This is a genomic window from Nonomuraea sp. NPDC050328 (assembly GCF_044459405.1).
Classification (GTDB): Bacteria; Actinomycetota; Actinomycetes; order Streptosporangiales; family Streptosporangiaceae; genus Nonomuraea.
Genome location: NZ_JBITIW010000006.1, coordinates 445,776 through 559,349, shown reverse-complemented (window position 1 = coordinate 559,349; position 113,574 = coordinate 445,776). Strand labels below are relative to the sequence as shown.

The 113,574-nt window shown below is 72.4% G+C and carries 99 protein-coding genes, 1 tRNA gene and 1 pseudogene (2 of these 101 running past the window's edge); 41 read left to right on the top strand and 60 right to left on the bottom strand.

Annotation, left to right across the window (positions count from 1 at the left end; translation table 11 throughout):
* The 8 genes from araA to ACIBG7_RS25195 all read right to left on the bottom strand — a co-directional run.
* On the bottom strand, positions 1-1,372 hold the 5' portion of the coding sequence (gene araA / locus ACIBG7_RS25230; RefSeq protein ID WP_357936325.1) for an L-arabinose isomerase. Its footprint begins 83 nt before the window's first position; the window shows 1,372 of its 1,455 coding nt (coding positions 1-1,372); it begins with the start codon at positions 1,370-1,372; its stop codon lies off the left edge, out of view.
* Positions 1,369-2,016: an L-ribulose-5-phosphate 4-epimerase gene (locus ACIBG7_RS25225; protein WP_357936327.1), complete on the bottom strand. Its 648-nt coding sequence runs from the start codon at positions 2,014-2,016 to the stop codon at positions 1,369-1,371. Before ACIBG7_RS25225 ends, araA begins: the two co-directional genes overlap by 4 nt.
* Complete coding sequence (araB, locus tag ACIBG7_RS25220; RefSeq protein ID WP_397337762.1) at positions 2,013-3,689, bottom strand: ribulokinase; 1,677 nt, start codon at positions 3,687-3,689, stop codon at positions 2,013-2,015. The genes ACIBG7_RS25225 and araB overlap by 4 nt, the downstream gene beginning before the upstream one ends.
* 107 nt (positions 3,690-3,796) lie before the next feature.
* Complete coding sequence (locus ACIBG7_RS25215) at positions 3,797-4,783, bottom strand: LacI family DNA-binding transcriptional regulator (RefSeq protein ID WP_357936357.1); 987 nt, start codon at positions 4,781-4,783, stop codon at positions 3,797-3,799.
* A complete protein-coding gene (gene yjfF / locus ACIBG7_RS25210) occupies positions 4,783-5,805 on the bottom strand; it encodes a galactofuranose ABC transporter, permease protein YjfF (RefSeq protein ID WP_357936329.1) in 1,023 nt (340 codons plus the stop codon). Before yjfF ends, ACIBG7_RS25215 begins: the two co-directional genes overlap by 1 nt.
* Positions 5,802-6,773: an ABC transporter permease gene (locus ACIBG7_RS25205; RefSeq protein WP_397337761.1), complete on the bottom strand. Its 972-nt coding sequence runs from the start codon at positions 6,771-6,773 to the stop codon at positions 5,802-5,804. Before ACIBG7_RS25205 ends, yjfF begins: the two co-directional genes overlap by 4 nt.
* A complete protein-coding gene (locus ACIBG7_RS25200) occupies positions 6,770-8,284 on the bottom strand; it encodes a sugar ABC transporter ATP-binding protein (RefSeq protein ID WP_397337760.1) in 1,515 nt (504 codons plus the stop codon). The genes ACIBG7_RS25205 and ACIBG7_RS25200 overlap by 4 nt, the downstream gene beginning before the upstream one ends.
* A gap of 3 nt (positions 8,285-8,287) precedes the next feature.
* Positions 8,288-9,265, bottom strand: a complete 978-nt coding sequence (locus tag ACIBG7_RS25195) for an ABC transporter substrate-binding protein (protein ID WP_357936335.1) — start codon at positions 9,263-9,265, stop codon at positions 8,288-8,290.
* A gap of 190 nt (positions 9,266-9,455) precedes the next feature.
* On the opposite strand from ACIBG7_RS25195, the gene ACIBG7_RS25190 reads away from it, so the two are divergent.
* Positions 9,456-10,463, top strand: a complete 1,008-nt coding sequence (locus ACIBG7_RS25190; RefSeq protein WP_397337759.1) for an ATP-binding cassette domain-containing protein — start codon at positions 9,456-9,458, stop codon at positions 10,461-10,463.
* Positions 10,460-11,287, top strand: coding sequence for an ABC transporter permease (locus ACIBG7_RS25185; protein ID WP_397337758.1), 828 nt, complete (start codon positions 10,460-10,462; stop codon positions 11,285-11,287). The genes ACIBG7_RS25190 and ACIBG7_RS25185 overlap by 4 nt, the downstream gene beginning before the upstream one ends.
* Here ACIBG7_RS25185 and ACIBG7_RS25180 read toward each other — a convergent pair.
* Positions 11,284-14,442 carry an ATP-binding protein gene (locus ACIBG7_RS25180; RefSeq protein ID WP_397337757.1) on the bottom strand — a complete coding sequence of 1,053 codons (3,159 nt, stop codon included), beginning with the start codon at positions 14,440-14,442 and terminating at the stop codon, positions 11,284-11,286. The two genes, ACIBG7_RS25185 and ACIBG7_RS25180, sit on opposite strands and share 4 nt — an antisense overlap.
* A gap of 152 nt (positions 14,443-14,594) precedes the next feature.
* On the opposite strand from ACIBG7_RS25180, the gene ACIBG7_RS25175 reads away from it, so the two are divergent.
* Entirely contained in the window at positions 14,595-16,910 is a 2,316-nt protein-coding gene (locus tag ACIBG7_RS25175; protein WP_397337756.1) for a polysaccharide lyase 8 family protein, read from the top strand.
* Positions 16,911-16,967: 57 nt separating this feature from the next.
* Here ACIBG7_RS25175 and ACIBG7_RS25170 read toward each other — a convergent pair whose 3' ends face one another.
* Positions 16,968-17,399 carry a peptidase inhibitor family I36 protein gene (locus ACIBG7_RS25170; RefSeq protein ID WP_357936345.1) on the bottom strand — a complete coding sequence of 144 codons (432 nt, stop codon included), beginning with the start codon at positions 17,397-17,399 and terminating at the stop codon, positions 16,968-16,970.
* Positions 17,400-17,524: 125 nt separating this feature from the next.
* Here ACIBG7_RS25170 and ACIBG7_RS25165 point away from each other — a divergent pair, with 125 nt between their 5' ends.
* Positions 17,525-18,700 (top strand): DUF2786 domain-containing protein, encoded by a 1,176-nt coding sequence (locus ACIBG7_RS25165; protein ID WP_397337755.1) that lies wholly within the window; start codon positions 17,525-17,527, stop codon positions 18,698-18,700.
* On the opposite strand, the gene ACIBG7_RS25160 is transcribed toward ACIBG7_RS25165, so the two are convergent.
* Positions 18,690-20,504 carry an ABC transporter ATP-binding protein gene (locus ACIBG7_RS25160; protein WP_397337754.1) on the bottom strand — a complete coding sequence of 605 codons (1,815 nt, stop codon included), beginning with the start codon at positions 20,502-20,504 and terminating at the stop codon, positions 18,690-18,692. The genes ACIBG7_RS25165 and ACIBG7_RS25160 overlap by 11 nt on opposite strands.
* A gap of 254 nt (positions 20,505-20,758) precedes the next feature.
* Here ACIBG7_RS25160 and ACIBG7_RS25155 point away from each other — a divergent pair, with 254 nt between their 5' ends.
* Positions 20,759-21,403: a hypothetical protein gene (locus tag ACIBG7_RS25155; RefSeq protein ID WP_397337753.1), complete on the top strand. Its 645-nt coding sequence runs from the start codon at positions 20,759-20,761 to the stop codon at positions 21,401-21,403.
* A 68-nt stretch (positions 21,404-21,471) separates the two neighbouring features.
* On the opposite strand, the gene ACIBG7_RS25150 is transcribed toward ACIBG7_RS25155, so the two are convergent.
* The 8 genes from ACIBG7_RS25150 to ACIBG7_RS25115 form a co-directional block, all read right to left on the bottom strand.
* Complete coding sequence (locus tag ACIBG7_RS25150) at positions 21,472-23,088, bottom strand: hypothetical protein (RefSeq protein WP_397337752.1); 1,617 nt, start codon at positions 23,086-23,088, stop codon at positions 21,472-21,474.
* A gap of 2 nt (positions 23,089-23,090) precedes the next feature.
* Positions 23,091-25,019, bottom strand: a complete 1,929-nt coding sequence (locus tag ACIBG7_RS25145; RefSeq protein WP_397337751.1) for an RNA polymerase sigma factor — start codon at positions 25,017-25,019, stop codon at positions 23,091-23,093.
* Between the two features lie 37 nt (positions 25,020-25,056).
* On the bottom strand, positions 25,057-26,802 hold the full coding sequence (locus ACIBG7_RS25140) for a thiamine pyrophosphate-binding protein (protein WP_397337750.1): 1,746 nt from the start codon (positions 26,800-26,802) through the stop codon (positions 25,057-25,059).
* Complete coding sequence (locus tag ACIBG7_RS25135) at positions 26,799-28,031, bottom strand: alpha-hydroxy acid oxidase (protein WP_397337749.1); 1,233 nt, start codon at positions 28,029-28,031, stop codon at positions 26,799-26,801. Before ACIBG7_RS25135 ends, ACIBG7_RS25140 begins: the two co-directional genes overlap by 4 nt.
* Positions 28,032-28,094: 63 nt before the next feature.
* Positions 28,095-29,174 (bottom strand): VOC family protein, encoded by a 1,080-nt coding sequence (locus tag ACIBG7_RS25130; protein WP_397337748.1) that lies wholly within the window; start codon positions 29,172-29,174, stop codon positions 28,095-28,097.
* Between the two features lie 36 nt (positions 29,175-29,210).
* Entirely contained in the window at positions 29,211-29,825 is a 615-nt protein-coding gene (locus ACIBG7_RS25125) for a hypothetical protein (protein ID WP_397337747.1), read from the bottom strand.
* 21 nt (positions 29,826-29,846) lie between these two features.
* The gene (locus ACIBG7_RS25120) at positions 29,847-31,829 is read right to left on the bottom strand and encodes an MFS transporter (RefSeq protein WP_397337746.1); all 1,983 of its coding nucleotides are present in this window, start codon (positions 31,827-31,829) and stop codon (positions 29,847-29,849) included.
* The gene (locus ACIBG7_RS25115; protein ID WP_397337745.1) at positions 31,829-32,851 is read right to left on the bottom strand and encodes a hypothetical protein; all 1,023 of its coding nucleotides are present in this window, start codon (positions 32,849-32,851) and stop codon (positions 31,829-31,831) included. Before ACIBG7_RS25115 ends, ACIBG7_RS25120 begins: the two co-directional genes overlap by 1 nt.
* A gap of 717 nt (positions 32,852-33,568) precedes the next feature.
* Between ACIBG7_RS25115 and ACIBG7_RS25110 the strand changes: the two genes are divergently transcribed.
* A complete protein-coding gene (locus ACIBG7_RS25110) occupies positions 33,569-34,552 on the top strand; it encodes a helix-turn-helix domain-containing protein (protein ID WP_397337744.1) in 984 nt (327 codons plus the stop codon).
* A gap of 27 nt (positions 34,553-34,579) precedes the next feature.
* Here the strand turns inward: ACIBG7_RS25110 and ACIBG7_RS25105 are convergent, their stop codons facing one another.
* Positions 34,580-36,727 (bottom strand): tetratricopeptide repeat protein, encoded by a 2,148-nt coding sequence (locus tag ACIBG7_RS25105; RefSeq protein WP_357927553.1) that lies wholly within the window; start codon positions 36,725-36,727, stop codon positions 34,580-34,582.
* Positions 36,728-37,519: 792 nt separating this feature from the next.
* On the opposite strand from ACIBG7_RS25105, the gene ACIBG7_RS25100 reads away from it, so the two are divergent.
* Entirely contained in the window at positions 37,520-38,380 is an 861-nt protein-coding gene (locus tag ACIBG7_RS25100) for a helix-turn-helix domain-containing protein (protein ID WP_357927555.1), read from the top strand.
* 61 nt (positions 38,381-38,441) lie between these two features.
* Here the strand turns inward: ACIBG7_RS25100 and ACIBG7_RS25095 are convergent, their stop codons facing one another.
* The 5 genes from ACIBG7_RS25095 to ACIBG7_RS25075 all read right to left on the bottom strand — a co-directional run bounded on the left by ACIBG7_RS25095 (position 38,442) and on the right by ACIBG7_RS25075 (position 45,838).
* The gene (locus ACIBG7_RS25095; RefSeq protein ID WP_397337743.1) at positions 38,442-41,159 is read right to left on the bottom strand and encodes a LuxR C-terminal-related transcriptional regulator; all 2,718 of its coding nucleotides are present in this window, start codon (positions 41,157-41,159) and stop codon (positions 38,442-38,444) included.
* A gap of 69 nt (positions 41,160-41,228) precedes the next feature.
* Positions 41,229-41,831: a GAF domain-containing protein gene (locus ACIBG7_RS25090; RefSeq protein WP_357927558.1), complete on the bottom strand. Its 603-nt coding sequence runs from the start codon at positions 41,829-41,831 to the stop codon at positions 41,229-41,231.
* On the bottom strand, positions 41,821-42,702 hold the full coding sequence (locus ACIBG7_RS25085) for a S8 family serine peptidase (RefSeq protein WP_357927560.1): 882 nt from the start codon (positions 42,700-42,702) through the stop codon (positions 41,821-41,823). The genes ACIBG7_RS25090 and ACIBG7_RS25085 overlap by 11 nt, the downstream gene beginning before the upstream one ends.
* Positions 42,699-45,641, bottom strand: coding sequence for an AAA family ATPase (locus ACIBG7_RS25080; RefSeq protein WP_397337742.1), 2,943 nt, complete (start codon positions 45,639-45,641; stop codon positions 42,699-42,701). The genes ACIBG7_RS25085 and ACIBG7_RS25080 overlap by 4 nt, the downstream gene beginning before the upstream one ends.
* Complete coding sequence (locus tag ACIBG7_RS25075) at positions 45,638-45,838, bottom strand: aroma-sacti cluster domain-containing protein (RefSeq protein ID WP_357927564.1); 201 nt, start codon at positions 45,836-45,838, stop codon at positions 45,638-45,640. Before ACIBG7_RS25075 ends, ACIBG7_RS25080 begins: the two co-directional genes overlap by 4 nt.
* A 175-nt stretch (positions 45,839-46,013) precedes the next feature.
* Between ACIBG7_RS25075 and ACIBG7_RS25070 the strand changes: the two genes are divergently transcribed.
* From ACIBG7_RS25070 to ACIBG7_RS25055, 4 genes are all read left to right on the top strand, one after another.
* Entirely contained in the window at positions 46,014-46,274 is a 261-nt protein-coding gene (locus tag ACIBG7_RS25070) for a StsA-related sactipeptide RiPP (protein ID WP_357927566.1), read from the top strand.
* Positions 46,275-46,348: 74 nt separating this feature from the next.
* Positions 46,349-47,800: a StsB family radical SAM/SPASM domain sactipeptide maturase gene (gene stsB, locus ACIBG7_RS25065; RefSeq protein ID WP_357927567.1), complete on the top strand. Its 1,452-nt coding sequence runs from the start codon at positions 46,349-46,351 to the stop codon at positions 47,798-47,800.
* 29 nt (positions 47,801-47,829) lie between these two features.
* Complete coding sequence (locus ACIBG7_RS25060) at positions 47,830-48,099, top strand: PqqD family protein (protein ID WP_357927569.1); 270 nt, start codon at positions 47,830-47,832, stop codon at positions 48,097-48,099.
* Positions 48,096-49,418, top strand: a complete 1,323-nt coding sequence (locus tag ACIBG7_RS25055; protein WP_397337741.1) for an FAD-dependent oxidoreductase — start codon at positions 48,096-48,098, stop codon at positions 49,416-49,418. Before ACIBG7_RS25060 ends, ACIBG7_RS25055 begins: the two co-directional genes overlap by 4 nt.
* Here the strand turns inward: ACIBG7_RS25055 and ACIBG7_RS25050 are convergent.
* The 6 genes from ACIBG7_RS25050 to ACIBG7_RS25025 form a co-directional block, all read right to left on the bottom strand.
* Positions 49,354-50,097, bottom strand: coding sequence for a response regulator transcription factor (locus ACIBG7_RS25050; protein WP_357927573.1), 744 nt, complete (start codon positions 50,095-50,097; stop codon positions 49,354-49,356). The two genes, ACIBG7_RS25055 and ACIBG7_RS25050, sit on opposite strands and share 65 nt — an antisense overlap.
* A gap of 77 nt (positions 50,098-50,174) precedes the next feature.
* Positions 50,175-51,368 (bottom strand): cytochrome P450, encoded by a 1,194-nt coding sequence (locus tag ACIBG7_RS25045; protein WP_397337740.1) that lies wholly within the window; start codon positions 51,366-51,368, stop codon positions 50,175-50,177.
* Positions 51,365-52,627 (bottom strand): TfuA-like protein, encoded by a 1,263-nt coding sequence (locus ACIBG7_RS25040; protein WP_397337739.1) that lies wholly within the window; start codon positions 52,625-52,627, stop codon positions 51,365-51,367. The genes ACIBG7_RS25045 and ACIBG7_RS25040 overlap by 4 nt, the downstream gene beginning before the upstream one ends.
* Positions 52,627-53,775, bottom strand: coding sequence for a YcaO-like family protein (locus tag ACIBG7_RS25035; RefSeq protein ID WP_357927579.1), 1,149 nt, complete (start codon positions 53,773-53,775; stop codon positions 52,627-52,629). Before ACIBG7_RS25035 ends, ACIBG7_RS25040 begins: the two co-directional genes overlap by 1 nt.
* 6 nt (positions 53,776-53,781) lie before the next feature.
* Positions 53,782-54,594 (bottom strand): ABC transporter permease, encoded by an 813-nt coding sequence (locus tag ACIBG7_RS25030; protein ID WP_357927581.1) that lies wholly within the window; start codon positions 54,592-54,594, stop codon positions 53,782-53,784.
* 18 nt (positions 54,595-54,612) lie between these two features.
* A complete protein-coding gene (locus tag ACIBG7_RS25025) occupies positions 54,613-55,563 on the bottom strand; it encodes an ABC transporter ATP-binding protein (RefSeq protein ID WP_357927583.1) in 951 nt (316 codons plus the stop codon).
* A 287-nt stretch (positions 55,564-55,850) separates the two neighbouring features.
* On the opposite strand from ACIBG7_RS25025, the gene ACIBG7_RS25020 reads away from it, so the two are divergent.
* Both ACIBG7_RS25020 and ACIBG7_RS25015 read left to right on the top strand, forming a co-directional pair.
* Positions 55,851-57,665 (top strand): BTAD domain-containing putative transcriptional regulator, encoded by a 1,815-nt coding sequence (locus ACIBG7_RS25020; RefSeq protein WP_357927585.1) that lies wholly within the window; start codon positions 55,851-55,853, stop codon positions 57,663-57,665.
* Positions 57,666-57,813: 148 nt separating this feature from the next.
* Positions 57,814-58,062, top strand: coding sequence for a LuxR C-terminal-related transcriptional regulator (locus tag ACIBG7_RS25015; protein ID WP_357927587.1), 249 nt, complete (start codon positions 57,814-57,816; stop codon positions 58,060-58,062).
* Between the two features lie 6 nt (positions 58,063-58,068).
* On the opposite strand, the gene ACIBG7_RS25010 is transcribed toward ACIBG7_RS25015, so the two are convergent.
* From ACIBG7_RS25010 to ureA, 4 genes are all read right to left on the bottom strand, one after another.
* The gene (locus tag ACIBG7_RS25010) at positions 58,069-59,781 is read right to left on the bottom strand and encodes a tetratricopeptide repeat protein (protein ID WP_397337738.1); all 1,713 of its coding nucleotides are present in this window, start codon (positions 59,779-59,781) and stop codon (positions 58,069-58,071) included.
* Positions 59,782-59,978: 197 nt separating this feature from the next.
* Positions 59,979-60,995, bottom strand: a complete 1,017-nt coding sequence (locus tag ACIBG7_RS25005) for an agmatine/peptidylarginine deiminase (RefSeq protein ID WP_397337737.1) — start codon at positions 60,993-60,995, stop codon at positions 59,979-59,981.
* 14 nt (positions 60,996-61,009) lie between these two features.
* On the bottom strand, positions 61,010-62,641 hold the full coding sequence (locus tag ACIBG7_RS25000) for an urease subunit alpha (protein ID WP_397337736.1): 1,632 nt from the start codon (positions 62,639-62,641) through the stop codon (positions 61,010-61,012).
* Positions 62,641-63,312 (bottom strand): urease subunit gamma, encoded by a 672-nt coding sequence (gene ureA / locus ACIBG7_RS24995; protein WP_397337735.1) that lies wholly within the window; start codon positions 63,310-63,312, stop codon positions 62,641-62,643. The genes ACIBG7_RS25000 and ureA overlap by 1 nt, the downstream gene beginning before the upstream one ends.
* Positions 63,313-63,373: 61 nt before the next feature.
* On the opposite strand from ureA, the gene ACIBG7_RS24990 reads away from it, so the two are divergent.
* Complete coding sequence (locus tag ACIBG7_RS24990) at positions 63,374-63,940, top strand: TetR/AcrR family transcriptional regulator (protein ID WP_357927595.1); 567 nt, start codon at positions 63,374-63,376, stop codon at positions 63,938-63,940.
* On the opposite strand, the gene ACIBG7_RS24985 is transcribed toward ACIBG7_RS24990, so the two are convergent.
* The 7 genes from ACIBG7_RS24985 to ACIBG7_RS24955 all read right to left on the bottom strand — a co-directional run bounded on the left by ACIBG7_RS24985 (position 63,933) and on the right by ACIBG7_RS24955 (position 71,662).
* A complete protein-coding gene (locus tag ACIBG7_RS24985; RefSeq protein ID WP_357927597.1) occupies positions 63,933-64,508 on the bottom strand; it encodes a TetR family transcriptional regulator C-terminal domain-containing protein in 576 nt (191 codons plus the stop codon). The genes ACIBG7_RS24990 and ACIBG7_RS24985 overlap by 8 nt on opposite strands.
* A gap of 21 nt (positions 64,509-64,529) precedes the next feature.
* A complete protein-coding gene (locus tag ACIBG7_RS24980) occupies positions 64,530-65,105 on the bottom strand; it encodes a TetR/AcrR family transcriptional regulator (RefSeq protein ID WP_397337734.1) in 576 nt (191 codons plus the stop codon).
* Between the two features lie 58 nt (positions 65,106-65,163).
* Positions 65,164-66,984, bottom strand: a complete 1,821-nt coding sequence (locus ACIBG7_RS24975; RefSeq protein ID WP_397337733.1) for an amidohydrolase — start codon at positions 66,982-66,984, stop codon at positions 65,164-65,166.
* Between the two features lie 195 nt (positions 66,985-67,179).
* On the bottom strand, positions 67,180-68,025 hold the full coding sequence (locus ACIBG7_RS24970) for a macro domain-containing protein (RefSeq protein ID WP_397337732.1): 846 nt from the start codon (positions 68,023-68,025) through the stop codon (positions 67,180-67,182).
* A gap of 11 nt (positions 68,026-68,036) precedes the next feature.
* On the bottom strand, positions 68,037-68,672 hold the full coding sequence (locus tag ACIBG7_RS24965; RefSeq protein WP_397337731.1) for a TIR domain-containing protein: 636 nt from the start codon (positions 68,670-68,672) through the stop codon (positions 68,037-68,039).
* Positions 68,673-68,679: 7 nt separating this feature from the next.
* On the bottom strand, positions 68,680-70,197 hold the full coding sequence (locus ACIBG7_RS24960; protein ID WP_397337730.1) for a hypothetical protein: 1,518 nt from the start codon (positions 70,195-70,197) through the stop codon (positions 68,680-68,682).
* A 286-nt stretch (positions 70,198-70,483) separates the two neighbouring features.
* A complete protein-coding gene (locus ACIBG7_RS24955; protein WP_397337729.1) occupies positions 70,484-71,662 on the bottom strand; it encodes a winged helix DNA-binding domain-containing protein in 1,179 nt (392 codons plus the stop codon).
* 178 nt (positions 71,663-71,840) lie between these two features.
* On the opposite strand from ACIBG7_RS24955, the gene ACIBG7_RS24950 reads away from it, so the two are divergent.
* Together ACIBG7_RS24950 and ACIBG7_RS24945 are read left to right on the top strand one after the other, a co-directional pair.
* Complete coding sequence (locus tag ACIBG7_RS24950; protein WP_397337728.1) at positions 71,841-72,032, top strand: hypothetical protein; 192 nt, start codon at positions 71,841-71,843, stop codon at positions 72,030-72,032.
* A gap of 208 nt (positions 72,033-72,240) precedes the next feature.
* Positions 72,241-72,465, top strand: coding sequence for a hypothetical protein (locus tag ACIBG7_RS24945; RefSeq protein ID WP_397337727.1), 225 nt, complete (start codon positions 72,241-72,243; stop codon positions 72,463-72,465).
* 30 nt (positions 72,466-72,495) lie between these two features.
* Here ACIBG7_RS24945 and ACIBG7_RS24940 read toward each other — a convergent pair whose 3' ends face one another.
* Both ACIBG7_RS24940 and ACIBG7_RS24935 read right to left on the bottom strand, forming a co-directional pair.
* Positions 72,496-73,278, bottom strand: coding sequence for a hypothetical protein (locus ACIBG7_RS24940; protein ID WP_397337726.1), 783 nt, complete (start codon positions 73,276-73,278; stop codon positions 72,496-72,498).
* Positions 73,279-73,484: 206 nt separating this feature from the next.
* A tRNA-Lys gene (locus tag ACIBG7_RS24935) sits at positions 73,485-73,558 on the bottom strand.
* Positions 73,559-73,678: 120 nt separating this feature from the next.
* Here ACIBG7_RS24935 and ACIBG7_RS24930 point away from each other — a divergent pair.
* The 5 genes from ACIBG7_RS24930 to ACIBG7_RS24910 are packed head-to-tail and all read left to right on the top strand — an operon-like array spanning position 73,679 to position 77,502.
* Positions 73,679-74,524 carry an AAA family ATPase gene (locus ACIBG7_RS24930; protein WP_397337725.1) on the top strand — a complete coding sequence of 282 codons (846 nt, stop codon included), beginning with the start codon at positions 73,679-73,681 and terminating at the stop codon, positions 74,522-74,524.
* Positions 74,525-74,577: 53 nt separating this feature from the next.
* Positions 74,578-75,918, top strand: coding sequence for a VWA domain-containing protein (locus tag ACIBG7_RS24925; protein WP_397337724.1), 1,341 nt, complete (start codon positions 74,578-74,580; stop codon positions 75,916-75,918).
* Between the two features lie 60 nt (positions 75,919-75,978).
* A complete protein-coding gene (locus ACIBG7_RS24920; RefSeq protein ID WP_397337723.1) occupies positions 75,979-76,476 on the top strand; it encodes a DUF2975 domain-containing protein in 498 nt (165 codons plus the stop codon).
* Positions 76,476-76,745: a helix-turn-helix transcriptional regulator gene (locus ACIBG7_RS24915; protein WP_357927612.1), complete on the top strand. Its 270-nt coding sequence runs from the start codon at positions 76,476-76,478 to the stop codon at positions 76,743-76,745. Before ACIBG7_RS24920 ends, ACIBG7_RS24915 begins: the two co-directional genes overlap by 1 nt.
* 19 nt (positions 76,746-76,764) lie before the next feature.
* Positions 76,765-77,502 carry an alpha/beta fold hydrolase gene (locus ACIBG7_RS24910; RefSeq protein WP_397337722.1) on the top strand — a complete coding sequence of 246 codons (738 nt, stop codon included), beginning with the start codon at positions 76,765-76,767 and terminating at the stop codon, positions 77,500-77,502.
* On the opposite strand, the gene ACIBG7_RS24905 is transcribed toward ACIBG7_RS24910, so the two are convergent.
* Positions 77,438-78,199: a nuclease-related domain-containing protein gene (locus tag ACIBG7_RS24905; protein WP_397337721.1), complete on the bottom strand. Its 762-nt coding sequence runs from the start codon at positions 78,197-78,199 to the stop codon at positions 77,438-77,440. The two genes, ACIBG7_RS24910 and ACIBG7_RS24905, sit on opposite strands and share 65 nt — an antisense overlap.
* A gap of 169 nt (positions 78,200-78,368) precedes the next feature.
* On the opposite strand from ACIBG7_RS24905, the gene ACIBG7_RS24900 reads away from it, so the two are divergent.
* Complete coding sequence (locus ACIBG7_RS24900; RefSeq protein WP_357927617.1) at positions 78,369-78,950, top strand: TetR/AcrR family transcriptional regulator; 582 nt, start codon at positions 78,369-78,371, stop codon at positions 78,948-78,950.
* Here ACIBG7_RS24900 and ACIBG7_RS24895 read toward each other — a convergent pair.
* The 3 genes from ACIBG7_RS24895 to ACIBG7_RS24885 are packed head-to-tail and all read right to left on the bottom strand — an operon-like array spanning position 78,947 to position 82,331.
* Positions 78,947-79,942 (bottom strand): acyl-CoA dehydrogenase family protein, encoded by a 996-nt coding sequence (locus tag ACIBG7_RS24895; RefSeq protein WP_397337720.1) that lies wholly within the window; start codon positions 79,940-79,942, stop codon positions 78,947-78,949. The genes ACIBG7_RS24900 and ACIBG7_RS24895 overlap by 4 nt on opposite strands.
* A 56-nt stretch (positions 79,943-79,998) precedes the next feature.
* Positions 79,999-81,138: an acyl-CoA dehydrogenase family protein gene (locus tag ACIBG7_RS24890; RefSeq protein WP_357927620.1), complete on the bottom strand. Its 1,140-nt coding sequence runs from the start codon at positions 81,136-81,138 to the stop codon at positions 79,999-80,001.
* On the bottom strand, positions 81,129-82,331 hold the full coding sequence (locus ACIBG7_RS24885) for an acyl-CoA dehydrogenase family protein (RefSeq protein WP_357927621.1): 1,203 nt from the start codon (positions 82,329-82,331) through the stop codon (positions 81,129-81,131). Before ACIBG7_RS24885 ends, ACIBG7_RS24890 begins: the two co-directional genes overlap by 10 nt.
* A 112-nt stretch (positions 82,332-82,443) precedes the next feature.
* On the opposite strand from ACIBG7_RS24885, the gene ACIBG7_RS24880 reads away from it, so the two are divergent.
* Both ACIBG7_RS24880 and ACIBG7_RS24875 read left to right on the top strand, forming a co-directional pair.
* Positions 82,444-83,022, top strand: a complete 579-nt coding sequence (locus ACIBG7_RS24880) for a GNAT family protein (RefSeq protein WP_357927622.1) — start codon at positions 82,444-82,446, stop codon at positions 83,020-83,022.
* 24 nt (positions 83,023-83,046) lie between these two features.
* Positions 83,047-85,362 carry a hypothetical protein gene (locus ACIBG7_RS24875; RefSeq protein WP_397337719.1) on the top strand — a complete coding sequence of 772 codons (2,316 nt, stop codon included), beginning with the start codon at positions 83,047-83,049 and terminating at the stop codon, positions 85,360-85,362.
* Here the strand turns inward: ACIBG7_RS24875 and ACIBG7_RS24870 are convergent.
* On the bottom strand, positions 85,359-85,964 hold the full coding sequence (locus ACIBG7_RS24870; protein WP_397337718.1) for a TetR/AcrR family transcriptional regulator: 606 nt from the start codon (positions 85,962-85,964) through the stop codon (positions 85,359-85,361). The two genes, ACIBG7_RS24875 and ACIBG7_RS24870, sit on opposite strands and share 4 nt — an antisense overlap.
* A 63-nt stretch (positions 85,965-86,027) precedes the next feature.
* Here ACIBG7_RS24870 and ACIBG7_RS24865 point away from each other — a divergent pair, with 63 nt between their 5' ends.
* Positions 86,028-87,254 carry an FAD-dependent monooxygenase gene (locus ACIBG7_RS24865; protein WP_397337717.1) on the top strand — a complete coding sequence of 409 codons (1,227 nt, stop codon included), beginning with the start codon at positions 86,028-86,030 and terminating at the stop codon, positions 87,252-87,254.
* 46 nt (positions 87,255-87,300) lie between these two features.
* On the opposite strand, the pseudogene ACIBG7_RS24860 reads toward ACIBG7_RS24865, so the two are convergent.
* Positions 87,301-88,041: pseudogene (locus tag ACIBG7_RS24860) on the bottom strand (DMT family transporter); the annotation flags it as partial.
* A 70-nt stretch (positions 88,042-88,111) separates the two neighbouring features.
* Positions 88,112-88,489, bottom strand: coding sequence for a VOC family protein (locus ACIBG7_RS24855; RefSeq protein WP_357927629.1), 378 nt, complete (start codon positions 88,487-88,489; stop codon positions 88,112-88,114).
* 392 nt (positions 88,490-88,881) lie between these two features.
* Between ACIBG7_RS24855 and ACIBG7_RS24850 the strand changes: the two genes are divergently transcribed.
* Together ACIBG7_RS24850 and secA2 are read left to right on the top strand one after the other, a co-directional pair.
* The gene (locus ACIBG7_RS24850; RefSeq protein WP_397337716.1) at positions 88,882-89,979 is read left to right on the top strand and encodes an EamA family transporter; all 1,098 of its coding nucleotides are present in this window, start codon (positions 88,882-88,884) and stop codon (positions 89,977-89,979) included.
* Positions 89,980-90,137: 158 nt separating this feature from the next.
* Positions 90,138-92,291: an accessory Sec system translocase SecA2 gene (gene secA2, locus ACIBG7_RS24845; protein ID WP_357927633.1), complete on the top strand. Its 2,154-nt coding sequence runs from the start codon at positions 90,138-90,140 to the stop codon at positions 92,289-92,291.
* Positions 92,292-92,655: 364 nt separating this feature from the next.
* Here secA2 and ACIBG7_RS24840 read toward each other — a convergent pair whose 3' ends face one another.
* Together ACIBG7_RS24840 and ACIBG7_RS24835 are read right to left on the bottom strand one after the other, a co-directional pair.
* Positions 92,656-93,471: an SAM-dependent methyltransferase gene (locus ACIBG7_RS24840; RefSeq protein ID WP_357927635.1), complete on the bottom strand. Its 816-nt coding sequence runs from the start codon at positions 93,469-93,471 to the stop codon at positions 92,656-92,658.
* A gap of 86 nt (positions 93,472-93,557) precedes the next feature.
* A complete protein-coding gene (locus ACIBG7_RS24835) occupies positions 93,558-94,604 on the bottom strand; it encodes an acyltransferase family protein (RefSeq protein WP_397337715.1) in 1,047 nt (348 codons plus the stop codon).
* A 144-nt stretch (positions 94,605-94,748) separates the two neighbouring features.
* Between ACIBG7_RS24835 and ACIBG7_RS24830 the strand changes: the two genes are divergently transcribed.
* On the top strand, positions 94,749-95,111 hold the full coding sequence (locus ACIBG7_RS24830; protein WP_357927639.1) for a PRC-barrel domain-containing protein: 363 nt from the start codon (positions 94,749-94,751) through the stop codon (positions 95,109-95,111).
* 60 nt (positions 95,112-95,171) lie between these two features.
* On the opposite strand, the gene ACIBG7_RS24825 is transcribed toward ACIBG7_RS24830, so the two are convergent.
* Positions 95,172-95,747, bottom strand: coding sequence for a nucleotidyltransferase (locus ACIBG7_RS24825; protein ID WP_357927641.1), 576 nt, complete (start codon positions 95,745-95,747; stop codon positions 95,172-95,174).
* Between the two features lie 81 nt (positions 95,748-95,828).
* Between ACIBG7_RS24825 and ACIBG7_RS24820 the strand changes: the two genes are divergently transcribed.
* Together ACIBG7_RS24820 and ACIBG7_RS24815 are read left to right on the top strand one after the other, a co-directional pair.
* On the top strand, positions 95,829-96,296 hold the full coding sequence (locus ACIBG7_RS24820) for a DUF1360 domain-containing protein (RefSeq protein WP_357927643.1): 468 nt from the start codon (positions 95,829-95,831) through the stop codon (positions 96,294-96,296).
* A complete protein-coding gene (locus ACIBG7_RS24815) occupies positions 96,293-96,823 on the top strand; it encodes a DUF6328 family protein (protein ID WP_357927645.1) in 531 nt (176 codons plus the stop codon). Before ACIBG7_RS24820 ends, ACIBG7_RS24815 begins: the two co-directional genes overlap by 4 nt.
* Here ACIBG7_RS24815 and ACIBG7_RS24810 read toward each other — a convergent pair.
* Positions 96,790-97,734 carry a TIGR03557 family F420-dependent LLM class oxidoreductase gene (locus tag ACIBG7_RS24810; RefSeq protein WP_357927647.1) on the bottom strand — a complete coding sequence of 315 codons (945 nt, stop codon included), beginning with the start codon at positions 97,732-97,734 and terminating at the stop codon, positions 96,790-96,792. The genes ACIBG7_RS24815 and ACIBG7_RS24810 overlap by 34 nt on opposite strands.
* Positions 97,735-97,795: 61 nt before the next feature.
* Between ACIBG7_RS24810 and ACIBG7_RS24805 the strand changes: the two genes are divergently transcribed.
* Positions 97,796-97,945, top strand: a complete 150-nt coding sequence (locus tag ACIBG7_RS24805; protein WP_020543887.1) for a GPGG-motif small membrane protein — start codon at positions 97,796-97,798, stop codon at positions 97,943-97,945.
* Here the strand turns inward: ACIBG7_RS24805 and ACIBG7_RS24800 are convergent.
* The 4 genes from ACIBG7_RS24800 to ACIBG7_RS24785 all read right to left on the bottom strand — a co-directional run bounded on the left by ACIBG7_RS24800 (position 97,935) and on the right by ACIBG7_RS24785 (position 101,549).
* Positions 97,935-99,467, bottom strand: a complete 1,533-nt coding sequence (locus tag ACIBG7_RS24800) for a Coagulation factor 5/8 type domain-containing protein (protein ID WP_397337714.1) — start codon at positions 99,465-99,467, stop codon at positions 97,935-97,937. The two genes, ACIBG7_RS24805 and ACIBG7_RS24800, sit on opposite strands and share 11 nt — an antisense overlap.
* Before the next feature lie 78 nt (positions 99,468-99,545).
* Positions 99,546-100,268: a metallophosphoesterase gene (locus ACIBG7_RS24795; protein ID WP_397337713.1), complete on the bottom strand. Its 723-nt coding sequence runs from the start codon at positions 100,266-100,268 to the stop codon at positions 99,546-99,548.
* Positions 100,261-100,509, bottom strand: coding sequence for a BON domain-containing protein (locus ACIBG7_RS24790; RefSeq protein WP_357927652.1), 249 nt, complete (start codon positions 100,507-100,509; stop codon positions 100,261-100,263). The genes ACIBG7_RS24795 and ACIBG7_RS24790 overlap by 8 nt, the downstream gene beginning before the upstream one ends.
* Before the next feature lie 47 nt (positions 100,510-100,556).
* Positions 100,557-101,549 carry a DNA topoisomerase IB gene (locus tag ACIBG7_RS24785; RefSeq protein ID WP_357927654.1) on the bottom strand — a complete coding sequence of 331 codons (993 nt, stop codon included), beginning with the start codon at positions 101,547-101,549 and terminating at the stop codon, positions 100,557-100,559.
* Positions 101,550-101,631: 82 nt separating this feature from the next.
* Here ACIBG7_RS24785 and ACIBG7_RS24780 point away from each other — a divergent pair, with 82 nt between their 5' ends.
* The 3 genes from ACIBG7_RS24780 (at position 101,632) to ACIBG7_RS24770 (ending at position 104,806) form a co-directional block, all read left to right on the top strand.
* Positions 101,632-101,901, top strand: coding sequence for a hypothetical protein (locus ACIBG7_RS24780; RefSeq protein WP_357927655.1), 270 nt, complete (start codon positions 101,632-101,634; stop codon positions 101,899-101,901).
* Positions 101,898-102,911 (top strand): SDR family oxidoreductase, encoded by a 1,014-nt coding sequence (locus tag ACIBG7_RS24775; RefSeq protein ID WP_397337712.1) that lies wholly within the window; start codon positions 101,898-101,900, stop codon positions 102,909-102,911. The genes ACIBG7_RS24780 and ACIBG7_RS24775 overlap by 4 nt, the downstream gene beginning before the upstream one ends.
* Positions 102,912-102,976: 65 nt before the next feature.
* Positions 102,977-104,806, top strand: coding sequence for a transketolase (locus tag ACIBG7_RS24770; protein WP_397337711.1), 1,830 nt, complete (start codon positions 102,977-102,979; stop codon positions 104,804-104,806).
* 118 nt (positions 104,807-104,924) lie between these two features.
* On the opposite strand, the gene ACIBG7_RS24765 is transcribed toward ACIBG7_RS24770, so the two are convergent.
* Positions 104,925-105,170, bottom strand: coding sequence for a hypothetical protein (locus ACIBG7_RS24765; protein ID WP_357927661.1), 246 nt, complete (start codon positions 105,168-105,170; stop codon positions 104,925-104,927).
* 37 nt (positions 105,171-105,207) lie between these two features.
* On the opposite strand from ACIBG7_RS24765, the gene ACIBG7_RS24760 reads away from it, so the two are divergent.
* The 7 genes from ACIBG7_RS24760 to ACIBG7_RS24730 form a co-directional block, all read left to right on the top strand.
* Positions 105,208-105,729, top strand: coding sequence for a shikimate kinase (locus tag ACIBG7_RS24760; RefSeq protein WP_357927663.1), 522 nt, complete (start codon positions 105,208-105,210; stop codon positions 105,727-105,729).
* A 47-nt stretch (positions 105,730-105,776) separates the two neighbouring features.
* Entirely contained in the window at positions 105,777-109,169 is a 3,393-nt protein-coding gene (locus ACIBG7_RS24755) for a protein kinase (protein ID WP_397337710.1), read from the top strand.
* A gap of 83 nt (positions 109,170-109,252) precedes the next feature.
* Entirely contained in the window at positions 109,253-110,380 is a 1,128-nt protein-coding gene (locus tag ACIBG7_RS24750) for an acetyl-CoA carboxylase biotin carboxylase subunit family protein (RefSeq protein ID WP_397337709.1), read from the top strand.
* Between the two features lie 34 nt (positions 110,381-110,414).
* The gene (locus ACIBG7_RS24745; RefSeq protein ID WP_357927668.1) at positions 110,415-111,515 is read left to right on the top strand and encodes a winged helix DNA-binding domain-containing protein; all 1,101 of its coding nucleotides are present in this window, start codon (positions 110,415-110,417) and stop codon (positions 111,513-111,515) included.
* A 1-nt stretch (position 111,516) separates the two neighbouring features.
* Positions 111,517-112,428 carry a sugar kinase gene (locus ACIBG7_RS24740; RefSeq protein WP_397337708.1) on the top strand — a complete coding sequence of 304 codons (912 nt, stop codon included), beginning with the start codon at positions 111,517-111,519 and terminating at the stop codon, positions 112,426-112,428.
* Between the two features lie 27 nt (positions 112,429-112,455).
* Positions 112,456-113,325, top strand: coding sequence for a DUF4429 domain-containing protein (locus tag ACIBG7_RS24735; RefSeq protein WP_357927670.1), 870 nt, complete (start codon positions 112,456-112,458; stop codon positions 113,323-113,325).
* 85 nt (positions 113,326-113,410) lie between these two features.
* Positions 113,411-113,574: the start of a VIT1/CCC1 transporter family protein gene (locus tag ACIBG7_RS24730; RefSeq protein ID WP_357927671.1), read on the top strand. It continues 526 nt past the right edge of the window; only the first 164 of its 690 coding nucleotides appear in the window; the start codon lies at positions 113,411-113,413; the stop codon falls past the right edge of the window.

Sequence of the window (113,574 nt, the reverse complement as noted above, 5' to 3'; positions counted from 1 at the left end):
CGATGACCACCAGTTCCACGCCCAGCATCGTCGCCAGATCGTCCAGTTCCTCTACACCGACAGCGGTGGAGAGGGCGGTGTGGTGGGGGGCGCCGGCGGTGAGCCAGGCTTCGGCGGAGACGGGGAGGGAGGGGCGGGGGCGCCAGACGGCGCGGGCGACGGGCAGGCGGGGCAGCGGGGCGGGCGGCGGGACGAGGTCGATCTCGTTGGCGACGAGGCGGAAGCGGTCGCCGAGGTCGGCCAGGCCGACGACGACGCCTGGGCCTGGGGCGGCGTCGAAGACGAGGCGGACGGGGTCCTCACGGCCGCCGATGGCGAGGGGGTGGATCTCGCAGGAGGGCGTCCCGGCGGCGATGGTGGGGCAGACCTCCAGCATGTGGGCGCCGAGGATGAGCTGCTCGCCGGGGACGAGGTGGTAGGTGTAGTCCTCCATGAAGGAGGCGCCGCCGTCGGGTGCCATGGCCTTGAGGGTGCGGACGAGGGCGGAGGTCTTCCAGTCGCCCTCGCCGCCGAAGCCGTAGCCGTCGGCCATGAGGCGCTGGACGGCCAGGCCGGGGAGCTGGCGGAGGCCGCCGAGGTCCTCGAAGTTGGTGGTGAAGGCGCGGAAGCCGCCGCTGTCGAGGAAGGCGCGCAGGCCGAGTTCGATGCGCGCGGCGTACCGCAGGGGTTCGGAGCCGAGCAGGCCGGGGGCCATGCGGTACTGCTCGCCGTACTCCTTGACGAGGGCGTCGATGTCGGCGTCGGCGATGGCGTCGACGACGGCGACCAGGTCGTTGACGCCGTAGGTGTTGACCGAGACGCCGAAGCGGAGCTGGGCTTCGACCTTGTCGCCTTCGGTGACGGCGACGTCGCGCATGTTGTCGCCGAAGCGGGCGAGCTTGAGGCTGCGCAGGTCGGCGAGGCCGGTGGCGGCGCGGGCCCAGGCGGCGATGCGGGCGGCGACGGCGGGGTCGCTGACGTGCCCGGCGACGGTCTTGCGCGGGACGCCGAGCCGGGCCTGGATGTGGCCGAACTCGCGGTCGCCGTGCGCGGCCTGGTTGAGGTTCATGAAGTCCATGTCGATGCTCGCCCACGGCAGCTCGACGTTGGCCTGCGTGTGCAGGTGGAGCAGCGGTTTGCGGAGGGCGTCGAGTCCGGCGATCCACATCTTGGCCGGGGAGAAGGTGTGCATCCAGGCGATGACGCCGGTGCAGGCGTCGTCGGCGTTGGCGTCGAGCATGACGCGGCGGATGGCGGCGGCGTCGGTGAGGACGGGCTTCCAGGCGACGGGGACGGGCAGCCGGTCGGCGATCTGCCGGGACTGCTCGGCGACCTGGCGGAGGGTGTCCTCGCCGTACAGTCCCTGGCTGCCGGTCAGAAACCAGATGGTCAACGCGGGCTCCTCTGTCCATAGACGTTCTGGTAGCGGTGGTACAGGTGGTCGATGTCCGGCTGGGCGATCGGCAGGGGTTCGCCGAGCTGCCGGGCGATGTGCACGGTGCGGGCGACGTCCTCGCACATCACGGCGGCCTTGACGGCGGCCGCGGGGGTGCGGCCGACGGTGAAGACGCCGTGGTTGCGCATGAGTACGGCAGGCGAACGGTGCCCCTTGAGGGTCTGGACGATGCCCTGCCCGATGGAGTCGTCGCCGATCAGCGCGAACGGCCCGACCGGGATCTCGCCGCCGAACTCGTCGGCCATCGCGGTGAGCACGCACGGAATGGCCTCGCCGCGGGCCGCCCAGGCGGAGGCGTAGGTGGAGTGGGTGTGCACGACGCCGCCCACCTCGGGCAGGTTGCGGTAGACGTAAGCGTGGGCGGCGGTGTCGCTGGAGGGGGCGTGCTCGCCTTCGACGAGGTTGCCGTCGAGGTCGCAGACGACCATCGCCTCCGGGGTGAGCTCGCGGTAGGAGACGCCGGAGGGTTTGATGACGAACAGGTCGGAGCCCGGGATGCGGCCGGAGACGTTCCCGGCGGTCCAGGCGACGAGGTTGTTGGCGACGAGTTCGGCGTGCAGGTCGCAGACGGTGCGTCTCATGCGGCGGCTCCGTTCCTGATCGCGCGCAGCTCGTGCAGCAGCCGGCCGTCGCCGAAGGCGTCGTGCAGGTCGCGGTAGACGGCGTAGAGCCGGTCGTAGGCGTCGGCGCGGCCGGGGTCGGGCACGTAGGCCTGTTCGTGGCGGCGGCCCATGGCGGCGGCGGCTTCCTGGATGCCGGGGTAGGCGCCGGCGGCGACCGCGGCGTGGATGGCCGAGCCGAGCGCGGGCCCCTGGCCGGAGCCGATGACGGAGACGGGCCGGCGCAGCACGTCGGCGTAGACCTGCATGAGGAAGCGGTTCTGGAGCAGCCCGCCGGCGGCCACGAACTCGGTGACCGGGACGCCCGCGTGCTCGAAGGTCTCGACGATGAGGCGGGCGCCGAAAGCGGTGGCTTCGATGAGCGCGCGGTAGACGTCCTCGGGCCGGGTGGCCAGCGTCTGCCCGATCAGCACGCCGGACAGGTGGTGGTCGACCAGGATGGAGCGGTTGCCGCTGTGCCAGTCGAGGGCGACCAGGCCGTGCTCGCCGACCCGCTGGGCGGCGGCGAGTTCGGTGAGGTGCTCGTGCGGGGTGCGGCCGAGCGCTTCGGCCTCGCGGGCGTGGGCGGCGGGCAGGCCGGTGTCGGCGAACCAGGCGAAGATGTCGCCGACGCCGGACTGGCCGGCCTCGTAGCCCCACAGGCCGGGCACGATGCCGTCGCGCACGACGCCGCACATGCCGGGCACCTCGGCCAGCCGGTCGGAGGGCAGGACGTGGCAGGTGGAGGTGCCCATGATGGCCATCATCTGGCCGGGCCGCACCGCGTCGGCCGCGGCGGCGGTGACGTGCGCGTCCACGTTGCCGACCGCGACGGCTGTGCCCTGCGGCAGGCCGGTCCAGGCGGCGGCCTCGGCGCTCAGCCGGCCGGCCAGGCCGCCGAGCGGGGCGAGCCGTACGCCGCCGGTCTCGGGGCCGACCTGGCCGGTGGCGAGCTTGCCGAGCAGTTCGGGGAAGCGGGGGTGGAGCTTGGCGAGGAACTCCGCCGACGGGTAGGAGTCCTGGAAAATCCCTTTGTATCCGGCGGTGCAGACGTTGCGGCTCTCCACCCCGGTCAGCCGCCAGACGATCCAGTCCGCCGCCTCGATCCAGCGCTCGGCCCGGCCGAACACCTCGGGATCCTCCTCCAGCACCTGCAGCGCCTTGGCGAACTGCCACTCCGAGGAGATCTTGCCGCCGTAGCGCGGCAGCCACGGCTCGCCCAGGTCGGCGGCCAGGGTGTTGATCCGGTCCGCGTACGGCTGGGCCGCGTGGTGCTTCCACAGCTTCGGCCAGGCGTGCGGGCGGGTGGGCAACTCCTCGCACAGGGGCACGCCGTCCGCGGTGGCGGGCAGCACGGTGCAGGCGGTGAAGTCGGTGCCCAGGCCGATCACGTGCTCGGGGGCGATCCCGGCCGCGGCGACCGCGGCGGGGACGGCGGTTCGCAGCACCTCGATCCAGTCGCGTGGGGACTGCAGCGCCCAGTCGGGGGCCAGGCGTTCTCCGGAGGCGGGGAGGGTGTCCTCGATGACGCCGTGTTCGTAGACGTGTACGGCGCTGCCGAGTTCGGCTCCGTCGGCCACGCGGACCACCACCGCGCGGCCGGACAAGGTGCCGAAGTCCACGCCTATCACGTAGCTGTTAGCGTTCACATTCAACTCCACGGAGGTGGCCCCGTCGGGGGGAAGACGGCTCAAAAGGGGTGGCCTGAGGGCCTCAGAGAGGGTTCGTAACCTGGGTCAGGAGCGGGTTCAGGAAGGTGGGGTCAGGGGGCGGTGGCGCTGCTGGCTCTGACGACGAAGTCGGGGCGGACGACCAGCCGCTCGTAGGTGCCGGGCCCGATGGCGTCGATCTGGCGGAGCAGCACCTCGATGCAGTGCCGCCCCACCGCGTCGAAGTCCTGGCGGACCGTGGTGAGCGGAGGCGACAGGTAGGCCGCCTCGGGGATGTCGTCGAAGCCGACCACGCTGATCTGCTCGGGCACCCGCACCCCGGCCTCGGCCAGCGCGCGCAGGACGCCGAGCGCCATCTGGTCGTTGGCGGCGAAGACCGCGGTGACGCCGGGCATGGCGGCCAGCCGCCGCCCGGCCTCGTAGCCGGCCTTCGGGCTCCAGTCGCCGGTCAGCGGTTCGGGCACCGGCCGGCCGGCCTCCTCCAGCGCCGAGCGCCAGCCGTCCAGCCGGCCCTCGGCCTCCAGCCAGTCGGAGGGGCCGCTGACGTGCCAGACCGTCTCGTGCCCGAGGTCGAGCAGGTGCTTGGTGGCCAGCCTGGCGCCTTCGATCTGGTCGATGCAGACCACCGAGACGTTGGCCCGGTGGGTGCCCTCGACCGCGACCGCGGGCATGCCCGGGGGCAGGCTCTCCAGGGCGCGGGCCGCCGAGCGTTGCGGCGCGACCACGACCACCCCGTCCACGCCCTGCTCGGTGAGATAGCCGATCGCCTCGCGCACGCCTTCGGCGTCGATGGAGCGCAGGCTGACGATGCTGACGAAGTAGCCCGCCGCGCGGGCGGCCTGCTCGATGCCGTACATCGTGCTGGCCGGGCCGTACAGGGTGGTGTCGAAGCTGACCACGCCGAGGGTGCGCGAGCGGCTGGTGACCAGGGCGCGGGCGACCAGGTTGCGCCGGTAGCCGAGCTGGTCGATGGCGTCGAGCACGCGTGCGCGGGTGTCGGCCCGGACGTTCGGGTGCTCGTTGAGCACCCGGGAGACCGTCTGGTGCGAGACACCGGCCAGCCTGGCCACGTCCGACATCACCGGCGGGCGAGGCTTGGCGGTCGATCCCACGCTTTTTCCTTTCTCGGGCCTGCCCCATTGTGCCGCAGCGATCCGCGCCGGGCGGTGAACAGCCTTTGGAGCAGGATGAAGACGAAGAGCAGCAGCCCGATGAAGATCTTGGTCCACCAGGAGCTCAGCGTGCCCTCGAAACTGATGATCGTCTGGATCAGGCCGAGCACCATGACGCCCAGCACCGTGCCGAGCAGGAAGCCCGAGCCGCCGGTGAGCAGGGTGCCGCCGATGACGACCGCCGCGATGGCGTCCAGCTCCAGGCCGACGGCGTGCAGGCCGTACCCGGAGAGCATGTAGAAGGAGAGCAGGACCCCGCCCAGGGCCGAGCAGAAGCCGCTGACCCCGTAGACGGTGATCTTCGTCCGGGCCACCGGAAGGCCCATCAGCAGCGCGGACTGCTCGCTGCCGCCGGTGGCGTAGACCGAGCGGCCCGTCCGGGTGTAGTGCAGGACGTACGCGCCCACGGCCACGACCGCCAGTGCGATCAACACGCTCGGCGAGATCCACAGGCCGCCGAACAGGTCGATCCGGGTCTGCGCGAAGGCGGTGAAGGTCGGGTCGTCGATCGGGACGGAGTCGGTGCCGATGGTGTAGCAGAGGCCGCGCGCCAGGAACATCCCGGCCAGCGTGACGATGAACGGCTGGATCTCGAAGGCGTGGATGAGATAGCCCATCACCAGCCCCAGCGTCGTCCCCACCAGCAGGACCAGCGGGATCACCACGTACGGTGGCCATCCCGGCCCCGCCATGAGGCTCGCCGAGATCATCGTGGACAGCGCGACCACTGAGCCCACCGACAGGTCGATGCCGCCGGCGAGGATCACGAAGGTCATGCCGACCGCCACGACCAGCAGGAAGGCGTTGTCGACCAGCACGTTGAGCACGACCTGGCCACTGGCGAACCCCGGGTAGCGGATCCCGCCGGCGACGAACATCGCGACGAACAGGGCGCCGGTCACCAGGACGGGCGCGTATCGGGTCCTCATGCGGTCGCCTCCCGGCGCTGGAGGAGCTTGGCGCGGAAGGCCGGCGACTGGATCAGGCAGACCGCGGTCACCACGAGCGCCTTGAACAGCAGCGTCGTCTCGGGCGGCACGCCGACCGAGTAGACGGTGGTGGTGAGCGTCTGGATCACCAGCGCGCCCACCACCGTGCCGGCCAGCGAGAAGCGCCCGCCGGCCAGGGAGGTGCCGCCGATCACCACGGCGAGGATGGCGTCCAGCTCCACCCACAGGCCGGCGTTGTTGCCGTCGGCGCTGGAGACGTTGGAGCTGATCATCAGTCCGGCGAGGCCGGCGCAGAGCGCGGCGAAGGTGTAGACGACGACGGTGAGGCCGCGCGAGCGGATGCCGGCCAGCCGGCTGGCCTCGGCGTTGCCGCCCACCGACTCGATCAGCAGGCCGAGCGCCAGCCGGCGGGTGAGCAGGGCGGTGACCGCCAGGACTACGGCGACCAGCAGGATGCCGAAGGGCAGGGTGAGCCAGTAGCCGCCGCCGATGAGCTGGTAGGCGTCGCTGGTCACGGTGATGATCTGGCCGTCGGTGATGAGCTGGGCCAGGCCGCGCCCGGCGACCATGAGGATCAGCGTCGCGATGATCGGCTGGATGCCGACCCAGGCGACCAGCACGCCGTTCCACGCGCCGAGCAGGACCGACAGGCCGAGCGCGAGCGCCACGGCGGTGAACACGCTCGCGTCCTGGCTGATCTGCAGGCAGGCCAGGGCGCCGGAGATGGCCACCACCGAGCCGACCGACAGGTCGATGCCGCCGGTGGCGATGACCAGGGTCATCCCGAGCGAGACCAGGATCAGCGGGGCGCCGAAGCGCAGGATGTCGATCAGGCTGCCGTAGAGGTGGCCGTCCTTCAGCTCGATCGACAGGAAGCTGGGCGTGAAGGCCACGTTCACCAGCAGCAGGGCGGCGAGCACCAGCAGGGGCCACAGCAGCCGCCTCATGGCGTCTCCCCGCCGCTCGCGATGGTCTCCATGAGCGTCTCCGTGGTCAGGTTCTCGTCGTTGGGCAGGACGGCGACCAGCCTGCGGTCGCGCAGCACGCCCACCTTGTGGCTGAGCCGCAGCACCTCCTCCAGTTCGGCGGAGATGAACAGCACGGCCATGCCGCCGTCGCTGAGCTCGGCGACCAGGCGCTGGATCTCGGCCTTGGCGCCGACGTCGATGCCGCGGGTGGGCTCGTCGAGGATCAGCAGCCGGGGTTCGAGGATCAGCCAGCGGGCCAGCAGCACCTTCTGCTGGTTGCCGCCGCTGAGGTTGCGCACGAGCTGCTCGGGGTCGGCCGGGCTGATCCTGAGCGCCTTGACGTACTTGGCGACCAGCTCGTCCTGCTTGTCCCTGGAGACCGGGCGGGTCCAGCCGCGGGTGGCCTGGAGGGCGAGCACGATGTTCTCCCGGACGGTGAGGTCGGGGATGAGGCCGTCGCGCTTGCGGTTCTCCGAGCAGAAGGCGATGCGGTGCGCCATCGCCGCGCGCGGGCTGCGCAGGGCGGCGGATGCGCCGCCGACGCTCACCTCGCCCGCGCCGGCGTGGTCGGCCCCGAACAGCAGCCGGGCCGCCTCGGTCCGGCCGGAGCCGAGCAGCCCGGCCAGGCCGACGACCTCGCCCTCGTGGATGGTCAGGTCGAAGGGGGCGATCGCGCCGCCCCGGCCGAGCCCGGCCGCCCGCACGAGCGGCCGGTCGAAGACCTTGGCCTCGCCGTGCAGGCGGTCCAGGACGGCGAGCTCCTGGCCGATCATCTTGCCGACCAGCTCGACCTGGCTGAGCTCGCTGGTCAGGTACTCGCCGATGAGCCGCCCGTTGCGCAGGACGGTCATCCGGTCGGCGATCTCGTAGATCTGGTCCAGGAAGTGGGAGACGAACAGGATCGCGATGCCCTTCGCCTTGAGCGCCCGCATCACCCGGAAGAGCTGCTCCACCTCGCCGGCGTCGAGGCTGGAGGTGGGCTCGTCGAGGATCAGCACGCGGGCGTCGATGTCGATCGCCCGCGCGATGGCCACCATCTGCTGGACGGCCAGCGAGCAGGCCGACAGCGGCGCCGAGACGTCGAGGTCGAGATCGAGCTCGGCGAGCAGTTCGGCGGCCCTGGCCCGCATGCGCTTCCAGTCGATCCGGCCCAGCCGGCGCGGCTCGCGGCCGACGAAGATGTTCTCCGCCACCGACAGGTTGCCGCAGAGGTTGACCTCCTGGTACACCGTGCTGATGCCGCCCTGCTGGGCCTCCAGCGGGCTGCCGAAGGCCACCGGCCGGCCGGCCAGCTCGATCTCGCCGGCGTCGGCGCGGTGCACCCCGGTCAGCACCTTGATCAGCGTCGACTTGCCGGCGCCGTTCTCGCCCATCAGGGCGTGCACCTCGCCGGGCAGGAGCCGGAAGTCCACGTCCTCCAGGGCGGTCACGCCCGGGAACCGCTTGCCGATCCCGCTCATCCGCAGGACGGGCTCGTTCGTCTCCCCCATGGCTCAGTACTGCCGGCTGGACAGGACCGACTTGGCCTGCTCCTGGGTGAAGGTGGTCTCCTCCGTCACCACGCGGGCCGGGACGTTCTCCCCCTTCACCACCTTCTTGGCCAGGTCCATGAGCTGCGGGCCGAGCAGCGGGGAGCACTCGACGATGAAGTTGATCTTTCCGTCGGCCAGGGCCTGCATGCCGTCCTTGACCGCGTCGATCGTGATGATCTTGATGTCCTTGCCGGGCACCTTGCCCGCGCCCTCGATCGCCTCGATGGCGCCCAGGCCCATGTCGTCGTTGTGCGCGTAGAGCACGTCGATGTCCGGGTTGGCCTTGAGGAAGGCCTCCATGACCTCCTTGCCCTTGGCGCGGGTGAAGTCACCGGTCTGCGAGGCGATGACCTTGAACTTGGGGTCGCCCGCGATGACCTCGGCGAAGCCCGCCTTGCGGTCGTTGGCCGGGGCGGAACCGGTCGTGCCCTGGAGCTCGACGATGTTGACCGGCTCGGTGGTCGCCTTGAACTCCTCCAGGAGCCACTTGCCGGCCTTGCGGCCCTCCTCGACGAAGTCTGAGCCGAGGAAGGTCTTGTAGAGGGTGGTGTCCTTGGAGTCGACCGCCCGGTCGGTGAGGATCACCGGGATCTTGGCGTCCTTGGCCTCCTTGAGGACGGTGTCCCAGCCGGACTCGACGACCGGCGAGAAGGCGATGACGTCCACGCGCTGCTGGATGAAGGAGCGCAGGGCCTTGATCTGGTTCTCCTGCTTCTGCTGGGCGTCGGAGAACTTGAGGGTGACGCCGGCGTTCTTGGCCGAGTCCTGGACGGACTTGGTGTTGGCCGTGCGCCAGCCGCTCTCCGCGCCGACCTGGGAGAAGCCCATGGTGAGCGTGCCGTCGTCCGCGCCGCCGCCCGCACCTCCGGAGGAGCCGCAGGAGGTCACGGTCAGCGCTGTCAGGCCCGCGAGCACCAGGGCCGAGATCCGCTTGAACACTGGGGGGTTCCTTTCATGTGAACGCTCACAAAATGTGAACGTTCACACTGGGGACCGTCAAGGGAAGGCTGGATTACAGTTCGATTACGCGGGCGTTCTCCGCGCGTTTCAGCTGCTCGTGATGTTAACGTTCACAATCGTGAAACCACCGTGAGGGCACCGTGAAACCGGAGGCGCCGAGAGTCGGGGCATGACCATCACAGAACTCGACCGTTTCGGAAGCGGGCCGGCGCCCGCCGGGGACGGCCTCGCCGTACGGGCCGAGGGGCTGGTGAAGACCTTCGGCGAGCAACGCGCCGTCGACGGGATCGACCTGGCCGTCCGGCCGGGCGAGATCTTCGGCGTCCTCGGCCCCAACGGGGCCGGCAAGACCACCACGCTGCGCATGCTGGCCACCCTGCTGAAGATCGACGCGGGCCGCGCGGAGATCTTCGGCGTCGACGTGGCCCGCGAACCGCACGTGATCCGGCAACTGGTGGGCGTGACCGGGCAGTACGCCTCGGTCGACGAGAACCTCACCGCCCGCGAGAACCTCTGGCTGTTCGGCCGGCTGCAGGGCATCGCCTCGCCGCGCGCCAAGCGCATCGCCACCGAACTGCTGGGGCAGTTCGCCCTGGAGGAGGCGGCCGACAAGCCGATCGCCCAGTTCTCCGGCGGCATGCGCCGGCGGCTCGACCTGGCCGCCAGCCTGATCACCAGGCCGCCGCTGATCTTCCTCGACGAGCCGACCACCGGCCTGGACCCGCGCACCCGCGGCCAGATGTGGGAGACCATCCGCGCCCTGGTCGCCGGCGGCTGCACCGTCCTGCTGACCACCCAGTACCTCGACGAGGCCGACCAGCTCGCCGACCGCATCGCGGTCATCGACCAGGGCCGCAAGGTGGCCGAGGGCACGCCCGACGAGCTGAAGACCATGGTCGGCAACTCGACCCTGCACCTGCTGCTGGCCGACCCGGCCGTCGTGCCGGACGCGGTGGCCGTGGTGCGCCGCGTGCTGGGCACCGAGCCGGTGCTCAGCCCGGAGCAGGGCCGGCTCAACGTCGCCCTGGACCAGGCCGACCTGGCCGCCGACGTCCTGATCGCCCTGCGCACCACCGGGATCGCCATCGCCTCGGTGAGCGTCGCCAAGCCCAGCCTGGACGAGGTCTTCCTGGCCCTCACCGGCCACGGGACCGAGGAGAAGGAGGAGGACAAGTGAGCACCACCCTCGCACCACCCCGCAGGACGGCCGACCGGGTGGCCTCCGCGCGCCGGCACGTGAGTCTGGGCGAGACCGTCGCCCAGACGCTGACGATGGCCTGGCGGGCGCTCAAGAAGATGCGCCGCAACCCCGAGCAGTTCTTCGACGTGGCCCTGCAGCCCATCCTGTTCACCGCGATGTTCGCCTACATCTTCGGCGGCGCCATCGCCGGGAACGTGGCGAACTACCTGCCGCTGATGATCCCCGGCATCCTCGCCCAGACCGTGCTGACCACCTGCATGGCCACCGGCACCCAGTTGCGGGAGGACATGGAGAAGGGAGTCTTCGACCGGTTCAAGTCGCTGCCGATCGCCCGGATCGCGCCGCTGGCCGGGCCCATGGTGGCCGACCTGCTGCGGTACACGATCGCCGCGGTGCTGACCTTCGGCATGGGACTGGTGATGGGGTACCGGCCCGGTGGCGGCGCGGGCGGGGTGCTGGCCGCGATCCTGTTGTCCATCTTCACCGGCTGGGCGCTGGCGTGGATCTTCACCTGGGTCGGGACCATCGCCCGCAGCGCGCAGGCGGTGCAGGGCATCTCGATGATGATCCTGTTCCCGCTGACCTTCCTGTCCAACGCGTTCGTGCCGGTGGAGACGCTGCCCGGGTGGCTGGCCGCCTTCGTGCGGGTCAACCCGGTCTCGCACCTGGTCACCGCGGCCCGCGACCTGGCCAACCACGGCACCTTCAGCGTGGAGGTCGGCTGGACGCTGCTGGCCGGGCTGATCGTGATCGCGATCTTCGCGCCGCTCTCGGTCCGCAGCTACAAGCGGCACATCTAAGCGGGATGAGAGCGGTGCAGGCGCTCGGCCAGGGCCTGGGCCTCGGCCAGCAGGGCGGGGCCGCGCCGCCGGCCGTACTCCGCCCCGATCCGTTCCCGCACGCCGGGCGCCAGGCGCTCGGCGTGCGGGACGATGCGCTCGAAGGACATGCTCGGCATGCTGCGGTTGTACCCGAACCGCTCGGCCAGCACGATCGCCCGGACCGCGGCCTCCGGCTCCATGCCGCCGCGCAGCAGCCCCCAGACCCCGGCGGCGAACAGCACGGTGCCGCAGACCGGGTAGTCGATGAAGGTGATGCCGGCGTTCAGGACCCCGTGCACCCGCGCCAGCGCGGTGCTCAGGAGCTCCTCCCCGTACGCCAGGTCGTCGGGCGTGCCGTGGTAGGCGTGCGCGGCCAGCGCGAGCGCCTCGGCCACCACCAGCCACGGCTCGAAGCCGGTCTGGGCCATCGCGGGCAGCCGCAGGTCGCGCGCCCGCCCCACGGCCAGCCGGTGCAGGGCCAGGGCGTAGGCCACCTCGCCCTTGGCCAGGGCCACCCCGGCGGCGCAGAACGGCACGATGGCCAGACCGCCGAGCACCGGCTCGTTGTCGTTGAGCCGGCGGATCCGGTCGAGCTCCGCCTCGGCGGTCTCCAGGTCGCCGTCCTCCAGCGCGGCGAACAGCAACAGCGCGCGTAGCTGGGTCTCGTCGTCGGTCGCGCCCAGCCGGCTCAGCACGGGCAGGGCGGTGCGCGCGTGCCGTACCACCCGGTCGCGGTGGCCGAGCTGCATGACCAGGTGGGCGAGCTGGGTGTGCAGGAGCGCCGCGTGCCACGGGCCGTCCTCCGGCCCGGTCAGGGCGAGCGCGCGTTCGGCGGTCTCGATGGCCCGCTCCCACTCGCCGGCGTTCTCCAGGACGTGCACGCTCAGTTGCGCGGCCAGGTGCGCCACGTGCCGGTCGGGGTTGCGGCTGAGCTCGTCGAGCCGGGGCAGCCCGGTGACGCCGTCGGTGTAGTCGTAGGCGAGCATCACCTCGGACATGGCGGCCACGCTCGGATGCGTGGTCTCCTCCGGGGGCAGGGTGCGCAGCAGGGCGCGGAGCTCGTCGTCGGAGCCGTCGGAGGCGACCATGGTGTTCATCAGGGTGATCACCAGGGCCACCCGGGTGGGGTCCTCCAGCTCAGGCGGCGGCTTCCAGCCGGCGAAGGCGTGGCCGATCGCCTCGCGCAGCGAGAGCAGGCGCGGGTGGTCGCCGCGGACCGACCAGAGCGATCCCAGGCCCATCAGCAACTGGACCATCGTCGCGGCGTCGGACTCGGCCAGCGCCTGCCGGAGCAGCTCGGCGAGGTTGCCCTCCTCGGCGCGCAGCGCGTCGCACGCCTCGAACTGGCCGCCGCTGAACAGCTTCGCCGCGTGCTCGCGCGCGTAGGCCGTGGCCCAGGCTCGCTGCGCGGCGCGGGCCTCGGCCTCCTCCCCCGCCTCGGCCAGCCGCATCCGGCCGAACTCGCGGACCGTCTCCAGCATCCGGTAGCGGAGGCCGAGGTCGCTCTCGCGGATGCCGAGCAGCGACTGCTCGGCCAGCGCCCGGACGGCGGGCCACGCCTCGGGCCCGAGCAGTTCCTCGGCCGCCTCCAGGCTGAAGCCGTCGCCGAACAGCGACAACCAGCGCAGCGCCCGGCGCTCGCGCTCCTCCAGCAGGTTCCACGACCAGTCGATCACCGCCAGCAGGGTCCGGTGCCGGTCCGGGGCGCTGCGGTCGCCGCCGCTCAGCAGCGCGAACCGGTCGGCCAGCCGCCGGCTGATCTCCTCCACCGCCATCACCCGCACGGTCGCCGCGGCCAGCTCGATCGCCAGCGGCAGCCCGTCGAGCCGGGTGACGATCTCCTCGATCACGGCGTCGTCCAGCCGGGCGCCGGGCCGCGCCGCCCGCGCGCGCTGCCGGAACAGCTCGACCGCGTCGCCGGTGCTCAGCTCGCCGAGCGGGTAGACCTGCTCGGCGGCGATCATCAGCGGCGCCCGCGAGGTGGTGAGCACCCGCAGGTCGCGGCTGGTCGCGACCAGGAAGGCCACCAGGTCGGCGACGGCCTCCACCACGTGCTCGCAGTTGTCCAGGATCAGCAGCGCGGGGGCCTGCCCGAGCTGCTGGGCGATCCGCCCCCGCACGTCGGCCCGCCGGTCGGGGGTGAGCGAGTGCCGCCCGCTCACCGAGTCGCGCACGCCGAGCGCCGAGCCGACCTCGCCGACCACGTCCTGCGGCGAGGTGACGCCGGCCAGCTCGACGAAGTGCACGATCGGCTGCGTGGCGGTCCGGCCGACCACGTGGGCGAGCCTGGTCTTGCCCAGCCCGCCCGGTCCCACGATCGACACGACCCGGTGCGGGTGCAGCAGGCCCTGCACCGCGCGGATGTCGCCGTCGCGGCCCAGCAGCGAGGAGCCGTCGTAACGCACGCCCTCGCGCACCGGCCGGTCGGCGGCCAGCAACTCGCCGTGCACGCGGGCCAGTTCCGGGCCGGGATCGGCGCCGAGCTGCTCGGCCAGCGCCGCCCGGTGGCGGTCGAACCGCTCCAGCGCCGCCGCCGTCCCGCGCACCGCCGCCTCGCTGCGCAGCAGGCAGACCAGCACTTCCTCGTCGTACGGCTGCGCCGCCGCGGCCTCCTCCAGCAGCGGCAGCGCCTCCTCGTGCGCGCCGCTCCTGCTCCGGGCCAGGCCCAGCAGGCGCCGGATCTCGCCGAGCCGTCCTGCCGTCCACTCCCGCAGCTCGGCCAGCGCGCCCGTGGCCGGTTCGAGCCCAGCGGGGACCAGGGCGAGCGCCTCCCCCGCGTGGGCGGCGGCACCGGTCACGTCGCCCTCGGCCAGGGCGGTCCGGGCGCGGGCGGCGAGCACGCCGACCAGCAGCGCGTCCACCTGCTCGTCCGGCAGGCCCAGCCGGTAGCCGCGCGGCGTCCGCACCACCGCTTCCGGCGAGGTCGCCGCGCGCACCCGGGAGACCACGACCTGCAGCGCCTTGGTGGGGTTGGCGGGGGTCTCCTCGCCCCACAGCTCCTCGATCAGCCGCTCGTCGGGGGCGCCCGCCCTGCCGTACCGGGCGAGGACCGCCAGCAGCGTCTGCGCGCGGTCGCCGACCACGCGCGCGCCCTTCCAGCGAACGCCGTCCAGCAAGGTCAGCAGCGGAGCCATGAAGCCCAGCTTATGGCGATCGGCCCGGCTGGGTTCCCGCCGCATTTCCGGCCTTCCGCTCATCCCGCTCGCCCGGCCCGGCGGCAGGAGCCTCTAAGCTCTGCTGGCGTGGCGGACAAGCGCAGACCCCGGGCCGGCGAGGCCGCCGCTTCATGACCCCGCCCATCCGTGGACCGCTCTCGCGGCGATCCGTCCTGCTGGGCGGCGTGGCGCTGGTCGGCCTCGCGCTGACCGGCCGGCCCGCCGACGCGGCCGGCCTTTCCAGTGCGTTCAGTACGGCTCGCCGCCGCTGGGTCGAGCTGATGGCGGCCGACCCCGAACGGCTCGACGGCTCGGCCGGCGCGGTCTGGCGCAAGATGGATCCCGACCCCCGCCGTCCCAGCCTGTGGCGCGACCTGCCGCTGGGCAACCCGGCGACCGGCGACTTCAACCGCTCCTACACCCGGCTGCGCACCCTAGCCCTGGGCTGGGCGACGCCCGGCACCCGGTTGCACGGCGACCCCGAGGTGGCCAGGGGCGCGGTCGCGGCGCTCGACTTCCTCCACCGGCACGCCTACAACGAGCACCTGCCGCGGCGGGGCAGCAACTGGTACTGGTGGGAGATCGGCGTGCCGCGCGCGCTGACCGACACCTGCGCCCTGCTGTACGACGCGCTGCCGGGCGAGCGGCTGGAGCGCTGGCTGCGGCCCCTGCGGCGCTGGTGCCCCGATCCCGACCACCGCGTCAGCATGCCGTCGGTGGTCGAGACCGGCGCCAACCGGGCGGGCAAGGCCATGGCGGTGGCAATGCACGGCGTGCTCACCCGTGACCCGCGGCTGATCAAGCTGGCCCGCGACGGCGTCTCCGACCGGCGCGGCGGCGGGCGCTGGAGCCTGCTGCGCTACACGCGCGGCCCCGGCGACGGGTTCTACCGGGACGGCTCGTTCATCCAGCACGACCTGTTCCCCTACACCGGCAGCTACGGCGTGGACCTGCTGGACGGGGTGGCCCGGCTGATCACGCTGCTGGCCGGCTCGCCGTGGGAGATCACCGACCCTGACCTGGTCAACGTCTTCGACATCGTGGACCGCTCCTTCGTCCCGGTGATCTTCGACGGGCTCATGATGGACGGCCTGCGCGGGCGGCAGATCAGCGTCCAGGGGCATCGCGACCACACCTCGGGCCAGCGGGCGATGGAGGCGGTCCTGCACCTGCTGCCCGCCGCCCCGGCCCGGCACGCCGAGCGCTGGCGTCCCATGATCAAGGGCTGGCTGGCCCGCAATCCGGCGCTCGTCGCGCCGCCCGCCGCCGCCGGGCTCCTGGCCGACCCCGCGGTGCCCGAGGGCCGGCGGACCGTCGGCACCTGGGTCTTCGCCGACATGGACCGGGTCGTGCACCGCCGGCCGACCTGGGCCTACGCCATCTCCATGTCGTCCGCGCGCATCGCCGCGGTCGAGGGCATGAACCGGGAGAACCTGCACGGCTGGTACACCGGCGACGGCATGACCTACCTCTACACCGAGGACCTCACGCACTGGAACGACGAGCTCTGGCCGACCATCGACCCCTACCGGCTGCCCGGCACCACCGTCGATCGCCGCAAGCGCGCCGCCCTGCCGCACGGCGCGCGGTACCGTCCGAGCGCCCGCTTCGCGGGCGGCGTCGCCCTCGACGGCCGGTACGGCGTGGCCGCCATGCAGCTCGACGCCCAGGGCTCCTCGCTCCGGGCCCGCAAGTCGTGGTTCCTGCTCGACGACGCGGTGATCGCGCTGGGCGCCGGGATCACCGCCTCGGACGGCCGCCGCGTCGAGACCGTCGTCGAGAACCGCAACACCCACACCTCGCACCCCGAGCTGGCCCGGGGCGAGTCGTGGGCTCATCTCGCCGGGGTCGCCGGCTACGTCTCGCTCGACGACGCCGAGCTCAAGGTCGTGCGGGAGAAGCGCACCGGCCGCTGGCGCGACATCGACCGCGGCGCGACCACCGGCGGCGACCGCGAGCGGCACACCCGGCACTACACGACCCTCCTGCTCGACCACGGCGTCGATCCCGACCGCGCGCGGTACGCCTACGCCGTGCTGCCCGGCTTCTCGGCCGACGCCACCGGAGCCTTCGCCGCCCGGCCGCCGGTCGAGGTGCTGGCCAACAGCAGCAGGGTGCAGGCGATCCGGGCCGGCGAGCTCACCGCGGCGGTCTTCTGGCGGGCCGGTTCGGTGGCGGGGCTGTCCGCCGACGGGCCGTGCACGCTGCTGCTGGCCCGCTGGGGCACCTATGTCCGGCTGGCCGTCGCCGACCCGTCCAGGACCGCCGAGAAGATCCGCCTCACGCTGCCGTGGCCGGTCGCGTGGATGGAGGACGCCGGCCGCCGCGTACGGCTCCGCGAGCGCACCCTGACCGTCGAGGTCGGCGGCAGCCGGGGACACGCGCACACCGCCACCCTCTGGCTGCCGGTGCCGCCGGCGCCGCGCGTGCGGATGCGGGCGGACTGAAACCGGCCGGCCCCCCGTGGATCGGCACAGGAGACCGGCCGGTGGCCGTGGGGCTGATCAGCCGTGGGAGTCGGTCACGCCCGCGCGCTTGAGCGAGTACTCGTCGTCCCAGATGGAGCAGGAGGGCCCGCCTGGGCCGCCGAAGCGGACGGAGTCGAAGAAGTCGCGGAAGTCGATGTAGAAGTTGCCCTTGCCGCGCGGGCCGGTGACGGCGGTGCAGCCACCGTAGGCGGCCTCGGAGTAGAGGTGGATGAGGGTGTCGGTGCGGTTCCAGTCGGACTTGGCGCGATCGCCCATGCCGAGCGCGGCCAGGTCGGCGGTGTCGGCCTTGAGCTGGACGATGTCCCCGGTGCCGTTGAGGCCGGAGAACAGGCAGTAGTTGCCTTCCTGACAGCGGTCGTACCCGTCGGCCGCCTGCGCCGGTGTCGCCAGGACGGCCAGGGTCGCGGCCGCGATCGGCAATGCCAGAGCATGAAACTTCTTGCCCACCAGACCTCCATGGAAGAAGCTTTCTTTCCGTCCGAGCGTACCCAGGGAGATCAACTTTCGCCAGACAGTCCGTTGAACGCAGGTCCGGATACCCTTGACCGGACATGCACCCAGGAAAGGAACCCGTGGACCGGCCCGCAGACCTGATCACCGCCGCCGTCGAGCTGCTCCGCCACGACGACCAGGACGGCTTCGATCGGTGCGTCGCCAAGCTGGCCGCGCAGGACGGCGACGACCAGGGCTGGGCCCGGCGCGTCGACCGCGAGCTGACCGGCATGCTCACTCGCCTGCTCGGCACGCTCTGGCGCAACGGCTGGCAGCCGGCCGACGTGGTGCGCCTGGTCGAACGGCGGCGCGACCGGACCCACGCCGAGGTGGTGAGCGAGCTGATCGCCCGGGAACTGCGCGGCTACGCGTCGGTGCCCGACCGCTGGGCCCCGTACCTGGAGAGCGCCCCACCGGCGCCGCTCCGCGAACCCCGGCTGCTCACCCTCACCCGCAGCCTCGAACTGCTCCAGACGCTGACCGCCTTCCCCCGGCTGGACCGGCTCGGCCCCCTCCCCGGCGAGAACCGGCCGGCCCGCCCGGCCCGCCGCTCCACCGCGGACGGCAAGACGCTGAGCCGGGTCCGCGCCCTGCTGGCCAAGGCGGAGTCCACCTCGTTCGAGGCCGAGGCCGAGACCTTCACCGCGGCGGCGCAACGGCTGATGGCCAAGCACAGCATCGACCGGGCCCTCCTCGACGCCCACGCCGGCACGGCCCACGACGGGCCGAGCGGCATCCGGATCGGCCTCGACGCCCCCTACGAGCAGGCCAAGGCGACCCTGCTGTCGGTGGTCGCCGACGCCAACCGGTGCCGGGCCGTGTGGCACGACGACCTCGGCTTCGTCACCGTGCTGGGGTTCGAGACCGACCTCGACGCGGTGGAACTGCTGTTCACCTCGCTGCTGGTCCAGGCGGACACGGCCATCGTGCGGGCGGGCACCAAGAAGCACGGCTCCGGGCAGTCACGCCGGCGCTCCTTCCGCGAGTCGTTCCTCCAGGCCTTCACCGGGCGGATCGGCGAGCGGCTGGAGGCGGCCGCCGCCGAGACGGTCGAGGCCGAGGCCGCCGCGCGCGGCACCGACCTGGTCCCGGTGCTGGCCGCGCGGACGGCCGAGGTGGACCAGGCCGTGGCGGCGATGTTCCCCGAGCTCACCCGCAGCCGGGTGCGTGGCGCCTACGACAGCGAGGGCTGGGCCGCGGGACGCGCCGCGGCCGACCAGGCTCGGCTTGCCGTACGGGATCAGGTCAGATCCTGACCCCGGCGCTGCCCTCCGGCACCGGGTCGGCCTCCTCGCCGGTTTCCTCGTCGCCGTCCTCGTCGGCCTCCTGGAGGAAGCCGCCCGACTGGTGGTGCCACAGCCGCGCGTAGGAGCCCCGGGCCTCCAGCAGCTCGGCGTGGCTGCCCTGCTCCACGATGCGGCCGTGGTCGAGCACGACGAGCCGGTCCATGCTGACCACCGTGCTCAGCCGGTGCGCCACCACGAGCGCGGTGCGGTCGCGCATCAGGCTCCACAACGCCTCCTGCACCAGCACCTCGCTCTCGGAGTCGAGGGCGCTGGTCGCCTCGTCCAGCAGCAGGATGGGCGCGTCCCGCAGGATCGCCCGGGCCAGGGCGACCCGCTGCCGCTGGCCGCCGGAGAGCTTGACGCCGCGCTCGCCCACCAGCGTGTCGAAGCCCTCGGGCAACGCCCGCGCGAACTCGGTGACGTGCGCCGCCTCGGCGGCCCGCAGGATCTCCGCCTCGCTCGCCTCGGGCCGGGCGAAGGCGATGTTGTCGCGCAGCGTCCGGTGGAACATGGCCGGGTCCTGCGGCACGTAGGCGATCAGGCTGCGCAGGTCGGCCTGGCGGAGCTGCGCGATGTCCTGGCCGCCGACCAGGATCCGGCCGCCCTGGATGTCCATGAGCCGCAGCAGCAGCCGGGTCAGCGTGGTCTTGCCGCCGCCGGAGCGGCCGACCAGGCCGATCTTCGTGCCGCTGGCGACGTCCAGGTCGAGGCCGTCGAAGAGCGGCTCCTTGCCCGGGTGCGCGAAGACCACCCGCTCGAAGCGCACGCTCGCGTCGGCCGGGCGCAGCGGCTGCGGCTCGGCCGTGTCGACCACCCGCGGCGGGGTGAGCAGCAGCTCGGTGAACTGCGCGGCCTCCGACAGCACGCTCTCCAGCCGGCGGTAGATCTGGTTGAACTCGAACATCACCGTGGTCGCGCTGGTGTAGTAGGCGAAGGTGACCACGATCGCCTCCACGCCCAGGCCGCCGCGCAACGCCACCGCCAGCAGCAGTCCCAGCGTGCTGGTGATGATGGACAGCGGGGCGACGAGCATGTCCACGCGCAGGTTGTTGTAGTCCCACGAGCGCAGCGTGAGGCTGCGCTGCTCGACCAGGCGGACCCGGTGCTCGGCCGCCTCGCGCTCCTCGGCGGCGAAGGCGCGCACGGACTCCATGTTCGTCAGCACGTCCGCGACGTGCCCGGACACCCGGACCTTGGCCGCCTCACGCTGGTCGACCAGCCGCCGCCGGCGCCGGATGAGCGGCGCCACCACCAGGCCGGTGAAGGCGATGAGCCCCAGCAGGACCAGCACCAGAACCGGGTGGTACTGCCAGAGCACCACCGAGGCGAACCCCAGCGGCACCAGCTTGGCGACCACGGCGAAGGCCATCAGGTCGCCGAACTCCTCGAAGCCGGAGGAGAAGTTCAGCACCCGCTTGGTCAGCGAGCCGGCGAAGTTGTCGTGGAAGAAGGCCGAGTCCCTGGCCATCAGCTCGTCCATGCCGACCGCGCCGAGCCGCTCGATGCCGCGCGCGTCGGTGCGGTTGAGGAAGTGCAGGCCGACCCGCCACCACACCTCGCCGAGCAGCAGCATCGCGCCGAAGGCCAGCACGTACGGCAGGAGCGTCCCGAGCGTGCCGTCGCCGCCTCCGGCCAGGTGCCCGACCAGCGCGCCCACCGCCAGCGGCGCCAGGTAGTGCAGGCAGATGTTGCCCAGCGCGGGCGAGATCAACGCCGGGGTCGCCACCGGCCACTGCCTGCGCAACTCGCGCCCGTAGTAGCCGAGCGCCAGCATGACCGCCGACTTTCTCCCGGCTCCGTCAGCCGTCGCTTGACCGTCGTCGGCACCCGTCTCCGTCGCCACCGCCGTTACCTCCCCGTCATCGGCACCCTCGCCCATGGTGACGGCCCGGCTACGGATCAAGCCACCGGTTTTCCGCCCGCCCGGGATGCCCCGGTCTGGGGGCGAATGGAGGCTGGGCGGCCGCGACGTCCCGGCATAGGCTGGGACGGAAGAGACAGTGGCCGCCCAACGTGACGGGATGTCCTATGCCGGACCGTGACGACCCCTCCCCGCTGGAGCCGGGCTTACCGGAGGACGGGCCCGGCCGGAAGGTCTGGCCGCCAAGGGGCCGGACGGGCGACGGGCCCGCGCCGCCGCTGCCCATGAGCGGGCGCGAATGGTACAACTCCCTGCCCGACGGCACCGGCCGGCGCGGCGACGAGGACTGGGACGGCCGGTCCGGACCGGCCCTGCTGCCCTGGGCGCCGGTGATCGGCGTCGCCGCCGCACTGGCGGTGGTGGCGGGCGGCTGGCTCTGGATCACGCACGAGCCGGCCGAACCGGCCCGGCCCGCGGCGGTGTCGCAATCGCCCACGCCGTCCCAGCCGGGGACGCTCAGCTTCTACGTGACCCCCTCCCCCCGGACGAGCCGCAGCGCCAGGCCCACGCGGAAGCCCAGGCCCTCGGCTTCGGCCACTCCGCCCGCCGCGAAGCCGGACCCGGCCAGGCCCCGGCCCGCCAAGCCCCGGCCGACCAAGCCCGCGCAGGCCGACCCGGTGCCCGCCGACAAGCCGGCCGCGCCCGTGCCCACCGGGGGGCCGCAGCAGCCGCCGCCCCCGTGCGAGCCCGGCGCCGGACTCGACCCGGTGACCGGCGCCTGCGTGCTCCAGGAACCCCCGATCGGCGGGTAGCCGCGCACGCGAGCGGGCCCCGAACCGATGCCGCCGGTTCGGGGCCCGTCCGCGGGCGGCTCGGCCGATCAGCCCAGGATGAAGATCTCCTGGAAGCCCTGGCCGAGCTGGTCGAGATCGGTGATCGCCCCGGCGGGGCCGGGGCTGACCACGACGGACAGGGTACGGCGGGCGTTCTGCGCGAGCAGGGCCTGCCAGAGCGGACCGGCGTCGAGCAACTGGTAGCCGGTCTTGCCGGAGGTCAGGTGGTGACCCCAGAGCGTGATCGACTGGATGCCCCGTTGCCGGACCGGCTTGGTGATCTGCTCGGCGATCAGCTTGGCGATCGTCTTGCGGTCACGGGCCGCCGAGCCGGACGGCTGCGCCAGGCTGTACTCGCGGGAGGCGATCTGGCCGTAGGAGCCCCAGCCGCGGGCGTGCACGCCCAGCCACTGCGCCTCCGAGGGGGTCACGACCTTCCCGCCGTAGGTGATCTTGTGCTTGCCGTACTCGGCGGTGAACAGGCCGGAGGCGACGTAGATGCGGTCCACGCCGCGCACGGCCTGCAGGTAGCGGGTCACCTCAGCCGCGGTGACCAGCGGGTAGGCGGCGCGCATCGCCCGGACGCAGGCGGTGTTCTGGCCGCAGCCGAGCTCGGGCGCGACCACCTCGACGGCGAGCCGGTGCCAGGGCAACCGGGTCCGCAGCACGCGGTGGGTCCGGGTCAGGAAGTCACGCGCCTGGTCGGCGGTCGAGAACCCCGAGAACCCGACCGACGCGGCGTACTTGACCCCGACCACCCCGGGCAGCGCCGCCTCGGCGACGACCTGCTCGATCGCGTTTTCGTAGGCCGTCTTGCCCTGGAGGTAGGCGCCGGACAGGTCGACGTCGAGCCACGGCTCCATGCCGGCCGCCCGCGCGCTCGCGACGGCCTGCCGGATCGCCGGCCGGGCCGGCTTCGCCGCCGGATTGGCGGTGGGCGAAACAGAGGGCGAAACCGTGGGCGAAACCGTGGGCGAGACGGCGGTAGACGGGACGGGAGAGGCCGCGGGTGAGCCGCCGGGCGCGGGCACGCCCGGCGGCGGCGAGGCGACCGGCGGGACCGCCGGATCGACCGGCGGCTGCGCCGCGACCGCCGGCGCACCCGCGCTGGGCGTCACCGCGACCGCGACGATCGGCTGGTTGGCGTGCCCGGTCGAGGCGGACCCGCACGGCCACAACCCCGGCTGGGCCTGGCAGAACGACGCGGGCGCCTGCACCGGCCAGCCGACCGCGTTCACGCAGGTCCACTTGCCGGACCCGGCGTCCCACTGGCAGGTGACGACCTTGTCGGGGGCGCAACTGCCCGCGGTCTGGATCTGCGACCAGCCGCCGCCCCCGGCCGTGGTCTCGCAGAACTGCGTGGTACTGCCGGCGGGCGTGGACTGCGGCTTGGCGTAGGGCTGGTTCGGCGGCGGCGCCTTGGGCCCGCCGCCGGTGCCGGTCTTGGGCGGCGCGGGCGGCTTGCCGGGGGGCGGGGTGTTCTTGCCCTTGGCCGCGGCGGCCTCGTAGTGCCCCTCGACCAGGGCGTTGTTCTCGTAGGCGCCCTCGATGGAGTCCGCTCCGGTGGCGGCCGCGACGACCGGCACCCCGCCCAGGCAGAGCAGCACGGTGGCGCTCAGGGCGGCGATCTTCTGCCGTCTCGACAGGTTTGCGATCTTCCTCATGCTCAGCCTCTCGTGCCGAGTTGGTAGCCGGAACCGCCGGCCTCAGGAGCCGGCGTGCCACAGTTGGACCAGTAGGTGACGCCGTTGATGGTCGTCGCGCGTCCCCGGTCGATCTCGACCGACCACGTGATCGAGACGGTGAGCGTGCCCTCGGCGGTGGTCGTGCCCTCCGTGGTGACGCCGTCGCCCGTCGCGGTGCCGGTCCAGGAGACGGTGATGCTGCCGCTGCCGCGCCGGGGACCGGCCTCGCAGCCCTTCTCGGTCGAGGGCTCGGAGATGCTGAAGCTCGCGCCGCTGGCCGACAGCGGCCCGGAGGCCACAGAGGAGGAGACGACCTGGCACGAGGCCTTGGGGCAGGACACCTGCAGGGAGCCGTGCCGCGAGGTGCCCATGTCCATGCCGGCGATGCTGGCCACCGGGGCCGGCGGCTTGGGCAGGGGCGCCTTCGGCTGCGACTTCTGTTGCTGCTGCGAGTCTCCGCCGCCCGCCGGCGGGGTCTTCGGTCCGCCCTTCTGCTGCTGGCCGCTCCCCGGGCCCTGGAGGGTCTGGGGAGGGGCGTCGGGGCCGGCGCCGCCGGCGGACTTGTCGTTCTTGTCAGCCTTGCCGGTTTTATCGGTGTTGCCGGTGGTGTCGGCCGGGCGGGTGGGTGGCGGGGCACTGGGGGACGGCTGCTGCTGGCCGTTGTGCACCACCGGCACCGTGGCGACCGGGGCCGCGGTGGGCACCGTGTGCGGCGTCACCGTCGGCACCGGTGGGGGTTGCTGGACGCCGGTTTCCGCCGCCGGGTCCTGCCCCCCGTCGGCGGCGGTCCGGTCGGGGACGGCGGCGGGGGTGTTGACCAGGGCCGGCTCCACCTGGCCTGCGCCGGGCCCGGCGGCGGCCGTGGACCTGACGGCCGGGGCCTGCACCCCGCGGAAGACGAAGAACCCGATGACCGCCACGACGGCGACCACCAGCACCGCCTTCCCCTTGGTGAGCAGGGTCCGGCCGAGGTCGAGCCAGTGGTCGCCGTCGGTGTGCTCGTCGAGGTCCATGTCCATCTCCAGCTCCCGGTAGCGGCTCTCCGGTGTGCTGTAGTTGGCCAGGAAGTGCTCGCCCAGGGAGGACGGCTCCGCGGACGGGTCCTCGTCGCCGGTGAAGATCGGTCCCGCCGGGGGCGGGATGCGTTCCAGGGCCTCCATGAGGGTGTGCTGCTGGACGGGGTAGCCGTCGGCGCGCCAGCCGGCGTCGTGTCCCGGCAGCGGTTCGGCGACGGCCAGCAGGTCCTCCAGCGGGCCGACGTAGTCCAGGAGCGGCAGGTGCGCCAGCAGTTCCGCCGCGCCGACCTCGCCGCGGGTGGCGGCGCAGCGGCGGCAGTCCTCGATGTGCCGGGTGATCTGGGTACGGGTGCGGCGCATCGGCGCGGCCTGCCAGTCGGCCAGCCGGAGCGCCAGTTGCCGGCACCCGTCCTCGCCCTGGGCCCCGGCTGCTGCCGCGACCCACTGGCCCAGCCGCCGTTCGGCCTCGGCGACCAGCCGTTCCACCTCCAGGACGCCGAGGTCGAAGATCGCGCCGATCTCGGCGTCGGTGAGGCCGTGCCGGGCCGACAGGTCCAGCACCTCGCGCAGGTCGGTCTCCAGCGCGGCCAGCGCGCCGTCCACCAGGTCGGGGGCGCTGTCACCGGCGGCGCGCCGCCAGGAACCGGTGGAGGCCGGGTGGGCGTGGGCCAGGTCGGCCCGGTGCGCCCGGGCCAGCGCGTACAGCCAGCCCCTGGTGGCCGGTCCTGACAGCCGGTGGAGGTGGGTGCGCGCGGACAGCAGCACGCAGGCCAGCGCCCGCAGCGCGTCCTCGCGGCTGAGCTCCGCGCTCAGGTAGTCGAGCAGGCCCGGGCCGTAGCGATCGGCGATCAGGCCGATCTCCCCCCGGTCCCTGGGGGATAAGGCATCCCACATCAGTTGATCTCTCCTCCTTCGGTGTGCCCCCCATGGATCAGGGGGCGTGGCCCGCCGCCGTACCGGCGGCGGGAGCGGGGGGAGCCGAGTGGCCGACGAAGGCGTCCTCCAGCCACCACGGCGTCAGCTCGCGGGAGACCTTGGCGTCGACCAGCAGGGGCCGGGTCGGCTCCCGCAACCAGTCGGTGACCGCCGCGAGGCCGGCCAGGTCGCGGACGGTGGCCGCGGCGCAGCCGTACCCGGCCGCGATGGCGGCCAGGTCGACCTCGGGGAAGGTGACGGCGTCCAGGGGGTGCCCGGTGAAGTGGTGGACCTCGGCCCCGTAGGCGTCGTCGTTGAAGACCACCACCAGCAGGGGCAGGCGGAGCCGTACGGCGGTCTCCAGGTCGGCCATGCCCATCAGCGCGCCGCCGTCGCCGAGCGCGGCCACGGTGAGCCGGTCGGGGCGGGCCAGCGCGGCGCCGATGCCGGTGGCCAGCCCGAGCCCGATGGATTGGAAGGCCTGCGTGAAGCAGAACCCGGCCTCGTCCGGCACGTCGAGGTAGGCGATGGGGTAGCCCATGAACGCGCCGGAGTCGGTGACCAGCGTGCGCTCCTCCGGCAGCAGCCGGTCCAGGCGCGCGGCCAGTGCTCGTGGATCGACGCGGCCCGCCTCCGTCGCCGGATCGGCGATCGGCAGCCGGTTCCACCGGCGGCCGGCGCGCAGCCGCTCGCGCACCGCCGGGGTGCGATACCCCTCCCGCGCGTACGGCAGGCGTCCCCCGAGGGCGTCGAGAACGGCGACCGCCGTGCGGGCGCAGTCGCCGCCGATGACCTCGGCCCCGGCCCCGGTGCGCGGATGGGTCGCCGCCAGCCCCTCGGGCCGGTGGTCGACGTGGATCACCCGCGCCGCCGGGTGGATCAGCCGCCCGTGCCGGGTGGTCCACCCGGTCAGCGAGCAGCCCCACGCCACCACCAGGTCCGCCTCGGCGGCCAGGTCCGCCACCGCCGGCGTGCTGAAGCCGCCCAGCAGCCCCAGGTCGAAGTCGTGCCCGGCGAACAGGCCGTGCGCCGCCGCCGAGGTGGCCGGCAGCGCGCCCACCCGGTCGGCCAGCCGTTCGAGGTACGGCTGAGCGTCCCGTGCCCCGCGCCCGGCGACGATCACCGGACGCTCGGCCGTCGCCAGCGCCTCGGCCAGGGTGGCGACGTCGCGCTCGGAAGCCGGTTCCGCCGGCGCCGCGAGCGGCATCGGGACCGAGCGCGGCTCACCGGTCGCCGGGGCGGCGAGCACGTGCAGCGGCAGCCCGACCACCACGGTGCCCCGGCCGGCGCGCGCTTGCCGTACCGCGGAGACCAGGACGTCGGCGGCCGACTCCGGGCGGGAGACCCGCAGGTAGAGCGCGCCCGTCGCGCGGACGATCGCCTCCTGGTCGACGGCGAAGTTGGAGCGCGGGTTGGCCGTCTCGGGCGCGAGCACGAGCAGCGGCGTCCGGCTCTTGGCCGCCTCGGTCAGCCCGGTGAGCGCGTTGGTGAACCCGGGCCCCTGGTGCACCGAGACCGCGACCAGCGCGCCGCTGGTGCGGGCGTAGGCGTCGGCCATGGTGACCGCGCCGCCCTCGTGCCGCGCGGCCACGAACGGCACCCCGGCCGCGATCAGCGCGTTGGTGAGGTGGAAGTTGCCGCTGCCGACCACACCGAAGCACGTCGTGACGCCGAGGGTGGCCAGCAGCCGCCCCGCGACCTCGGCCACCGTCCGGGTCGGGACCGAGGTCGCGGGGGCGGGGTGGTGCCGCGTCATCGTCATGACGCCGCTCCGAGCGTGGCCGCGGAGGGGGCCGGGAGGGTGAGTTCGGGCGGGAAGGTGAGCTCGATCGGCAGCGAGGCGGGCTGCCCGCACCCGGCCGTCTTGGCGGCGTACGGCGGAGCGGGCGAGACCAGGTCCCGGCCGATGTCGGCCAGGGTCGGGCGGCCGGTCTGCCCCATCGCGTCCAGGAGCTCCTCGACCAGCGCCCGCATGACGTACCCCACGCCGTTGGCCGCGCCGCCCAGCACCGGGTAGGCGGCGCCCGCGGCCAGCCCCGCCAGGACCGGCCGGCCGACCATGACCGCGCGGGCGCCCAGCGCCAGCGCGACGAGCACGTCGAGGCCGGAGCGGATGCCGCCGTCGAGGATGACCGGGCACTTCTCGCCCACGGCGGCGACCACCTCGGGCAGCACCTCCAGCGTGGCGCGGCACTGGTCGAGCTGGCGGCCGCCGTGGTTGCTGACGAACACCGCCCCGGCGCCCGCCGCGACCGCCGCCTCGGCGTCCCGGGCGTGCTGGATGCCCTTCACCACCACCGGCAGGTCGGTGATGGTCGTCAGCCAGGTGATGTCCGCCCAGGTGAGCGAGGGGTCCATGCTCTGCGCGCTGTGCTCGGCCGGGGAGGCGATGTCGGGGTCGTGGCCGACGCTGGCGGCCAGGTTGCGCGCGACCACCTGGGGCGGGATGACCTTCCCGCCCCGGCGCAGGTCGCGGTGGCGGCGCCCGAGCCAGGGCGAGTCCACCGTGACCACGATGGCCCTGGCTCCCGCCGCCTGGGCCCGTTCCACCAGGGAGGCGGTGACCTTGCGGTCCTTGAAGACGTAGACCTGCTGCCACACCTGCGCGTCGGGCCGCCAGGCCGTCACCTCCTCGACGGTACGGCTGGCGAACGTGGACAAGGTCAGCGGCACCCCGACCCGCGCCGCCGCGGTGACGGAGGCCAGCTCGCCCTCGTCGCAGCAGAGCTGGTGCAGCGCGGTCGGCGACATGCCGATCGGCACCGCCCACCGGTCGCCCAGCACGGTCGTGCCCAGGTCGGCGCCGGACACGTCCACCGCGACCCGCGGCTCCAGGCGCCAGGCGTTGAAGGCGGCGCGGTTCTCCTCCAGCGTGCGTTCCGCGCCGGCGCCGCCGGCGATGAAGTCCCACACCGGCTCTCCACACCAGCGGCGGTCCACGGCGAGCTGCGCGGCCCGCTCGAAGTCGTCGAGCGTCAGAAACATGGTCATCTCCTTCGAGGGTGGAAACCCGGCGGGCCCTCCGGACACGGGCCCGCCGGGCCGGGGTTCTTGCTAGGAGGCGGCGGCCAGCCGGGCCAGGTCCCGCTCGCGCGCCTCGAACAGCGCGACGACGTTGCGCTCGCCGAACCCCGTCGCGCCACGGCGCTCGATGAGCTCGTAGAAGAGCAGCCCCCGCTGGTGCGGGGCGCGGGTGAAGATCTGCAGCAGCGTCCCGCCGTGGTCGACGTCCAGCACGATGCCGGTCGCCTGCAGGTCGGGGAGCTGGGCGGGCAGGCCCGGCGTGCCGGCGAACCGCGCGGCCAGGTCCTCGTAGTAGGTGGCCGGCGGGGCGGGCGGGAACTCCACCCCGCGCCGGGCGAAGCCGGTGACCGCCTCGACCAGGTCGTCCACCCGCCAGGCGATGTGCTGGATCCCGGCCGCGCCGTGCCCCTTCACGAACTCGTCCACCTGTCCGGGCGCGCGCGTGGGGTCGGGCTCGGCCATCACGTACGTCACGCCGAGCGCGTCGCGCAGCACCAGGCTGTCCATCGCGGTCGGGCCGGCCTCGATGCGCTGGCTGTCGACGACCTCCATGTCCCACACCCGCCGGTACAGCTCGGCGGTCGCGGCGAGCTCACCGGGCGGCAGGCACACCGCCAGGTGATCGACCTCACGCAACGGCTCGGCCCTCCCTTCGTCGGAGAGGTCGCGACGACCGCCCTGCACCGGCGACCACGCCCGGCCCGGCACGAGCGGATCTCCCGGATCGACGTCGATCAGGTCGAGCACCGTGTGCCGCAGGGCCCCCAGCCCCTGCACCACCGCGGGCCCGCCGTGCCCAGGCCGGTGGACGCCCAGCCCGGCGGCGCTGGCGCGCTCCAGAACCTGCTCCACGTCGTCGCGGTACAGGGCGATGTCGGCCACGGCGTCACCGTGCCTGGCCAGCCATTCGGAGACCGGCCCGTAGGTGCGGGCGGCCGGGGTGGTGACGATCACCCGCACCGGCCCGGCCTCCAGCAGCGTGCTGTGCTGGTCGGCGCCGGTCGCGGTGGCGACCTCGGTGAAGCCGTAACGGCGGAAGTAGGCGACGGCGGCCGGGCCGTCAGCGGCGTAGATCTCGGTGTAGGCAACGGCGGACGGGTTCTGGTTCATGGTGGGGCCTTGTCGGAGAGCGGGTGGAGCGGGGGTTCAGGAGCCCAGGAGGCGACGGATCTCGGCGATGTTCCGGGTGGCGATCCGGTGCATGCGGTCCAGCCGGTCGGGGACGATCAGTTCGGCCGTCAGCGAGCGCTGCTGCCGTGCGCCGCCTTGCTGCGGTACGGCAGGCGTCCGAACCAACCGGTCCCCGGTCTGCTGGGGCACGGAGGGCAGGGTCGTGTGGTGGTGGATGGAGGAGGACGTGGCGGCCGGGGTGGCCTGCTGCGGGATCGAGACGGGAGCGGCGGCCTGGGTGGCCTGTTCGGGGACAGGGAGGGGTACGGCGGGCGGGACCGGCTGCCGGCGCGGGGGGAGGGGCGCGGCGGGGATGGCGGGGATCTCGGCCGTGGGTTCGTCGGCCGGGACCAGCAGCCGATCTCCGGACCGCTCCAGGGACCGTCCCACCGGCTCAGGCCCGGTCCCGAGGCCCAGCTCGAGCCCGAGACTGCGCTCCCTGCCGAGCCCTCCTGCGGCCCGGTTTTGGCCGGGATCGTGGTCGTCGAAGTCCGGAGCCGGGCGGGCATGGCGGGCGTGCCGTACCCGGGCGGGCCGGTCGAGGGTGGGCCAGGCGGGACCGGGTGGATCCTGTGGCGCGGGGGCGAGCATGGGAACCTCCAGCAGACGTGATCAGCGATGCGGACCGACCGGCCACGCCGGCCTGCCGTACGGATGAGCGCCCCGATCACCGCGATCGGCCTCGGGACCGTGGTGACCGGCCCCGTGGGAATCGGCCCCGTGACCGGGGTTGTGGTGGCCGGGGTTGTGGTGGCCGGTGTTGCGGTTGGTGGCGCGGTCGTGGTCGGCGCGTTGTTGTTCGATGTCGGTGGCGATCTGGGCCCAGTCGGCCTCGGCCTCGGCCAGGTAGCCGCGCAGGACCGCGATCTGCTGCCGGGCCGCCTGCAGTTCCCGCAGGGTCTCCTGCAGGTCCACCGGCCCGGCGTCGTACGGGGTGGGCGCCGACAGCAGCGGAGCCACCTGCCGCGGCACCCGCACCCCGGCCCCACCCGCCCGCGACCCGGAGTCGCCCGAGCCCTGCTCACGCCACCCCGGCTCGTCCCAGTCCGATCCGTTCCAGCCCGGCTCATCCCAGCCCGGGTCACCCTGCCCCCACCCGAGGTCACGGCTCCCCCACCCAGGCACCGTCTCCCGCGACCGCAACCCGCGAGCCCAGTCCGCCTCGTCGGCCTCCCACACCACCGCGTCCCCCGCCCAGTCGTCCTCCGCCTCAGCGGGCCGAGCCGTACGGGTCCAGCGGATCAAGGTGGCCGTGGCGATCACGGCGCTCAGCGCGAGCCCACCCTGCAAGGTCGTGCTGTAGCCGGGCAGGGTCGGGCTCTCGGACAGGGCCTGGGGCAGCGGGTTCGCCAGCACCGCGGCCGCCGCCGCCATGCCCAGCGCACCCCCGAGCACGCGTGCCGTACTGATCGCCCCCACGGCCGCGCCGTACTGCTCAGGAGCAGTGGCCGAGTTCCCCACGATGCTGGCCCCGGTGAACACCAGCGTCGAGCCGGTCCCGACGGCGAGCGTGCCCACGATCAGCCACCACCCCGGCGGCCGGTCCGCCGTGACGATCAGCGCCGCGGCCCCGGCGACCATCACCAGGGAGCCGCAGTAGATCCCGAGCATCATGCTGCGCCGGCTGATCGCCCCGGCGACCGGTGCGACGACGATGCCGACCGCGGCCATCGGGGCCAGCCACCAGCCGACGTCCCCACGCCCGACGCCCAGGCTCTGCAGTTGCAGCGGCAGGACCAGCATCGCGCTGTAGGTGATGGCCGTGGTGACCGCGGCGACGGCCGCGCCGAAGCGCAGGCCCGGCCGCCGCCACAGGTCGGCCTCCAGGACCGCGCCGGGGTGCTGCCGCGAGCGGCGCACGACCAGCAGGACGCAGGTGGCGGAGGCGGCCACCGTGGCCAGCAGTACGGGCGAGGTCCAGCCCCACTGCGAGCCGCTGGTGATGGCGTACATCGCCAGGCCCAGCCCGCCGACCAGCAACAGCATGCCCGGCACGTCAGGTTTGCGGGTCCGGGCGGTCATCTTCGGCAGGGCCGGCACCAGCAGCAGCGCGACCGCCGCCGCGACGGCCGACGGTACGAACAGCGCCCGCCAGCCCAGGTCCAGGAGCCAGCCCGCGCCCATGTTCAGGAGCACCCCGCCGACGCCGGACGCCGTGCCCCACGTCACCATCGCCGAGCGCCGCCGTACCTGGCCGACCGCGTCCAGCAGCAGGCTCAGCGCGCCGGGGAACATCGTCGCCCCGCCCAGCCCGGACAGCACCCGCCCGGCGACGAGCGCGGGCCACGACGGCGCGAGCAGCACCAGGACCGCCCCCGCGATCATCGACGCCAGCCCGAACGCCAGCACCAGCCGCCGCCCCAGCAGATCCGCGGCCCGTCCCGCCGTCGCCAGCAGCGCCGCCGGGACCACCAGGTTCAGCGTCGCCAGCCACGACAGGTCCGTGACGGCCAGATGGACCGCGATCGGGTCTCGGGCCAGCAGTGGCAGGGCCAGCGTGCTGCCCGTGGTGTCGGCCATGATCGCGCCCACCGTCAGGCAGGCGGCGACCCTCACCGGCGCGACACCGCGCCGTGCGCGCGCGGGACGGCTCATCAGTCCTCCGCCGGCTGTGGCAGATTCGGAACCGTCGCGGCCACCAGCCGATACATCCCCCCGAACAGCGGATCCACGGTTCGAGACACCTGCGCGCCGCCGGGATCCTCCCGATCTCGGGGATCGTCCCGATCTCTGGAGGTCATCTGACCTACGGGGTCCTCCCTATCCTCGGAAACACCTCGGGCCTCGAGCTCGTCGCGGCCCCACTCGCCGGGCTCCTTGCCGGCCAGCGCGCGCCGGAGGGTGCCGCAGGCCAACTCAGCGGCCTGCTCAAGGTCATGGAGCTCGCCCCAGTTCCGCAGGACCAGGTGGACCGTGCGGGCGGCGAGCGCCAGATGGGCCTCGCACCGCTCCTGTACGGCACGCTCCAGCCCAGCCACCCGCGCCAGCGCGTACCGCAGGGCACGGACGGTCGAGCACCGCTGCAGCCCCTCCAACTCCCGCAACCGCGCCGGCCACCGCAGGTAGCGCGCACTCAGCTCGTCCTGCACCCCCCGTACCACCGCGCCTGGCCTCAGCGCGTCCGACTCGGACGGCTCCGACACGTCCCACTTGGACGGCACGTCCGGCATGGACGGCTCCCGCACTCCCGTCTCGGTCAGCAGGGCGGCCCGCAGATGGGTCAGGCTGAGCTCCGCCGACTTGCCGACAGTGAAGTCCGGGCTCGTCCCCAGCACCCCGCGCAGCGACACCTCCAGCAGCGCCGCCCGAGTGGCCAGCGCCTCCAGCGACCACCCCAGCACCACAAGCTCCTGAGCCGGCCCCGAAGCCGCGCAGTTGCCCGGCCCCACACCCCGCCACCGCGGCGGCCGGGCAGCCAGCCGCGTGACGTGCCAGCCGACCCGCCGCAGTTGACGTTCGGCGTGGTGGGCCGCCTGCCAGAGCACCTCCTCGGCCGCCTCCAGGCGATCGGCACAGGTCAGTGTGAGCGCCGCACCGTCGAACGGCAGCGGCGTCACCTCCACCCACACACTGCGAGGAACCGCGTTCCGCGCCACCCGTGCGATGACCTCGCGCACGTTGCGCCCCAGCGCCTCCTCCGGCGTACGGCCCGCCGTACGACCAGCCCCCCACCCGCCCCGCGACCCATCCGCCGGACAAGCCTGCGACCCAACGGGCTGACGGCCGTGTGAGCCGGCCGCCGAATGGTCCTGCGGGCCAGTCGGCGGACGAGCCGGCGAACGGTCCGACACCTCGGCCTCCGCCCCACCCGACACCCCGGTTTCCGGCCCGCACCCCGGGCCGGTCGGCGCGGGTGCCGTGGCCTGGGCCGGGCCGCTCGGCGTGGGGGTCGGGGTCGGGGTCGGGGGCGGGGGCGGCGGGGTTGCGCTGCCCTGGGGGGGCCGGGTGGGGGAACCGCCCGGGGTTGTGTCGGTCATCGGTAACCGCCCTTTCCGCTCGGATGCGCCCGGAGACCGGTGCGCCGTGGTGGTGCCTCGGCGTGGCCGTTCTGTCGTGGCGATCGCTGACCGGGTGGGGCGTTGCGGACGCCATCGCCACCACGCACCCCATCACTGCTGTCACATCTCATTTGACACTAGAGCCACATATAGGACATCCCAGATCATCGTGTCAACTGAAATGTGACAGAGAAGTGAGTTTTACCGAGCCGGCGATGATCCATTCACCTGCTGGACACGGAAAGCTGCGGCATAATGCAGGAAGTCGGCCGGCCATCTGACAAGTGCTATTTGTCGTGGAATGGCGCGACTCCGCCACACGAGGGAGAGCACGAGGTGTCGAGCTTCGCCGAGCGGCTGGGCGTCCGGCTGACCCAGCTCGGGATGAACAACACCCAGCTGGCCGAGGCCCTCACCGCGGCCGGCCATCCCGTCACCCGCCAGCACGTCTCGGTGTTGCGCACCGGGAAGGCCATGCCGAGCGTCCCGCTGCTGCAGGCTCTCGCCGCCCTTCTGGACGTCCCGGTGGGCTGGCTCCTGGCCGAGCGCACCGGGCCGCTCGGCACCGCATCCCCCGACGCCGCCCGCGCCGCGCTCGCCGTCGCCGACGACCCCCAGGTCATGCGCGTCACCCTCGCCGCCGCCGACGATCCTCAGGTGATGCGGGTGGCCCTGGCGGCTGCGGGGAACCCGGACGTCGCCCGGATCGCCCTGGCCGCCGCCGCCGACGCCCAGGTGGCGCAGGCCGCCCTGGCCATCGCCCGCTCCCCCGCCGTCGCTCCCCTCGCCACCCTCCTCGCGGGTCTGCCGCCCTCGGCCCTGGACACCGTCCACCGCGTCATCGCCTGGGCCGACCAGGCCCACAACCTGCCGACCACCGCCTCGACCCACACCACGACAGCCCGCTCCACCCCGGCCGCTGCCACTCCCGCCGCTGACGCCGCCGCCGCGACCACCCCGACCCACGACGCCCCGGCCCACGCCGCCCCGGCCACCACCCGCCGTCAGCCCGCGGAGGCCGGCACCCCCACCCGCCCGCTCACCCCCCGCCGCCGCTCCCCCAAGCCCACCCCGGCCCACCTCACCGAGGTGGACCCCCTCAGCCACGACGCCGCCCCGGCCCTGATGGGCGACGACCCCTCCCAGCCCCTCCCGCCCCTCACCCCGGCCGAACGCGCCACCGTCGCCGCCGTCCTCCGCAAGGCGCAGAGCCTGGTGGCCGAAGCACTCCACCAGGCCCCACCCGACGACCCCAGCGCCGACGACGAGCTGACGGACGACAGCGATGCACGCCGTACAAGGTCGACCAAGCACGACTGAGTCGGCAGAACCCCCCCCCCGGTCCGCTCAGGCGGCTCCGGGCCGGATCACCCGCACCGCCGGTCCGGCCCGTCCGGGCTCGCCGGCGTCGCCGGTGGCGTAGGCGATCGCCTCCAGCAGCCCCATGCGGCTGCCCCGCGCCCGAGCCGCCTCGTGCGCCGCCGGCCCGATCAGCGCGATCGCCTGGTCGGCCGCCTGCACGTGCCCGTCGGTGAGCATCGGGCTCCCCATGAGCGGCAGGCCGTACTCCCGCCAGTTGACCTCCGCCGCCGCCTGCAGCTCGCCGACCATCTCCGCCGGCCAGCCCACCTCGACCACCATCTGCGACAGCGCGTCCAGGGTCATCACAATGCCGAGCACGTCGGAGAAGTGCCGCTTGATGCGCAACGCCGAGCGGGCGGCTTCGACGGCCTCCTCCACCCGCCCCAGCCGGTGGTAGGCCAAGGCCAGCACGTACAAGGCGTAGGAGCGCAACCACAGCTCGCCTCGTTCCTGGCACATCCGCAGGCATTCCTCCAGGGTGGACAGCGCCTCCTGCGGCTCGCCGCGCATCGTGGTCACCATGCCGATCTCGACCACGGCGGCCAGCAGTTCCACCCGGCGGGGCTCGTCCAGGTCCTGCAGATAGGTGATCGCCCGCCCCAGGTGCCGGGCGGCGGCACCGAAGTCGCCCGTCAACATCGCGCTCGTGCCCAGCATCTTGATGGCCATGATCTTGGCGTCGCGGTCGCCCAGTTCGCGGGCCTCGGCGAGGCAGCGTTCGGCGGCGTTGACGGCGGCGGTGAGGTCGCCCTGGCCGTTGGCGACGTAGGCCTCGGCCCAGAGGGCGCGGCAGCGGGCCGGGGAGGGGTCCGGGCAGGCGGAGAGCATGCGGAGCAGGTAGTGGCGGCCCTCGCTGGGGAAGCCGCAGGCGACCCACATGAACCAGAGCGAGGAGACCAGGTCCAGGCCGACGGTGCGCTGGCCGGGTTCGCTGAGGCTGTAGTCGATGGCGGCGCGGATGTTGCTGGTCTCCTGGCGCATGCGCTCGAACCACAGGACCTGGCCGGTGCCCATCCATTCGAGTTCGCCGCGGCGGGCGAGCTGGAGGTAGTGGGCGAGGTGGCGGCGGCGCATCCGGCCGGTGTCGCGCAGGCGCGACAGCCACAGGGCGCCGTACTCGCGCACGGTGTCGAGCATCCGGTACCGGGTGCCTTCCGGCCCGCGGATGAGGATGGACTTGTGGACGAGCGATTCCAGCAGGTAGGGGATCTCGTCGCTCTCCAGGACGCCGTCGTCCTGGCAGACGCGCATCGCGGCGTAGAGGTCGAAGTCGCCGGCGAAGACCGACAGCCTGGCCCACAGCAGGCGTTCGGCCGGCTGGCAGAGTTCGTGGCTCCAGCCGAGGGTGGCGCGCAGGGTGCGGTGGCGTTCGGGGGCGGTGCGGTCGGCGGCTTCCAGGACGGCCATCGACTGTTCGAGCAGGGTGAGGATCTGGGCGACGGACAGGCCGCGCAGCCGTACCGCGGCCAGTTCGAGCGCCAGCGGGATGCCGTCCAGCCGCCGGCAGAGCTCCTCGACCTCGTGCACGTTGTGCGAGCCGAGCACGAACTGCGGGACGATGGCGCGGGCCCGCTCGACGAACAGGGCGACCGCCTCGCTGGGGCGGCCGGCCAGGGCGCCGGCCGGTCCGGGGGTGGTGGTCAGCGGGGAGATCTCGATCAGGTGCTCGCCGGCGGCGTCCAGGGGCGAGCGGCTGGTGGCGAGGATGCGGATGCCGGGCGCGCTCTCCAGCAGGGTGCGCGCCAGGTGGGCGACCGCGCCCAGCAGGTGTTCGCAGGTGTCCAGGACGAGCAGCAGCCGTTTGCCGTCGGCGAGGAAGTCGGTCAGCACCTGCAGGTCCGAGCGCGCCGACACGTCGGCGAGCCCCAGCGCCAGGCCGACCTGCCGGGGCACCAGGCTCGGATCGCGCAAGTGCCCGAGCTCGGCCAGCCACACTCCGTCGGGGTACAGTTCGGCCGCCTGGCGGGCCACCCGCAGCGCGACGCGGGTCTTGCCCACGCCGCCGCAGCCGGTCACCGTCACCAGCCGGTGGCTGCGCAACGCCTGGCCGACCAGCCGCAACACCCCCTCCCTGCCGACGAAGCTGGTGCTCTCCTCGGGCAGGTTTCCCTCACGACGCCATTGCAGGCTCATCCCACGACTCCCTCGGGCAAACGTCATCAGCGCGCTCGGTGCTCGGCGCCCGCGCGACCGGCTGTGGTCTCCAGGTGTACGGCGGGGCCCGGCGTTTCAAGCGACGCTCGACCGCGGCCCTCGGGCCGGCCGGGAATGGGGCGATTCCCGAGCGGGCAGGCCGCCGATCCTCCGGCCAACGGGTGCCTCCTTGAGGCGGATTCGCGGCAATGATCATCTCGCGCGGGAGGCGAAATCCGTGATACGAATATCGCGTCCTCCCGCGGCCGGAAGAACTCCGCCGCCCTGGCCGGCTTCCCCGAGTGCGCCCGCCGATCTGGATATAGACAATGAATCCTTACAACGCGAAAATGATCGCGACAAGTAGGATTTCTGTGGGTAGTTCTGCCAGGGATACCCCTGAGAATGGCAGCTTACGTACCGAGTGATCGCCTGTTACCGTCCAGGTGCGTGTGTGGCATACACCTCGTGACCAGCCCGCACGCGAGGGGCGGCCGGAGCCGCGCGGGATCCGGCCGCCCTTCTCACACCGTGGCGCCGGGCCGGGCGCCGGCGGCTCCTCGGCGAGGGAGCCGGCGGCCGGCGGGCAGGTCCTCGGCGCTCACTCGACCCCTTCCCGTTCACCGCCTATTAGGCGTGCCACGGAAAGCGGGGATGAAGGGTTTCGTTGGTATGTTTTGCCTATATCCAAACAATGGACGGAACGAAAGGCGGGGTAATTTCGGTTTCCGCATTTATCGAGAAAGTGTCGCTATTCCGTGAAACGGAGGATAATCTCTACACTTTCGCTTCATGGTCACGGTAACAATCCCATCCTTCGGCGCCTACCTACAGCACCTGCGCCGTGCAACCGTCGCACCAGGATTCACTCCAGACAGCGATTTCCCGCCCCGCCGTCGCCGTAGCCGCGACGAACTCGCCCGCGCCGCCAAGATCAGCGTCAGCTATCTGACCAAGCTCGAACAGGGTTACCCGATCCGTCCGACCCGAGAAGTCGTCGACCACCTCGCCGACGGCCTGGACGTCAGCAGCCAGGTCCGCGAGCACATGCACCACCTGATCACCTACACCTACACCAAGCCCTCGGCCGGCGCGACGAGCGCCACCGCCCGGCCCCCCGCGCTCAGTGACATCACGCCCGAGCAGCGCCGGCACGTCGAGTGGCTGAACCCCAACCTCGCCGCCTGGATCACCGAAGCCTGGTGGGTCCTCTACGGCAACCAGGAGTACCGCCGGATCTACCGGCATCTCGACGAGGTCGGCAACGTGCTGATCTGGTTCTTCGCCGTCCCCGAGTCCCGCACGATCATGGTGGAGTGGGACGTGGAGGCCCGCCTCACCGTCGCCTGGCTCCGCTCCCACATGGTCCACCGGGCCGGCGATCCCGCCTTCCCGGCCCTCCTCGACCGCCTGTCCGCCTTCCCCGAGTTCGTGCGCATGTGGGAGCAGCAGCAGATCCTGATGGGCCGCCACTCCCCCTTCATGCGCATCCGCGACCTCGACACCGGCGCGGAGACCACCCTGCTGGCCAACGTCTTCCGCCATCCCGACCCGACCAACGCCGTCCAGCTCTACGTCGGAGCCCGCCCGCCCGCGCCGGGAACGCTCCGAACCCCCGAACCCGACCACCCTGGGAACGCTCCGAAACTCTGAGCCGCCCCTCGCCTTCGTGCCGGCTCCCGGCACGAAGGCCCAGCGGCCGCCGGGGACGTGACTAGCCGGCGTCGTAGCCGCCCAGCACCCGTTCGAGCGCGTTCCGCCCGGAGACGCCGAGCTTCGCGTACACCCGGCCCAGGTGGTTGTTGACCGTGCGCAGCGACAGGCCGAGCCTCGCCGCCACCGCCCGGCCGGACAGGCCCGAGGCGATCAGCCGGGCCACCTGCAGCTCCCGAGGAGTCAGCGAGGCCTCGCTCGTGGTCAGGTCGGTCAGCGGGGTGCGGGCGCCGTCGCACTCGTCCTGGAGCTCGCGGGCCAGCACCAGCGTCCGTTTCGCCGCCGCGCGCCGCCCGGCGGCGACGTGCAGCCGGTGGGCCGTGGCCGCCGCCTCCGCGGCCGGGAGCAGGTGTCCGAGAGCTCGTAACGTTCCCGCCAGCTCCGTGAGCGCTTCCGCGTCGTCCTCGGCCAGGGCGGCGCACCACGCGGCGAACGCGACGACCGCCTGGTTCCCGGTCTCCTCCGCCAGTTCCCCCAGCCGGCCGCTCACCTGCTTGGCCGCCCCGAACCTGGCCGCGTCCGCCAGCGCCTGCGCCTCCAGGAGCGGTGCTCCCGCGTCCCGTGCGGCCTGGGCGGCTTCGAGCGCCACGGCGACCGCGCCGGGCAGGTCGAGCGCGGCGGCCAGGACCCAGGCGCGGTCGCGCTGGATCCAGCCGGACAGCAGGGTGCCGGGCGGCTCCGGGGCGTCGGCCATCCGGCTCAGCCAGCGGTCGGCCTGGACCGTGTCGCCGGCCATCGCGTGCGCGCCGGCGAGCTCGGCCAGGTAGAGCCGCCGTAATCGGAACGGGTCGTGCCGGTCGAGCAGCACGACCGCCTCTCGGAGGGCCTGTTGCGCCGGCCGTACCCGCCCCTGGGCCTTGGCCACGACGCCGCGGACCGCCGCCCACAGGCCGACGACCGGGGCGGCCTCGGTGGCCGCGGCCTCGCGGTAGCCGTCCTCGGCCGCCTCGGCCGCGGGGGTCAGCGCGCCGCCCAGCAGCAGGGCCAGGCAACGGGTGCCGGCCACCTGGGCCTGGGCCCAGGGGCGGGTGCGCCGGTGGGTGTGGGCGGTGCCGAGCCCGATCCGGCTCGCGTGCTCCACCAGGGGGAGGGCGCCGCTGAGGCCCGCGGCGAAGGCCACCGCCGTGGCGGCCCACAACGTGGCCTGTGCGGGCAGCTCGGGATCCGGCTTGGTCAGCAACCCGCCGCCGAGGGCGAGCGCCCGGTCGACGTGGCCGTCCAGCAGGCTCGTCCAAGCCCGCACCGCCTCCGCCGCCCGCTCACCTCCGGCGTCCCCGTCCGGCCCGCTCGTCCACGCCCGCTCGCCACCGGAGCCAGCAACGGACAAGGGGCCCCAGTAGGTGATCCGTTCGTGCAGCATCGCCCGGCGGCTCGCCTGCGCGAAGCCGCCGCGGCCGGCGCAGGCCTCCGGGCGGGGCAGGGCGGCCGCGGCGGCGGCGTGGCGGCCCTGCGCGGCCAGGATCTCCGCCACGGTGAGGTCCGCCTCGACGCCGCCCCCCGCGGCCCGGGCGGCGAGCGCGAGTTCCTCTGCCTCCCGCAGTTCCAGCCGCTCGGTGGCCCGCCGCGCCGCGGCCAGCAGTTCCTGCGCCGTCACCCCGAGCCCGGCCCGCAACCGCCACCGGGCCAGGTCGAGTGGGTCGTCGGCGCGCCGCCGGGGCGAGACGGCCAGCCGCTCGGCGAGCCGGCCCCAGATGGCCCGGGCCCGCGCGCGCGGCATCCGCGCGCGCACCACTTCCCCATAAGCCGGTACGGCCAGCCGGATCAGATGCCGAGCCCCCGACTGCTCGACCACCACCAGCCCCTGCCGTTCGGCGTTCACCACCGCGGCGACGCCGGTGAGCCGTTCGAGCGCGGGCTGCCCGAGCGGCTCGGCGTAGGCGAGCACCTCCAGCACCTCCTGCACGCCGGGGTCGTCGACCTGCATCTGCGCCTCGATCAGGTCGCCGAGCCGGGCGGTGACCCGAACCCGGCCGCGCAGGTGCCAGGGCCCGTCGTCTCGGCGCAGTCCGCCCTGGTCGAGGCCGGCCTGGACCAGTTCGCGCAGCACCAGCGGGCGGCCGGCGGCCAGGTATCGCAGGGTGCGCCGGGTGACGACGTCGACCGGGCCGCTCAGGCCGCCCTCCAGCAGGAGGTCCGTCTCGCCGTCGCCGAGGGGTCTGAGGTCCAGGCGCAGGGCGAGGTCCTCCTTCCACAGAGCGGTGACCACGTCGGGGGGCGGGGGGCCCTGCCGTACGGTGAGGATCACGAAGGCGCGGGTGTGCAGGGCGAGCTGGTGGACCAGGGCGGCGGAGGCGCTGTCCAGCAGGTGGGCGTCGTCGACGGCCAGGACGGGGCGGCGGCCGGTGGGCGGGTTGAAACGCTCCACGAGCTGGGCGAACAGTGGCCCCGCCGGAGACGGCGGGGCGACCGGGGCCTGGACTTCCGGCGAGGGCCGGACGGCAGGGGGAGCCTGGACACAAAGAGGCAGCAGGGCGCCGAGAGGGAGCGCGCTCGCCGAGCGGCTGCCGGTCGCCCAGGCGGTCGGGTGTCCCTGGGCGCCCAGCCGGGCGAGCGCCTCGCGGGCCAGCCGCGTCCGTCCCAGCCCGGCCGCTCCCACGATCACCACGCTCCCGACGCCGGGCCGCGCCACCGCCTCGGTGATCACGCGCAGCTCGGCCGAGCGCCCGACGAGCGGCCAGGCCCCCATGTCGCTCATGTCGTCCTTTCCGGCTCTGCGCACGCTCGTCACGACATCCGCCATTCTGCTGTGGGATGTCGTTTTGAGCGAGGCGGCGCCAGGACGCGGAGGTCAGGGCTCCAGCAGCGCGCTGGCGATGGCCAGCAACTGCACCGCCGCCGCGTCACGGCGGCCGGGCCGGTGCGGCAGCCGTTGCTCGATCCTGCGCAGCAGCTCATGCGGGTCGAGCGGTTCGGTCTCGCGGCGGCTGCGCCGTACCCGCAGGAGCAGTTCGAGGCCGCAGGCCGCCTGGGTGGCGAACAGCCCGAGCAGTTCCATGTCGTCGAGCTCGCTGCGCGAGGCCGTACGGTCGAGCACCTCGAGCACGCCGACGCACTCCTCGAACCGGATCAGCGGGGCGGCCATGATGGTGCGCGGCACGTACCCGGTGGACTCGGCCGCGTCGTGCGCGAACTGGCTCACCGCGCTGAGGTCGTCGGCGACCATCGGCTGGCCGCTGACCGCCACCCAGCCGGCGATGCCGGTGCCCATCGGGAACCGGCTGCCGACCAGCTCCTTCTCCCCCTCGCCCGAGACCGCCTCGAAGACCAGGTCGCCGGTGTCCGGGTCGACCAGGAAGATCGAGGAGGCGGCCGCGCCGAACATGTGCCGGGCCACCTCGACGATGGACTGCAGCAGCCGGCGTTCCGTGCCGTCGATGTCGTCAGGGGGCATGGGCCTCTCCGTGGGGTCTCGTGGTGTTGTCGGCTGCCAGGTAGAGCACCGTCTTGAGCTGGAAGGGCGTCAGCCAGGGATGCTTGCTCAGGATGAGCGCGCACAGGCCGGTGATGTGCGGGGCGGCGAAGCTGTTGCCGGTGCTCTGGATCTCGCGCCCGCCCCGCCAGGCGACCGGCACCTTGACGCCCCGCGCGTGGAACTCGGCCGGGGGCGCCGGGTTGTAGTAGTAGGTCATCGGGTCGGCCTCGTCGTGGCTGGCGACCGAGACCACCGAGGAGAACATCCACGGGAAGCTGAGCACCGGCATGTTGTGCGCGGCGGCGATCAGCAGGCACCGGCGGAAGTAGGCGCGGTCGGCCAGGTCGTGCAGCGCCTCGCGAAAGCCCGACCGGGTCGTGGACAGGCTCAGGTTGACCAGGTCGTAGCCCTCGTCGATGGCCCAGGAGAGCCCGGTCAGCAACGCGTCGCCGGTGCCGGCCTTGCCGTCGGTCAGCACCCGGACCGAGGTGATCGAGACGCCGGGGGCGACCGACCTGATCACGCCGGCGCAGGCGGTGCCGTGCCCGGCCGGGTCGACCGGTTCGCACTCGGCCAGGACCAGCCGGCCGTCCTCGCCGCGGACCACCTCGACCGCGCGTTCCAGGCCGCCGATCCTGGGGTGCGCGCCCTCCACGCCGGTGTCCACGACGCAGACGCGCACGCCCGACCCGTCGGAGCCGCCCCAGGCCCACTCCTTGGTCACCTCGGCGAGCGGGCTGACCTCGAAGCTCTCCGGCGCGGCCCGCGTGGTGGCCAGGCCCCAGGCGGGCACGCCGGGAAAGTGAGCGCGCTGGTCCCTGCGCCAGGGCGGCGTGCTCGTCGGTGTCATGGACAAGGTTCCCCTATTCCGTTCACGGACATCCAGCCTCGGACTCGGCGCACCAGCAGGCGCGCGCCCTTGCTCAGGTAGGCGTCGAGCGCACGGCGGGCCGCGGCGGCGGGGTCCCGCGCGGCGGCGTGGTGGATCTGCGCGATCTCGAAGAGGGCGTCGCCGTGCAGGCAGGGATCGTCGGTGGCGGCGAGCAGCGCGTCCAGGAGCTCGGCCGTCTCCAGCGCCCGCCTGTGGTCGCCGTCGAGGGAGGCGATCCTGGCCCGTACGGCTGCCGCCGTCACCTCACCGCGCAACTGGCGGGGAACCGCCTCCGGTGTGGCCAGCTCGGCTTCGGCCTGCCGTACCTCGCCGAGCCGGAGGCTCTCGCGGGCGGCGTAGACCGCCAGCGTGGAGGCGGGCGGCTCGTGCCCGGCGGCGCGCAGCGCGGCCCCGGCCCTGACGAACAGCTCGCGGGCCCGCTCGTGCCGGCCGCCCAGCGACTCGACCAGGCCGCGCGCCTGGGTGATCGCGATGGTGGAGAGGCTGAGGCGCAGCTCGTCGGCGCACCGGGCGGCGGTGTCGAGCGCCTGGTGGGCGTGGTCGAGGTCGCTGGACAGGGCCAGCAGCCTGGCCCGGGCGACCAGCACGGGCACCAGCAGCGAGCGGTCGCTGGCGAAGCGGGCCAGCAGGTCGGCGCAGAGCGCGAGGCCCTCGGCCACCGGGGTGGGCGACCACTGGAGCAGCTCGCAGAGCCCGCCGAGCAGCCGGTCCTCCTCGTAGCGGTCGCCCATGGCCCGGGCCCGCACCAGCCCGGCCCGCAGGGCGTGCTCGGCCGCGCCGAACCGGCCGTCCTCGCTGTGCACGAGCGCGTCGAGCAGGTGGAAGCGGCACCAGCTCAGCTCGTCGTCGCCGTCCGCGGCCAGCCGGACGCGCAGCGGCTCCAGCAGCGGGGCCCGGTCGCCCGAGCGCAACGCGAGGATCTCCCGCTGGATCGCGCAGGTCAGCGCGTTGCGCGGGTCGCCGGGCAGGAGTTGCTCGGCGCGGTCGAGCGCGGCGGCGGCCTGGGCGTTCTCGCCCCGGGCGAGGTGCGCGTCGCTGATCCGGACGGCCAGCGAGCGGTGCTCGTCCCGGCCCGCCGGGAGCACCTCCCGGCCGCCTTCCAGGAGCGCGATGGCCGCGGGCAGGTCCTTGCGGTGCAGGGCACGGCCACCGTCGGCGATGAGCGAGGCGGCGGCCCGGTCGGTCAGCGCGGGCAGCAGCGGGTCGCCGGGCCGTACCTCCCGGGTGAAGCGGCAGGCGGTCAGCAGGTGGTGGCTGACGTCGCCGGGGAAGGCGGCGTCGCTCAGCTCGGCCAGCGTCCTGTGCCAGTCGGCCCGCAGGTCCTTGCTGGTCAGCGCGTAGACGGTCTCGCGGGTGAGGGTCTGGGTGAACTCGTAGCCGCCCGGGCGGGGGCCGCGCCTGATCAGCCGCTCGCGCTGGAGCCGGCGCAGCGGCGTGGCCACGGCCGGCAGGCCCGCGTCGAGCAGCGCGCCCACCTGGTCGGCGGTGAAGGACTGGCCCACGGTGGCCGCGCGTTCCAGCACCTCGCGCTCCGGGCGGTCCAGCCGGTCGAGCCGGGCGCCGAGCAGTGCCTGGACGGTCGGCGGCAGGGAGCCGTCGCCGTCGGCCACGGTCTCCAGCATCAGCTCGGCGAACAGCGGGTTGCCGTCGCAGCCCGAGGTGACGCGCCGGTGCACCTCGTCCTCGGCATGGGCGAGCACTTCGGCGCGGCCCGCGAGCAGCTCGGCGACGAGCCGGGCGGTGTCCTCGGGGTCGAGCGGCCCCACTTCCAGGGCGGCCGTCCCCGCGCCCCAGGCGGGCCGGCTCTCGTACAGTTCGGGCCGGGTGACGCAGACGAGCAGCACCGGCACCTCGCCCAGCCAGGCCGCGCAGTCCTCGATCAGGTCGAGCAGGGTGGGCTCGGCCCATTGCAGGTTGTCCAAAACCACGACCAGCGGCCGGCGCGCGCCGAGCGCCTCGAACAGGGTGCGCACCGCTCCGGCCGTCTCGGCGATCCCGGCGCCCAGCCCGCGCAGGACGCCCGCGCACTCGGCCCCGACCAGCTCGTCGAGGTCGAGCGCGTCCACCATCTCCGCGATCGGCCGGTAGGTCGCGCCGACGCCGTAGGACGGGCACCGCCCGGCCAGCACCGCCACCTCGCCCGGCAGCTCCTGCAGGAACTCGCGGACCAGCCGGGACTTGCCGATGCCCGGCACGCCGTGCACGGTGACCATGCCGCACCGCCGCTCGGCCACGACGCGCTCGTGCAGCAGGGTGAGCTGCCGCAGCTCCGCCGCCCGGCCGACCAGCGGGACCGAGTCGGTCTCGGGCTCGCCGCGCTCCGGATCGACGGTGATCAGCCGCCAGGCCCGCACCGGCCTGCGCTTGCCCTTGAGGGTGAGCGGCGGCACCTCCTCCAGCACCGCGTGCTGGCGCACCAGCCTGGCCACCTCGTCGCCCAGCAGGATCTCGCCGTCCCCGGCCGCCGACTGCACCCGGGCCGCGGTGTTGACGGTGTCGCCGATCACCCGCACGTCGGCGCCCGGGCTCTCCACGACCATCACCTGGCCGAAGGCCACCCCGCAGTGGGCTCCCAGGCTCACCCCGTGCGTGGGCGCCAGCTCCTCGCTCAGCCGGCGCACCGCCGCCAGCGCCCGCTCGGCGGCCAGCACCGCGCGGAAGGCGTCGTCCTCGCGGCTGACCGGGACGCCGAAGACCGCCATGACCGCGTCCCCGATGTACTTCTCCACCACGCCGCCGCACTGGAAGATCTCGGTACGGCAGGCGTCGTAGTAGCGCTCCAATATCTGCAGCAGCAGCTCGGGGTCGAGCCGCTCGGCCAGCTCCGTCGAGCCGACGATGTCGATGAACAGGACCGCGACGTTCCTCCTGACGGGCCGCTGGTCCCGGGCTCTCATAAGAGCTTGAGCTCCTGGCCCTCGACCTCGCCCGCGACGTCGTCGAGCCGCTGCTTGATCGAGTTGAGCAGGGCCACCTCGGCCTCGCTCAGCTCGGCGAAGACCCGCTGCTGCCGCTCGTCCAGGAGATCGACGGGATGGCCGGACGCCCGCAGCCTGTCCAGTGCGTCGAACGCACCCGATCCGCTTCCCGTCATCGCTTCATCCCATCGCGAGGGGTCGTCTTGAGACCAGCCTGGAACGCCCGGGCCGCGCCCGCAATCCCACGTTCGTGGGCGGTCTTAGCCCACGTTTGTGGGGTTGTCCGACCCTCGCGCGGCCAGCCCATACTCAACCTGCAACGCATCTCATCCAGCACAGAGAGGTGAAGGCATGGCCTTCGATCCGCAGGAAGCTCTGCGTCAAGCCGGCATCGTCAGCGGCCCGGTCGCCAGGGAGGTCGAGGAGGCGTTCGCCACCCTGACCCAGGAGGAAGTCAACCTGCTCATCGGCCTGAAGGAGCGGTTCCCCGCCCAGGCGCTGTCGGCCGCCGGCTGGTCCCGGCCTGAGGTCGAGGTCCACAGCCTCGACGCCGCGCAGTCGTGCGCGTGCGGTATCTGGTCCGGCTCCGGCAGCGGCGTGGACCCCCAGTAGTCCCAGCGGCTCGCGGGCGCGGCGCCGGCCAGAACACGGCGCCGCGTCCGCATCCAGGAATCGAAGGGTTACGCATGCCTGGCAAGCTGGCCGGAAACCGTGCGCTGTTCGACGTGCCGGAAGATCTCACCTACTTCTCGCACGAGGGAAACTACCTGGTCATCAATCCGCAGATCGGCGGCCGGTGCGTGCTCACCCCGCAGGAGTTCGGCGTGCTCCAGGCGCTGACCCGGGTGGCGGAGCCGCTGCCGGCGACGGCCGAGACCGAGCGGGCGCTGGCGAAGCTGATCCTCAACTGGATCGTCTACTACGACCGGCCGCGGCCCAGCATCCAGACCACGGAACCTCCGCTGGTGCAGGTGTACTACGCGATCACCGACGGCTGCAATCTCCGCTGCCCGTACTGCTACGCCTCCTCGGAGAAGTGCCTGCCCGGCGAGCTCAACACGCAGCAGTCGCTGGACCTGGTGACGCAGGCCGCCGAGCTCGGCGCCAAGTACATGATCTTCACCGGCGGCGAGCCGATGCTCAGGAAGGACCTGTTCCAGGTCGTCGAGCACGCCAACAGCCTCGGCATGAAGTCCAACATCGTCACCAACGCCACGATGATCAGGAAGCCGGCGCAGGCCAAGCGCTTCGCCGAGCTGTTCACCCAGGTCACCATCAGCGTCGACGGCGGCACGGCCGAGACCCACGACCGCACCCGCGGCGAGGGCTCGTTCGACCGGACGCACAAGGCGCTCAAGCTGCTCAACGCCGAGGGCGTGGTGCCGCAGATCAACCACATCGTCACCTCGGAGAACGTGGACGAGCTCGAGGGCTTCGCGGCGTTCATGGACGGCGTCGAGGTGGCCGACATCCGGCTGATGTACCACAACAACCTCGGCCGGGGCGCGGACGACGAGTACGAGTTCGGCTTCGCCGACCACATGCGCATCCAGAAGCTGGTGTGGACCTCGCCCGCGCTGGGCAAGCTGCGGCCCGACGGCCCCCGGCCGACGCCCGCGTGCACCGTCCGCGCCAACTGCGGCATGGGCGGCAACGAGATCTACATCAACTCGCTCGGCGACGTCTACCCGTGCAAGCTGGTCACCGGCCGGGAGCACTTCGCCGGCAACCTGCGCCGCCAGTCGCTGCGCGAGATCTTCGAGGGCGACCTGCTCGCCGAGATGCGCAACAGCACCGTCTTCGGCGGCGGCTACCACGCCGACTGCGCCAAGTGCTACGTCAAGCCCTTCTGCGGCGGCGGCTGCCGGGCCACCCACCTGTCGGAGAGCCTCGACCTGCGGCGCAACAGCCGGCCCAACTGCCGGATCCTGCGGCACGGCGTCACCACCCACCTGTGGCTGGAGACCGGCATCGGCACCGCCGTCCTGGCGGCCAACAACGACGAGATGACCAAGCCCCGCCTGGTCGCCGGCGACGCCGTCCATCCGGTCTACGAGGACTGGAAGAACTACACCCCGCCCAAGCCCGCGCCCCGGGCCGTCAAGGTCGGCGAGCTGCTGCCCATCACCCCCGTCTAGAACAACCCGTCTAATACAAGAGGTGCAGAGTGTCACTCCGGATCAGCGAGGCCGTCATCTGGCAGGACACCGGCGACGGCATCTCGCTCTACCACAGCGAGACCGGCGACTTCCACAGCCTGAACGAGACCGGCTCCCGGATCTGGGAGCTGGTCGCGAGCGAGGGTGAACGGGAGAAGATCATCACCAGGCTGGCCGAGGAGTTCGCCGGGGACAACGCGCTCGTCACCGTGCGCATCATGCGGGACGTGGACGAGTTCCTGACCGGCATGGTCGCGCAGGGCCTGCTCGAAGCGTGACCAGGGCGGTCGTGCTGGGCGGCGGCTTCGCCGGCGTGCTCGCGGCCACCGTGCTGGCCCGGCACGTGGACGAGGTCGTCGTCGTCGAGCGGGACCGCTACCCCGCCGCGCCGGCTCCCCGGCGGGGGCTGCCCCAGTCCCATCACAGCCATGTCCTGGTCACCGGCGGCGCGCGGGCGCTGGAGACGCTGCTGCCGGGCACGCTCGACGAGCTGTACGCCCACGGCGCGCACCGTCGCGGCCTGCCCGGGGACTCGCTGATCCTCACCGGCGACGGCTGGTTCCACCGCTTCGACTGCGCGGCCTATTTCGTCTCCTGCAGCCGCGGCCTGTTCGACCACGTCGTACGGCGCCGCGCCGCGGCACGGGTCGTCGAGGGCGTCCAGGTGCTGGGCCTGACCGGCGACGCCCGCCGGGTGACCGGCGTCCGGGTGAGCCCCGGGGAGACGATCGCGGCCGACCTCGTCGTGGACGCCACGGGCCGCCGCTCCCAGGCTCCTCGCTGGCTGGAGGCCATCGGCGGGCCGCCGGTCGAGGAGGTCACCGTGAGCACCGGCCTGGCCTACGCCACCCGGATCTGCGCGGCCCCGCCCGGCCTGGCCGACGTCCCGGCGATCATGCTGCATCCGGGCGCCGGGCTCGACCGGGGCGCGACCCTGCTGCCGTTGGAGGGCGGCCGCTGGGTGGTCACCCTGACCGGCACCCAGGGCTCGGCCCCGCCGCTGGACGAGGCCGGTTTCCAGGCGTTCGCCCGCTCCTTGCGCGACCCGGTCGTGGCCGAGCTGCTGGCCCTGACCACGCCTCTGGGCCCGATCCGGCCCTTCCGCGACACCGCCAACCGCCGGCGCCTGCTGGAGCGGGCGCCGCTGCCGGCCGGCTTCGTCGCGCTCGGGGACGCGGTCGTGGCGGTCAACCCGCTCTACTCGCACGGCCTGTCGATCGCCGCGCTGAGCGCGTTGCGCCTGGACCACGAGCTGAGGGCGGGGATCGGACCCGGCCTGCAGGCCGCGCTGGCGGCGGAGGCCGAGCCGTCCTGGCGGATGGCCGTCGAGCGCGACCGGTACGTCAACGGCGAGGCCGCCGGTCCGCCGCCGAGCGCCCACGCGCTCAAGGTCAGGGCGAGGCTGGCCCGGGCCCGGCTGGGCAGCGCGGAACTCGGCGCGGAGCTCTTCCACGCGCAGGCGCTCATCCCCGCCCCGCCGCCGGACCGGCTCGCCAGGTTCAAGGCGCTGGCCGGGGACCCCGCTCCGCTGCTCACCGCGGACCAGGCTCGCCGGCAGTACCCGCTGTTGTGCCCCGATGCAGCGAGCCTCCCGTGAGCAGGCCCGACTCGTAGGCGATGCCCACGGCGTGCGCCCGGTTCCGCGCCGACAGCTTGGCGAGGATCCTGGCCAGGTGGGAACGGACCGTTCCGGCGCCGATGCCCAGCTTGTCGGCGATCTGCAGGTTGGACAGGCCGCCCGCGACCAGCGCGAGCACCTCGGCCTCGCGCCGGGTGAGCGGGGAGAGCCGGTGGTCGACGCCGTTGATCAGCGCCGGGATGCGGTCGCGCAACTGGGTGATCATCGTGCTGGAGATGACCGTCAGGCCCGCCGCGACCTGCCGGATCGTCGGGACGATCTCCCTGATCAGGGCCTCGCGGTGGACGAAGCCGGCGGCCCCGGCCTGTAGCGCCCGGGCCAGCAGGTCCTCGTCCAGCGTCTCGGAGACCAGGACCACCCGGGTCCGGCCCCGCGCCCACGCGGTCAGGGCCAGCACGAACTCGATCTCGTCCGCGTGCCCGAGCGCCGCGTTGACCACCGCCACCGCGGGCCGGTGCCGGGTGATCAGCTCGCCCAGCCGGTGCGTGGCCGTGGCCTCCCCGAGCACGACGAGGCCGTGGCCCATGTGCAGCACGCCCCGGAGCCGGGTGCGCGTCTCCCTGTCCTGCTCCCCCACGACGACCCGCAGCACCGGCAGCGGCTCGGCCGTGGAACTCGATTCATCCAGGTGTGCCACGCTGATCCGTCCGGGGTGAGCGAGTCTGAGCGCCAGGACGTTACGCGCCGCCGCCCCCGCCCGCCAGAGCAGGCAGGCTACTCACCCCCCGGCCCGGCGCGGCGCATACTCAGACGCAGCGGCAGTCCGCGCAACGACCGCACCAGCAGGCTCGGCCCCCACTCCACCGCCTCCGGCGCCACCGCCAGGGAGATGTCGCCGAACCGGGCGAGCAACGCGCCGAGCGCGGCCCTGGCCTGCCGCCTGGCCAGGGCCGCGCCGAGGCAGAAGTGCGCGCCATGGCCCAGCCCGAGGTGCCGGTTGGGTGTGCGGGCGATGTCGAAGACGTCGGGGTCGGGAAAGACGTCGGGATCCCGGTTGGCCGCCAGCAGCAGGGGCACCACCACGTCGCCGCGGGCGATCACCTGGTCGCCGAAGCGGACGTCGGCCAGCGCGTACAGCGGCCTGGAGTGCCCCACCGGGCCGTTGAACCGCAGCACCTCCTCGATCGCGGAGTCGAGCAGCTCGGGCCGGGCGCGCAACCGGCTGAGCTCGGCCGGGTGGCGCAGCAGCTCCAGCATCGCGATGCCGATCAGGCTGACGGTCGTCTCGTCCCCGGCGAACACCATCTGGAAGACGCTGGAGACCAGCTCGGCCCGGCTCAGCTCGCCGCTGGCCGCCAGCCGCGACAGCAGGTCGTCGCGCGGCTCGGCGCGGCGCTCGTCGATCTTCCGGTTGACGTGGCCGAGAAACTCCATCCCGGCCCGGCGCGCGGCCGGCACGTCCTGGCCGAGCATGGCGTCGCTCCAGGCGCGGAGCCGGCCGCGGTCCTCGGCGGGGAAGCCGATCAGCTCCGCCACGATCAGGATGGGCAGCGGCAGCGCCACCGCCTTGATCAGGTCGCACTCGCCGGACAGCGGGGCGACCAGCTCGGCCACGCACCGGTCGATGCGCTCGGCCAGGGCGGCCATGCTGCGCGCGCTGAACGACGGGGCCAGCAGCCGCCGCAGCCTGGTGTGGTCGGGCGGGTCCAGGTTGAAGACGTTGCGCCGGACCATCGGCAGCGTGTCCTGCTCCCAGCGCCGGTGGATCTCGGCCAGATCCGGCGGCAGCCGGTCGAGCTGGCGGCCGAGCTCGGGGGCCTGCAGCGCGCGCTGCACGTCGGCGTACCGGGTGAGGTACCAGAACGCCCGGCCCGAGGCGTCCACCCGCCGTTCCACCGGCGCCCGCCGCCGCATCCGGTGGAAGCGGGCGTGCGGGTCGGCCACGTCCAGGCCGGCCGCGAAGCTCATCGCCGCCGCACGTCCAGCGCGAAGAAGCGGCTGACGGTCCGCCCGAGTTCCTCCAGCCCGCCGAAGCCGCGCCGGGCCATCTCCACCTGGCTGCCGCCCCAGTGCCGCAGGAACAGCCGCCCGCAGTAGGCCGGCGGCGGCACCACCACGCGGCCCAGGGCCTGCTCCGCCGCCTCGTCCGCCTCCGCGACCAGCTCCGACCACCGTTCCCACTCGGCGTGCTCGCGCAGCTCGGCCACGACGGCGGGCCGCCAGTCGGTGCACCGCCACAGCGGCCAGACCCGCACCATCACCAGCCTGAGCTGCTCGGCCGTCGGCAACTGCGCTTGCTCCGTCGCGCTCAGCCGGCCGGTCAGCGCGGCCGGCAGGTCCCCTTCGACGCCCAGCTTGGCCGCCACGTAGGCCTCCAGTCCGTCCGGCCCGGCGACCTCCGCCAGCAGGCCGGTCAGCACCCGTTCGTGCAGCTCGGGATAGCCGCTCCAGTACAGCCGGGCGGCGTCCAGCACGTCCAGGTCGGAGCGCCACCGGCCGGGCGCGTACTCCCGCCGGGTCCGCCACCGCAGCACCTCGGCGGGTCCGGTGCCCAGCGACCGGGCCTCGACCGTGACCGGTCCGGGCCGCTCCTCGCCCACCGCGCGCAGGGCGGCCAGCGCGTCCAGGCGCTTGCGGTCCCAGTCCCCGGCGGCGATGGCCTTCTCCAGCGTGCGCAGCGCGTCCATGGCGTCCGGGCCGAGCGCCTGGGCGAGCTCGGGCCAGGTCCGGTGCGAGAAGGGGCGCTCCTTGGCGGTCCGGACGATGCGCCCGGCGAGCTCCTCGGTCAGCTCGCCGCGGCGGACCGCCTCCCGGCAGCCGTAGCGGAGGTTGACCAGGGCGATCGTGAGCGCCGGGTAGCCGACCTCCTCGGGGCCGTGCACGATGGCGACCTCGTCGTCGCCGTCCACCTCGCCGGAGGCGTACTGGTCGTAGACGACGCCGATGCCGCGCATGCCGTACGGACCGAGTTCGGCGGCCCGCAGGGCGCCCATGCTCGCCGCGCCGATGACGGTGACGCCCTCGGCCAGCAACCAGAGCAGCTCCTTGTGGCCGACGGACAGCCGTTCGCGGTAGTAGCCGTCGATGATCACCGCGGTGTCGCCGGGGCTCCAGCGTTCGGCCAGCAGGTCGCCGCGCGCCACCGGCGGCCGGGTCAGCGCGCCGGGCAGCACCTCGCGCACCTGGCCGGGCGCGAGGGTGGGGCCGGTGTAGACGACGGTCTGCACTAGAACTCCTCCGGGGCGAGGCGGCATCCTGGCGCCACCACTCTGGCCACGGGCACGCCGACGTCGTCCCTGGTCAGGTCGGTGAACAGCGGCGCGTGGCCGAAGGCGGCCGTGGCGCGCCCGACCACGTCCCGCAGGTCGTCCACCAGGCTGGCGTTGGCCGTGACCCGGGCGATCGGCTCGGCCGCCTCGTCCGAGCCGGCCCGGCGGCGCTCGCCCATCGAGGCGTAGGCGTTGGCGTGCAGGTCGTCGCGAGCGCCGGAGATGTAGGCCAGCCGGGCCTGCGCGGCCTCGGTGACGGCCCGGGTGAGCGCGATCTCCGAGCTCAGATGGCAGCCGAAGCCGCGGAAGTGCATCGGGTAGTCCGGGCAGGTGATCTCGGCCAGGAAGCACGGCAGCCCGGTGGCCGAGGGCATCCACCTGACCTCCAGATCGACCCCGGCCCTGGCCAGCAGCTCGCACAACCGGTCCACGACGGGCGAGCCGAGCGAGGCGGGATCGGCTCTGACCCCTCTGGTACGGCTGCGCAGCCCGAGACTGACCGCGTCGCGCTCGATCACCTCGTACAACGCGTGCAGTACCGCTTCCACCAGCGTGTTGCCGCTGGCCAGCCCGTTGGAGGAGACCGCGAAGACGGGCGCGTGCCAGCCCCGGCCGTGGTCCATGGTGACGGTCACCAGCTCCTTGGGCAGGAGGGCGGGCTTGCCGTCGGCCAGCGAGGTGGCCGCGACCCACTCGATCGGCAGCCCGTCGTGCAGCAGGCTCGGCTCGGCCCTGGGCAGCTCGCCCAGGTCGTAGCCCAGCTCGCCGGCGACCTCGCGCGGCGGGGCGGTGAGCGCGGGCGGGAAGGGCTGCTCGGCGTGCCAGAGCTCGATCGCCTCCATCATCGCCGACAGCTTGGCTAGCTCGGCGGTGATGCCCTTGCCCTGAGAGACGGCGAGCGTCCTGGCGGTCGGCCTGATGGCCTGGTAGGTCGGGATGCCGATGGTGTCCAGCCAGGTCAGGTCGGCCACCCGGGTGATGCCGGCCCGACCGGCCGCGCCCCGCGCCATGGCCAGGGTCTGCGCCGGATCCTTGGCTCGGTCGGTTCCGGGCAGCCGGACCTTGACGTCATCGGCCTGCGTAGGCAGCCACACGATGCCGCTCACCCCGCCTCAGAGGTTGCGGGCCCGGTTGAGCAGGGCCCGGCCGCCGATGGTGTAGCCGACGATCGCCATCGCGGCCATCACCAGCATCGGCTGCCAGGCCGCGCCCAGCCCGAAGAGGGAGGCGTCGCGCATGCCGTTGATCGCGTAGGTCAGCGGGTTCACCACGGAGATCCACTGGATCACCGCCGGCATGCTCTCGACCGTGTAGAGCGAGGGGGCGGCGAAGACCAGCACCGGCATCGAGACGTTCGACAGCACCATGAAGACCTGGTGGTCGGTGACGGTGATCGCGGCGGCCAGGTAGAGGCCGTTGAAGGCCAGCGAGGTGAAGACCAGCATCACCAGCAGGCCGAGCCAGCCGCCCGCGGAGAACGGGAAGTCGAACAGCAGCGCCGCCACGCCGAGGCCGAGCAGGGTCTGCGCCATCACCAGCGACAGCCCGGCGATCAGCTTGCCGAGCAGGAAGCGGGAGCGGCGCAACGGGTAGGACCAGAGCTGGGTGGCGACGCCGGTGGTCTCCTCCTGGAAGACGGCCATGCCCGCCGTACCCGCCGCGCTGACCACCGACATGGCCAGCGTCATCGGGAGCAGGAAGATGGTGAAGGGCAGCTCGGCGCCACGGTAGGTGACGTTCTGGACCAGGTTGCTGAGCGAGGTGTTGACCAGCAGCAAGTAGATGAGCATGGGGGTCAGGCCGACGATCAGGTAGACGCGGTTGCGGGCGAGCAGCGCGTACTCGCGGTAGACGACCGCGAACAGGTCGGACACCCGGCCCCGCTGCACCGGGGGCTTGTTCTGGAAGCTCAGGACCGCGGCCACGTCACTCCTCGCTCTCGGTCATCGGGTCTCGGCCGGCTCTGCCTCGGCACGCTCTGTCACCGCCGGCACGGCGGTCTCCGTCCTGCCGGATTCGGTCATCCGGAGGAAGACCTCCTCGAGGGAGTCGGTCGCGGTGGCGACCCCGCTGATCGCCACGCCGTGGGCCTGGCAGTGGCCGGCCAGGCCGGGCAGGACGTCCTGCACCCGCGCGCCCTCGATCCGGACCTCGGCCTCCTGGGCCTTGACCACCAGCCCGGCCGCCTCCGCCCACGCCACCACCACGCCGCTGCTCGCCGGGTCCTGCACGGTCACCACCAGGTGCGTGGTGCCGAACTCCTCGACCAGCTCACGCGGCTTGGCGAAGCGCATCACCCGGCCGTGGTCGATCACCATCACCCGCTGGCAGTTACGTTCCAGCTCGTCGATGTGGTGGCTGGTCCACAACACGGTCACGCCGTGCTCGTCGCGCAGCCAGGTCACGAACCGCTCGACGTGCCGCCGGCCGCCGACGTCGAGACCGGCCGAGGGCTCGTCGAGCACGAGCAGCCGCGGGATGGTGAGCAACGCGCGCACGAGCTGGAAGCGTTGCCGCTGGCCGCCGGAGAGCTGGAAGCAGAAGCGCGGCAGCGCCGGGGTGATGCCGAGGTGCTCGACCAGTTCGAGCGCCCACGGCCGGACCTCGCGCCAGCGCAGGCCGCGGAAGTGCGCGGCGATCTTGAGGTTGTCCAGCGCGGAGAGCATCAGGTCGAACGGGCCCACCTGGTGCATCGCGCCGATCGAGGTCTTGGCGGCCAGCGGCTGGCGGACCGGGTCCACGCCGAAGAGCCGGAGCCGGCCCGAGGTGGGTGCGGTGACCCCGCAGATCATCTTGATCAGGGTGGTCTTGCCCGCGCCGTTCGGGCCGAGCAGCCCGATGGTCTCGCCCTGCGCGATCTCGAAGGAGATGCCGTCCACTGCCCGGCGATCCATGCGCCGATACTGTTTGACCAGATTCTCGGCTGTCACGACGTCGTCCGTCACAACCCCCACCTCTCCCGCCTCGGGCAGCAGTGCTGGTTGAGTATCGCTCTCCGTGACGCGGGGGCGACAACCCCACGAATGTGGGCGTTGGGGATTCGCCGGGCGGGGGCCGGCGTCCATCTGCCAAACGACAGAGGGGCGATTGTGCGTCCACGCCGGTCCAATGATCATCGGCACATGGACGAGTGCGACCGGCCGGCCCGCATGCCCGTCACACCAGAGGTGGTGGACCCCGAGTGAGTTCGGAGACCGAGCCCTACACCCTCACCCTGCCGGCCAGTCCCGGTCTGGCCTGGCAGTTGCCCGAGGAGAGCGACCCCGCCGTCGCGCTGCCGTGCGTGGTCCTCGCCGACCGGGCCGGGCTCACCGAGTTCGCCGTGCTCCAGCGCGGCCTGCGCACGCTCGGGGTGCCGAGCCTGCGCATCGACGCCGAGGCCGTCGACGACCTGCGCATCGCCGCGGACATCGCCGACCGCTCGCTCACCGTCAACGGGCGCCGCATCACCCCCACCGTCACCTGGGTCCGGCACTTCTCGCCCCGGGCGATCCAGAACTCGGCGAGCTCGCCCTTCAGGGCCGACTCCTGGTGCGCGCTGGTCGCCCAGATGTCCCGCCTGGCCACCCACCACCTGCCCGGCGCACCAGAGCTCGGGCGGCTGGTGCAGCTCGACGACGCCACCCGGGCCGGGATCCGCACCCCGCGCACGATCGTGACCACGGATCCGGCGGCGGCCAGCGCCCGGCTGCCCGGCGACCGGGTCATCGTCAAGGCACTCGACGGGCACTTCGTCGAGACCGAGCCCGGCACCCTGGCCGGGGTCTTCCCGGAGGTCATGGACGCCGAGGTGGCCGGCAAGCTCGCCGTCCGCGACGCCCCGATGATCGTCCAGGAGTACGTGGACCATGGCGTCGAGCTGCGCGTCTACTACCTGGACGGCGAGATCAGGGCCTTCCGGGTGGGCAAGGCCTCGCCGGAGGCGATCTGGTGCGACGCCGACTCCGTCTCGGTCTCGCTGGTCGCCGTGCCCGAGGCGGTGGCCGGAGCCGTCCGGCGGCTCGCCGAGCTCTGGGGCCTGCGCTACGGCGCCTTCGACTTCCTGATGACCAAGCAGGGACCGGTGTTCCTCGAAGCCAACTCCGACGGCGACTGGCGCTGGTTCGAGGGCAAGGCGGGGGTGGACGAGGTCTCCATGGCGGCGCTCGCCATGGTCAGGACCCTGCACTCGCAGTCGGCGCCCAAGGCCGGCGCCCCCATCGACCTGGCCGGATTCCTCACCCTGGGGACCGGCAGGTGCGCGCCGGCCAAGAAGGACAAGCCCGCGATGGACGCCAGCGTGCTTGGAACGCTCGAAATCCGGATGGACGGCTCGCTGGTCCGGATCAGCGCGCGCAAGGCCAGGCTGCTGGCCGCCATCCTGCTGCTCAGCCCCAACCAGGTGGTCGCCACCGACCAGCTCATCGACTCGCTCTGGGGCGAGCGGCCGCCGGCCACCGCGCGCAAGAACCTCCAGGTGTACGTCTCCGAGCTGCGCCGGCGCGCGGGTGACCGGATCTCCTACCAGGGCTGGGGCTACCGCCTGGACGCCGCTCCCGACGAGCTCGACCTGCTCCGCTTCCGCGACCTGGCCGGGACGGGACGCGACCTGCGCCGCCGGGGCGACGGCGAGCGGGCGCGGACCGTGCTCGACGACGCGGCCCGGCTGTGGCGCGGCTGGCCGCTCGCCGAGTTCTCCGGCGTGCCGCTGATCGACGACGCGGTGAGCCGGTGCACCGAGCTCTACCTCACCGTCAACGAGGACTGGGCCGAGCTGGAGATCGAACGCGGCCGGCACGTCGAGGTCCTGACCCGCCTCGACGACCTGGTGTCCTACTTCCCGGCCCGGGAGCGGCTGGTCGCGGCCCGGATGACGGCGCTCGTCGGCTGCGGGCGCACGCCCGAGGCGCTGTCGCAGTTCGAGAGCCTGCGCCGGCACCTGGCCTCCGAGCTCGGCATCGACCCCAGCCCGGTGTTGCGCAAGATCTACGACGGCATCCTGCGGGGCCGCCCCTAACACCCCAAGTCCGGACTTGTCAGCAACTGACCACATAACCGGCAGTTTGGCCTCGCCATACCGCTGCTTAAGCGGTTCCTCCTAGCGTGAGCCCCGAGGTCCTTCCAGCCGGGGACCTCTGGCAAGGCGATGTGACCTGGGGCGTGACATGGATTCTGGTTCCGGTGTCCTGAACGATCGTGACCGCGAGCTGATCGTGCTGTTGGCCAGGGGGTACACCACCACCAGAATCGCCCGCGAGCTGCACCTCAGCCGGTACACGGTGGCCGAGTGGATCAGCAAGCTGCTCGACCGCTTCTCCTGCAGCAACCGCAGCCAGCTCGTGGCCTACTCCTACGCCCACCGCCTGCTCTGCGTCGACATGTGGCCGCCCACCGCGGCGGCGAACCTGCCCTGACCGCGCTCAACGGGCTCGGCGGCAGCGCTCCAGCTCCGCGCGGATCTCGCGGCGGAGCGTCCGGTCCAGGCCGGGCTGGGCGAGCGCGTCGGTGAAGTCGCGGACCGCCTCCTCCCAGCGGCCGAGCCGGGCCAGTGCCGTACCGCGGTTGAAGCGCGGCTCGGGCGCCGGCGACAGGGCCACCGCCCGGTCCAGGTCGGCCACGGCGGCGCTCACCTCACCCCGCTCGAACCGTACGGCGGCGCGGTTCGTCCACGCCTCGACCAGCGTGGGGTCGCCCTCGAGGGCCTGGGTGAACAGCTCCTCGGCCGGCTCGCCGCGCTCGGAGCGGACCAGGCCGAGCGTGCACAGCAGCGCGGGCTCCTTGGGCGCGAGGGCGAGTCCCGCCAGCGCCTGCCGTTCGGCCTCCTCGCTCGCGCCGCGCTCCAGGAGCAGGTTGGCCAGGGTGATCCGGGCGTCGAGATGGCCGGGCTCGACGGCGAGCACGCGCTCCAGGTCCTCCCGGGCCCGCTGCTCGTGCCCGCGTTCGAGGTGCAGGACGGCGCGGTTGTAGTAGGCCTCGGGCAGGTGCGGGCCGAGACGGATGGCCGTGCCGTAGTCCTTGATCGCCGCCTGCGTCCGGCCGGCCGCGCGATGCAGGGCGGCCCGATCGACGTAGTACTCGCAGTTGCCGGGATCGTGGGCGATCACGAGGTCGAGGTCGGCCAGCGCCCGCTCCGCGTCGCGGAGCGCCAGGTGCACCTGCGCCCGGTTGTGCCGCAGCCGGGCGAGGTGTTGCGGGTGCTCCCCCGGCGCCAGGACCGCCGCCAGCCTGGCCAGGCCGTCGTCGATCAGCCGCAGCGCCTGCTCGGGTGCGCCCTGTCTGGCGTCCAGCAACGCGAGGCCCTGCTCGTAGAAGACGGTGGAGATCACCTTGTGCGGCGAGTCCTCCAGGCCGGCGGCCAGCCGCAGCGCCTCCTCCAGCCAGTGCCGGGCCAGCGTCTGGTCCTGCGCGGCGGCGTCGAGGTGCCGGGCGTGCAGCATGGCGGTGGCGTACGCGGCGGACATGTTGATCTTCGGGTCGTCGGTGGCCGCGCGCGCCTGGTCGTAGAGGTCGAGGGCCTCCGGCGCCCGCTCCAGGGCGGTGAGCGCGGTGGCCAGGCCCGTGGTGCAGGCCCACCACTGCCGCAGGTCGCCGCCGGGGGTGACCAGGGCCCGCCCGTGCACGGCGACGCGGGCCGCGTGGTGGTAGAAACCGCGGGCCAGGCCGTCGCCGAGCGCGGCGCGGACCGCCTCCGGCGTCGAGGGCGGCGGCGGGGGCTCGGCGGTGCCGTCCTCGCGCAACTCCAGGCGCAGCGGGGTGGCGGCCACCCGGGGAGCCAGGACGGCCAGCAGCTCGGCGGTGGTCTCGTCGGCCTCCGCGACGTGCTCGAACACCACGGTGACCGGCTTGCGCAGCCCTTCCGCCCAGGCGGCCACGAACTCGGCCGCGCCGTAGGCCAGGCAGGCGGTCCGGCGGGCGGGGTGGAACCTGATCGGCTCCTCTTCCGCCGGCGGCCGCGCCGTACGGTCGAGCCAGGGCGCGATCGCGGCCAGCTCGACCTCGTGCCGCGCCGCCAGGCGCGGGCGCTCGGCGGCGAGCCGCGCCAGGAAGGCGGCGACCCCGGCGTAGGGCCCGTGCCCGCGATGGCAGTCGAAGCAGTTCACGGCCGGGCCGCACGCCACGACGTCGCGAGCCACGGGGCCGGGAACCGCAGGGGCGGGCGCCCGGAAGCGCCCGCCGTCTCGGCAACTACCAGCACCACTCGATCCAGAGCCGGCGGGCGCTGGACAGCAGACGCTGGGTGCTCTTGCGACGGACGGTCATCTTCTTCATGGCGCCTCCCAAGTGATCAACTTCAGGCTGCCCAGAGCATAGACCGGAAGATCGCCTGCGGCTAGAGCGCCGGTTCCTGCTGGGTGATGCAGTGGATGCCGCCGCCCTGGGCGAAGATGTCGCGCGCGTCCACGGACTCCACCACGCGTCCGGGGAACAGCCGGGCGAACAGCTCGGCCGCCTCCCGGTCGCGCGGATCGTCGAACGAGCAGGTCAGCACCAGCCCGTTGGCCAGGTAGTGGTTGATGTAGGAGTAGTCCACCGGACCGCCGCCCGGCGCCTCCAGCACGGTCGGCGCGAGCACCTCGACCACCTCCAGCTTCCGGCCCCGCGCGTCGGTCGCCGCGCGCAACACCGCCAGGTTCTCCCGCGTCACCTCGAAGTCGGGGTGGGCGGGGTCGGGCTGCACGTGGCAGAGCACCAGGCCAGGCCGGACGAACGAAGCCAGCAGGTCGACGTGGCCGTTGGTGCCGTAGCCGTGCTGGACGCCCGCCTCGTCGAAGGTGACGTAGTCGGCGGTGAGCCCCCGGGGCAGCCAGATGACCTTGGTCACGCCGAGCAGCGCCTTGAGCTCGGCTTCGGCCTGCTCGCGGGTCCAGCCGGGGTTGCGGCGCGGGTCGAGCTGGACGGTCTCGGTGACCAGGACCGTGCCCTCGCCGTCCACGTGGATGCCGCCGCCCTCGCCCACCATGGCGCTGCGGTGGGCACGGGCCCCGGTCCGAGCCAGGACCGCGGCGGCGACCTGGTCGTCCAGGGCGTGCGGCGCCCAGCCCCAGCCGTTGAAGGTCCAGTCGATCCCGGCCAGGCGCCCGCCGTCGAGCACGAAGGTGGGCCCGTTGTCGCGCAGCCAGCAGTCGTCCAGCGGCTGCTCGACGAGCTCCACCCGCGGGTCGAGCCACTGCTTCGCCGAGGCCAGCTCGCCCGGATCGACCAGCATGGTCAGCGGCTCGTAGCGGACCACGGTGTTGGCGACGTCCGACCACGCGCGGTGGGAGGCCTCGGGGCTGAGCTCGTAGTGTCGCACCGGCCAGGCCATCCACGTGCGCGCGTGCGGGGCCCACTCGGGCGGCATGAACATGGGGGTCGCTCCTGTCACAGGAAGTAGAGACGGTTCAGGGGTACGGCTGGCACCGGGTCGCTGTGCACCGGCTCGCCGTCGAGGCTGACGCGGCCGTGCGCGTCCACCTCGACCTGGCCGAGGCGGGAGTTGCGCACCAGGTCGGCGGGCCCGATGCCGCGCGTGCCGCGCACGGCGACCCGGCGCCGGCGCGTGGTGAGGCGGTCGCCGGAGACCGCGCCGGACACGAAGGCCACCGAGAGGTCGGCCGCGGTCGCGCCGAACGCGCCGAACTGGGGGCCGAGCACCAGCGGCTCGCTCCGGTCGGTGGCGGCGTTGGGGTCGCCGGTCACCCCATAGGCGGGGAACCCGGCCTTGAGCACGAGCTGCGGCTTGGCCCCGAAGTAGGCCGGCTCCCACAGCACGATGTCGGCCAGCTTGCCCACCTCGATCGAGCCCACCTCGTGGGCCAGGCCGTGGGCGAGGGCCGGGTTGATGGTCAGCTTGGCCAGGTACCGCAGCACGCGCTCGTTGTCGTTCCGCTCGCCGATGGGCTTCATCTTGGCCGCCATCGCCAGCGTGCGGCGGACCGTCTCACCGGCACGGCCCATGCCCTGCGCGTCGGACGAGGTGATGCCGATGAGGCCCAGGTCGTGCAGCACGTCCTCGGCGCCCATGGTCCCGGCCCTGATCCGGTCGCGGGCCAGCGCCTCCTCGCCGGGCAGCTCCGGCTTGAGCCCGTGCACCGAGACGATCATGCGGTAGTGCTCGTCGATGGCGTCCCGGCCGAACGGCAGGGTGGGATTGGTGGAGGAGCCGATCACGTTGGGCACCCCGGCCAGGCGCAGCACGTTCGGCACGTGCCCGCCGCCGCAGCCCTCGATGTGGAAGGCGTGGATCGTCCGGCCCTCCAGGACGGCCAGCGTGTCCTCCACCGACAGGCACTCGTTCAGCCCGTCGGTGTGCAGCGCCACCTGCACGTCGTGCTCCTCGGCCACGCGCAGCGCGGTGTCCAGCGCCCGGGTGTGCGCGCCCATGTCCTCGTGCACCTTGAACCCGCAGGCGCCGCCCTCGACCAGCGCCTCGACCAGCGGGGCCGGGTCCGACGACGAGCCGCGGGCGAGGAAGCCGATGTTCACCGGCCAGGCGTCGAAGGCGTCGAACGCGTGCCGCAGCGCCCACGGCGAGTTCACCCCGACGCCCCAGACCGGGCCGAACTCCTGCCCGATGATCGTGGTCACGCCGGAGGCCAGCGACGCCTCCATGATCCGGGGCGACAGCAGGTGCACGTGCGTGTCGACGGCGCCGGCGGTCGCGATCAGCCCCTCGCCGGAGACGATGGTGGTGCCGGTGCCGACCACCACCTCCACGCCGTCCAGGGTGTCCGGGTTGCCGGCGCGGCCGATGGCGTGCACGCGGCCCTCGCGGATGCCGATGGAGGCCGAGCGGATGCCGAGGACGGCGTCCAGGATGAGGACGTTGCTGATCACCAGGTCGCAGGTCTCGCGTACCGAGGCGGCCTTCAGGTGCAGCCCGTCGCGCGCGGTCTTGCCGAAGCCGGCCAGGAACTCCTCGCCGTGGGCCTGCGAGTCGTGCTCCACCTCGACCGTCAGGCCGGAGTCGCCCAGTCGCACCAGGTCGCCGGCGCGGTAGCCGTACACGCTCATCAGGCGCCCAGGTATCCGCAGGCGCGCGCCCGCTCCATCGCGGCCTCGAACGCCCCTTCGGCGTCCAGGGGGCCGTCCACCAGGCCGGCCGCGCCGATCACCACGCGCGCGCCGCCGATGTCGGTCAACTCCACGGTACGGCTGGCGCCCGGGTCGAAGCGGACGGCCGATCCGGCCGGTACGGCCAGGCGGCGGCCGTAGGCCAGGCCCCGGTCGAAGCTGAGCCGCGGGTTGACCTCGAAGAAGTGAAAGTGCGAGGTGACGCTGATCGGCACGGAGGCGGTGTTGCGCACCTCGACCGACACGACCGGCGCGGGTGGCGGCGGCACCGGGGCGGAGATGACCGCGCCGGGGGCCTCGGCGCCGAGCGACCCGCCGCCGAACGGGTCGGTGATCACGGCGAGCCGGGACCCGTCGTCGAAGACCGCCTCGACCTGGATCTCCGTCACCACGTCCGGCACACCGGGCAGGACGTCGTCCGGCCCGAGCACCGCCCGGCCCGCCTCGATCGCCTCGGTCAGCCGGTACCCGGCGCGGGCGGCCTCGCAGACCGTGTCGGCGATGAGCGCGGTGGCCTCCGGCACGTTGAGCGCCAGGCCCCGGCTGCGGCGGGACCGGGCCAGTTCCGCGGCGGTGAACAGCAGCAGCCGGTCCCGTTCCGTCGGCGTCAAGCGCAACGCGCACCTCCACGGTCTTAGAGCGTGGCTCTAACTTAGAGTACGATTCTAAAGTATGTCGAAACCGGTACGCCCGGACATGCGGGCCCATGTCCTGAAAGCGGCCCTGCAGGCGATCGAGGAGCTCGGCTTCGACCGGCTCCGCGTCCAGGACATCGCCGACCGCGCCGGGATGAGCACCGGCCACGTGCTCTACTACTTCGGCAGCCGCGACCGCATCCTGATCTCCACGCTCCTGCTCAGCGAGGCCGACCTGGACGAGCGCCGCCGTACCGGCCTGGCGGGCCTGGCCCCGCGCGCGGCGCTGGCCGAGTTCGTCGCGCTCTACCTGCCCCGCGGCGCCGACGACGTGCGCTGGCGGCTGTGGGCGCAGGCCATCGCCCGCCCGCCGGAGGACGACGAGACGCTGCTAAAACTGGACGGCTTCTTCCGCGCCTGGGCCGGCGAGCTGGCCGGCATCCTGCGGGCCTGCGCGCCGGTCGCCGACCCGGACGAGCTGGCCGCCCGCGCCTGCCGGCTGATGGACGGCCTCGCCTCCGAGGTGCTGCTGCGCATCCCGGGCCACGACGCCGCCTGGGCCCGAGCCACTGCCCTGGCCGCGATCGAGGCCGGACTCAGCTGAGCCGTTCCAGCGCCTGCCCCAGCGCCACCTCGGCCGCCTCCGCCGGCTCCAGCCGCCCGATCAGCACGTGCACCGCCAGGCCGTCGAGCAGCGGCAGGAACCAGTCCAGGAACTCCGGAGCGGGCCGGAAGTCCCCCTCCTCCAGTATCGTCACCAGGTCCTGCTTCCAGCCGCCGTCGATCTCCTCGGCGGTCCTGCCCATCTCGGCGGCGCTCATCGAGCGCAACCAGGCCTCCAGCCACAGCTTCCACGTCACGTCGTGCCGGTCGACCGGCAGGTAGACCCGGATGAACGCGGCCAGCCGCTCCTTCGGGCCGCCCGCCGCCGCCAGTTCCCTGGCCCGGCGCTCGGCCAGCACCCGCTCGCTCCACCGGAACGTCTCGGTCAGGATCTGGTCGCGCGACTGGAAGTAGTACAGCACCCGCGCCGGGCTCATGCCCGCCCGCTCGGCGATCTGCTGCACCTGCAGCTCGGCCACCGGCAGCTCGGCGATCACCGCCAGCGCCGCCTCCAGCACCTGGCGCCGCGCCTGCCTGCCCCGCTCCTGGGTCCTGCGCCCGTCGGTCATGCTCCCATTGTCCGTGGTCATTCATGCGGTACGGCTCAGCGCCGGCTTGGCGAGGCGGAGCAGATGCTCCCGGAACCCCGCCCGGAACCGCGCCGACCCCGAGTCCGCCCCGGTGGCCGCCTGGATCAGGGTGGGAAACGCGAGCGGCGCCATCGCCAGCGCGATCAGGCTGACACACAGCAGCTCGGGATCGAGGTCCGGATCCACCAGCCCCGCGTCCTGACACCGCCGCAGCAGGTAGACCCTGGCCGTGATGTCCCCCCGCCAGCTCGTCCCCGCGCCCTTCTCGAACTCCTCCCAGCCCAGGAGCCGCACCCACTCGGCCTCGATCGCGCACCGGTCCAGGAACTCCTCCAGCAGGCTCGCCGGCGTCACCGGCCCGCCGCTCCGCCCGGCCCGCTCACCGCCCCGCCGGAACACCTCCCGGGTGACCTCCTGGACCAGACCCTCCTTGTTCTCGAAGTGCGTGTAGATCGTCCGGACGTTCACCCCGGCACTCCTGGCGATGTCGTGCACCCGGGCCCCGGCCACCCCCTTGCCGGCGAACTCCTCCAGAGCCGCCCGGAGAATCCGCGCCCGTCTCTCGTCGGCCGTCAACGGCTGACCTCCCTGCTGGGGGCGGGGCGCGCCGTCGCCGGCCCGCCCCGCCACTGGTTCAGAACTTCGGATCGACCCAGACCTGCTTGCCGCCCACCATGGTCATCAGGACGTCGGTCTCGGAGATGTCGTCGAGCGGCACCTTGGTGATGTTCTGGTCGAGCACGATCAGGTCGGCCAGTTTGCCCTTCTCCAGGGAGCCGGTGATCTTCTCCTGGTGCATCTGGTAGGCGCCGTTGTAGGTGACGGCCCTGATGCCCTCGGCCAGGGTCAGGCCGGGCAGTTTGTTGACCTTGCCGGCGTACTGCGGGAACTCCTTGCCCCAGTCCGCCTCGCGCAGCACGGCCGCCTCCAGGTCGAACCACTCGTCGAACGGGTCGAGGCAGCAGTCGCTGCCCAGCGAGACCTTGCCGCCGCCCTTGGTGATCGCCTTGGTCGGCTCGTACAGGTCGAAGCGCGGGCCCAGGTACGGCTTGACCGCGTCGGTGGAGTCCGGCGCCGGCTTGGCCCACTGCAGGCCCATCGATGCGGTCACGTCCAGCGCGCCGAACCGCCGGAAGTCGGCGGGATCCACCACCTCGGCGTGCGCGATCGTCTCGTGCGCCCGGATCTTGGGGTTGGCCGTGCGGGCGTAGGCGAAGGCGTCGAGCGCCGTGCGCACCGCCCGGTCGCCGATGGCGTGGACGTGCGACTGGAACCCGCGCCGCTCCAGCTCGGCCACCACCGGGTTGAGCAGCTTGGGGCCGATGTAGAGCTCGCCGCGGGCGGACTTGTCCTTGCGCGGCTTGCCGTCCGCGTCGAGGTAGGGGTGCAGCATCGCCGCGGTCTGGGCCGGGTACTGGACGATGCCGTCCAGCATGATCTTCACGCCCGCGACGACCACCCCCGGCTCCGCCACCACCCGCGAGCCCTTCTTCTGGTCAGGACGCCAGGCGAGCACCGCGGAGGAGATCTCCTCCGGCCGCTCCAGCTCCGCCCGGATCTTCTCCACCTCCCGGTAGAACGCCTTCGGCTCACGCAGATCCTGCAGCCTGCTCCAGATCGCGAAGTGCGCCCGCGCGGTCAGCCCGCCCTCGTCCTGCAGCTTCTGGAAGATCTCGATCTCCTCGCGCCCGCTGCCCGGCACGAAGAAGCTCGTGATGCCTTCCTTGCTGTAGTCCTTCATCCGCAGCCCGGCCAGCTCCACCGCCCGCTCCGGGGCGACCGGAGGCGGCGGCGGGATCAGCTTGGTCACCAGGTCCCCGGCCGAGTCCTGGAGCAGCCCGTTCGGCTCGCCGTTCCGGTCGTGGTCGATCCGCCCCTGGGGCGGGTCCGGCGTCTTGCTGGTGATCTTCGCCAGGTCGAGCGCGTTCTGGTTGACCAGGATGTTGTGCGCCGTGATCGCCGCGTGAATCACGATCGGCCGCTTCGTCTTCAGCGCGTCCAGCATGCTCTTGTGCGGCGTCGTGCCCGCCGGCCGGAGGAACTGCATGTAGAGGTTGTCGACCTCGAGGAAGTCCGTCCCGCTGCCCAGCTCCGGATCGTCGAGGCACGCCCGTACCTTCGCCTGGAGCTGCTTCACCGTCAGCGGCTCCGCCTTGAGGTCGCACCGCTTCCGGTCGCTGCGGCTGATGTCGTGGATGTGGCCCTCGTGCAGGCCCGGCATCACCATCCGGCCCTTGAGGTCGATCACCTCCGTGCCCTCGCCGATGTACTTCCCCGCTCCCGCGTTCGTCCCCACATAGACGATCCGCCCGTCCCGTACGGCCAGCGCCTTGGCGACGCTGTCGCGCTTGTCGACGGTGTAGATGAACCCGTTGCGCAGCACGATGTCCGCGCCTAACGAGGTCGCGGCGCCCGCGGCGGCCGGCGTCAAGCCCGCGCCGAGCAGAGCGGCCACACAGGCCAACGCTCCGATCCGACCCACTTGGCTCTCCGTTCCAAGAGTTAAACTTGACTCAAATTCAAGTTTCCCAAGCCGCCCACGTCAACCCCCAACCTGCTGACTCACTCCTGCAGCCAACGCACACGGACGCTCGGCAATCGGTGAAGTCGGCTCAGCACGCGGGCAAGCCGCTCGACTGAAGTCCGATGACTAGAGCGCCGCCAAGAAGGCGCGCATCTCGAGCAGGTCCACCTTGTCGGCATCCTGAGGCCTGATGACGACCACCAGCTCCCTGCAAACCGGCTCCAACCTCGAGCGTGCCATGAAGGACAGAATGATCACTTTGAGCAGGTTCTCCCTGTCAAGTGCGTAGATCCTGGCCAGCTCCGCACCCATGACCGGAATCGCCACCCTGCCGAGCTGCCCGCTGGCGGCGATCGATTTCCAAAGCCGGTCCAGGCTCGTCCAGAGGTCGTTCAAGGAGGAGTGCGCGGTGAGGTCATTACCCATGCGGCTGTAGGCGACGGCATAGACGCGCCGGTCGGGCGGGCCTATCAGCGCAACCGTGCCGATCGGATACCGCTTCAGTTTGCCCCGCTGCTTGGCCGTACGGGCCTCTACGCAAGCGGGTGTGACTGAAGCCAGGGCCTTGGACAGCTCACCGTCGAGCCTGGCTCGGTCGCCGCCATAGACCCGCGCCAGAAGCTGTCCTTGCAGGCTGGCACGATTGATCACCTCGTCGGCGTCCGAATCGGTGTCGAACGTGTCGCTGAACCCCACAACCAGATGAGCCTGCTCCTCCAACAGGTCGCCGACCTTGATGACCACAGTCAGGTCAGGGTGGACGAACTGGCGCTCAATCCGCTCTCGAGGGTAGGAGCGCACGAAGCCCCACACCACGCAGAGCCCGAGCGATGCTCCGGTGATCAGCCCTGGGTGGCTGAACTTCATCCCGAATACCTGGCCCGCGAACTGGACCACCGCGGAGACGAGCCCGAAGGCGATGAGCACATTCGCGGCGAGCAGGGCACGCCCGCGCGCCGTACTCAGGATCAACCGCAGACCTCTCATCCGCGCGGTCGACGCGTGTAGGCACCGAGATCGTGCAGCTGCTCGGTGTCGAGATAGTCACTACCGGTCTCGCGTACGGCACAGCCGGCCGTACGTAACCGAAGCTTGAGTTTATTTATGCTCCGCACGGAGCCGTCGAACGCCACGTAATTGCGACCGCCGAAGTCGGACACCGGCCGCATCCGGCCCGCCTGCAGGAGCACAGTGCGCTCCGGACATTTGGCGAAGGCCATGCCCGCCTCGAAGAGCACGTTCGGCCGGGCTTGGCACTCGACCACCCGCTCATCCTCGTCGGGCACCAGATCGGGGTGAAGCCTGACCATGTCGTCGGGTGTCATCAGCACCAGAGCCGCCTGCATCATCGTGAAAGCCTGATCGAGCACTTCACCGAGATAGGGGCTGGAGTGCCCGAGGTCATGCACCACCGTTTCCCACTCCAGCGGGTTCAGGTCCATTCGTCGCAGCAGGTCGAAGATGCGTTTCCTGAACTCCTCGTCCCGCCCGTGGATGACGAAGACGTTGCGCTCCTTCTCCATCAGTACCGGCTGACTCCGAGCCTCGCCGCTGCTCGCGCGCGCGCCCGGACCGGCGGCGATGTTCTGCGCGTTGACCGTGCCGCCGCTGATCTGCACCCCGTAGTTAGGACCCACTCTGCTGCCCTCCGCCTTTCTGATCACCCCGGCCCGCCTGCGCGCCGAGCCCCGCCGCGATGTTCTGTGCTGAGATGGATCCGTTCCCGGTCACCATCACCCCGTTGTTGAGAATCGTGGTCTGACGCTGGACCAGTTCGCCGGTATCGATCCGATGGTCATCGAGGAACTGCACGAGCGCGTCGAAAATGCGCTGTTCGACGACCTTGGTGTACATCTCACTGTCGAGCTTCTGGAAATACCGCTGATAGCGCTCGTCGCTGGCCCATTCGCGGATGCTGAAGAAAACGCCGTGGTCGAATGAAGGGTCTTCGAAAGCCTCGGTTCCCTCGGACAGCGCCCGCATATCGTCGAGGCGCTCCGCCAGGTGAGGGAAGGCCGACATCGGCCGACAGAACAACCTGATCGACCGGAGCGCCTCCCACAGGTACCCCCAGCCCTCGACCCGTTTGAGCTGATCGTGCCCCCGGAAGCGATCCTTGAGCGGCGTGAGAATCGAGTGGCTGGCCTCGATGAACAGGTTGCGCTTGACCACGACGAAACGCAGAAAGATGGTTAGGGCGAGCTCACCGTCCCACCCCACCAGCCGGATCACCGTGTACGGTCGCGCCCGGTTGTCTAACTTCGTCAGCAACTGGCGCACCTCGTCGCTTTCCACCAAAGCCCTCGGCCGGCCTCCAGCATCGATGAAGGCCTGCCCGTCCCTCCCGCTGACGAAGATCCGCTCTTCAACCCGCAGCCCCAGCCACTCCAGTGCCTCCACCTGCCGCTGCACATGGTCGCGAATCTCGTGCACGTCGAAGAGCACACAGTCCTTGTACGGCTCGCGCGGCTTGGTGATGTCGATCGCGAAGGACCAGCCGCCGATGACCTTGCCGTACCCGCGAAACGGTTTGAAGCCTCGGTAGATCGTGATATTCCCGTGTGCCTGCCGCTCAATTTCGGCGATGCGGTTCCGCAGCACGCTGCTGCGCGGTTGCGGAGCCTTCGATGCAGCGAAGTTCCTGCGGTGCAGCGATCCGGTGATCGCATGGTTGTAGGAGAGCCGGTAGAGGAAAGTGACCACCGTCGAGACAACCAGCGAGACCACCAGTACCGGTGGGATCATCTGGAGTGGCCTCAGCGAGACCGTCATCCCCGCGATCACCAGACAGGAGAGGCTCAGTATGATCGCCGGTAAGTTGATCACCGTGAGCACCAGGTCACGCAGCGCTCGGCGTCTGCGGGCGGAGCAAGCGTGACGCAGCACCGCCACGATGTCGACACCCGGCGACATCGCAATGCCGCGCCGCGGCTGCCTGACCACCAGCGAGACTAGCTTCTGCGCGAACCACTCGTCCGATTGGGCGGCACAACACAGGTGCCTGGTCACCTCCGAGTCGGCTTCTTCGACGTCTACGATCGGCGCGCGGGTGGCGTCGAGGCTGAGTGGGTCCGGCGCTGACACGGCGCATTCGGGACAGACCTCGCCATCGGTCACCGGCTGGTCGCAGACGACACACCGCATCCGTCGGTCCCCTTCCACCGCCGTGAAAGAAATCCCCGCACATTTTCTATACACGGAAGAGGCCCCAGCGACCAGTGATCCTCAAGCAAGCAACCTGGGTCACACTGGGAAGCGGCGCACCAATCACCCCAGCGTCCAGCCCCCTCCTGAGCGGATCGGTCTGGTACGCGGGCACCTCGATCAGCGCGGCCTACGACCTTCGTCGCGCCCGCTCGTCGGCCCCTGGCTCCGTCGTAACCGGCCGAAGTTCCCTAGGGGAATTCGCCGAGGGCAGGGCGCAGACGGATCACCACCCGCCGACCTTGCCCACCTCCAGCCCCCGACAGGCAGCAACCCGCCCCACCTCCTCCTCGACCGCCCCCCGATGCCCCCGCCCGATCTCCCCCAGGGCCTCCACACTGACGTCCAACTTCCGCCCCCTGACCTTCGCCCGCCACACCCCCCGCACCTCACCATCCACCAGCACCGCCCCCGGACTACCGGCCCGCCGCCACAGCACCTTCTGCCGCTCCCGATCAGGCACCAGCACCCCCCGATCCCGCGCCTGCAGATACGGATCATGCGGCGGCACCATCCGCACCCCCCGAACCTCCCCAGCCGACCTCAACCGCTCCTCCTCCCCCGCCAGCACCCACAACCTGCCCGCCTGAAACCCCACCTCGACCAGCTCCGCCTCCACCCCTGCCCACAGCCGCTCCGCCTGCTGGACCCCGATCCCACCCCACCCCGCCAGCTCCCCCGGCCCCGCCGGCCCGTAGCACCGCAGAAACCACCGAACCAACTCCCCCGGCGCCTTCATTACCCCCCCAACCCTCCCCACCCACTGATCAGTACGGCGCAGCAACGGCGACCGCCCCTCCCGCCCCCCATGACACAGAACCCCCCGCAACGACACCACCGGCAACGCGAACCGCACCAACGACTCCCCCAAGAACTGCTTCCCCGCGTACGGCGAGCCCCCTTTCCACCCCTCCTGCATCCCCTCAGGCAACCGGCCGCCAATCAGCTCCCCCACAGCCCGCCCCGCCTCGTCCTTGACCAGCCCAATCCCGTCCAGCACCTCCTCAACCGCCCGAACCGTCAACTCCACCAGTTCCCCAGCCCCCAACCCCAACCGATCGAGCGCAGGCACCGCCCCCCGCAAGAACGCCCGCAACTCCTCTTCCCCCTCCGGCAACAGCCCCCGCGTGAACACCGCCGCCTCCCGCACCGGAAACACATGCGGCGCCGCCCGCGCCCCAAACGCCTGCAACAGCCGCTTCCCCTCCTCAAGCTCCTCGCCCACCCGCCGCTCACTCACCCCTTCAACCCGCGCCCCCAACGCCAACGCGGCCGACCCAGGCGGCGTGTTCTGCGGACAACACCGCCCAGCCACCCCCACCAACTCACCAGTCGGCGCCCGCTCACCAAGCTGCTGCGCATACAGCCGATAGGCCAGGATCTGCTTGCGGTCAACCTTGAACATGCCTCCGTCCTACCCAGGCGGGCGGCCACGATCGGGCCGAGGTCGAGCCCCGAAGCTCGGCAAGTAGACGCCTGGCCCCCGCAGGGGTACGTCCACAAGGCACTCGCCGAGAACGACCGCGGCTTCGGCCACTTCCACCACCGGTACCTGCACCACCGTCCGAAAAGCTGAGATGGACATGACGGCGCTTCAGGCCGCCCTGGATGAGATCTTCGACTTCGCCCTCGTCCACCACGGCTTCACCGACTACATGCGCGACTACGAGGCACACATCTTCATCCCGGCCACGCCGACACACGAGGCTCCGGTACGCCTGCGCTACCGGTCCACGCACTGCACCCAGGCGAACGTGACCACCGCTGCGCCGTGAGACCTGGCGCGTCTCGCTGGACGACGCCCTGGTGGGCGAGCCGGAACAGGCCGTGCCCGTCGGCTACACACCGTTCTCTGTCACCTGACCCAGCCGCTCCTGTCAGCGGTAGGGGGCGGAGACCCGGGCGGCGGCACCGTCCCTTTGGGTATCTGGATCGCGTTCACGTCCGAGCGGGTCGAGTTGGCCCGAGTCCTACGACTCGTGGGTGACGGTCGCTGTGCCGGACACCGAGGACGCCCCGGACAACATGCTGAGGGCGCCACGAGTGATGGCTTCTGAAGACCCGACGCTGACGCGGGTCCTCGAGCAGGAATGGCCGCGCCATGTGGTGGTGGAGGCGCGCAGCATTCCCGAGTCCGGCGGCAGGCGGACTGTCGCGCGTCTGCGTACGGTCTTCCGCCGGATGCGACGTCTTACCCGGGGAGCCTGAGCCACCCGCTTCTGCACGGCCGTGACCACGTCAGCCGTGGCGGAGTTCGTGAGCCAGCGACCGGAGCCAGCCCTCGCGGAACGTGGGCTCACCCGCCATGACCCGGGCCAACGCCTGCCGTACCTCGCGGCTGCGACCCTGGTCGACGAGCGTGACCGCTTCGCTGAGCGCGTCCAGCGTCTTGTCGTCGCGGGGCGGGATGGTCACCGTCGGGTCGGCCCAGCGCGGAGGGCGAAAGGACGGAGCGAGTTTGCTCTGCTGGTCGCCCAGGTAGGACCAGACCCAGCTGTCGAGGGAGACGTTGGTGACGGCTCGGCGGGGAAGCTCCTTGACCCAGGGTGCGTGCTGCCACCATCGCCAGGCGTTCGGGGCGGTCTTGCCCTGTTGGGTGATCCCGAGGAAGCGCATCTTGGTACGGATCACCTGCCAGGCGGCGGGTTCGTCGTCGATCCACTCGCGCAGGACACGGTAGAGGTTCTCGAAGGTCCAGCCTGAGTGCACCAGATCGGTGAACACGATCGGCCGGTCGCGTCGTTCCAGGGCCGAGGGCGTGACACCCAGCGCGGCCAGGTTGACCCGGAGCTGCCGCAGATCGGCGGCGGCGTATTCGCTTTCGGAGCGATGCGAGTACGGCAACAGGTGTAACCGGTCGCTAGAGGAGGTGCCCGCCAGGGCGCCCTTCAGGAGATCGTGGAGGCTGTCGCAGGACCGGCCGACGAAGAACAGATCCCCGTTCCCGCTGCGCGCCACCACCTTCGCGGCGCATTCGACGAGTTCGCCGAGGAAGGGAAACCGGCGGTCGCGGCCCTCCACGAGAGTTCCGAGTTGCTCGCGACGGTCGACGTTCCACCGGAAGGGCTGGATCGGCTCGGACAGGTCAGATCACCTCCGCTTCACGGATCGAAGGTAGCCGCCGATCATGGTGCCCGTCACGGCGAATATCCACCACGCTTGCAGAGCAGCGGGAGTGAAACGAAGAAACCCCAGCTCAGTGATACCGAACTGGGGCTTCTGTCAGGTGCGCCGCCAGGGACTCGAACCCCGGACCCGCTGATTAAGAGTCAGCTGCTCTAACCAACTGAGCTAGCGGCGCGTGCTGCGAGAAGAAATATACCCACATCCGGGACCTTGGTCGAATCGGGTCTCGGCAGCGAGAATCGACCCGGGAGAATAAAGTTCGGTTTCCAGCTACACACGGCACCCAGGAGTGTGGATGTTCGACTCACCCGCCGACGCGAGCGAGCGGCTCGCCGCGACCGGCTATCTGTCCGATGACGCGATCGCCACCACGGCGTACCTGGCCGGAGCGCTGGGGAAGCCGCTGCTGGCGGAGGGGCCGGCCGGGGTCGGGAAGACACAGCTCGCCAAGGCGATAGCGGAGGCGACGGGGGCGCGGCTGATCAGGCTGCAGTGTTACGAGGGGCTGGACGAGGCCAGGGCGCTGTACGAGTGGAACTACAAGAAGCAGCTGCTGCGGATCCAGGCGACGAGTGCGGATGACGACATCTTCTCGGCGGAGTTCCTGCTGGAGCGGCCGCTGCTGAAGGCGATCAGGAGCACGGATCCGGCGGTGCTGCTGATCGACGAGATGGACAAGGCGGATGTGGAGGTCGAGGGACTGCTGCTGGAGTTGCTGTCGGACTTCCAGGTGACGATTCCGGAGCTGGGGACGATCACTGCGGTACGCAGGCCGTACGTGATCCTGACCTCGAACGCGACGCGAGAGCTGTCGGAGGCGCTGAAGCGGCGGTGCCTGTACCTGCACATCGGGTATCCGACGCCGGAGCGGGAGCGGGACATCGTGCTGGCGCAGGTGCCGACGATCCGGGCCGAGCTGGCGGAGAAGCTGGCGCGGACGGTGGCGACGTTGCGGGCGATGGAGCTGAAGAAGGCGCCGTCGGTGGCGGAGACGGTGGACTGGGCGCGGACGTTGGTGGCGCTGGGGCGGGCCGAGCTGGAGGACGCGCTGGACGACGCGACGGTGGCGGGGACGCTGGGCGTGGTGCTCAAGCACGCGTCTGATCAGGATCGGGCGGTCAAGGAACTGGGCCTGAGATGAATCCTCTTCAAGGCACCCCAACCAGCCGGCCGCAGAGTCTGGTGGATCGGCATGTGGGGTTCGTGCATGCGTTGCGGGCGGCGGGGATCCCGGTGTCGCTGGCCGAGGGGCTGGATGCGGCGCGGGCGCTGCAGGTGGTCGAGCTGACCGAGCGCGAGTCGGTACGGCAGGCGTACGCCGCCACGCTGATCAAGAAGCCCGCCTACCGCCCAGGCTTCGACGTGCTGTTCGACCTGTGGTTCCCCAGGGTGACGACCGAGCTCGCCGAGAAGTACGAGACCACGAGGACAGACCCCGCGACGGCCGAGCTCCCCGAGCTGAGGGACGAGCTGGCCAGGCTGATGGCGGAGGGCAGTGACGAGGAGCTGCGCCGCTTCGCCCAGGCGATGGTGGAGCGGTTCGGCCGCCAGGAGGCCGGCCCGGGACGGCAGAACTGGTTCTCCTACAGCGTCCTGCGCGCCCTGTCCCCCGAGACGCTGATGGCACGGCTGCTGAACGAGGTGCTGGCGGGCCAGGAGCGCGGCGGGCTGCCGGAGAAGACGGCCCGCACCCGCATCACCGGCCGGATCCAGCAGTTCGAGCAGGAGGTGGCCGCCGACGTCCGGCGGCGGATCGCGGAGGACTCGGGCACGGAGAAGATCGCCCGCTCGACGGTCCGCCCACCGCTGGACCAGATCGACTTCCTGCGCGCCACCAAGCAGGACCTGGCGGCGCTGCGCCGCGAGGTGTACCCGCTGGCCCGGCGGCTGGCCACCCGGCTGAGCATCAAGCACCGGCACGGCCGGCGCGGCCGGCTGGACTTCCGGCGGACGGTACGGGCCTCGCTGCAGACCGGCGGCGTCCCGATGGCCACGCACTTCAAGCCGCCCCGGCCGCACAAGCCGGAGCTGGTGGTGCTCTGCGACACCAGCGACTCGGTCGCGTCGTTCGCGCATTTCACCCTGTTGCTCACCTACGCGCTGCGCGAGCAGTTCACCAAGGTGCGGGCGTTCGGCTTCGTGGACACGGTGGACGAGATCACCCGGTTCTTCGCCCCCGGCTCCGATGTCGTCGAGGCGATGACGCGCCTGGCGAACGAGGCCGACATGGTGCGGTTCGGGCGCACCAACTACGGCCACGCCTTCGAACGGTTCGCCGAACGGTACGGCGAGGCCGTCGGCCCCCGCAGCGCGCTGCTGATCCTCGGCGACGCCAGGTCGAACTACCAGCCTCCGGCGCTCGACCTGGTCAAGCGGCTGACCGGGCAGGCCAGGCACGCCTACTGGCTCAACCCGGAGCCGCGGGCGCAGTGGGACACCGGCGACTCGATCGCGTCGGAGTACGCGGCGGTCGTGCCGATGCGGGAGTGCCGCAACGTCGCCCAGCTCGCCGCCTTCATCGAGGAGCTCGCCTGACCCCGCTTGCCGTACCTATCGAATGTCGATAGATTTCTATCGACATTCGAAGGAGGGGTCATGGGAAAGCTGACCGTCAACGCGCTACGCACCGTGCTCGTGGTGTTGCTGGCCGGATCGGTGTTCGTGCAGGCGGTGATGCTGCCGCTGCTGGCGAAGGACATGGAGGGCCTCAACCCGGACTACGCCTACCTGCGGACGCCGTTCCTGGCGATCGTCTTCCTGGGCGCGGTGACCGCCCAGGTCGTGCTGGTCTGCGTCTGGCGGCTGGTGACGATGGTGCGGCGCGGCACGGTCTTCTCGACCGCCGCCTTCCGCTACGTGCACATCGTCATCGGGGCCATCGTGGCGGCGGCGGTGCTGACGTTCGCGATGGCGGTGCTGCTGGCGCCGGGCGAGGCGGTCGCGCCGGGCATCGTGCTGCTGATCTGCGGGGTGAGCCTGGCGATCCTCGGGGTCGCGCTCATCGTGCTGGTGCTGCGCATGCTGCTGGCCCAGGCGGTGGCGCGGGACGTGGAGGCGGCCAAGCTCCAGGCCGAGCTGGAAGAGGTCATCTGATGCCGATCGTGGTCGACATCGACGTGATGCTGGCCAAGCGCAAGCTGTCGGTCGGCGAGCTGGCCGAGCGGGTGGGGATCACCCCGGCCAACCTGGCGGTGCTCAAGAACGGGCGGGCCAAGGCGGTGCGGTTCACCACGCTGGAGGCGCTCTGCGAGGTGCTGGAGTGCCAGCCGGGCGACCTGCTGCGCTGGGAGGCCGAGCCGGGATTCCGTGGTGGATCAGTGGTGGGCACGGATTCGGAGGCGCACCCGCCGGCGCGAGGCTGAGCGCATGGACCTCGTGTGCGTGGACACAGTCATCTCCAGGGACGGCACGGCGATCGCCTTCGACCGGCGCGGGTACGGCGGGCCGCCACTGGTGCTGGTCGGCGACGGGGCGGCGCACCGGCGGGTAAGGACGCCGCTGGCCGAGGCGCTGGCCGCTAGGTTCACCGTGTACACCTACGACCGGCGCGGGCGGGGTGACAGCGGCGACATCCTGCCGTGGGCGCCGGAGCGGGAGTTCGACGACCTGCGGGCGGTGCTGGAGGCCGCGGGGGGCCTGCCGTACGTGGTGGGGGGCTCCGTGGCCGCGCTCGTCGTCCTGGCCGCGGCGGCACGCGGGCTGCCGATCGGCAGGGTGGCGGTGTGGGAGCCGTCGCTGGGCGGCACCGAGGTGGCCGGCTACGACGCGGCGATGGCGCGCGCCTTCTCGGCGGCGGCGATGGTGACGGTGGGGGCGCCGGTGCTGGTGGCCGACAGCGGGCTGGACGCGGGCATGACGGCGGACTGCACCGCGCTGGCCGCCGTGCTGCCCGACGCGGAGCGGCGCACGCTCCACGGGCAACCGCACGACCCCGATCCCGCCGCGCTGGCCGAGACCCTGACCGCCTTCTACCGGGGCGGCGAGCCTGAGCGCGCCGCCTTCTTCGAGGACGGTGAACCTGGGCGTCGGGGAGCCCCACGCTCCCCGATCGCCGTCAGCCGACGCGTTGCAGCTCGCGGGCGGCCGTACGGGCCAGGACCTCGATCTGCGCCTCGGTGAGCACCTGGTTGACCGTACGGCGCACCAGCCGCGCGATCAGCCGGGGCTTGGCCAGGGTGACCCCTTCGGCCGCGACGAGGCCGCGCCTCGGAAGCTGCCCGCAGTGAACCGCCAGGAGCGTCCCGATCTGCACGGGGATGCCGGTCTCGCGGGTGAGCAGCTCCGCGAAGGCCGCCGCGGTCTCCACGAGCGGTTTGGCCACCGCCGTGCCGTACTTCTCACCGAAGAACAACCGCCCGCCGTACGTGGCGATCTCGGTGTCGGGGCTCCAGGATTCGTTGTCCACGATCCAGACGCCGCCGGGCCCGATGATGAGGTGGTCGATGGAGGCCTGCCCGCGGATGGCCCGCCCGTCCAGGACCCGATGGCCCCGCAGGGAGCGCCGCAGGAGCCGTCCGGTGACGAGCTCGCCGCGCCGGCGGCCCCGCCAGACGGCGGTGGCGCGGTAGGAGCGCCAGGACAGGTACCAGTCGAGCCCCGCCGCGGCGAGGCCCGCGCCGAGCGCGTAGAAGACCGCGCCGGTCAGATCCAGGCGCATGGCCAGCCAGAACGCGCCCGCGAGGGCGATGACGCCCTTCACCGCGCGCAGCCTCTGGCGGCTGCGCGCGTCCTCGTGCCAGTACTTCTCGTAGTACCACTGCGCTGAGTTACCCGTGAACTTCTCGTCCCGCTGAACGTAGATCGAGCCACCGGGCATGCCGAACTCCCCGACTGAGTAGGTAATGCATGGATCTGCCACGCCGGAGATCCCTCGCCGAGGGATGGATACCCTAAGTTGGAGCGCGACGTGCGGGAGGTTATGGAAATAACACCAACCCGATCAGATCACGCGCCGATCTACCGACCAGTCGGTATGCTCAGGAGACGTGAAGGAAGAACCGGTACGTCAGAGACTGCTCGGCGAGGCCACCCGCCTGTTCGCCGAGCAAGGGTTCGAGAGCACCTCGGTCCAGGAGATCGTGGTCGCGGCCGGCGTCACCAAGGGCGCCATGTACCACTACTTCGACTCCAAGGACGACCTGCTCCACGAGGTCTACGCCCGCCTGCTGCGGATGCAGACCGGCCGGCTCACCGAGATCGCCGACGGGCCGGGCCCGGTGGCCGAGCGGCTCTACCGCGCCGCGGCCGACGTGGTCGAGACGACCACCCAGAACCTCGACGACTCCAAGATCTTCTTCCGCTCGATGCACCTGCTCGCGCCGCAGACCCAGAAGACGGTCAGGGCCGAGCGGCGGCGCTACCACGAGCGCTTCCGCGCCCTGGTGGCCGAGGGCCAGCGTGAGGGCGTCTTCCGCGCCGACGTGCCGGCCGAGATCGTGGTCGACTTCTTCTTCGGCTCGGTGCACCACCTGGGCACCTGGTACCACGCGGACGGGCCGCTGACCGGTGCCCAGGTGGGCGCCCACTTCGCCGACCTGCTGCTGACCTCGCTGAAGCCGGCCTCCTAGTCCAGCCCCACCAGGCCGGCCAGGGCCTCGCGGTGGTCGCCGGGCGTGCCCAGCGCGATCTCGTCGGCCTTGGCCCGCTTCAGGTACAGGTGCACCGGGTGCTCCCAGGTCATCCCGATCCCGCCGTGGAGCTGGACCGCCTCCTCCGCCACGTGCACGGCCACCGAGGAGTTCCAGGAGGCCGCCGTCGCCGTCGAGATCGGCGACAGCTCGGCGACCGCGTTGCGCGCCGCCGCCCGGGCACGGACCACGTCCAGCCACAGGTCCGCCAGCCGGTGCTTGATCGCCTGGAAGGACCCGACCGGCCGGGCGAACTGGTAGCGCTGCTTGACGTAGGCCAGCGTCGTCTCCAGGCACCACTCGGCGACGCCGAGCTGCTCGGAGGCGAGCAGAGCCGCGCCGAAGCCGAGGATCTCGCCCAGATCGACCTCGCCCAGCCTGGCCACCCGCTCGCCGCCGGAGACCCGCGCCACCGGCCGGGTGAGGTCCAGCGACGGCACGACCTCGACCGTGGCGCCCTCCACGCGGTAGAGCACGCCCTCCTCGACCCTCAGATGCACCTCCGCGGCCTCCGCGCCGGCCACCAGACCCTCGGTGAGGATCTTGTACGGCGAGGCCGCCAGCGGCACCAGGAGCGCCGCGGTGACCTCTCCGGCGGCCAGGCGCTCCAGCTCCTCCCCCGCGCCGGCGTCGAGCAGCGCCTTGGTGGCCAGGACCGAGCTGGTGAAGAAGGGCACGGGCGCGACCGCCCGGCCGAGCTCCTCCATGACCACGCCCGCCTCGCGCGCCGTGGCGCCGGCTCCGCCGTACTCCTCGGGCACCAGCAGGCCGGCCACGCCGATCTCCTGGGCGAGCGTCTTCCACAGGTCCAGGTCGTACGGCTGCGCCGACTCGACGCGGGCGAGCACGGCCGAGGAGGAGGCCCGGTCGGCCAGCAGCGAACGGACCGCCGAACGCAGGTCGTCCTCGTCGGGGCTGTACAGCAGGGTCATCGGGCCTCCTCCGTCGGCCCGTTGACCGGGTCGCTGTGTCGATTGGTTCGCTGCGCTCATCTGGGCAGGTCCTTCCACGGCACGTCCTTGTCCACGCGGGGCTCGCTCGGCAGCCCCAGCACACGCTCGGCGACGATGTTGCGCAGGATCTCCGAGGTGCCGCCCTCGATCGAGTTGCCCTTGGCCCGCAGGTAGCGGTAGCCGGGACCGCGGCCGAAGAAGTCGACCGCGCCGGAGCGGCGGAAGCTCCAGTCGTCGTAGGACAGGTCGCGCAGCAGCTCGACCTCGATCCCGGACAGTTCCTGGTTGAGCTTGGCGAAGGAGAGCTTCATGCCCGAGCCCTCGGGGCCGGGCTGGCCGGCGGCGAGCTGCTCGCGCAGCCGTACCCCGGACAGGCGGGTCACCTCGGCCTCGACCCAGACCTTGAGCAGCCGCTGGCGCAGCTCCTCGGTGCGCAGTTCCGGGCGGTCGCGCCAGGCTTCGAGCACCGGCTGCATCATGCCGCCGCCCCGCCGTACCGGATTGCCGCCGATCGCCACGCGCTCGTTCATCAGGGTGGTCTGCGCCACCCGCCAGCCGTCGCCGATCTCGCCGAGCCGCAGGTCGTCGCCGAGCCGGACGCCGGTGAGGAAGACCTCGTTGAACTCGGCCTCGCCGGTGATCTGGCGCAGCGGGCGGACCTCGACCCCGGGGGCCTGCATGTCGCAGACGAAGTAGGTCAGGCCGCGGTGCTTGGGGACGTCCGGGTCGGTGCGGGCGACGAGGATGGCCCAGCGGGCGTGGTGCGCGCCCGAGGTCCAGACCTTCTGCCCGTCCACGATCCACTCGTCCCCGTCGCGGACCGCGCGGGTGGCGAGGGTGGCCAGGTCGGATCCGGCGCCGGGCTCGGAGAAGAGCTGGCACCAGATCTCCTCGCCGGTGTAGAGCGGGCGCAGGAAGCGGCGCTTCTGCTCCTCGGTGCCGAAGGCGAGGATGGTCGGGGCGGCCATGCCGAGCCCGATGGTCTGCACGCCGAAGTCGGGCTGCGGGTGCCCGCTGAGTGCCGCCTCGATCTCGGGCTGGAGCTCGCGGGACAGCCCGAGCCCGCCCAGGCCGACCGGGAAGTGCACCCAGGCCAGGCCGGCGTCGAAGCGGGCCCTCAGGTACTCGAGCCGGTCGGACGGCGCGTTCTCCAGAAACTTGGTGACTACATCCACTTCTTCAGCTCCCGGTAGGCAAGGGATCGTTTGTGCACCTCGTCGGGCCCGTCGGCCAGGCGCAGGGTCCGGGCGTGCGCCCAGAGGCCGGCCAGCGGGAAGTCCTGGGAGACGCCGCCGGCGCCGTGGACCTGGACCGCCTTGTCCAGGATCCACTCGACGGTCAGCGGCGCGGCGATCTTGATGGACTGGATCTCGGTGTGCGCGCCCCGGTTGCCCACGGTGTCCATGAGCCAGGCGGCCTTGAGCACCAGCAGCCGCAGTTGCTCGACCCGGACCCGCGACTCGGCGATCCAGTCCTGGACCACGCCCTGCTGGGCGATGGGCTTGCCGAAGGCGGTGCGCTCCAGCGCCCGCTTGCACATCATCTCGATGGCCCGCTCGGCCATGCCGATCAGCCGCATGCAGTGGTGGATGCGGCCGGGGCCGAGGCGGGCCTGGGCGATGGCGAAGCCGCCGCCCTCCTCGCCGACGAGGTTGTCGGCCGGGACCCGCACGTCCTCGAAGAGCACCTCGGCGTGGCCGCCGTGGTCGCCGTCGGTGTAGCCGAAGACCGTCATGCCGCGCTTGATCGTCATGCCCGGCGTGTCGCGGGGCACCAGGATCATGCTCTGCTGCCGGTGCGAGGGCGCCTCGGGATCGGTCTTGCCCATGACGATGAAGATCTTGCAGTTGGGGTTCATCGCGCCGGAGATGAACCACTTGCGGCCGTTGATGACGTACTCGTTGCCCTCGCGGACGATGCTCGTAGCGATGTTGGTCGCGTCGGAGGAGGCCACGTCCGGCTCGGTCATCGCGAAGGCGGAGCGGATCTCGCCCTCCAGCAGCGGGCGCAGCCACTCCTTGCGCTGCCACTCGCTGCCGAACATGGAGAGGACCTCCATGTTGCCGGTGTCCGGCGCCGCGCAGTTGGTGGCCGCCGGCGCCAGGCTCGGCGAGCGGCCCATGATCTCGGCGAGCGGCGCGTACTGCAGGTTGGTGAGGCCGGCGCCGTGCTCGCCGGGCAGGAAGAGGTTCCAGAGCCCGCGCTTGCGCGCCTCGTCCTTCAGGTCCTCCAGCAGGGGCGGCGGGCCCCAGCCGGCGGTCGCCGCCTGCTCGTCGAAGGCCGCCTCGGCGGGGTAGACGCACTCGTCCATGAAGCGCAGGAGGCGCCGGCGCAGTTCCTCGGTGACGCTGTCGAAGGCGAAGTCCATGCCGCGACACTACCGACCGGTCGGTATGACTGTCGACCACGGCGACTGGCTTCCCGTTAATCGCCCCAGGTGGCACTCAACCGGGCGCCGGCCGCGCCGCTACCCTCCTGCCATGACACACGCCTTGCCCGCTCCGGTCGTCCTGGAGAACGCGGTGGTCCGCCTGGAACCGCTCACCCTTGACCACGTGCCCGACCTCTTCGAGGCCGGCGGCGCCGACGAGGAGGTGTGGCGCTGGATGCCCTGCCCCACGCCGCGGACCAAGGACGAGCTGGCCGGCCTCGCCCAGTACCTGATCGGCCGGCCCGACCACTACGTGCCCTTCGCCGTCGTGCACGACGGCCACGCGGTCGGCTGGACCACCTTCGGCGACGTGCCCACCTACAGCCACAGCGTCGAGATCGGCTGGACGTGGTACGGCAGGGCGGTGTGGCGCACCGCGGTGAACACCTCGTGCAAGATCCTGCTGATCGACCACCTGTTCGCGCACGAGCACGACTACAACCGCGTGCTGCTCAAGACCGACGTGCTGAACACCCGCTCGCAGGCGGCCATCCGGCGGATCGGCGGCGTGCACGAGGGCACCCTGCGCCGGCATCGGAAGCGTCCCGACGGCACCTGGCGCGACAGCGTACATTTCGGCATTCTCAAGGAGGAGTGGCCGGAGCACCGGGCTCGCCTGAACCGTTAGCCGAAAGGCGGCATCTAACCGCGCATGGATGATCGGCTGGGCGCCTACTGGCTCGGCGCCAGTCTCGGCAATGGCGCCGTGCGCGAAGCCTACGACCAAGCCGGTTCACGCTACGCGCTCATGCTGTTACCCAAGTCCGCCGACCGCTCCTCCTGCCGCCGGGCCCAGACGGTCACCTCGCTGTACGTGGCCAAGCTCGTCGACGCGGACCTGGAGGGCGAGCGGCCGTACGTGGTCAGCGAGTACGTGCCAGGGCCCACGCTGCGCCAGGTCGTCGCCGAGCAGGGGCCCTACGGCTGCGACGAGCTCTACCGGCTGGCCTCCGCGACCGTCACCGCGCTGGCCGCCGTGCACGAGGCGGGCACGGCGCACGGCGCGGTCGACCCGGACCACGTGCTGCTCGGCCCCGAGGGACCGCGGCTGATCGGGCTCGGCGCCGCCGGCGCCGAGGAAGGCCCGCCCGCCGACATCGCCGCCTGGGCCGAGTTGATCGAGTTCGCCGCCGGCGGCGAGCTCGACCGGGCCCTGCGCGAGCTGGTCGGCCAGGCCCGCGACCCCGATCCCGGCCGCCGGCCCGACGCCCGCCGATTACTCCTGTCCCTGCTCGACGCCCCTCAGTCCCAGCAGGGACGGCTCCTGCCCCCCGAACCCGTGGACGACCCGCCGCTCGGCGAGCGCGCCGAGCAGGTCTACCTCGCCCTTCCCAGCGCCGAGCAGGAACTGGTCCCCGAGATCCTGCTGCGGCTGGTCGAGCCCGGCGAGACCCGCTGCTCGGTCCCCCGCGCCGACCTCGGCGAGCGCGCCGAACCCGTGCTCCAGGCGTACGGCGAAGCCGGCCTGCTCACCGTGACCGACACCGTGACGATCACCCACCCCGCCCTGGTGCGAGCCTGGCCCCGGTTGCGGGAATGGCTCGACGGGGAGCGCGAGGGCCTCGCCGTACACCGCGAGCTGGTCCAGGCCGCGCGGCGGTGGGACACCAGCGGGCGGCGCGACGCCGACCTGATCCCGCCCGCGCAGGTCGACAAGATCGTCGCCTGGGCGGCCACCGCCCGCCGGCACGTGACGCTGAGCGACGAGGAGCAGGAGTTCCTCGACGCCGGCACCGCCCGCAGCCGCCGCCGGGCCCGCACCAGACTGGCCGTCGTCGCCGGCGGCCTGGTGCTCGCGCTGCTGGCCGCCGGCCTGGCGCTGTGGCAGACGGGCAGCACCGGCGACCAGCTCGACGAGACCATGGCCCGGCTGGCGGCCAGCAAGGCCGAGGAGCTGCGGGTGGCCGACCCGGTGACCGCGCGGCGGCTCAGCCTGGCCGCCTGGAAGCTGGCCCCGGTCGAGCAGGCCGCCGACGCGTTGCGGCGCTCGGCGACCGACCCCGCGCTGTCGGTCTTCACCGACCCGGGCGCCGACGAGCGCTCCATCCACTCCCTCAGCGACGACGGCTCGCACCTGGCCGCGGTCACCAACGGCGTGCTGCGCGTCTACGACGTGCGGACCGGCGAGCAGCTCGTGGCCAAGAACGTGCCGGAGAAGATCCGCGCCCTGGCCTGGGAGCCGGACGGGCGCAAGCTGGCCATGGTCGGCGCGGGCCGCACCTTCCTGTGGGACGCCTGGTCCGGGCAGGCGCTCGGCGAGATCGGCCGGGGGCTCGACTGGCCCGGCGAGCACTCGGCGTGGTTCAGCCCCGGCGGCGGCCTCGTCTTCGCCGCCGACCGGCAGAGCGGCGAACGCTGGGCCTGGGACCTGCGGGCCGGGCGGGTGCGCTTCGACGGGGAGTACGCGCTGGTCTCCCCGCGCGACCAGCTCGCGCTCGTCTTCGACGCCTCGCGGTCGGAGCTGCGCTGGCTGGACGGCCAGAAGAGCCGGCCCGCGCCCTGGCTGGCCGGGTTCGCCCTCGACTACGCCGCCTTCAGCCCCGACGGGCAGCGCATCGCCGTCGCCACCGAGCGCGGCGTGCAGATCTTCGGGCTCGACGGGGCGCCCAGCCGCGAGCTGCCGCTCACCCCGGCGGCCGGGCCGCTGCGCTTCAGCTCCGACGGGCGCTTCCTGGCCGGGACCGCGCACGACCACGTGCGGGTCTGGCGGCTGTCGGACGGGGCGCTCCTGGTCGACCGGCGGCTGCCCAGCGCGGGCGCCCGGCCGGCCCAGGCGCGCTTCACCGGGGAGGGACTGCGGGTGCTCACCGGGCACGGCACGGTGATCAGCCTGTCGCTCACCGCCTCGGGGGCGCCGGAGGCGCTCGACCGGGCCGCGGACGCGATCTGCGCCACGGCGGGCGGGCTGTCACCGGCCGACTGGCGGCGGCTCCTCGCGGGGCTTCCGCACCGGGAGACCTGCGATTAGCCCTTCTCCTGGCTCGGTGGTGGCGGCTCGGCGGTCTCGGACGCCGGGTCCGGCCTTCTCACGGCCAGGCCGGTGAGCAGTTCGGCCAGGCCGGCGCGCAGGTCCTCGACGCTGGGCTCGGCGCCCGCGCCGACGATGGCGTCGAAGAGCACGCCCTCGCAATAGGACACCACCTGGCGCGCCTGCCGTACCGGGTCCGGGCAACCGGCGGCGGCCAGCAGCGCGACGGCGGGGTCGCGGAAGCGCGCCCCCGCCCGGTCGTAGATCTCCCGCAGCTCCGGCCGCCTGGTCGCCTCCAGCGCCAGCTCGTAGCGGGCCAGGGTGCGCCGCCGGTCGGCGAGCTGCGCCTGCAGCCCCTTGGCCATCGTCTCCACCAGGTCGCCCGCCGGCAGCACGAACACCTCGGACAGCGCCTCCTCCTCCAGGCTGGTCAGCCGCGCGAGGGTCAGCTCCAGCAGCGCCGCGCGGCTGCGGGCCAGGTTGGACGTCGAGCCGGGCGGCAGGCCGGCCGCCTCGTCCACCGCGCGGTGGGTCAGCCCGCGCATGCCGCGCTCGGCCAGCAGGGTGATCGCGGTCTCGGCGATGAGCTCCGTACGGTTCACACCGCGATACTACAGGTGTAGTCTGCTCACTACAGCTGTAGTTTCCCTGCGGGAGGGGCGGTCATGGGTCGTCGGGCAGTGGTCATCGGAGCGGGCATCGGCGGCCTGACCGCGGGCATCGCGCTGCACCAGCGCGGCTGGGAGGTGCGCGTGCTTGAGCGGGCGCCCAAGCTGGAGCCGATCGGCTCCGGGCTGGCGGTGGCGGCCAACGCGCTCAAGGCGCTCGACACCATCGGGCTGGGCGACGAGGTGCGCAAGCTCGCCTCGATCCAGGGCGAGGCCGGGCTGCGGCGCAGCGACGGCCGCTGGCTGACCCGCACCACGCCGGAGAAGGCGATCGAGCGCTGGGGCGACGGCGTGGTGCTGATGCGCCGGGCGCGGCTGTCGGAGCTGCTCGTCGGCGCGTTGCCCACGCACGCGCTGCACCTCGGCGTCGAGACCGGACCGGCCGAGGCCTACGACGCGGAGCTGGTGGTCGTCGCCGACGGCATCCACTCCGCCAACCGGGCCCGCCTGTTCCCCGGCCATCCGGGGCCGGTCTACTCCGGCGCCACCGCGTGGCGGGCGCTCGCCCCCAAACCCGACCGGCCGCTGAACAGCGCGGAGAGCTGGGGCGAGGGCAAGGTCTTCGGCATCATGCCGCTCGCCGACGACGAGGTGTACATCTACGCCACCGACGCGCTGCCGGCCGGCACGGTCCTGGCCGACGAGAAGGCCGAGCTGCTGCGCCGCTTCGGCCACTGGCACGACCCGATCCGCTCGCTGCTGGAGAGCCTCGACCCGGCGCGGATCATCCGCAACGACGTCCACTACCTCGCCCAGCCGCTGCCCGCCATGCACCACGGCAAGGTCGCGCTGCTCGGCGACGCCGCGCACGCCATGACGCCCAACCTGGGCCAGGGCGCCTGCCAGGCGATCGAGGACGCGGTCGTGCTCGCCGCCGTCGCGCCCGACCTGGAGGCCTACACGCGGGTACGGCTGCCGCGGACCAGCAAGATCGTCGCGCGGGCGGCGTCGGTGAACCGGGCGGTCATGTGGCGCAACCCGGTGGCCACCGGCCTGCGCAACCTGGCGCTCAGCCTGGGCTCGCGGATCAGTCCAGATCTGCTGTTGCGGTCGCAGGAAGAGGTGCTGGGATGGGCCCCGCCTCCGGCCCCTGCTGCTGGACCGGCGGCTGCTGGATCGGCTGCTGCTGCGTCCCCGGCTGCGTGCCCGGCTGGGTCGCCTTCTGGGCCGGCTGCTGCTTCGGCTGCTGCTTCGAGTGATCGGGGGCCAGCCGGCCGAGCGTGATCGTGCCCGCCACCGTCAGCGCCGCGGCCAGCAGCGCGGGCACCGCCGTGCTCGGGCTGGTCGGCAGCGGCTCGCCGAGCAGGATCGCCCCGGCCATCACGCTGGTGATCGGGTCGACCACCTGCACGCCCGCGTAGGCGATGCCGAAGTAGCCGACCGCGTACGACTTCTGCAGCAACACCGTCGCGCAGACCAGCAGCGTCGGGATGGCCAGGGTGAACCAATGCAGCAGCGTGCCGAAGTCGCCGTCGAACCCGCCGCCGACCACGCGCACGAACGTCGACACGCTGGCGGTCGCGGCACCGGCCGCCACCGCCAGCAGCAACGCCTTCGCCGACCCGTGCACCCGCCGGGCCGCGAGCTGCGCCACCACCACGATCACCGCGATCACGCCGATGAACCCCAGCGCGCTCGGCGTGCTCAGGTACGGCTTCACGTTGTGCGGAGGCACGAGCAACATCAGCCACAGCAGGCCGACCGTCACGGCGATCGACCCGAGAACCTCCGCCTTGTACGGCTTGCGCCCGTACATGAACGCGGCCAGCGGCACCGCGAACACCAGCGTCGCGACGCTGATCGGCTGCACCGCCACCAGCGGCGCGAAGCTCAGCGCCACCGCGTGCAGGCAGGCGCCGGTGAAGGAGATGGCGCCGCCGATCCACCAGCGGGGGCGGCGCATCAACGTCAGCGACGCGCCCTCCGCCACCGCTTCGTACTGTTGCAGCGCCGCGCCGAGCGCGTACCCAAGGGCCCCTAGCAGGGCGATCACCAGGCCGACCCAGGTCATGGGCGCCCGCAGAGGTCCGTGAAGAGCATTGATACAGAGTATTAGCCCAGGGCGGCGTTTGAATCGGCCTTTAGGCTGATCTCTCCGGGCAGACGCAGAACAGATGGCCCGCCGGGTCGCGCATGACGACCCAGCCGCCGCCCTCGATCTCCAGGCCCGGCTGGAAGTCCGGCCTGGTCGCGCCCAGTGCCTCGTACTCCTTGACCGCCTTGTCCACATCCGGGACGCGGAAGTCGAGATGGAACTGCTTGTCCGGACCCGGCCACGCGGGGGCCTGGTGCTCGTCCAGGCGGGCGAAGTAGATCGTGGCCGTCTCGTCCCCTACGGCGGCGTAGTCCTCGTGGGTCACCTGGATGGGGAGACCGGTGATCTGGTGGTAGAACTCGGCGAGCTCGCCGGGGTTGGGGCAGTCGATAGTCGTAGCGATGAGCTTGGCTTTCGTCGTCATGCGAGCCATGCTTCCGCGCTTACCTGTCAGGTGGCGTCAGGTATGTCACAGCGTTTCCCTCTTGGAGTGGCGGGGGTCTCACGGAGTGGCGGGGGTCGCACGGAGGGGCGAGGGTCTCGGACGGCGGGGGTCTTACGGAGGGGCGGGTGGGTCCTTCGGGAGGGGGCCCCTTCCTCCCGAAGGAGTCCCCTTCGGGTCGGGAGATTTGGGGAGGCGGGGGTCGAGAGGGCGCGGCTAGGGTGGGCGGGTGCCGTATTACGTGATCTCTCCGCCCCCCGCTCGCTAGCGGGCGGCCCCAAGACGCGAAGAATCCGGATCTGACCCGATCCGGGGGTGGCTGCTGCCCGCATTCCAGGGCCCTGTTCAGACACTCCCTTCGGAAGCGATCCATCATGAACTCCCTGAGCGCCCGGCGTGGCGCGTTCTACGTGTGCGTGGCCGCAGCCGCCTGGGGCACCGGCGGTGCGGCGGGCAAGCTGCTGTTCGACGAGGCCGGGCTCGACCCGGTCGGTGTCTCCCTCTGGCGTTACCTCATCGGCGGGGTGCTGTTGCTGGCCACCGCCCGGCTGTTCCACCGTCCCGGGGCGAGGCGTCCCCTCTCCGTCCCGGCGGCGGCGTCCCCGCGTCCTGGCAGCGCCCGGTCCAGGTGGGTGAGCAAGGACATGGTGGTCGTCGGGGTGGGGATGGCCGTCTACCAGACCGCCTACTTCGCCGCGATCGAGGCCACCGGGGTGGCCGTGGCGACGGTGGTGACGATGGGGGTGACCACGCTGTTCGCGGCCCTCGGCGGGCGGGTGTTCCTGGGCGAACGGCTGTCCCGCACCGGGGTGGCCGCCATGGCCGCGGCGCTCGGCGGGCTGCTCCTCCTGACCACCGGCCTCCCCACCGCAGCCGAAACCACCGCCCAGGGGACCACCACAGAGGCGGCCGGGGCGGCCGGGGTCGGGGGCGCTGGAAACAAGGCGGCCGGACCAGTGGTGGCCAAGGTTGGGGCCGCTGGAAACGGAGCGGCCGGGTCGGTGGTGGCCGGGGTCGGGCCGGCTGGGGATGAGGGGGCCTGGGCGTCGGGAGCGGTGGTGGGGGTGGGGATGGCGTTGCTGTCCGCCGCCGGGTACGCCGCCGTCACCCTGTACGGCAGGCGGCACCACGCCGACCCGGCGCGCACGACGGTCGGCGGGTTCGGGGTGGCGGCGTTGTGCCTGGCGCCGTTCCTGCTCGCCGGGGGGACAATCCCGTCACTCTCCCTCGAATCCCTCCTGCTCCTCCTCTACCTCGGCGCGATCCCGACCGCCCTGGCCTACGGGCTGTTCTTCCGGGCGCTGAGCGCAGTCAAGGCCACCACCGCCTCGGTGATCTCGCTCGGCGAGGCGGTCGGGGCGGCGGCGCTGGGGGTGGCGTTCCTGGGCGAGCGGCTGACCCCGGCCGGGGTCGCGGGCAGCGTGGTGCTCCTCGCGGCGGTCGTCGCCTTGACCATGCACGAGGCGCGATGAGCTAAGGTCCGGTACGGCGGCGCCTGCCGTACCGGACCCGGCCCGTGGGCCCCCGAAGGAACAGGCCCGGGCGACCACTCGTTGGAGGGACTGTGAGCGGCAAAAGGGCCTCGGCTGAACCATCCGGACGTTCGAAGCTTTCCGCCTTCTTCCGGAACATGCTCGACCGGCCGGGCGGCGTGGGCATCACGTCGTACGAGCGGGTGGTGCACGCGGCCAACAAGCTGAGCAAGCGCCCCGACAAGCCGGACATCTCCGACCTGGCGGGCTTCTGTGCCTTCGCGCGCCACGCCGCCGAGGAGACCCTGGGGCTCAAGCCGTACGACGTGCAGTTGATCGGCACCCTGGCCCTGCTCGACGGGCACATCGCCGAGATGGCCACCGGCGAGGGCAAGACGCTCTCCGGCGCCATGGCCGCCGCGGGCTACGCGCTGCAGGGCAAGCACGTGCACGTCATCTCGGTCAACGACTACCTCGCCAAGCGCGACGCGGAGTGGATGGCGCCGTTCTACGCGGCGATGGGGGTCACGGTCGGCTACATCGACCAGAACTCCACCCACGAGCAGCGCCGCGAGGCCTACGCCAAGGACGTCCTCTACGGGCCGGTCAGCGAGATCGGCTTCGACGTGCTGCGCGACCGCCTGTGCACCGACCCGAAGCAGATCATCGTCCCGGCCCCGCAGGTGGCGCTGGTCGACGAGGCCGACTCCGTGCTGGTCGACGAGGCGCGGGTGCCGCTGGTGCTGGCCGGAGCGGCGGAGCTCGGCACGACCGCGCCCGAGCTCGCCGCCCTGGTGCGCACGCTGGTGCGCGGCTACCACTACGAGATCGACGAGCAGGGCCGCAACGTCTACCTGACCGCCAAGGGCGCGGCCACCGTGGAGAACCAGCTCGGCGTCGACCTCTACGACGAGAACGAGCCCGGCACGCTGATCGAGGTCAACCTCGCCCTGCACGCCCACGCACTGCTCGCCCGCGACGTCGACTACATCGTGCGCGACGGCAAGGTGCAACTGATCAACGCCTCGCGTGGCCGGGTGGCGCTGCTCCAGCGCTGGCCGGACGGCCTGCAGGCCGCGGTCGAGGCCAAGGAGGCGCTGGCGCCGACCGAGAAGGGCGAGATCCTCGACCAGATCAGCGTCCAGGGCCTCATCCGGCGCTACCCGCAGATCTGCGGCATGACCGGGACCGCGGTCGCGGTCAGTGAGCAGCTCGGCGAGTTCTACGGGCTCAAGGTCGCGGTCATCCCGTCCAACCGGCCGTGCGTGCGCGAGGACGAGCCCGACCGCATCTACCCCACCGAACCGGACAAGATCGCCGCGCTGGTGGAGGAGATCCAGGCGGTCCACGAGAGCGGCCGGCCGATCCTCATCGGCACCCTCGACGTGGCCGAGTCCGAGCACCTCGCCAAGCTGCTCCAGCGGCGCAAGCTGGAGCCGGTCGTGCTCAACGCCAAGAACGACGCCGAAGAGGCCTCGATCATCGCCCGCGCCGGCGAGCACGGCGCGATCACCGTCTCCACCCAGATGGCCGGGCGCGGCACCGACATCCGGCTCGGGGACGGCGTGGCCGAACTCGGCGGACTTTACGTGATCGGCTCCGGCCGGCACGCCTCCAGCCGCCTCGACGACCAGCTCCGCGGGCGGGCCGGGCGGCAGGGGGATCCCGGGGGGTCGGTGTTCTTCGTCAGCACGCAGGACGCGCTGATCACCCAGTTCGTGCCCGACGAGCGGCCGCCTTCGGCGGACCCGGACGGGGTGGTACGGCACCGCCGAGGGGCCTACCTGGTGGGGCACGCCCAGCGGGTGGCCGAGGGCGTCAACCTGGAGATCCACCGCAACACCTGGCGGTACACCCGGCTGCTTGAGCATCAGCGGGAGCTGGTGCTGGAGTGGCGGGACAAGGTGCTGCACGGGGACTCGGCCAGCGTGGCGCTGTCGGGGGCGGATCCGGAGCGGTGGGCGGAACTGCCCGAGGAGAGCCGGGACGAGACGGCGCGGCAGATCGTGCTGTTCCACCTTGATCGGTGCTGGACCGAGCATTTGGCGTTTTTGACGGATCTCCGGGAGGGGATTCATCTTCGGGCGCTGGGGCGGATGAGCCCGTTGGACGAGTTCCATCGGGAGGCTGTGGCGGAGTACAAGCAGCTTATGACCGAGATCGAGAAGCGGTCGCTTGAGTCGTTCGAGGTGCCTGATCCTGAGCTGCGGCGGCCTAGTGCTACGTGGACTTACATGATCAACGACAACCCGTTCGGGACCGAGTGGGAACGGATCGCCAAGCGGGTCAGCTCGGCGGCTCGCCGGAACTGAGGCTTCGGGGACACCGTAACCTGACCGGCCACCGCACAGGATCACCGCCCACCGCACCCTGTGCTCGCCGCATCGGTTGGATGGGGTAGTCGGTGGGTCGGCCGCCGCCCAGGATCACCACCCGCCGCACCCCGTACTCGCCGCATCGGTTGGGGGCGGGGTGGTCGGTGGGTCGACCGCCGCCCAGGATCACCACCCACCGCACCCCCTGCCCGCCGCATCGGTTGGGTCGGGTGGTCGGTGGGAGCGGGGGGTCGCTCCCGGGCGCCCCCTGTCCACCAATGCCCCCTGTCCACCAATGCGGTGAGGAGCCCGGCGGTGGGGGATGATCCTGGGCGGCGGGGGGCCACAGACCCAAAGAAGGTCAAGGTTTGCGGGCAGCCGCGCCGAGGAGGATCTCTTCCCACGGGGCAAGGGAGACCGGGGGTGGGCCGTCGGGCCGCCATTGGGGGAAGGGGACCAGGCCGGGGTCGACCAGGTCCAGCCCACTGAAGAAACGCCCGATGGCGGCACGGGAGCGGAAGTGGCCGGTGCCCATGGTGGCGTGGAGCATCGCCTCCAGCGCCTTGGCCTGCGGGCTGGGCGAGGCGTAGAAGTTGGAGGCGACGAGGTGACTCCCGGAGGCCAAGGGCTGGAGGTACTCGGCCACGAGCTTCCAGGGGTCGGCGTCGTCGGGGAAGAGGTGCAGGAGGCCGACCATGAGCACCCCGACGGGCCGGGAGAAGTCGATCAGCCGGAGAAGGTCGGGGTGGCCCAGCACGGAGTCGACGTCGCGCACGTCGGCGGTGATGACCACGGCCTGGCCGTTCTCCCGCAGGATGGTACGGGAGTGCAGTTCGACCATCGGGTCGATGTCCACGTAGACCACCCGGGCACGGGGGTCGGCCCACTGGGCGACCTCGTGGGTGTTCTCGATGGTCGGCAGCCCCGAGCCGAGGTCGATGAGCTGGGTGATGCCGGCCTCGCGGACGAGGTGGTCGGTGGCGCGCCCGATGAAGGCGCGGTTGCACCAGACGAGGTCCACCACCTCGGGCACGGCCTGCTTGAGCCGGTCGGCGACCGCCCGGTCCACGGCGAAGTTCTCGGTGCCTCCCAGCAGCGCGTCGTGGACGCGGGCGACGCTCGGCCGGCCGGCGTCGATGCCGGGCGGGATCCACTCATGGCCGGTTCCGAGCGTCATGTCCGCTCCCGCAGCGTGTAGGGGTGTGCAGCGGATCGTATCCCCCGGGCCGGGCCCAGGCCATGCTTACCGGCCGGCCGGTACGGTCAGGCCGGAACCGGCTGCTTGCCGAGGGCCCAGCGCTTGAGCCGGGGCGCGAGCGGCTGTTCCACCACGCGGTGCACGCCGTACGCCGCCGCGAGCATCAGCACGATCACCCCGGCCAGCAGGACGTAGGCGTTGACGTAGTCGTCGAGCAGGTTGAACAGGACGAAGCCGATGGAGGCGTGCAGCAGGTAGAGCGGGTAGGTCAGCGCCCCGGCGGTGACCATGCCGGGCCGGCCCAGCGGCTTGGTCACCCGCAGCGCGACCAGCGTCATCACCAGGAAGATGGCCACGACCACCGCGCCGACCGCGACCGCCGAGTAGCTCACGTGGTAGCGCTCCCCCACCGCGTTGGCGTAGCGGACCGCCTGGTAGACCGCGTTGCCCAGGCAGATCGGCACCAGCAGCGCGATCTGCCAGCTCATCCCGAAGCGGTAGAGCAGGAACAGCGCCATGCCGCCGACGAAGTAGTGCGAGAACTCGGACTGCACCATCAGGTCGGCGGCCTGCGGCAGCAGCCCGGCCTGCACCGCGAAGGTCAGCGCCAGCCAGCCCCACATCACGCCCAGCACGCGGGTCTTGGTCATGCCGACCAGGGTCAGCGCCAGGATGATGAAGTAGAAGCGCATCTCCGACCAGAGCGTCCAGTAGACGACGTCCACGTTGGGGATGTCGGCCACCGCCTGGAACATGGTCAGGTTGACCAGGAACTGCACCGGCGTGACCTGGTAGAGCCCCTGGCCGAGGGTCAGGATGACGATCGAGGTGACCGCGATCCCGAACCAGTAGGCCGGGTAGAGCCGCACCAGCCGCGAGACGGCGAACTGCCGGGGCGTGCGCCCCCAGGCGCTCATCAGCACGACGAAGCCGCTGATCAGGAAGAACAGGTCCACGCCGAGGTAGCCGTACCGGGTGACCGTGCTCTCGGCGGCGAAGACCACCGCGGTCTCGTTCTTGGACCACCCGGAGAAGGTGTAGTGGTACAGGACCACGCAGAGCGCCGCGAGCAGCCGCAGCGCGTCGACCTCGTAGAGCCTGTCCCTTTCCACGGGAGAAGAGTGGACTGGTCCACTTGACTGCTGGTTGATGTTCTGTTGGTACGGCACAGCCGTAGAGGCTAAGCCACGTTTACCAATTTGTGTCCGGGTAGCAGGAAATTTCCCGAGAAAGTCGGACGAAAGGAGCACTCCCTCATGGAGCTCTGGGACTATCGCCCTGACGTCTACGATCGCGGCAAGAGCCTCGACCTGGTCGGTTACCACGTGCAGGCCACCGACGGGAAGATCGGATCCATCGACGAAGCCACGTACGAGGTCGGCGAGAGCTACGTCATCGTCGACACCGGCCCGTGGATCTTCGGCAAGAAGGTCCTGCTTCCCGGCTCGGTGATCACGCAGATCGACCCGCAGGAGCGCAACGTCTACGTCTCCCGCACCAAGGCGGAGATCAAGGACGCGCCCGAGTTCGACGAGGCGACGTTCAAGGAGCCTGAGTACCGTACCCGGGTCGGCGAGTACTACCGCCGCTTCCCGCAGGGTCCGGGCACCGCGTTCTGACCTGATCGGACCACAAGGGCCGCACCCCAGCAGGGGTGCGGCCCTTGCCGTGCCCGCGGTCTACGGCCAGTCCTCCTCGGCCTCCGGGCGCACCGGGTGGTCGATCACCCCCAGCCGCTCCAGCAGCGTCAGGAAGGTGAAGGCGTACGGCGAGCGCATCGTCACCGCCCCCACCCGGTCCCAGTTCACCTGCTCCCGCAGCGCGCGGACCTGCGGCAACAGGCTTCCGTAGTCGCAGGCGTGCTCGGACATCGGCATCAGCCACGAGATCACCAGGTCGGTCGCCTCCAGCACCGGCATGATCACCGCCGAGGCCTTGAGCGGTTCGGCCCGCGCCAGCAACTCCTCGGTGACCGGGTTGTCGGAGACCCGGTAGATCAGGTCCACGAGCCGGTCCTCGTCGAACGCCTTCACCAGCCAGTCCTCGGGCGGCTTGTGCGTGCGGAAGCCCAGATCGCGCAGCGCCTCCAGCGCGATCGGCGCGTCCTTCTCCATCAGCACGAAATCCACGTCGTGCAAGGAGGGGGCCGCGCCCCTGGCGTACGCCGCGCAGCCGCCCGCCAGGGCGAACTTGACGCCGGCGTCCTTCAATCCCGAACTGGCGCGCTTGAGCGTCTCAAGAATCGCATCCGTCACCTCATGACTGTGGCTCCCCATGTACGGCAGCTACCCCCACGATCCACGAGTAGACCTGCACGTGGCGGGTAGCGCTGAGCTGTGCTCGAGGAAACGGAACGCGAATACCGCAAGGGGCCCCTGGCCCCCTATCTCAAGATCCTCGCCGTGTACGGCGGAGCGGTCGGCCTGGCCGCGGCCCTGGCCGCGCTGACCGGCCGGCGACCGCCCGACCGGGTGGGCCCGCTCGACCTGGCCATCATGGGCATGTGCACGCACAAGGTCTCCAGGCTGATCGCCAAGGACCCGGTGACCAGCCCGCTGCGTGCGCCCTTCACCCGCTACCAGGGCGTCAGCGGCCCGGCCGAGCTGAAGGAGGAGCCGCGCAACGCCGTCGGCGAGCTGCTGGCCTGCCCGTTCTGCCTGGCCCAGTGGACCGCCACCGGTTACGCGGCCGGTCTGGTCTTCGCGCCGCGGCTGACCCGGCTGGTCGGCGCGACGATGAGCGCGGTGGCCATCTCCGACTGGCTGCAGTTCGCCTACGCGAAACTGATGAAGGAGGCCGAGTGAGCGAGGGGCGCCTCGACCGGCACGCCGAACGCGGCGAGCCAGGCGAGAGCCACAAGGAACGGGTGGACCGCGAGCTGCAGGAACTCCTGCAGGGGCTGCGGGTGGCGGTCACCGGTGTGCAGGTGCTCTTCGCCTTCCTGCTGACCGTGCCCTTCCAGCAGGGCTTCTCCAAGATGGACAACGCGGGCCTGTGGTTGTTCTTCATCGCGTTGCTCGGCTCGGCGCTGGCCTCCGTGTGCTTCATCACCCCGGCGGCGCAGCACCGGCTCATCTTCCGCACGGGGCTGAAGGAGCGGATGCTGCACCGGGCCAACTCGCTCGGCGTGGCGGGGGCGGTCTTCCTGCTGATCGCGATGACCGCGGCGGTGTCGCTGGTGGCGGAGGTCGTGCTGAACGATCCGACGGCGGTCGCCTTCGGCGCGCTCGTGGCCCTGGTGGGCGGCTACTTCTGGCTGCTGCAGCCGATCCTCGACCTCCGCCGCGGCAACGGCGGTCAGCGCAACGCCGGCAAGACCTCGCGGGAGTAGAAGTCGAAGAAGGCGTCCTGGTCGTGGCCGATCTGGCTGATGTACACCTCGTCGAAGCCGGCCTCCACGTACTCGCGCACCCCTCGGATGTGCACCTCCGGGTCGGGGCCGCAGGGCGTCTGCGCTGAGGCCTCCTCGACCGTCACCATTTCCGCGAGCTGCTCGAAGTGCCGGGGCAGCGGCAGGAGCTGGGCGGACTCGCCCTTGATGCCCTGCGTGGGCCACAGCCGGTGGACGGTCTTGCGGGCCTCGGACTCGTCGGCGGCGTAGCAGACCTTGAGCCCGCCCTGGGCGGGCTTGCCCGCCTCCTTGAAGCGGGCGACGTTCTCGGCGTCCGGGCCGGTGGAGATGAACCCGTCGGCGATGCGGAGCGCCAGCTCGACCGACTTGGGCCCGAAGCCGGACATGTACACCGGCGGCGGCTCGTCCGGGAGGCTGTACAGCCGCGCGGTGTCCACCGAGTAGTGGCGGCCCCGGTGGGTGACCAGCTTGCCGCTCCACAGCTCCCGCATGAGGCCGACCGCCTCCTCCAGCATCTCCCTGCGTTCGGCGGCCGGCGGCCAGCGGGAGTCGAGGATGTGCTCGTTCAGCGCCTCACCGGTGCCGACCCCGAGCCGGAACCGGCCGCCGGTGAGGATGGCGCTGGTGGCCGCCGCCTGGGCCACGATCGCCGGGTGGATCCTGACCAGCGGGCAGGTGACGGCCGTGGTGATGGGCAGGCTGGTCACCGACGCGATCGCGCCGATGACCGACCAGACGAAGCCGCTCTGCCCCTGGACGTCGAGCCACGGGTGGTAGTGGTCGGAGATCCAGAGCGCCTCGAAGCCGGCCCGCTCGGCCGCCTGGGCCTGCCGTACGAGCTCCTTGGGGTCGTGTTCCTCGCTGCTGAGGAAGTAACCGAAAGTAGTCATGTGACATATCTGCCCTGGAGGTGTGCGTTAAGGCACGGCCTTTGAGGGCAGATGTGAGCTCATGGCTACTTTGCTCTGGATCATCGCGGTAATCCTCGTCATCGCTGGGATCTACGTGATCCTGGCTCGTCGCGATCTCCTGTGGGGGATCGTCCTGATCGTCCTGGGCTTCCTCGTGGGTCCGGGCGGTGTCTCCATCTTCAACGTGTAGCGCGGGTCGTGGCGGCCTGCCAGGTCTGCAGGTAGGCCTCGGCGCCGGCCGCCATGTCCCGCACAAAATCCTCGCCGGCGACGGCCCGCATGTCCTCGACCCAGTCAGGGACGAGGCCGTAGTGGGCCACGCCGTCGACGTTGTAGTCCCAGGTGCGCTGGCCCGTCATCGGGCGGGCCAGCCCACCAGGCAGCGGGTAGGTCACCGCACTGCCGGCGCGCGGCCCGGGCAGGGCGTGCATGCCGTTGGCGTCCATGCCGTAACCGAATCCGGTCTTGCCCAGCTCGTCGCGAAGGGCCTTGGTCTCCCGCCAGGTCCTGGTGAACTCCTCCGCGTGCCCGCTGATCGGCGTGATCATGCCGCCGAGCTGGTAGATGCGGCGGAAGTAGGTGGGGTCGGTCCAGCTGTGGCTGGAGATGACGCCCGGATAGCCGCGTGACTCCAGCAGATCCAGCGTCTGCGCCGCGGCCTTGACGCTCATGTGGTCGATCTCCACGATCATCCCGCGTGCGATCATGCCCTCGATCATGTACCGGCCGAGTGCGGTCAGGCCCTTGACGTTGCAGTGCGGGCCGGGCGGGTACAGCGGCAGCGGCGGGATGCCGAGCGAGAGCTCCTTGGGCAGCACGCCCGGCACGATGGTGTTGTCGTGGGCTGGGCCGGTGCAACGCTCGACCCGCCAGAAGCTTCCGGAGGACAGGAAGTTGCCCGCGTTGACGATCGCGCCCTGCGTGCCGGAGTCGAAGCGCACGCCGCACAGCGCGTTGTCGTACTTGTGGCAGACGAACATCGAGCGCACGCCGAGCGCGTGCATCTCGTCGAGCCCGCGGTCGATCTGGGCGCGGGTGCAGTGCGGGATGCCCAGCGTGGTGCGGCAGCCGAACGGCTCGGAGGTCTCGATGCCGAGCACGACGGCGAGCTTGCCCTGGGCGATGACCGCGCGGGCCTCCTCGGCGCTGCGCACGACGCGGAACCAGCCCTGGCCGGGTCCGCCCGCCTGGGCGTCGATGTGGTCCTGCAGCTCGAAGGTGCGCCGGGCTTCCAGGCGGAGGGTGGTCATCTCGTCGCAGGAGTTGGTCTTGATCGGGTAGATCGCGCAGAGCTGCCGGTTGGCGACCAGGTCGTTGACCATGATGCGCAGGCCGCCGCGCCAGGCGCGCTCGATCCACTCGTAGTAGTTCTGCTGGTGGGTCATCGAGTCGTGCGCCGGCCAGTCGCGGAAGGTCGGCCAGCCCACCGGGTCGTGGGTGCCGGTCGGGGAGCCGGTGCGGGTGAAGTTCTCGAACCACGCCAGTTCCCCGTTGGGGTGGTGGTCGAGGCAGTCGAGCAGGGCCCTGGCCGGGCCATCGGGGTGGAAGGGCTTGCCGCAGATGAGCCGGCCGCCGAAGGCCTCGTGGCTCATCAGGTGGTTGTGGGTGTCGACGTACCCCTGAACGGGCTGCGCCGCCGTACTCGAGGCAGCGGGGGGCGCGAGCGCGAAGAGCAGGAGGAAGGCGAGCAGGGCAGCGGCACGACGGAGCATGGGCACCTCGCGGGGCTACTTGGGGGGCGCCCCCAGCGTGTGCCCATGACTCCGGGCCGTCAAGGCCCAATATGAGCCTCACTCGTCATTCAGGCAGTACACCCCGTAGGCCCGCCCGAGCACGGGCAGCGCGACGTTGCGCACCCGGATCCCGCCGGGCGTCATGCCCTTCTCCGCGCCCTTGTGCGCGTGACCGTGCAGGATCAGCTCGGCCCCGACGCTGTCCACCGCCTCGGCCAGCAGGTAGCTGCCCAGGAAGGGGTAGATCTCGGGCGGCTCGCCCTCCAGAGTCTCCTTGACCGGCGAGTAGTGGCTCAGCACGATCTTCCGGTCCGCCTGGACCTCCTTCAGCGCGTGCTGCCAGGCCTCGGCGATGTGCCGGGTGTGGGCGACGAAGTTCTTCATCTCGCGCTCGCCGAACTCGCTGGCGCACTTGCCGGCGAACCCGCCGCCGAAGCCCTTGCCGCCGACCACGCCGATCTTGACCGGGCCGCAGTCCAGCACGTGGCTGTCGTCGTCCAGGACCACGATGCCGTGGTCACGCATCTCGGCGGCGATCTCGTACTGCTGGTCGGAGTGGTAGTCGTGGTTGCCGAGCACGGCGACGACCGGGACGGGCAGGTCCTTGAACTCCTGCGCGACCAGCCGGCCCTCCTCGGCGGTGCCGTGCCGGGTCAGGTCGCCCGCGAGCATGAGGACGTCGGCGCGCTCCCCGATCCCGCGCAGGCGCTCACGGTACTTGCCCCGGACGTCCTCGCCCAGGTGCACGTCTCCGACCGCTGCGATCCGGATCTCAGTCAAGATGCTCATCCTCCCCCGGCCTCGTCACGTCCACCACCTTGATCTCGTTGTGGACGTGCAGGTCCGGTGCCGTCTCCTGGGCCACCTCACCGATGACGCGGCGGTGCTCCTCGCCGGACACCTGGCCGCGCAGGAACACCTGGTCACCGCGCACGTCGACCCTGATGCCCAGCTCGTGGGTCCGTCCGTCCTCGGCCAGCGCCTTCTGCACTCTCGCCGCGATGTACTGCGGAGCCTCCATCGCTCGCCTCCCTCGGTAGAAGGGCCGCATGCCCGCCCGCACCGGGGTCAAACCGTCCGGCGGGCGCGCAGCAGCTTGATCACGGCCTGTTCCGCCGCGCCATGGGTGGCCGGTTGCCCCAGGTCGGTGCCGTCGCCGAGGCTGTCCAGCGGGATGGTCCTACCCTCTTCGAAGGCCTCCACCACCCTGGGGTCCACATACGAGGTGCGCGCGACCGTCGGGGTGTTGCCGAGGTACTCCGAGACCTCCTTCATCACCCGCGCGACCGCCCGCCGGCCCCGCGAGTGCTTGGAGACGGCGAGGCCCACCGCCGCCAGCACCGTGGCGTGCCAGGTGCGGAAGTCCTTGGCGGTGATCTCGCACCCGGCCGTCTCGCGCAGGTAGTCGTTGATGTCCTGGCTGCGCACGTCCACCCAGCCGCCGTCGGTCCGGTAGCGCAGCAGCTCGCCCTCTCCGGCCTTCGACTTCAGCGACCTGATCACCGAGCAGACCGCCGGGTCGCTGACCACGATCTCCTGGGAGATGTCGCCCTTGGCCTGGTAGCAGCAGGTCACCGAGCCGTTGGCGCAGGTCACGTGCTCCATCCGGAGGGTGGCCAGGCCGAAGGTGTCGTAGCTCTCGGTGCCGATGCGGAAGAAGCCGACGTCGAGCATGCGCGCCGCGGCGGCCAGCACCCGCTCCCGGGTCAGGCCGCGCTGGGCCAGGTGGCGGTCGACCTGCTCGCGGAAGGCGGGCAGCCGCTCGGCGACCTCCAGGACCCGGTCGAACTTCAGCCGGTCCTGCTGCTCGCGCCACTGGTCGTGGTAGCGGTACTGCCGGCGGCCCGCCGCGTCGGTGCCGGCCGCCTGGAGGTGGCCGGCCGGGTCGGCGCAGATCCACACCTCGGTCCACGCCGGCGGGATCACCAGGGCACGGATACGGCGCAGCACGGCGACCGAGCGCACGCGCCGGCCGTCCGGGTAGTGGTAGCTGAACCCCCGGCCACGCCTCCGGCGGACGATTCCGGGCTCGTTCTGATCGCTGGGACGCAGTTCGGGCACGTCGGACGGGCTACCCGCCGGGTTATGGGACAAACGGTGGGGGTAGCGGGCAGAGGGAGAGCGAATGGCAGGAGGGAACGATATGGCCCAGAATGAACGCCCTGAGGACGTGCGGCCCGAGGAGTACTCGGAGTCCGGCAAGCCCATGGTGCCCGCGACCCCGCGGGATGTCGTCCACATCCGGGTGGGTTCGTTCATCCTGGTGTTCGCCCTGGCCATCGGGGTGCTCGGGCTCATCGCCCACGCGCCCGGGCTGACCTGGGCGGCCGGGATCGTGGCGGTGATCACCATCGTGGACATCGTCCTCGCACTGCGCCGCCAGCGCAGCAGAGGTGCGGGTGAGGCCGGGTGAGTCTGGCCGGGAAAGTGGTGGTCGTGACCGGCGCCAGTGGGGGCGTCGGTCGCGCTGTGGTGCGTGAACTCGGCGCCCGGGGCGCCCGCGTGGCGCTGATCGCCCGCGGCGCCACCGGCCTGGGCGCCGCCGCCGTGGACGTGGGCGTCGCCGGGGGCGAGGCCGTCGTCTACGAGGCCGACGTCGCCGACTACGGCGAGGTACGGCAGGCAGCCGAGCGCATCGAGGCCGACATCGGCCCCATCGACGTGTGGATCAACGCCGCCTTCTCCTCCGTCTTCGCCAGGTTCACCGAGATCTCCCCCGAGGAGTACGAGCGCACCACCAAGGTGACCTATCTCGGTTACGTGTGGGGCACCAAGGTCGCGCTCGACCTCATGCGCCCGCGCGACCGGGGCGCGATCGTCCAGGCCGGGTCGGCTCTCGCCTACCGGGCGATCCCCCTGCAGTCGGCCTACTGCGGCGCCAAGCACGCCATCAAGGGCTTCACCGAGTCGGTCCGCACCGAACTGCTGGCCGAGGGCAGCGGCGTGCACGTCACCATGGTGCAACTGCCCGCGCTCAACACCCCGCAGTTCGACTGGGTCCGTTCCAAGCTCGCGGGACGGCCGCGGCCCGTGCCGCCCATCTACCAGCCCGAGGTGGCCGCCGAGGCGTTGCTGCTGGCGGCCGAGCGCCCGGAGCGCAAGGAGTACTGGGCCGGCCTGTCCACGGTGCTCACGCTGCTGGCCAACCGGGCCGCGCCCGCGCTGCTCGACCGCTACCTGGCCCGCACCGGCGAGTCGGCGCAGCAGGGCGGCGGCGGCAAGCCGCCCGGCGACCGGACCGGCAACCTGTGGGAGCCACTGGACGACTCACGTGACTTCGGCGCGCACGGCTCCTTCGACGAGCGGGCCCACCCGCGCAGCCTTCAGCTGTGGTTCAGCCGCAACCGCCGCGCGGCCCTCGCCGCGACGGGTGTGGCGGCCCTCGGCGGAGCGATTCTCGCCCGGCGCGTGACCCGGCGCTGACCTACCTGACGTTAACCGCCGCGTCGGGGGGTAGGCGCGAGCGGGAAGACCACGAGGAGGCCCCGATGCCCGAACGAGACCTGCAATTCCTGTGCGACCTGGCTGCACAGCTCAGAGTGGACTCGATCAGAGCTTCGGAGGCGGCCGGATCGGGCCATCCGACGTCGTCGATGTCGGCGGCCGATCTCATGGCGGTGTTGTTCAGTTGCCATCTGACCTATGACTTCGCCGATCCCGGCAACCCGCGCAACGACCACCTGATCTTCTCCAAGGGGCACGCCTCGCCGCTGCTCTACTCGCTGTACAAGGCGGCCGGCGCGATCAGCGACGAGGAGCTGCTCACCTTCAGGAAGCTGGGCTCCCGGCTGGAGGGCCACCCGACACCGCGCCTGCCGTGGGTGGACGTGGCGACCGGCTCGCTGGGCCAGGGACTGCCGGTGGGGGTCGGCGTCGCGCTGGCCGCGCGCCTGGAACGTTCGCCGAGCCACGTGTGGGTGCTGTGCGGCGACAGCGAGCTGGCCGAGGGGTCGGTCTGGGAGGCGGCCGAGCACGCCGGGCAGGAGGGACTGGCCGGCCTGACCGCGATCATCGACGTCAACCGGCTCGGCCAGCGCGGGCCCACCCGGCACGGCTGGGACACCGGCGCCTACGCCCGGCGCTTCGGCGCCTTTGGGTGGCACACCATCGAGATCGACGGGCACGACCCGGGCGAGATCGACTACGCGCTGTCCGACGCGGCCGGCACCCGCCGCCGCCCCACGGTGATCCTGGCCCGCACCCGCAAGGGCGAGGGCGTCAACGAGGTGGAGAACCGGGAGGGCGCGCACGGCAAGCCGCTCAAGGACCCCGAACGCGCGATCACCGAGCTCGGCGGCGAGCGCCGGCTGACTGTGGAGGTGCGCCGGCCCGACCCGGCCGATCCCCGGCCGCCGCGCGAGCTGGCCTCGCTCAAGCTGCCGGAGTTCGAGCGCGGCCAGAGCGTGGCCACCCGCACCGCCTACGGCGAGGCCCTGGCGGCGCTCGGCGCGGCCCGCGCGGACGTGGTGGCGCTCGACGGCGAGGTGGCCGACTCCACCAAGACCGAACGTTTCGCCGAGCTGTTCCCCGAGCGGTTCGTCGAGTGCTACATCGCCGAGCAGCAACTGGTCGCGGCGGCGATGGGCTTCCAGGCGCGCGGCTGGGTGCCGTACGCGGCGACCTTCGCCGCCTTCTTCTCCCGGGCCTTCGACTTCATCAGGATGGCCGGGGTGAGCGGTTCCGATCTGCGGCTGATCGGCTCGCACGCCGGGGTGGCGATCGGCGAGGACGGCCCGTCCCAGATGGGGCTGGAGGATCTGGCGATGGTGCGCGCCGTGCACGGCAGCACCGTGCTCTACCCGTGCGACGCCAACCAGGCCGCCGCGCTGGTCGCCGAGATGGCCGACCTGGACGGGGTCTCCTACCTGCGCACCACGCGCGGCGACACTCCGGTGATCTACCCGGCCGGCGAGCGGTTCCCGGTGGGCGGCTCGCGGGTGCTGCGCCGTTCGACGGAGGACCGGGCCACCGTGGTGGCCGCCGGGGTGACCGTGCACGAGGCGCTGGCGGCGGCGGACGAGCTGGCCAAGGAGGGCCTCGCGGTCGGCGTGATCGACCTCTACTCGGTCAAGCCGGTGGACGTCGCGGCGCTGCGCGAGGCGGCGATCACCACCGGCACGCTCATCACCGTCGAGGACCACCGGGCCGAGGGCGGCCTGGGCGACGCCGTCCTGGACGCGGTCGCCGAGCTCGGGCCCCGCGTGATCAAGCTGGCCGTGCGCGGCCTGCCCGGTTCGGCCACGCCCGCCGAGCAGCTCGCCGAGGCGGGCATCGACCGCTCGGCCATCGTCTCCGCCGTCCGGCGCCTGGCCGGCTGAGCCTTCGTCCCGCCGGACCGAGCCGGTCCGCCCGGCTCCGGCGGGACGAAGGAAAACCGGCCGACCTGGAGTGGTCGGCCGGCCGAGGGGGGCGGGCGGGATCGGGGCGATCGGGGGATCACACCTCCGGGTCCACGATGCGGCGCTCCTCGTACACGGTCTCGCGAGTGCGCTCCGGCGCGGTGGGATGCACGATCTCCCTCGTCACCCGCACCCGGTAGAGGCCGAAGAGCATCATCGCGATACCGCCGATCATCAAGATGACGCCGACGATGTTGATGTCCAGGCCCGCGATGTCGAACTCGACCGCCCAGGTGAGGATGGCGCCGAGCATGATGAGCACGATGCTTCCGGCGATTGTCATCGGATTACCTCCTTAGCACCGAGGAACTTCTATCCCCATGTCGAAAAACAAACCCGTCGTGGTGATCGGCCTGATGGGCTCCGGTAAGACGACCGTCAGCACACTGCTGGCCCGTGCCCTCGACCTGCCCCTGAGCGACAGCGACCCCTGGTTGCGCGACCATCACCGGGCCACGGCCGCCGAACTCGCCGCCGGCCAGGACCCGTCCGTCCTGCACGCCCGCGAGGCCGCGCACGTCCTGGAGGCGTTGCGCAGGCCCCAGGTCATCGCCGCCGCGGCGAGCGTGGTGGAGGACCCCGGCGTACGGCAGGCGCTGCACGACAGCGGCGCCTTCGTCGCCTGGCTCGACGCGCCCGACGCCGTGCTCCGCGAGCGCATGAAGTCGGGCACGCACCGCCCCGGTTTCGACCCGGCGGTGATGCGGGCGCGGCGGCAGCCGTACTTCGAGCGGGTGGCCGACGTGAAGGTCGACGTCGGCTCGAAGACGCCGGAACAGGCGGCCGAGCAGATCCTCCAAGCCCTGGTTTCGGACAGCCCGAAGCCCGGGATCACCGAATAATCGGACAGAACCAATCGCGGAACGAGAGCATCTAAGCTGCAGTGACGATGCGCTTGCTTCCCGGGGATCCGGAGCGACTCGGCGGCTATTGGCTGGCGGGGCGGCTCGGCACGGGCGGCCAGGGCATCGTCTACGAGGCCTATGACGAGCAGGGCCGGCGCTTCGCGGTCAAGGTCCTGCACTACGGCGTGCCCGACCAGATGGCGAAGGAGGCGCAGGCGGCCGGCAAGGTCGCCTCCTTCTGTACCGCCCGCGTGGTCGAGGTACGCCTGGAGGGGCCGCAGCCGTACCTGGTCAGCGAGTTCGTGGCCGGGCCTGATCTGCGCCGGGCGGTCCAGCGGCAGGGCCCCTACCAGGGCGGCGCGCTGGACCGGCTGGCCGCGGCCCTGGCCACCGCGCTGGCCGCGGTGCACCGGGCCGGCGTGGTGCACCGCGACTTCAAGCCGGAGAACGTGCTGCTCGGCCCGGACGGGCCGCGGGTGATCGACTTCGGCGTCGCCCGGCTCGGCCAGACCTCCAGCACCGGTTTCGCCGCCGGGACGCCCACCTACATGGCCCCCGAGGTGTTCACCGGCGCGCGGGCGAGCGCCGCCTCCGACGTCTTCGCCTGGGGCGGGGTGGTGCTGTTCGCCGCGACCGGCGAGGACCCGTTCCAGGCCGAGAGCCTGGGCGGGGTGATGCACCGGGTGCTGACCGTCGATCCCGACCTCGGCCCGTTGCGCGGGCCGCTGCGCGAGCTGGTGGGCCGCGCGCTGGCCAAGGACCCCGGCGAGCGGCCCAGCGCCGAGGAGCTCCTGCTCGGCCTGCTCGACCGCGGGGCGAGCCAGGAGGAGGATCCGGAGCGGGCGGGCTTCGCCGACCTGGCCCCGCCGCCGGATCCCGCGCCGGCTCGGCCGCTGGGCGAGCGCGCCGAGGAGCTCTACGCCACGCTCACCCCCGCCCAGCAGGAGGCGCTGCCCGGCCTGCTGTTGCGCATGCTCGGCGAGGACTCCGTCCGCCCGCTGCCCGCCGCCGAGATCGACGATCCCGAGCTCATCTCACGACTGACCGAAAAGGGGCTGCTGCTGCGGCGCAGCATCCCGGTCCCGCCCACCGACACCGAGACCGGCAAGCTCGTGGCCGTCGGCGACGGCTCGGTCGTGCCGGCCAGCGCCGCGCTCTTCCACGCCTGGCCGCGGCTGCGCGGCTGGGTGGCCGAGGACCGCGACGGCCTGCCCACCCACCGGCGGCTCCGCGAGGCGGCCCGGCGCTGGGCCGAGCGCGACCGGCGGCGGGCCGACCTGCTGCACGGCTCCGCCCTCGACGAGGCGCTCACCTGGGCGGCGACCGGCCGCCGGCATCTGGCGCCGAACCGGCTGGAGCGCGACTACCTGGCCGCCGCCCGCGCCCAGGCCCGTCGGCGCGGCCGGTTCCGTGCGATGGCGACGATCGGCCTGGCCGCGATGCTGGCCGTCGCGGTGGCCGCCTCGCTGCTGGTGCTGCACCAGCACGGCGAGCTGTCCGTGAAGCTCACCGAGGCCAACGCCCGGGCCATCGCCGCCCGCGCCGACAGCGTGCGCGGCAGCGACCCGCGCGCGGCGATGCGGCTGAGCGTGGCGGCCTGGAAGGTCTCGCCGGTCTTCGAGGCCCGCACCGCGCTCCAGCGTTCGCTCGCCCAGCCGGAGCTGGCCGTCTTCACCGACCCCGAGGCCGACACCGGCGCCCGCTACCAGCTCGCCGACGACGGCCGCGGCCTGGTCAGATGGCTCGGCGACCGGGTCACCCGCTGGGACGTGGCGACCGGGGCCCGGATCGCCGACCACACCGTCCCGGCCGACCTGCAGCGCGCCAGCGAGCTGAGCCCCGACGGCGCGCTGATCGCCGGGGTGCGGGACGGCGCCACCCGCGTGCTCGACCTGGCCACCGGCCGCCAGGTCGGCGAGGGGCTGCCGGCCGGCGACTACGTGTGGCTGTACGGCGGGCGGCTGGTCACCGTCACCGCCGCCGACCGCGACCGGCTCTACTCGGCCACCACCGGCGACGAGCTGCTCGACGTGACCGGCAAGGCGGTGACCGCCTCGGCCGACGGGCGCTGGGTGTGCGTGGCCGACCACACCGGCCGGGTCGAGCTGTGGGAGGTCGGCACGCGCCGCCGTACCTACTCCGGGAAGGTCGAGCCGCCGGTCACCCGCGAGGCGGGGCCGCCACCGGCGGCCTTCAGCGCCGACGGGCGGCGGCTGGCGATCGTGGGCAGCCAGGGCACCGTGCTGGTCGACACCGCCAAGGGCCGGGCCGAGCCCGAGCTGCTGGCCGCGACGGCGGCCACCGCGCCCGCGTTCAGCCCGGACGGGCGCTTCCTGGCGATCGAGAGCCAGGAGGGCTTCGACCTGTGGCGGCTGTCCGACGGCCACCTGCTGGCCGGCTACCCGGCCGACGAGGCGGGGGGCGACTTCGCCTTCTCCGCCGACGGCCGGCGGCTCACCTACCTCAAGGACGGCGGCAGCGTGGTCTCGCTGGACGTCTCCGGCGCGGTCGAGCGGCCAGACCCGCGGCCCGAGCTGGCCGCCGACAGCGCGGTCACCACGCTGTCGGCCGACGGCAAGGTCGTCGCGGCCGAGGCCGGGGCGACGATCGAGCTCACCGACGCCGAGCTGCGCCGGCCGCTCGGCCGGATCGAGGCCAAGGGCGCGCCCGCGTTCGCGGCGGGCGGCAAGGTCATGGCGATCGCCGGGGACCCGGTCACCGTCTGGACGGTCGCCGACCGCACCCGCATCGCCCAGCTCGACGTGGGCGAGTACCGCACCACGATCGCCCTCTCCCCCGACGGCGACACGCTGGCCGCGGCGGGCAACCAGGACGTGCAGGTCTGGGACGTGCGCGCGGCCAAGCTGACCCGGACGGTGCGCAGCGAGCGCGTCACCGCGCTGGCCTTCTCCCCCGACGGCCAGACCCTCGCCGCCGGGGCCGACCTCATCCACCTGCCGACCGGGCGGGTGGCTCGCGACAAGGCCGGGGTGGCGCGGCTGGCGCCGACCTCGATCGCCTTCTCCCCCGACGGCCGCAGCCTGGCCTACGGCCTGAACGACGGCCGGATCCAGCTCTGGAGCGTGGCCGAGCGCCGCGAGGCGGGCAGCCTGGCGGCCGGGGAGAACGTGAACGCGCTGCGCTTCTCCCCCGACGGCCGGCTGCTGGCGGTCAACGGCCGCTGGGTGCGGCTGTGGGAGGTCACCACGCTGCGCGAGCTGGGCCAGGTGCCGATCGGCCAGTACTCCAGGGAGCTGGCCTTCAGCCAGGACGGCCGCCGGCTGCTGGGCGTGCTGCCCGACGGCTCCGTCCAGGACTCGCCGGTGGATCCGGCGCTGGCGGTGGCCGAGGTCTGCGAGCGGGCCGGGGGCGGGCTCAGCCGGCAGGAGTGGGAGCGGTGGATCCCGGAGACGGCCTACCGCACCGACCTGTGCTGAGCGCAGACCGCGACGAATCCGGGTCTCGCTCGTTGAGACCGGGTGGACGCTGAAGCCGCGACCGGGGGGCCGGAGGGAGACGCATGCGGGTGGTGATCGTCAGCCGGGGGGATCAGGCGCCGGGGCTTGATCACAGGGACAACGACGTGGCCTACGTGATCAGCGGGGGGCCGCAGGTCATCCCGTGGGCCAGGCACATCGAGGACGTGGGGGACCTGTCCGATCCGGCCCTGGTGCTCAAGGCGGCCGGGCTGTGCGTGACGGCGCTCGGCGGGGTGGACGCGATCGTCGTGCTGGACCCGAGGGACCTGTACCTGGGCGGGCTGCTGCGCGAGCGCCTGGAGGTGCCCGGCCACTCGCTGGCCTTCCTGCGCGGCGTGCTGGACGACGCGGCGGCCAAGGAGCGGGTGGCCGCGGCCGGGCTGTCCGCGCCGCGCTTCGCCCAGGCGGCCACGATGGCGCAGGTGCGCCGGTTCGTGCAGGAGCTCGGCAGCGCGGCCGTGGTCAGGCCGGCCGGCGGGCGGCCGGTGGTCGTGCCGTACGGGCTCGACCCGGCGATCGTCTTCGGCGCGCCGGAACTCGGCCCGGCGCTGGTCGAGGAGTTCGTGCCGGGACCGGTCTGGCACGTGGACGGGCTGGTCCACCAGGGGCAGCCGCGCTTCGCCCGGGCCTCGCGCTACCTGGGCACCCGTTACGGCTACGAGCGGGGCGAGCCGCTGGGCTCGGTGGAGCGGTCCGACGCCGAGGCCGAGACGATGACCGCCTTCGCGCTGGCCTGCCTGCGCGCGCTCGGCGTGGCCGACGCCGTCTTCCAGGCCGAGCTGGTGCAGGCCGAGAGCGGCCCGGCCTTCCTGGGGCTCGACCTGCATCCCGGCGGCCCCGCGGCCGAGGTGTTACGGGAGGTGCACGGCGCCGACCTGGCGCGGGCGTGGATCGGCGCCCAGCTCGGCCAGGCGCCCGGACCCTTCCCGCCTCCGGCCGAGCACGCCGGCTACCTGCTGGTCCCGGGCCGGCCCGGCCGCACGCTGCGCTGGGCGGTCGCCCTGGCCGGCCGCCTGCCCGGCCTGTACGGCGAGGCCGTCCCGCCCGCCGGTCACCTGTTCCAGCCCGGCGAGCCGGCCGGGGTGTTCCGCTTCCGGCTGCCCGCCGCCGCCGACGTGGAACGGTCGATCACGGCGGCGATCTCCGCCTTCACCTTCGAGAGCACCTGATCCCGCCGGCCGGCCCTTGAGTAGGGTGCTCGCCATGGATCCCCTCCTCAGCCGGCGGGCGCTCAACCGCGCCACCCTGGAGCGCCAGTGGCTGGTGCGCCGCTCGAACCTGTCCGTCCTCGACATGGTCACGCATCTCGCCGGCCTCCAGGCGCAGACCCCGCACACCTGGTACACCGGCCTGTGGAACCGCATCGAGGGCTTCACCGCCGAGGCCGCCTCCGACCTGCTCGCCTCGCGGGACCTGGTCAGGATCGCGCTGCAGCGCAGCACCATCCACCTGGTCACCGCGGACGACTGCCTGGCGATGCGGCCCCTGCTGGAGCCGCCGACCGCGCGGATGACGCGCACCACCTTCGGCAAGAAGGTGGCCGGGGCACCGGAGGCGGAGCTGGCCGAGGTGGGCCGCCGGCTGGTCGAGGAGCGGCCGATGACCTTCGCCGAGCTGGGCCGGGCGTTGCACGAGCACTGGCCGGAGGCCGACGCGCACGCGCTGAGCATGTACGTGCGCTGGCTGGTTCCGCTGGTGCAGGTGCCGCCGCGCGGCCTGTGGGGGCGGAGCGGCCCGATCGCGCACACCAGCGCGGAGTCGTGGATCGGCCGCGAGGTGCCTCCGATGAGCCTGGAGGAGTTCGTGCGCCGCTACCTGGCCGCCTTCGGGCCGGCCTCGGTGATGGACATGCAGACCTGGTCGGGGCTGACCCGGCTGAACGAGGTCTTCGCCGGGATGGACCTGCCGCGCTTCCGTGACGAGAACGGCCGCACGCTGTACGACCTGCCGGACGCGCCGCGCCCCGGCGAGGACCTGCCGGTGCCGGTGCGGCTCATGTACGACTTCGACAACCTCTTCCTGGGCCACGCCGACCGCAGCCGGGTCATCGACGAGCGCACGGCCGAGGTCTCGGCCGGGTTCGTGCGCGCCAACGTGATGTGGCGCATCGTCCTGGTCGACGGCTTCCCCGCCGGCGACTGGACGATCGCCGGCGCCAAGGGCACGACGACGCTGACCATCCACCAGTGGCGGCCCATCCACGATCTGGACGCCGTCGCCGCCGAGGCCCGCCGCCTGCTTGACTTCCTGGCACCCGGCGACCACCACGAGATCGCCGTGACCGACCAGCCTTCGAGGATCTGACATGCTCGTGACCTTCGGCGAGACCATGGCGCTGTTCGTCGCGCGCCGCACCGGCCCGCTGCGCTTCGCCCGCGACTTCGACCTCGGCATCGGCGGAGCCGAGTCCAACCTGGCCATCGGGGTGACCCGGCTGGGCGGCGAGGCCGCCTGGATCGGCCGGGTCGGCGCCGACGAGTTCGGCGACCTGATCCGGACGACGCTCCGGGGGGAGGGCGTGCGCACGCACGCGATCACCGACGACGAGGCGCCGACCGGGCTGATGATCAAGGGCCGGCGCACCGCCGACCTGATCGACGTCCGGTACTACCGCCAGGCCAGCGCCGGCTCGCGGTTGTCGCCCGATGACCTCGACCCGGAGCTCATCCGCTCGGCCCGGGTGCTGCACGTCTCGGCCATCACCCCGGCGCTGTCGGCCTCCGCCCGCCAGACCGTACGGCATGCGGTCGAGGAGGCCAGGGCCGCGGGCGTGCTGGTCTCGCTCGACGTCAACTACCGCCGGGCGTTGTGGTCGCCGGAGGAGGCCGGGGCCTGGTTGCGCGACATCGTCGGCGAGGTGGACGTGCTGTTCGCCACCGAGGAGGAGGCCCGGCTGATCAGCGACGAGCCGGGCAGGCTGCCGCCGCGGCACGTGGTGCTGAAGTTCGGCGCCAAGGGCGCGATGGAGCACTCCGACGGGGTGGAGCGGTGGGCCGAGCCGTACCGGGTGACCGAGGTGGACTCGGTCGGGGCGGGCGACGCCTTCGCGGCGGGCTGGCTGGCCGAGTGGCTGGCCGGGGCCGAGCCCGAGCAGCGGCTGAGCACCGCCTGCGCGGCCGGGGCGTTCGCGGTGACCTCGCAGGGCGACTGGGAGAGCCTGCCCCGCCGGTCGGATCTGCGGCTGCTCACCGGCGGCGGCGACGGGGTCAGCCGCTGAGCCCGTTGTGCTCCTAGACTTGTCCACATGTCCGAGATCATTGGCTCCGACGGCACGTGGACGTTCAACGGCGAGGTCCTGCGCATCGTCCCGGGCATCGGCTCGGGCGTGCACGAGCTCCGCAAGACGCTGGGCGAGCTGACGATCCCGCTGGAGGCGATCGCCGGGCTGGCCTTCGAGCCCGGGCGGAAGGGCGGGCACCTGCGGCTACGGCTGCGCAAGGGCGCCGATCCGCTGAGCGAGGCGGTCGCCGGCGGGCTGGGCGCGCCCGCCGACCCCTACCGGCTGGCGGTGCCGAAGGACCGGCGGGGCGCGGCGGACTACATGGTGGACGAGGTCCGCGACATGCTGCAGGTCTACCAGGTGCCCGCGGGGCCGTGCGAGCACTACCTGCTGCCCGCGCCGGAGGTGCCGATCACCGCCTCCGCGGGCGATGCCACCGTGACCTTCGACGGCGAGTGGGTGCGGCTGGTCTGGACGTGGCTGGCCGCCTCGGCGAAGGAGGCGGCGGGGCCGCAGGAGTACCGGCTGTCGGACCTGACGGGGGTGGAGTGGAGCCCGCTGTCCGGCGTGGGGTACGGCAGCCTGCGGTTCCGGGTCAAGGACGGCGGCCCGGACAAGCGGCCGGACAAGGACCTGCGCTGCGTCTCGTGGGGCATCCAGAAGTTCGGCGGCACGACCGCGCTGGTGGCGGCGGCGGTGCTGGCCCGGCTCGACCGCGGCCCGGCGAGCCTGGAGGCGGCCCCGCCGGCGCTCGCCCCGGCCGAGCCGGCGGCCGACCACGACGCGGTGTTGCGCCGCCTGGCCGAGCTGGGCGAGTTGCACCGCGCCGGGGTGCTCACCGACGAGGAGTTCGCCGCCGCGAAACAGGGGATGTTGCGGCGTCTGACGGATTAGCCCAGGTCAAGCCCCGTTTTTCGGGGACTTTGGCTAGGCTCTCCTCGCTTGCGGATCATCTTTTCCCGCCATACCGTCACAAATCATGAAAGAGCACCACCACCGCGACGTGACCGGCGGCTGGCTCCGACCCGCCGTGTTCGGCGCGATGGACGGCCTCGTCTCCAACTTCGCGCTCATCAGCGGCGTGGTCGGCGCGGGCGCCACCGGCACCGTCGCGGTCGTCACCGGGCTGGCCGGCCTCGTCGC

Excerpts from the sequence above, each read along its gene's own strand:
- ACIBG7_RS25225 (WP_357936327.1), bottom strand. The coding sequence starts at position 2,016 with ATGAGACGCACCGTCTGCGACCTGCACGCCGAACTCGTCGCCAACAAC.
- ACIBG7_RS25215 (WP_357936357.1), bottom strand. The coding sequence starts at position 4,783 with ATGTCGGACGTGGCCAGGCTGGCCGGTGTCTCGCACCAGACGGTCTCC.
- yjfF (WP_357936329.1), bottom strand. The coding sequence starts at position 5,805 with ATGAGGACCCGATACGCGCCCGTCCTGGTGACCGGCGCCCTGTTCGTC.
- ACIBG7_RS25205 (WP_397337761.1), bottom strand. The coding sequence starts at position 6,773 with ATGAGGCGGCTGCTGTGGCCCCTGCTGGTGCTCGCCGCCCTGCTGCTG.
- ACIBG7_RS25200 (WP_397337760.1), bottom strand. The coding sequence starts at position 8,284 with ATGGGGGAGACGAACGAGCCCGTCCTGCGGATGAGCGGGATCGGCAAG.
- ACIBG7_RS25190 (WP_397337759.1), top strand. The coding sequence starts at position 9,456 with ATGACCATCACAGAACTCGACCGTTTCGGAAGCGGGCCGGCGCCCGCC.
- ACIBG7_RS25180 (WP_397337757.1), bottom strand. The coding sequence starts at position 14,442 with ATGGCTCCGCTGCTGACCTTGCTGGACGGCGTTCGCTGGAAGGGCGCG.
- ACIBG7_RS25175 (WP_397337756.1), top strand. The coding sequence starts at position 14,595 with ATGACCCCGCCCATCCGTGGACCGCTCTCGCGGCGATCCGTCCTGCTG.
- ACIBG7_RS25160 (WP_397337754.1), bottom strand. The coding sequence starts at position 20,504 with ATGCTGGCGCTCGGCTACTACGGGCGCGAGTTGCGCAGGCAGTGGCCG.
- ACIBG7_RS25155 (WP_397337753.1), top strand. The coding sequence starts at position 20,759 with ATGCCGGACCGTGACGACCCCTCCCCGCTGGAGCCGGGCTTACCGGAG.
- ACIBG7_RS25150 (WP_397337752.1), bottom strand. The coding sequence starts at position 23,088 with ATGAGGAAGATCGCAAACCTGTCGAGACGGCAGAAGATCGCCGCCCTG.
- ACIBG7_RS25145 (WP_397337751.1), bottom strand. The coding sequence starts at position 25,019 with ATGTGGGATGCCTTATCCCCCAGGGACCGGGGGGAGATCGGCCTGATC.
- ACIBG7_RS25140 (WP_397337750.1), bottom strand. The coding sequence starts at position 26,802 with ATGACGATGACGCGGCACCACCCCGCCCCCGCGACCTCGGTCCCGACC.
- ACIBG7_RS25135 (WP_397337749.1), bottom strand. The coding sequence starts at position 28,031 with ATGACCATGTTTCTGACGCTCGACGACTTCGAGCGGGCCGCGCAGCTC.
- ACIBG7_RS25130 (WP_397337748.1), bottom strand. The coding sequence starts at position 29,174 with ATGAACCAGAACCCGTCCGCCGTTGCCTACACCGAGATCTACGCCGCT.
- ACIBG7_RS25125 (WP_397337747.1), bottom strand. The coding sequence starts at position 29,825 with ATGCTCGCCCCCGCGCCACAGGATCCACCCGGTCCCGCCTGGCCCACC.
- ACIBG7_RS25120 (WP_397337746.1), bottom strand. The coding sequence starts at position 31,829 with ATGAGCCGTCCCGCGCGCGCACGGCGCGGTGTCGCGCCGGTGAGGGTC.
- ACIBG7_RS25105 (WP_357927553.1), bottom strand. The coding sequence starts at position 36,727 with ATGAGCCTGCAATGGCGTCGTGAGGGAAACCTGCCCGAGGAGAGCACC.
- ACIBG7_RS25100 (WP_357927555.1), top strand. The coding sequence starts at position 37,520 with ATGGTCACGGTAACAATCCCATCCTTCGGCGCCTACCTACAGCACCTG.
- ACIBG7_RS25090 (WP_357927558.1), bottom strand. The coding sequence starts at position 41,831 with ATGCCCCCTGACGACATCGACGGCACGGAACGCCGGCTGCTGCAGTCC.
- ACIBG7_RS25085 (WP_357927560.1), bottom strand. The coding sequence starts at position 42,702 with ATGACACCGACGAGCACGCCGCCCTGGCGCAGGGACCAGCGCGCTCAC.
- ACIBG7_RS25080 (WP_397337742.1), bottom strand. The coding sequence starts at position 45,641 with ATGAGAGCCCGGGACCAGCGGCCCGTCAGGAGGAACGTCGCGGTCCTG.
- ACIBG7_RS25075 (WP_357927564.1), bottom strand. The coding sequence starts at position 45,838 with ATGACGGGAAGCGGATCGGGTGCGTTCGACGCACTGGACAGGCTGCGG.
- ACIBG7_RS25070 (WP_357927566.1), top strand. The coding sequence starts at position 46,014 with ATGGCCTTCGATCCGCAGGAAGCTCTGCGTCAAGCCGGCATCGTCAGC.
- stsB (WP_357927567.1), top strand. The coding sequence starts at position 46,349 with ATGCCTGGCAAGCTGGCCGGAAACCGTGCGCTGTTCGACGTGCCGGAA.
- ACIBG7_RS25045 (WP_397337740.1), bottom strand. The coding sequence starts at position 51,368 with ATGAGCTTCGCGGCCGGCCTGGACGTGGCCGACCCGCACGCCCGCTTC.
- ACIBG7_RS25025 (WP_357927583.1), bottom strand. The coding sequence starts at position 55,563 with ATGGATCGCCGGGCAGTGGACGGCATCTCCTTCGAGATCGCGCAGGGC.
- ACIBG7_RS25015 (WP_357927587.1), top strand. The coding sequence starts at position 57,814 with ATGGATTCTGGTTCCGGTGTCCTGAACGATCGTGACCGCGAGCTGATC.
- ACIBG7_RS25005 (WP_397337737.1), bottom strand. The coding sequence starts at position 60,995 with ATGTTCATGCCGCCCGAGTGGGCCCCGCACGCGCGCACGTGGATGGCC.
- ACIBG7_RS25000 (WP_397337736.1), bottom strand. The coding sequence starts at position 62,641 with ATGAGCGTGTACGGCTACCGCGCCGGCGACCTGGTGCGACTGGGCGAC.
- ACIBG7_RS24990 (WP_357927595.1), top strand. The coding sequence starts at position 63,374 with ATGTCGAAACCGGTACGCCCGGACATGCGGGCCCATGTCCTGAAAGCG.
- ACIBG7_RS24985 (WP_357927597.1), bottom strand. The coding sequence starts at position 64,508 with ATGACCGACGGGCGCAGGACCCAGGAGCGGGGCAGGCAGGCGCGGCGC.
- ACIBG7_RS24960 (WP_397337730.1), bottom strand. The coding sequence starts at position 70,197 with ATGCGGTGTGTCGTCTGCGACCAGCCGGTGACCGATGGCGAGGTCTGT.
- ACIBG7_RS24955 (WP_397337729.1), bottom strand. The coding sequence starts at position 71,662 with ATGTTCAAGGTTGACCGCAAGCAGATCCTGGCCTATCGGCTGTATGCG.
- ACIBG7_RS24950 (WP_397337728.1), top strand. The coding sequence starts at position 71,841 with ATGACGGCGCTTCAGGCCGCCCTGGATGAGATCTTCGACTTCGCCCTC.
- ACIBG7_RS24930 (WP_397337725.1), top strand. The coding sequence starts at position 73,679 with ATGTTCGACTCACCCGCCGACGCGAGCGAGCGGCTCGCCGCGACCGGC.
- ACIBG7_RS24920 (WP_397337723.1), top strand. The coding sequence starts at position 75,979 with ATGGGAAAGCTGACCGTCAACGCGCTACGCACCGTGCTCGTGGTGTTG.
- ACIBG7_RS24915 (WP_357927612.1), top strand. The coding sequence starts at position 76,476 with ATGCCGATCGTGGTCGACATCGACGTGATGCTGGCCAAGCGCAAGCTG.
- ACIBG7_RS24905 (WP_397337721.1), bottom strand. The coding sequence starts at position 78,199 with ATGCCCGGTGGCTCGATCTACGTTCAGCGGGACGAGAAGTTCACGGGT.
- ACIBG7_RS24895 (WP_397337720.1), bottom strand. The coding sequence starts at position 79,942 with ATGACCCTGCTGTACAGCCCCGACGAGGACGACCTGCGTTCGGCGGTC.
- ACIBG7_RS24885 (WP_357927621.1), bottom strand. The coding sequence starts at position 82,331 with ATGGACTTCGCCTTCGACAGCGTCACCGAGGAACTGCGCCGGCGCCTC.
- ACIBG7_RS24880 (WP_357927622.1), top strand. The coding sequence starts at position 82,444 with ATGACACACGCCTTGCCCGCTCCGGTCGTCCTGGAGAACGCGGTGGTC.
- ACIBG7_RS24875 (WP_397337719.1), top strand. The coding sequence starts at position 83,047 with ATGGATGATCGGCTGGGCGCCTACTGGCTCGGCGCCAGTCTCGGCAAT.
- ACIBG7_RS24865 (WP_397337717.1), top strand. The coding sequence starts at position 86,028 with ATGGGTCGTCGGGCAGTGGTCATCGGAGCGGGCATCGGCGGCCTGACC.
- ACIBG7_RS24855 (WP_357927629.1), bottom strand. The coding sequence starts at position 88,489 with ATGACGACGAAAGCCAAGCTCATCGCTACGACTATCGACTGCCCCAAC.
- ACIBG7_RS24850 (WP_397337716.1), top strand. The coding sequence starts at position 88,882 with ATGAACTCCCTGAGCGCCCGGCGTGGCGCGTTCTACGTGTGCGTGGCC.
- secA2 (WP_357927633.1), top strand. The coding sequence starts at position 90,138 with ATGCTCGACCGGCCGGGCGGCGTGGGCATCACGTCGTACGAGCGGGTG.
- ACIBG7_RS24840 (WP_357927635.1), bottom strand. The coding sequence starts at position 93,471 with ATGACGCTCGGAACCGGCCATGAGTGGATCCCGCCCGGCATCGACGCC.
- ACIBG7_RS24830 (WP_357927639.1), top strand. The coding sequence starts at position 94,749 with ATGGAGCTCTGGGACTATCGCCCTGACGTCTACGATCGCGGCAAGAGC.
- ACIBG7_RS24810 (WP_357927647.1), bottom strand. The coding sequence starts at position 97,734 with ATGACTACTTTCGGTTACTTCCTCAGCAGCGAGGAACACGACCCCAAG.
- ACIBG7_RS24805 (WP_020543887.1), top strand. The coding sequence starts at position 97,796 with ATGGCTACTTTGCTCTGGATCATCGCGGTAATCCTCGTCATCGCTGGG.
- ACIBG7_RS24800 (WP_397337714.1), bottom strand. The coding sequence starts at position 99,467 with ATGCTCCGTCGTGCCGCTGCCCTGCTCGCCTTCCTCCTGCTCTTCGCG.
- ACIBG7_RS24790 (WP_357927652.1), bottom strand. The coding sequence starts at position 100,509 with ATGGAGGCTCCGCAGTACATCGCGGCGAGAGTGCAGAAGGCGCTGGCC.
- ACIBG7_RS24780 (WP_357927655.1), top strand. The coding sequence starts at position 101,632 with ATGGCCCAGAATGAACGCCCTGAGGACGTGCGGCCCGAGGAGTACTCG.
- ACIBG7_RS24770 (WP_397337711.1), top strand. The coding sequence starts at position 102,977 with ATGCCCGAACGAGACCTGCAATTCCTGTGCGACCTGGCTGCACAGCTC.
- ACIBG7_RS24765 (WP_357927661.1), bottom strand. The coding sequence starts at position 105,170 with ATGACAATCGCCGGAAGCATCGTGCTCATCATGCTCGGCGCCATCCTC.
- ACIBG7_RS24760 (WP_357927663.1), top strand. The coding sequence starts at position 105,208 with ATGTCGAAAAACAAACCCGTCGTGGTGATCGGCCTGATGGGCTCCGGT.
- ACIBG7_RS24755 (WP_397337710.1), top strand. The coding sequence starts at position 105,777 with ATGCGCTTGCTTCCCGGGGATCCGGAGCGACTCGGCGGCTATTGGCTG.
- ACIBG7_RS24750 (WP_397337709.1), top strand. The coding sequence starts at position 109,253 with ATGCGGGTGGTGATCGTCAGCCGGGGGGATCAGGCGCCGGGGCTTGAT.
- ACIBG7_RS24745 (WP_357927668.1), top strand. The coding sequence starts at position 110,415 with ATGGATCCCCTCCTCAGCCGGCGGGCGCTCAACCGCGCCACCCTGGAG.
- ACIBG7_RS24740 (WP_397337708.1), top strand. The coding sequence starts at position 111,517 with ATGCTCGTGACCTTCGGCGAGACCATGGCGCTGTTCGTCGCGCGCCGC.
- ACIBG7_RS24735 (WP_357927670.1), top strand. The coding sequence starts at position 112,456 with ATGTCCGAGATCATTGGCTCCGACGGCACGTGGACGTTCAACGGCGAG.